The sequence below is a fragment of the Acinetobacter sp. YH12076 genome, from assembly GCF_013419525.1.
GTDB lineage: Bacteria > Pseudomonadota > Gammaproteobacteria > Pseudomonadales > Moraxellaceae > Acinetobacter > Acinetobacter amyesii.
Map to the genome: position 1 here is coordinate 1 of NZ_VOZY01000005.1, position 115343 is coordinate 115343.

General features: G+C 39.8%; 96 protein-coding genes, 5 tRNA genes and 2 pseudogenes (1 of these 103 running past the window's edge). 56 read left to right on the top strand and 47 right to left on the bottom strand.

Features of this window, described 5'->3' with window-relative positions; all coding sequences use genetic code 11:
* Positions 1 to 174: 174 nt before the first annotated feature.
* The 3 genes from trpC to FTU22_RS05755 are packed head-to-tail and all read right to left on the bottom strand — an operon-like array spanning position 175 to position 2647.
* Positions 175 to 981, bottom strand: coding sequence for an indole-3-glycerol phosphate synthase TrpC (gene trpC / locus FTU22_RS05745; RefSeq protein WP_180035551.1), 807 nt, complete (start codon positions 979 to 981; stop codon positions 175 to 177).
* Between the two features lie 16 nt (positions 982 to 997).
* A complete protein-coding gene (trpD, locus tag FTU22_RS05750; RefSeq protein WP_168379163.1) occupies positions 998 to 2044 on the bottom strand; it encodes an anthranilate phosphoribosyltransferase in 1047 nt (348 codons plus the stop codon).
* A gap of 18 nt (positions 2045 to 2062) precedes the next feature.
* The gene (locus FTU22_RS05755; RefSeq protein ID WP_218952689.1) at positions 2063 to 2647 is read right to left on the bottom strand and encodes an aminodeoxychorismate/anthranilate synthase component II; all 585 of its coding nucleotides are present in this window, start codon (positions 2645 to 2647) and stop codon (positions 2063 to 2065) included.
* Positions 2648 to 3534: 887 nt separating this feature from the next.
* Here FTU22_RS05755 and glnA point away from each other — a divergent pair.
* Together glnA and FTU22_RS05765 are read left to right on the top strand one after the other, a co-directional pair.
* Positions 3535 to 4950, top strand: a complete 1416-nt coding sequence (gene glnA, locus FTU22_RS05760; RefSeq protein ID WP_180093451.1) for a type I glutamate--ammonia ligase — start codon at positions 3535 to 3537, stop codon at positions 4948 to 4950.
* A gap of 96 nt (positions 4951 to 5046) precedes the next feature.
* Entirely contained in the window at positions 5047 to 5325 is a 279-nt protein-coding gene (locus FTU22_RS05765; protein WP_180007665.1) for a hypothetical protein, read from the top strand.
* Positions 5326 to 5414: 89 nt separating this feature from the next.
* On the opposite strand, the pseudogene FTU22_RS05770 reads toward FTU22_RS05765, so the two are convergent.
* Positions 5415 to 6301: pseudogene (locus FTU22_RS05770) on the bottom strand (polysaccharide deacetylase family protein).
* Between the two features lie 201 nt (positions 6302 to 6502).
* Here FTU22_RS05770 and FTU22_RS05775 point away from each other — a divergent pair.
* From FTU22_RS05775 to FTU22_RS05790, 4 genes are all read left to right on the top strand, one after another.
* A complete protein-coding gene (locus tag FTU22_RS05775; protein WP_180093453.1) occupies positions 6503 to 6988 on the top strand; it encodes a chorismate lyase in 486 nt (161 codons plus the stop codon).
* Between the two features lie 22 nt (positions 6989 to 7010).
* Positions 7011 to 7892 carry a 4-hydroxybenzoate octaprenyltransferase gene (gene ubiA / locus FTU22_RS05780; protein ID WP_180084131.1) on the top strand — a complete coding sequence of 294 codons (882 nt, stop codon included), beginning with the start codon at positions 7011 to 7013 and terminating at the stop codon, positions 7890 to 7892.
* 122 nt (positions 7893 to 8014) lie between these two features.
* Positions 8015 to 9475, top strand: a complete 1461-nt coding sequence (locus FTU22_RS05785; protein ID WP_180093455.1) for a S9 family peptidase — start codon at positions 8015 to 8017, stop codon at positions 9473 to 9475.
* Between the two features lie 182 nt (positions 9476 to 9657).
* Entirely contained in the window at positions 9658 to 9918 is a 261-nt protein-coding gene (locus FTU22_RS05790; protein WP_168379169.1) for a hypothetical protein, read from the top strand.
* 75 nt (positions 9919 to 9993) lie between these two features.
* Here the strand turns inward: FTU22_RS05790 and FTU22_RS05795 are convergent, their stop codons facing one another.
* The 7 genes from FTU22_RS05795 to FTU22_RS05825 all read right to left on the bottom strand — a co-directional run bounded on the left by FTU22_RS05795 (position 9994) and on the right by FTU22_RS05825 (position 13633).
* Complete coding sequence (locus FTU22_RS05795) at positions 9994 to 10476, bottom strand: DUF2726 domain-containing protein (protein ID WP_218955008.1); 483 nt, start codon at positions 10474 to 10476, stop codon at positions 9994 to 9996.
* A gap of 22 nt (positions 10477 to 10498) precedes the next feature.
* Positions 10499 to 10574 (bottom strand) — tRNA-Asn (locus FTU22_RS05800).
* 256 nt (positions 10575 to 10830) lie between these two features.
* Positions 10831 to 10906: transfer RNA gene (locus tag FTU22_RS05805), tRNA-Asn, on the bottom strand.
* Positions 10907 to 11123: 217 nt separating this feature from the next.
* Positions 11124 to 11199 (bottom strand) — tRNA-Asn (locus FTU22_RS05810).
* 5 nt (positions 11200 to 11204) lie between these two features.
* Positions 11205 to 11280 (bottom strand) — tRNA-Asn (locus tag FTU22_RS05815).
* Positions 11281 to 12091: 811 nt separating this feature from the next.
* Positions 12092 to 12718 (bottom strand): superoxide dismutase, encoded by a 627-nt coding sequence (locus FTU22_RS05820; RefSeq protein ID WP_078192384.1) that lies wholly within the window; start codon positions 12716 to 12718, stop codon positions 12092 to 12094.
* Between the two features lie 156 nt (positions 12719 to 12874).
* On the bottom strand, positions 12875 to 13633 hold the full coding sequence (locus FTU22_RS05825) for a Nif3-like dinuclear metal center hexameric protein (protein ID WP_180093457.1): 759 nt from the start codon (positions 13631 to 13633) through the stop codon (positions 12875 to 12877).
* A 169-nt stretch (positions 13634 to 13802) separates the two neighbouring features.
* Between FTU22_RS05825 and FTU22_RS05830 the strand changes: the two genes are divergently transcribed.
* Both FTU22_RS05830 and FTU22_RS05835 read left to right on the top strand, forming a co-directional pair.
* Positions 13803 to 14981 (top strand): S1C family serine protease, encoded by a 1179-nt coding sequence (locus FTU22_RS05830; protein ID WP_078191894.1) that lies wholly within the window; start codon positions 13803 to 13805, stop codon positions 14979 to 14981.
* A 184-nt stretch (positions 14982 to 15165) separates the two neighbouring features.
* On the top strand, positions 15166 to 15423 hold the full coding sequence (locus FTU22_RS05835) for a hypothetical protein (RefSeq protein ID WP_078191893.1): 258 nt from the start codon (positions 15166 to 15168) through the stop codon (positions 15421 to 15423).
* Positions 15424 to 15527: 104 nt separating this feature from the next.
* Here the strand turns inward: FTU22_RS05835 and FTU22_RS05840 are convergent, their stop codons facing one another.
* The 3 genes from FTU22_RS05840 to lipA all read right to left on the bottom strand — a co-directional run bounded on the left by FTU22_RS05840 (position 15528) and on the right by lipA (position 20012).
* Positions 15528 to 15914 carry a carboxymuconolactone decarboxylase family protein gene (locus tag FTU22_RS05840; RefSeq protein ID WP_180093459.1) on the bottom strand — a complete coding sequence of 129 codons (387 nt, stop codon included), beginning with the start codon at positions 15912 to 15914 and terminating at the stop codon, positions 15528 to 15530.
* 159 nt (positions 15915 to 16073) lie between these two features.
* Positions 16074 to 18587: an acyl-CoA dehydrogenase gene (locus FTU22_RS05845; RefSeq protein ID WP_180093461.1), complete on the bottom strand. Its 2514-nt coding sequence runs from the start codon at positions 18585 to 18587 to the stop codon at positions 16074 to 16076.
* Positions 18588 to 18998: 411 nt separating this feature from the next.
* Positions 18999 to 20012, bottom strand: a complete 1014-nt coding sequence (gene lipA / locus FTU22_RS05850) for a lipoyl synthase (RefSeq protein WP_180004941.1) — start codon at positions 20010 to 20012, stop codon at positions 18999 to 19001.
* A 206-nt stretch (positions 20013 to 20218) separates the two neighbouring features.
* Between lipA and sthA the strand changes: the two genes are divergently transcribed.
* A complete protein-coding gene (sthA, locus tag FTU22_RS05855; protein ID WP_078190237.1) occupies positions 20219 to 21634 on the top strand; it encodes a Si-specific NAD(P)(+) transhydrogenase in 1416 nt (471 codons plus the stop codon).
* A 142-nt stretch (positions 21635 to 21776) separates the two neighbouring features.
* Complete coding sequence (locus tag FTU22_RS05860; protein ID WP_180093463.1) at positions 21777 to 22889, top strand: AAA family ATPase; 1113 nt, start codon at positions 21777 to 21779, stop codon at positions 22887 to 22889.
* A gap of 34 nt (positions 22890 to 22923) precedes the next feature.
* On the opposite strand, the gene chrA is transcribed toward FTU22_RS05860, so the two are convergent.
* Positions 22924 to 24162, bottom strand: a complete 1239-nt coding sequence (gene chrA / locus FTU22_RS05865) for a chromate efflux transporter (protein WP_180093465.1) — start codon at positions 24160 to 24162, stop codon at positions 22924 to 22926.
* Positions 24163 to 24497: 335 nt separating this feature from the next.
* Here chrA and FTU22_RS05870 point away from each other — a divergent pair.
* Positions 24498 to 25481, top strand: a pseudogene (locus tag FTU22_RS05870) (alpha/beta hydrolase).
* A gap of 93 nt (positions 25482 to 25574) precedes the next feature.
* Here FTU22_RS05870 and FTU22_RS05875 read toward each other — a convergent pair.
* On the bottom strand, positions 25575 to 26426 hold the full coding sequence (locus tag FTU22_RS05875; RefSeq protein ID WP_180093467.1) for a pirin family protein: 852 nt from the start codon (positions 26424 to 26426) through the stop codon (positions 25575 to 25577).
* A 102-nt stretch (positions 26427 to 26528) separates the two neighbouring features.
* Here FTU22_RS05875 and FTU22_RS05880 point away from each other — a divergent pair, with 102 nt between their 5' ends.
* On the top strand, positions 26529 to 27440 hold the full coding sequence (locus tag FTU22_RS05880; protein ID WP_180093469.1) for a LysR substrate-binding domain-containing protein: 912 nt from the start codon (positions 26529 to 26531) through the stop codon (positions 27438 to 27440).
* A gap of 107 nt (positions 27441 to 27547) precedes the next feature.
* Here FTU22_RS05880 and FTU22_RS05885 read toward each other — a convergent pair whose 3' ends face one another.
* The 4 genes from FTU22_RS05885 to FTU22_RS05895 form a co-directional block, all read right to left on the bottom strand.
* Entirely contained in the window at positions 27548 to 28504 is a 957-nt protein-coding gene (locus tag FTU22_RS05885; protein ID WP_180093470.1) for a TauD/TfdA family dioxygenase, read from the bottom strand.
* Positions 28505 to 28725: 221 nt separating this feature from the next.
* The gene (locus tag FTU22_RS16280; RefSeq protein ID WP_257223842.1) at positions 28726 to 28860 is read right to left on the bottom strand and encodes a hypothetical protein; all 135 of its coding nucleotides are present in this window, start codon (positions 28858 to 28860) and stop codon (positions 28726 to 28728) included.
* Complete coding sequence (locus FTU22_RS05890) at positions 28853 to 30064, bottom strand: MFS transporter (RefSeq protein ID WP_180023436.1); 1212 nt, start codon at positions 30062 to 30064, stop codon at positions 28853 to 28855. Before FTU22_RS05890 ends, FTU22_RS16280 begins: the two co-directional genes overlap by 8 nt.
* 244 nt (positions 30065 to 30308) lie before the next feature.
* Positions 30309 to 31367 (bottom strand): OmpW family protein, encoded by a 1059-nt coding sequence (locus tag FTU22_RS05895; protein WP_180093471.1) that lies wholly within the window; start codon positions 31365 to 31367, stop codon positions 30309 to 30311.
* A gap of 444 nt (positions 31368 to 31811) precedes the next feature.
* On the opposite strand from FTU22_RS05895, the gene FTU22_RS05900 reads away from it, so the two are divergent.
* Entirely contained in the window at positions 31812 to 31991 is a 180-nt protein-coding gene (locus FTU22_RS05900; RefSeq protein ID WP_078190224.1) for a hypothetical protein, read from the top strand.
* Positions 31992 to 32051: 60 nt separating this feature from the next.
* On the opposite strand, the gene FTU22_RS05905 is transcribed toward FTU22_RS05900, so the two are convergent.
* Both FTU22_RS05905 and FTU22_RS05910 read right to left on the bottom strand, forming a co-directional pair.
* Positions 32052 to 33509 carry a sensor domain-containing diguanylate cyclase gene (locus tag FTU22_RS05905; RefSeq protein ID WP_180093648.1) on the bottom strand — a complete coding sequence of 486 codons (1458 nt, stop codon included), beginning with the start codon at positions 33507 to 33509 and terminating at the stop codon, positions 32052 to 32054.
* Between the two features lie 196 nt (positions 33510 to 33705).
* The gene (locus FTU22_RS05910; protein WP_180093472.1) at positions 33706 to 34494 is read right to left on the bottom strand and encodes a hypothetical protein; all 789 of its coding nucleotides are present in this window, start codon (positions 34492 to 34494) and stop codon (positions 33706 to 33708) included.
* A gap of 294 nt (positions 34495 to 34788) precedes the next feature.
* Between FTU22_RS05910 and uvrB the strand changes: the two genes are divergently transcribed.
* The 7 genes from uvrB to FTU22_RS05945 all read left to right on the top strand — a co-directional run bounded on the left by uvrB (position 34789) and on the right by FTU22_RS05945 (position 44379).
* Positions 34789 to 36810 (top strand): excinuclease ABC subunit UvrB, encoded by a 2022-nt coding sequence (gene uvrB / locus FTU22_RS05915; protein WP_180040495.1) that lies wholly within the window; start codon positions 34789 to 34791, stop codon positions 36808 to 36810.
* A gap of 156 nt (positions 36811 to 36966) precedes the next feature.
* A complete protein-coding gene (locus FTU22_RS05920; protein WP_180093473.1) occupies positions 36967 to 37560 on the top strand; it encodes a lipocalin family protein in 594 nt (197 codons plus the stop codon).
* Positions 37561 to 37687: 127 nt separating this feature from the next.
* Entirely contained in the window at positions 37688 to 38620 is a 933-nt protein-coding gene (gene rarD, locus FTU22_RS05925) for an EamA family transporter RarD (protein ID WP_180093474.1), read from the top strand.
* Positions 38621 to 38838: 218 nt separating this feature from the next.
* Entirely contained in the window at positions 38839 to 40515 is a 1677-nt protein-coding gene (locus FTU22_RS05930) for a hypothetical protein (RefSeq protein ID WP_180093475.1), read from the top strand.
* Positions 40516 to 41227: 712 nt separating this feature from the next.
* Complete coding sequence (locus FTU22_RS05935; RefSeq protein ID WP_111885541.1) at positions 41228 to 42685, top strand: glyceraldehyde-3-phosphate dehydrogenase; 1458 nt, start codon at positions 41228 to 41230, stop codon at positions 42683 to 42685.
* A 308-nt stretch (positions 42686 to 42993) separates the two neighbouring features.
* Positions 42994 to 43695: an MFS transporter gene (locus FTU22_RS05940; RefSeq protein WP_143221649.1), complete on the top strand. Its 702-nt coding sequence runs from the start codon at positions 42994 to 42996 to the stop codon at positions 43693 to 43695.
* 3 nt (positions 43696 to 43698) lie between these two features.
* Positions 43699 to 44379 (top strand): hypothetical protein, encoded by a 681-nt coding sequence (locus FTU22_RS05945; RefSeq protein ID WP_078190209.1) that lies wholly within the window; start codon positions 43699 to 43701, stop codon positions 44377 to 44379.
* Between the two features lie 57 nt (positions 44380 to 44436).
* Here FTU22_RS05945 and FTU22_RS05950 read toward each other — a convergent pair whose 3' ends face one another.
* Positions 44437 to 45291, bottom strand: a complete 855-nt coding sequence (locus tag FTU22_RS05950) for an SDR family oxidoreductase (RefSeq protein WP_078191874.1) — start codon at positions 45289 to 45291, stop codon at positions 44437 to 44439.
* Positions 45292 to 45406: 115 nt separating this feature from the next.
* Between FTU22_RS05950 and FTU22_RS05955 the strand changes: the two genes are divergently transcribed.
* From FTU22_RS05955 to FTU22_RS05970, 4 genes are all read left to right on the top strand, one after another.
* Complete coding sequence (locus tag FTU22_RS05955) at positions 45407 to 45781, top strand: helix-turn-helix domain-containing protein (protein WP_078191873.1); 375 nt, start codon at positions 45407 to 45409, stop codon at positions 45779 to 45781.
* A gap of 213 nt (positions 45782 to 45994) precedes the next feature.
* Positions 45995 to 47209, top strand: a complete 1215-nt coding sequence (gene cgtA, locus FTU22_RS05960) for an Obg family GTPase CgtA (RefSeq protein WP_078190204.1) — start codon at positions 45995 to 45997, stop codon at positions 47207 to 47209.
* Positions 47210 to 47249: 40 nt separating this feature from the next.
* Positions 47250 to 48383 (top strand): glutamate 5-kinase, encoded by a 1134-nt coding sequence (gene proB / locus FTU22_RS05965; protein ID WP_078190202.1) that lies wholly within the window; start codon positions 47250 to 47252, stop codon positions 48381 to 48383.
* A gap of 50 nt (positions 48384 to 48433) precedes the next feature.
* Positions 48434 to 48832, top strand: a complete 399-nt coding sequence (locus FTU22_RS05970) for a GNAT family N-acetyltransferase (RefSeq protein ID WP_180093477.1) — start codon at positions 48434 to 48436, stop codon at positions 48830 to 48832.
* A 216-nt stretch (positions 48833 to 49048) separates the two neighbouring features.
* On the opposite strand, the gene arsH is transcribed toward FTU22_RS05970, so the two are convergent.
* The 6 genes from arsH to FTU22_RS06000 form a co-directional block, all read right to left on the bottom strand.
* Positions 49049 to 49753 (bottom strand): arsenical resistance protein ArsH, encoded by a 705-nt coding sequence (gene arsH / locus FTU22_RS05975; RefSeq protein WP_180093479.1) that lies wholly within the window; start codon positions 49751 to 49753, stop codon positions 49049 to 49051.
* Position 49754: 1 nt separating this feature from the next.
* Positions 49755 to 50795, bottom strand: coding sequence for an ACR3 family arsenite efflux transporter (gene arsB, locus FTU22_RS05980; protein WP_180093481.1), 1041 nt, complete (start codon positions 50793 to 50795; stop codon positions 49755 to 49757).
* On the bottom strand, positions 50795 to 51268 hold the full coding sequence (locus tag FTU22_RS05985) for an arsenate reductase ArsC (RefSeq protein WP_180093483.1): 474 nt from the start codon (positions 51266 to 51268) through the stop codon (positions 50795 to 50797). The genes arsB and FTU22_RS05985 overlap by 1 nt, the downstream gene beginning before the upstream one ends.
* Complete coding sequence (locus FTU22_RS05990; RefSeq protein WP_180093485.1) at positions 51265 to 51594, bottom strand: metalloregulator ArsR/SmtB family transcription factor; 330 nt, start codon at positions 51592 to 51594, stop codon at positions 51265 to 51267. The genes FTU22_RS05985 and FTU22_RS05990 overlap by 4 nt, the downstream gene beginning before the upstream one ends.
* A 113-nt stretch (positions 51595 to 51707) precedes the next feature.
* A complete protein-coding gene (locus tag FTU22_RS05995; RefSeq protein ID WP_180093487.1) occupies positions 51708 to 53903 on the bottom strand; it encodes a TonB-dependent siderophore receptor in 2196 nt (731 codons plus the stop codon).
* A 187-nt stretch (positions 53904 to 54090) separates the two neighbouring features.
* Positions 54091 to 54792: an SIMPL domain-containing protein gene (locus tag FTU22_RS06000; protein ID WP_180093489.1), complete on the bottom strand. Its 702-nt coding sequence runs from the start codon at positions 54790 to 54792 to the stop codon at positions 54091 to 54093.
* 484 nt (positions 54793 to 55276) lie between these two features.
* Between FTU22_RS06000 and FTU22_RS06005 the strand changes: the two genes are divergently transcribed.
* On the top strand, positions 55277 to 56650 hold the full coding sequence (locus FTU22_RS06005; protein WP_180035339.1) for a diaminobutyrate--2-oxoglutarate transaminase: 1374 nt from the start codon (positions 55277 to 55279) through the stop codon (positions 56648 to 56650).
* A 3-nt stretch (positions 56651 to 56653) separates the two neighbouring features.
* Positions 56654 to 58186 (top strand): aspartate aminotransferase family protein, encoded by a 1533-nt coding sequence (locus tag FTU22_RS06010; RefSeq protein WP_180093491.1) that lies wholly within the window; start codon positions 56654 to 56656, stop codon positions 58184 to 58186.
* A gap of 355 nt (positions 58187 to 58541) precedes the next feature.
* Here FTU22_RS06010 and FTU22_RS06015 read toward each other — a convergent pair whose 3' ends face one another.
* A complete protein-coding gene (locus tag FTU22_RS06015; RefSeq protein ID WP_180093493.1) occupies positions 58542 to 59594 on the bottom strand; it encodes a Rieske 2Fe-2S domain-containing protein in 1053 nt (350 codons plus the stop codon).
* Positions 59595 to 60004: 410 nt separating this feature from the next.
* Between FTU22_RS06015 and FTU22_RS06020 the strand changes: the two genes are divergently transcribed.
* From FTU22_RS06020 to FTU22_RS06045, 6 genes are all read left to right on the top strand, one after another.
* Positions 60005 to 61033 (top strand): substrate-binding domain-containing protein, encoded by a 1029-nt coding sequence (locus tag FTU22_RS06020; protein ID WP_180093495.1) that lies wholly within the window; start codon positions 60005 to 60007, stop codon positions 61031 to 61033.
* Positions 61034 to 61133: 100 nt separating this feature from the next.
* Positions 61134 to 62513: a phosphate ABC transporter permease subunit PstC gene (pstC, locus tag FTU22_RS06025; protein ID WP_180023450.1), complete on the top strand. Its 1380-nt coding sequence runs from the start codon at positions 61134 to 61136 to the stop codon at positions 62511 to 62513.
* Positions 62510 to 63901 (top strand): phosphate ABC transporter permease PstA, encoded by a 1392-nt coding sequence (gene pstA / locus FTU22_RS06030; RefSeq protein WP_078191850.1) that lies wholly within the window; start codon positions 62510 to 62512, stop codon positions 63899 to 63901. Before pstC ends, pstA begins: the two co-directional genes overlap by 4 nt.
* Before the next feature lie 13 nt (positions 63902 to 63914).
* Positions 63915 to 64838 (top strand): phosphate ABC transporter ATP-binding protein PstB, encoded by a 924-nt coding sequence (pstB, locus tag FTU22_RS06035; protein ID WP_218950056.1) that lies wholly within the window; start codon positions 63915 to 63917, stop codon positions 64836 to 64838.
* Positions 64839 to 65025: 187 nt separating this feature from the next.
* The gene (sohB, locus tag FTU22_RS06040; protein WP_078190186.1) at positions 65026 to 65988 is read left to right on the top strand and encodes a protease SohB; all 963 of its coding nucleotides are present in this window, start codon (positions 65026 to 65028) and stop codon (positions 65986 to 65988) included.
* Between the two features lie 915 nt (positions 65989 to 66903).
* The gene (locus FTU22_RS06045; RefSeq protein WP_180093497.1) at positions 66904 to 69111 is read left to right on the top strand and encodes an Ig-like domain-containing protein; all 2208 of its coding nucleotides are present in this window, start codon (positions 66904 to 66906) and stop codon (positions 69109 to 69111) included.
* A 55-nt stretch (positions 69112 to 69166) separates the two neighbouring features.
* Here FTU22_RS06045 and FTU22_RS06050 read toward each other — a convergent pair whose 3' ends face one another.
* Positions 69167 to 69796 (bottom strand): DUF2238 domain-containing protein, encoded by a 630-nt coding sequence (locus tag FTU22_RS06050; protein WP_180093499.1) that lies wholly within the window; start codon positions 69794 to 69796, stop codon positions 69167 to 69169.
* Positions 69797 to 70008: 212 nt separating this feature from the next.
* Between FTU22_RS06050 and FTU22_RS06055 the strand changes: the two genes are divergently transcribed.
* Positions 70009 to 70248: a hypothetical protein gene (locus FTU22_RS06055; protein ID WP_180023455.1), complete on the top strand. Its 240-nt coding sequence runs from the start codon at positions 70009 to 70011 to the stop codon at positions 70246 to 70248.
* A gap of 158 nt (positions 70249 to 70406) precedes the next feature.
* Here FTU22_RS06055 and purB read toward each other — a convergent pair whose 3' ends face one another.
* The 9 genes from purB to FTU22_RS06100 form a co-directional block, all read right to left on the bottom strand.
* Complete coding sequence (gene purB, locus FTU22_RS06060; protein ID WP_111884214.1) at positions 70407 to 71795, bottom strand: adenylosuccinate lyase; 1389 nt, start codon at positions 71793 to 71795, stop codon at positions 70407 to 70409.
* 56 nt (positions 71796 to 71851) lie between these two features.
* The gene (gene hflD, locus FTU22_RS06065; RefSeq protein WP_218955010.1) at positions 71852 to 72583 is read right to left on the bottom strand and encodes a high frequency lysogenization protein HflD; all 732 of its coding nucleotides are present in this window, start codon (positions 72581 to 72583) and stop codon (positions 71852 to 71854) included.
* A gap of 12 nt (positions 72584 to 72595) precedes the next feature.
* Positions 72596 to 73732, bottom strand: coding sequence for a tRNA 2-thiouridine(34) synthase MnmA (gene mnmA, locus FTU22_RS06070; protein WP_180093502.1), 1137 nt, complete (start codon positions 73730 to 73732; stop codon positions 72596 to 72598).
* A gap of 4 nt (positions 73733 to 73736) precedes the next feature.
* Entirely contained in the window at positions 73737 to 74222 is a 486-nt protein-coding gene (locus tag FTU22_RS06075) for an NUDIX hydrolase (RefSeq protein WP_078190179.1), read from the bottom strand.
* Positions 74223 to 74452: 230 nt separating this feature from the next.
* Complete coding sequence (locus FTU22_RS06080; protein ID WP_180093504.1) at positions 74453 to 75085, bottom strand: hypothetical protein; 633 nt, start codon at positions 75083 to 75085, stop codon at positions 74453 to 74455.
* 319 nt (positions 75086 to 75404) lie between these two features.
* A complete protein-coding gene (locus tag FTU22_RS06085; RefSeq protein WP_111884219.1) occupies positions 75405 to 75935 on the bottom strand; it encodes a gamma carbonic anhydrase family protein in 531 nt (176 codons plus the stop codon).
* Between the two features lie 103 nt (positions 75936 to 76038).
* A complete protein-coding gene (dacC, locus tag FTU22_RS06090; RefSeq protein ID WP_111884220.1) occupies positions 76039 to 77187 on the bottom strand; it encodes a D-alanyl-D-alanine carboxypeptidase PBP5/6 in 1149 nt (382 codons plus the stop codon).
* 118 nt (positions 77188 to 77305) lie between these two features.
* A complete protein-coding gene (locus tag FTU22_RS06095) occupies positions 77306 to 77692 on the bottom strand; it encodes an MCR_0457 family protein (RefSeq protein ID WP_180093506.1) in 387 nt (128 codons plus the stop codon).
* Between the two features lie 228 nt (positions 77693 to 77920).
* Positions 77921 to 78295, bottom strand: a complete 375-nt coding sequence (locus FTU22_RS06100; protein WP_111884222.1) for an MCR_0457 family protein — start codon at positions 78293 to 78295, stop codon at positions 77921 to 77923.
* 116 nt (positions 78296 to 78411) lie between these two features.
* Here FTU22_RS06100 and surE point away from each other — a divergent pair, with 116 nt between their 5' ends.
* From surE to FTU22_RS06115, 3 genes are all read left to right on the top strand, one after another.
* Positions 78412 to 79185, top strand: coding sequence for a 5'/3'-nucleotidase SurE (gene surE, locus FTU22_RS06105; protein ID WP_111884223.1), 774 nt, complete (start codon positions 78412 to 78414; stop codon positions 79183 to 79185).
* A gap of 114 nt (positions 79186 to 79299) precedes the next feature.
* Positions 79300 to 80130, top strand: a complete 831-nt coding sequence (locus FTU22_RS06110) for a peptidoglycan DD-metalloendopeptidase family protein (RefSeq protein ID WP_180093650.1) — start codon at positions 79300 to 79302, stop codon at positions 80128 to 80130.
* A gap of 92 nt (positions 80131 to 80222) precedes the next feature.
* On the top strand, positions 80223 to 81152 hold the full coding sequence (locus tag FTU22_RS06115) for a LysR family transcriptional regulator (RefSeq protein ID WP_111884224.1): 930 nt from the start codon (positions 80223 to 80225) through the stop codon (positions 81150 to 81152).
* Between the two features lie 69 nt (positions 81153 to 81221).
* Here the strand turns inward: FTU22_RS06115 and FTU22_RS06120 are convergent, their stop codons facing one another.
* Positions 81222 to 82433 carry an aspartate aminotransferase family protein gene (locus tag FTU22_RS06120; RefSeq protein ID WP_180093508.1) on the bottom strand — a complete coding sequence of 404 codons (1212 nt, stop codon included), beginning with the start codon at positions 82431 to 82433 and terminating at the stop codon, positions 81222 to 81224.
* 198 nt (positions 82434 to 82631) lie between these two features.
* On the opposite strand from FTU22_RS06120, the gene grxD reads away from it, so the two are divergent.
* Complete coding sequence (gene grxD, locus FTU22_RS06125) at positions 82632 to 82973, top strand: Grx4 family monothiol glutaredoxin (protein WP_067762767.1); 342 nt, start codon at positions 82632 to 82634, stop codon at positions 82971 to 82973.
* Positions 82974 to 83155: 182 nt separating this feature from the next.
* Here grxD and FTU22_RS06130 read toward each other — a convergent pair whose 3' ends face one another.
* Positions 83156 to 85804: a Lon protease family protein gene (locus FTU22_RS06130; RefSeq protein WP_373886244.1), complete on the bottom strand. Its 2649-nt coding sequence runs from the start codon at positions 85802 to 85804 to the stop codon at positions 83156 to 83158.
* Positions 85805 to 86009: 205 nt separating this feature from the next.
* On the opposite strand from FTU22_RS06130, the gene FTU22_RS06135 reads away from it, so the two are divergent.
* From FTU22_RS06135 to rpmE, 5 genes are all read left to right on the top strand, one after another.
* The gene (locus tag FTU22_RS06135) at positions 86010 to 88154 is read left to right on the top strand and encodes an MFS transporter (protein ID WP_180093512.1); all 2145 of its coding nucleotides are present in this window, start codon (positions 86010 to 86012) and stop codon (positions 88152 to 88154) included.
* A 197-nt stretch (positions 88155 to 88351) separates the two neighbouring features.
* A complete protein-coding gene (gloA, locus tag FTU22_RS06140) occupies positions 88352 to 88753 on the top strand; it encodes a lactoylglutathione lyase (protein WP_078190168.1) in 402 nt (133 codons plus the stop codon).
* A 223-nt stretch (positions 88754 to 88976) separates the two neighbouring features.
* Positions 88977 to 89951: a bile acid:sodium symporter family protein gene (locus FTU22_RS06145; RefSeq protein ID WP_180093514.1), complete on the top strand. Its 975-nt coding sequence runs from the start codon at positions 88977 to 88979 to the stop codon at positions 89949 to 89951.
* 56 nt (positions 89952 to 90007) lie between these two features.
* Positions 90008 to 90478 (top strand): hypothetical protein, encoded by a 471-nt coding sequence (locus FTU22_RS06150; protein WP_180093516.1) that lies wholly within the window; start codon positions 90008 to 90010, stop codon positions 90476 to 90478.
* A 217-nt stretch (positions 90479 to 90695) separates the two neighbouring features.
* On the top strand, positions 90696 to 90920 hold the full coding sequence (gene rpmE / locus FTU22_RS06155; RefSeq protein ID WP_078190165.1) for a 50S ribosomal protein L31: 225 nt from the start codon (positions 90696 to 90698) through the stop codon (positions 90918 to 90920).
* Between the two features lie 84 nt (positions 90921 to 91004).
* On the opposite strand, the gene FTU22_RS06160 is transcribed toward rpmE, so the two are convergent.
* From FTU22_RS06160 to epmB, 3 genes are read right to left on the bottom strand one after another with little or no spacing between them, the layout of a single operon-like run.
* On the bottom strand, positions 91005 to 93134 hold the full coding sequence (locus FTU22_RS06160) for an EAL domain-containing protein (RefSeq protein WP_180093518.1): 2130 nt from the start codon (positions 93132 to 93134) through the stop codon (positions 91005 to 91007).
* Positions 93116 to 94861, bottom strand: a complete 1746-nt coding sequence (locus tag FTU22_RS06165; protein ID WP_180093520.1) for a GTPase — start codon at positions 94859 to 94861, stop codon at positions 93116 to 93118. The genes FTU22_RS06160 and FTU22_RS06165 overlap by 19 nt, the downstream gene beginning before the upstream one ends.
* 14 nt (positions 94862 to 94875) lie before the next feature.
* Positions 94876 to 95892 carry an EF-P beta-lysylation protein EpmB gene (gene epmB, locus FTU22_RS06170; protein ID WP_180076959.1) on the bottom strand — a complete coding sequence of 339 codons (1017 nt, stop codon included), beginning with the start codon at positions 95890 to 95892 and terminating at the stop codon, positions 94876 to 94878.
* Between the two features lie 388 nt (positions 95893 to 96280).
* Here epmB and efp point away from each other — a divergent pair, with 388 nt between their 5' ends.
* From efp to FTU22_RS06205, 7 genes are all read left to right on the top strand, one after another.
* Positions 96281 to 96850, top strand: a complete 570-nt coding sequence (efp, locus tag FTU22_RS06175; RefSeq protein WP_067762759.1) for an elongation factor P — start codon at positions 96281 to 96283, stop codon at positions 96848 to 96850.
* A 194-nt stretch (positions 96851 to 97044) separates the two neighbouring features.
* A complete protein-coding gene (locus FTU22_RS06180; RefSeq protein WP_078191829.1) occupies positions 97045 to 99147 on the top strand; it encodes a carbon starvation CstA family protein in 2103 nt (700 codons plus the stop codon).
* Positions 99148 to 99160: 13 nt separating this feature from the next.
* Complete coding sequence (locus FTU22_RS06185; protein ID WP_078190160.1) at positions 99161 to 99463, top strand: YbdD/YjiX family protein; 303 nt, start codon at positions 99161 to 99163, stop codon at positions 99461 to 99463.
* A 228-nt stretch (positions 99464 to 99691) separates the two neighbouring features.
* Entirely contained in the window at positions 99692 to 100648 is a 957-nt protein-coding gene (locus tag FTU22_RS06190; RefSeq protein WP_180093522.1) for a MoxR family ATPase, read from the top strand.
* A gap of 12 nt (positions 100649 to 100660) precedes the next feature.
* Complete coding sequence (locus FTU22_RS06195; RefSeq protein ID WP_180093524.1) at positions 100661 to 101566, top strand: DUF58 domain-containing protein; 906 nt, start codon at positions 100661 to 100663, stop codon at positions 101564 to 101566.
* 3 nt (positions 101567 to 101569) lie between these two features.
* The gene (locus tag FTU22_RS06200; RefSeq protein WP_180093526.1) at positions 101570 to 103582 is read left to right on the top strand and encodes a DUF3488 and transglutaminase-like domain-containing protein; all 2013 of its coding nucleotides are present in this window, start codon (positions 101570 to 101572) and stop codon (positions 103580 to 103582) included.
* Positions 103583 to 103614: 32 nt separating this feature from the next.
* Positions 103615 to 103691: transfer RNA gene (locus FTU22_RS06205), tRNA-Val, on the top strand.
* 86 nt (positions 103692 to 103777) lie between these two features.
* Here the strand turns inward: FTU22_RS06205 and FTU22_RS06210 are convergent.
* Positions 103778 to 104524: an IS5 family transposase gene (locus FTU22_RS06210; protein WP_180023470.1), complete on the bottom strand. Its 747-nt coding sequence runs from the start codon at positions 104522 to 104524 to the stop codon at positions 103778 to 103780.
* Between the two features lie 405 nt (positions 104525 to 104929).
* A complete protein-coding gene (locus tag FTU22_RS06215; protein WP_078191820.1) occupies positions 104930 to 105358 on the bottom strand; it encodes an OsmC family protein in 429 nt (142 codons plus the stop codon).
* Positions 105359 to 105506: 148 nt separating this feature from the next.
* On the opposite strand from FTU22_RS06215, the gene crp reads away from it, so the two are divergent.
* The 7 genes from crp to FTU22_RS06250 form a co-directional block, all read left to right on the top strand.
* Positions 105507 to 106217, top strand: a complete 711-nt coding sequence (crp, locus tag FTU22_RS06220; protein WP_180004890.1) for a cAMP-activated global transcriptional regulator CRP — start codon at positions 105507 to 105509, stop codon at positions 106215 to 106217.
* A 202-nt stretch (positions 106218 to 106419) separates the two neighbouring features.
* Positions 106420 to 107469, top strand: coding sequence for an NADP(H)-dependent aldo-keto reductase (locus FTU22_RS06225; protein ID WP_180023471.1), 1050 nt, complete (start codon positions 106420 to 106422; stop codon positions 107467 to 107469).
* Positions 107470 to 107816: 347 nt separating this feature from the next.
* Entirely contained in the window at positions 107817 to 110396 is a 2580-nt protein-coding gene (gene clpB, locus FTU22_RS06230) for an ATP-dependent chaperone ClpB (protein ID WP_180023472.1), read from the top strand.
* 225 nt (positions 110397 to 110621) lie between these two features.
* On the top strand, positions 110622 to 111458 hold the full coding sequence (locus tag FTU22_RS06235) for a hypothetical protein (RefSeq protein WP_306441826.1): 837 nt from the start codon (positions 110622 to 110624) through the stop codon (positions 111456 to 111458).
* On the top strand, positions 111458 to 113008 hold the full coding sequence (locus tag FTU22_RS06240) for a GH3 auxin-responsive promoter family protein (protein ID WP_180023473.1): 1551 nt from the start codon (positions 111458 to 111460) through the stop codon (positions 113006 to 113008). Before FTU22_RS06235 ends, FTU22_RS06240 begins: the two co-directional genes overlap by 1 nt.
* A 1-nt stretch (position 113009) precedes the next feature.
* Positions 113010 to 114176 carry a GNAT family N-acetyltransferase gene (locus FTU22_RS06245; RefSeq protein WP_180093529.1) on the top strand — a complete coding sequence of 389 codons (1167 nt, stop codon included), beginning with the start codon at positions 113010 to 113012 and terminating at the stop codon, positions 114174 to 114176.
* 128 nt (positions 114177 to 114304) lie between these two features.
* On the top strand, positions 114305 to 115343 hold the 5' portion of the coding sequence (locus FTU22_RS06250) for a DUF945 family protein (RefSeq protein WP_180093531.1). 263 nt of this gene lie beyond the right edge of the window; the window shows 1039 of its 1302 coding nt (coding positions 1-1039); it begins with the start codon at positions 114305 to 114307; the stop codon falls past the right edge of the window.

Consider the following 115343-nt stretch of genomic DNA (forward strand, 5'->3'; position numbering starts at 1 on the left):
CGCGACTCATGAGTGCTCGGTTATATGCGGGCCAATTGGTTGTGCGGTAGATTTTGTGTGTAGGCTTCTTCATTTGAAAATTATATCGCTGAAAAAGCCTTTACAGATAGGTTTGTGCAACAAAGCCGATGCAAAGTAGAAAAAGGGTGAGCGAACTCACCCTACATATTTCATTTATATTTTATCAGGCACACCAAACAGCTCCTTAAACGCCTGATCAGGGCGTGGCTGCTTCATAAAACTTTCACCGACCAAGAATGCATGAATATCATGTTCTTGCATCATCGCGACATCAGCAGGTGTTGCAATACCGCTTTCTGTCACAAGTAGGCGAGAAGGTTCAAGTAACTTCTTCAAACGTAATGATGTATTGAGGTCAACATCAAAGGTTTTTAAATTACGGTTATTGACGCCTAGTAGACAGTTGTCAGAAAGACGCATTGCACGCTCAAGTTCTTCTTCGTCATGTACTTCAACCAATACGTCGAGATTGTGCTCAAAAGCAGTTTTCGACATTTCTTCGAGTTGTTGATCAGACAAACAAGCCACGATTAATAAAATACAGTCCGCATGTAAAGCACGTGCTTCAATCACACCATAAGGGTCAATTAAAAAATCTTTACGTAGCGCAGGTAAGTCACAGTTCGTACGTGCAATCTGAATGTTTTCATCGGCACCTTGGAAAAAATCTACATCGGTGAGAACAGACAAACATGCCGCACCAGCATCTTGATATTGCTGCGCAATTTCAGCAGGGTTAAAGTTTTCACGAATGATGCCTTTCGATGGTGATGCTTTTTTAATTTCAGCAATCACCCCCGGACGTTTAGAGCCGAGGTTTTGTGCAAAACCTCGAATGGGTGTAGCTGCTTGAGCTAGCTCTTCGACATCTTTATAGCTATGTTGTTTAAGACGGGCTGCAAATTCTTCTTTTTTACGTTCAACAATTTTACCCAAAATTGTATTGGCGATATCTACCATGATCTGTGTCCTAATCTTAAGCTTCGTATTCTTTTAAAGTTTTCGTAAATTCAGACAAAATGCCCATTTTTTCTAAGGCTTGACCGCCATAGATAATGTCATGTGCTAATGCAACACCTTGTTTATAGCTTTTGGTTAAGCCTGAAACATAAATGCCTGCGCCTGCATTTAGGGCAATCATATTCGCGGCTTTATCACCGAGTGCAGATTTATTTTTACCTAAAGCATCTTTGATCAATTTTAGACTTTCAGCAGCACTATCTACAGATAGACCCGTTAAGGTTTGCGACTCGATATCTACAGCTTCCGGCTGAATTTCCCATTCAGTGACTTCGCCATCCTTGAGTTCAGCAACATAAGTACTTGATGCAAGGCTAATTTCATCTAAACCGTCTTTTGAATGCACCACCAAGACATGTTCTGCACCGAGTTGTTTTAAAACTTCAGCCATAGGACGACATAATTCTGTAGAGAAAACACCAATCACAAAACGTTTTACGCCGGCCGGATTCGTAAGCGGGCCAAGTAGGTTGAAAATACTACGGAAGCCCAATTCTTTACGTGGACCAGCAGCATATTTCATGGCTTTATGATGATTAGGTGCAAAGAGGAAACCCACGCCCATTTCACGAATACAGCGTTCAGTTTGCTGCATGTTCAGGTCAAGGTTGATTCCTGCTTGTTCTAAAAGATCAGAAGAGCCTGATTTTGATGAAACACCACGACCACCATGTTTAGCAATAGTTGCACCTGCTGCTGCAATAACAAAACTAGACGCAGTAGAGACGTTAAATAAGTTTTGACCATCACCACCCGTGCCAACGATATCTACCAAATGTGGCAGATCACTGACATCAATTTTGATCGCAAATTCACGCATTACACGTGCTGCGGCAGTGATTTCATCAATACTTTCACCTTTTTGGCGTAAGCCCATCATGAGTGCGCCAATTTGAGCATCGGTCGCTTCACCTTGCATGATGGTACGCATCACTTCTTCCATTTGAGGTTGAGTGAGTTCAATATTTTTCGTGATGTTATTTAAAGCTTGTTGAATATTCATAATATTTTTTGCACTCGATTATGCGTAAATTTCTAAGAAGTTTTTAAAGATTTGATGGCCATGTTCACTAAGAATTGATTCAGGGTGAAACTGCACGCCTTCGACAGGCAATGTCTTATGTTTAACGCCCATGATTTCTTCCATCGTGCCATCTCCTTCATTGGTCCAACAGGTCACTTCTAAACATTCTGGCAAAGTCGCTTGATCAATCACCAAAGAGTGATAGCGAGTAGCGGCAAAAGGAGAAGGGAGGTTGCTGAAAATGCCTTGATCGCTGTGATACATGTCAGATAAACGTCCGTGCATCACTTTTTTAGCGCGAATAATATCGCCGCCAAAAGCTTGTCCTATGGCTTGGTGGCCTAAACACACACCCAGTAAGGGAATTTTTCCCGCAAAGTGTTGAATCGCAGGAATTGAAATACCTGCTTCACTTGGCGAACAAGGGCCAGGACCAATGACTAAATACTTCGGTTGCCATCGCTCGATATCTTCTAAAGTCACGGCATCGTTACGTACAACTTTTACTTCCTGATTTAACTCGCCAAAATATTGGACGATGTTGTAGGTAAAAGAGTCATAATTGTCGATCATCAAAAGCATGAGCGTATTAACCTTTGAAATTTATGCACTTAACTGTGCTTTGAATAGTCCGAAATGATTCTAAATAGTTGTATATTGACCCAAATATCGTGTGGATATTTTTAATAGAAAAATAGTGAAATATTTAGAATGCAGCCAATCATAGCAAATATTATTCAATTTCTGCTGAACAATTTCGCCAAAGTTCATTGCAACTGAAATCATTTCAATAAATTTTCGACTTATAAATTTAGGATTTAATTTGAACAAGACATTAGGCTGAATTTAAGTGGGTAAAATATGTTCAATTGATATTTTAAAAAGATCTGCTTGATGTCGTTAAAAATAGCAATTCAGGCTCTAGATGGAAAAATTTGAACCGTTTTGAAGCAAAATCACCAAAATGGAGCACAATTAATGTAAAGGTAAATTGATTAAAATTAAAACAAAATGATTAAATTAACGTCGAAAAATGGGTACTTTACGGGCTCAAAAAATCTAAATATCGATTATGAATATAGTGATTACGCTGATTTTTTCCATCTATAACTAGCTAAACCATTAGTTTCTCTCGTATTTAAATTCGATCTTAAAGCTTTGATAAAATCTCAATGATTTTATCGTTGAAAGCGATTAATCATTTTGGTTCATACTAGTGCAAAACCAAGTTGCACTATTTTGATACACCTGCGAGAAGTTTTTAAACAAAAGTGATGAAGAGTGGCTGAATATGGTGCATTTACTGTTACACACAGTATAATAGTCGAAAAGCAAGGAGTTAAAATCTTCTATTCTGATAAGGAATTCAATATTTTAGCTTGGCTTTTAAAAGTTGGTACGGTAATTGCTTAATAACTACCAACTACTAACACGCACTTCAGTGTGCACAAAAAAATCATCGGAGCAAAATGAGCATGGCGAACAAGGTCCTTCAACTCATCCAAGAAAGTGGCGCAAAATGGGTCGATTTTCGCTTTACTGATACTAAGGGTAAAGAACAACATGTAACTTACCCAGCAGATTCAATCGACGAAGATACGTTTGAAGATGGCAAAATGTTTGATGGTTCTTCAATTGCTGGTTGGAAAGGCATTGAAGCATCTGACATGATCTTACGTCCAGATGCAGAAACTTGTTTTATCGACCCGTTCTTTGCAGAAGCTACAGTTGTTGTGACTTGTGATGTTATCGAACCTTCAACCGGTCAAGGTTATGAACGTGACCCACGCTCTATTGCTCGCCGTGCGGAAGAATACCTAAAATCAACTGGTATCGGTGATACTGCTTATTTTGGTCCAGAACCAGAATTCTTCGTATTTGACGAAGTAAAATGGGACATCGATATGTCTGGCGCGCGCCACACATTAATCGCTGAAGAAGCTGCTTGGTCTACTGGTAAAGATTACGAAGCGGGTAACTCTGGTCACCGTCCACGTGTGAAAGGTGGTTACTTCCCAGTTCCTCCTGTAGATTCTTCACAAGATATGCGTGCAGATATGTGTGCAAAAATCGAAGATATCATGGGCCCAGGTCGTGTAGAAGTACATCACCATGAAGTTGCATCTTGCCAGCTTGAAATCGGTGTAAGCTTCAACACTATGGTTCGTAAAGCGGACGAAGTTCAACAGTTCAAATATGCTGTTTGGAACGTTGCTCACCAATATGCTAAAACTGCTACGTTTATGCCTAAACCAATGGTTGGCGATAACGGTTCAGGTATGCACGTTCACATGTCAATCTCTAAAGACGGCAAGAATTTGTTTGCTGGTGATGAATACGCTGGTCTTTCAGAAATGGCGTTGTACTTCATCGGTGGTATTATCAAGCATGCTCGTTCATTGAACGCAATTACAAACCCATCAACTAACTCGTACAAACGTTTAGTTCCACATTTCGAAGCGCCGATTATGCTTGCTTACTCAGCACGTAACCGTTCAGCTTCTATCCGTATTCCTTATGTTTCTAGCCCTAAAGGCAAACGTATCGAAGCACGTTTCCCAGATCCAATGATGAACCCGTACTTAGGTTTCGCTGCACTTCTTATGGCTGGTCTTGACGGTATTCAAAACAAGATCCACCCAGGTGAAGCTGCTGACAAGAACTTGTACGACCTTCCTCCTGAAGAAGAAGCTAAAATCCCTACAGTGGCTCATAGCTTAGATATGGCGCTTGAAGCTCTTGCAGCTGACCATGATTACCTTCTTAAAGGTGGCGTGTTCACTAAAGAAATGCTTGATGCCTACATCGAACTTAAAACTGAAGAAGTTCGTCGTCTTAACACGACAACTCACCCAGTTGAATTCGACATGTACTACAGCTTGTAATTCTGTACAGAATTGCACTGTAAAAAGACCCGCCTTGTGCGGGTTTTTTTATGAGATGGGTTAAGATAAAGCAAAGAGTTGAATGAATATCTAAACATGGCAAAACCACGTAAAAAACATACCGGTTTTTTCCCTTGGATTGATCCAGCGGATCAAGCAAAGGGATTTAAACTCAACTTCTCAGAAGTGACTTATTTGGAAGTGGGACGGACCGTTGAAGGCTATAAACAGGCTCAATTTGTCGAACTGAAAAACCCAGAGCTGGCTTTAGAATTTGATTATCCTGAAAGTTTTTATATTACGACCGAAGGGTTGGTTTTAATAAAAACACCGCAAGGCAAGTTTGAAGCCATTGCCAAGACAGATAACTTTTAATTTAAAACGAAAATATTGAATTGAAAAAAATGACCTACAACGTCGCAGGTCATTTTTTTATTGAATATCTAGAAATTTGCCAATCGTCATTACAAACCATGCTGTTTTAAATTGTCGATTTCATAAGGCGCATCTTCGGCGGGGTAGCGTAAGTTTTCTAATCCTTTTGTTTTGGCAATGGACCAAATTACACTTTCACCCGCAGGGATGTTTTGGCTGTGCTGCGTATATAAGGGATCTTGCAGGGCGTCTGCTGCTGAAAAGCAGTAATGACATCCTTTAAAAATGCGGCATTAATAGCATTCACATGTAAAAGTAAAACATGCTGTGGCGAACGATTTATGGTGAGCTGGGCAAGTTGGTCATAATAATCTGCTCGGTGAAGCAGGTGAGCAATATATGCTTGTTTCAGACGTTCTAATTTGTCCTGATCTTGCTGTTTGGAATAGTCGAGATATTTTCGGTTATAAAACCAATCACTGGCATCGATACTCATACCGCCAATGCGGTATTGATGCTGCTCTAACCACTGATAGACAGCATCACGTTTTTCAGCGCTATTACCTTCTTTTAAAAATGGATAGCGGTAAATACGTGTGTAATTCGGCAGCGTTTTTAACACTGTATCCGCATGTTCAATGCTGTGTAGATAATCGTGTACAGTGACACTTTGTTTATTCAGGTTTTGGTGCAATGCACTGTGATTGCCAATCAGATGGCCGGATTGTCCCCACGCTTGAATCAGTTGCTTGCCTTGATAATCACCAATTTTAATCAGGCTCGGAAAAACAATAGTTTTGATTTGCTGATCATGTAGATGCTTTAAAATTTGGGCATTGATTTGTTCCGCTTGTGTGTTAAACGCTGGATTTAATCCATCATCAAAACTGAGCGCAATAGATTTTGCTTGAGCCGTGATATTGGCACAAAGTAAAACGAAAAAAATAAAAACATATAGCGGCTTATATGGAAACATTATGCTTTGTAATTTAGTGGTTATCCACGACATCATACTGTGTATGTGAGGTTTGTGTTGATTGCATATGTAATGAAGTACTTAAACCGTTTTGGTTTTGCTCATTTTACTGAAAACAAGCTATTGGTCATGAAAAACGATATTGAGTTGGTTACACTAATGATTCGCTATACTCAGCAAATGGTTAAAGGGAAATGAAATATGCAGCGTCAAGCATGCGAAATGCGGGATAAAAGAATGTCTCCTGAATTAAGAACATGGTTGTATGCTTCGGGTTCATTAACCCAACAATTAACAGATTTTGCCCAAGGTGTATTTAAAGTTGAGCCGAGTATTGAGCAATTTCAACGTATGACGCTTCAAGATGCACGGTGGCTACAAATGCCAATACAGCACACAGCTTGGGTGCGTGAAAGTTATTTATATGGCTGTGAAGCTGAGCCGTGGGTCAAGGCAAAAAGTATATTTCCAATCCTTAGCATACAAGGACGTGCGCGGATTTTTCAGCATATTGGTAAAAAACCCATCGGACATTTTTTATTTCGGCGTACCAATCCGAAGTGTGAGCGGCGTGTACTGTGGCTAGACGATGGTTGGACACGTCAGAGCTGTTATACTTGGCATGGTTGTAAATTTATAGTTCAGGAAACTTTTTTAGCGAGTTTTGAGCAATATTTGCAGAAATAACATTACCAGATGAAGGACAGTCATGGCCGTGGTGCAACAGATTACTTGGCAGCAGCGTTTAGAAGCTTATTACTATTTATGTCGCTTCGATAAGCCAATTGGCACGGAACTGGTTTTTTGGCCAACCATGTGGGCACTGTGGATTGCCAATCAAGGAACACCGCAATTCAGTATTTTGATTCCCATGATTTTGGGCACGATATTTATGCGTGCAGCAGGTTGTGCGATTAATGACTTTGCTGACCGTAAAGTCGATGGTGCTGTGGAAAGAACCAAACATCGTCCTTTAGCGACAGGCGTAATTAGTGCTAAAGAAGCCATATATGTGTTCTTGATCTTGGTGCTTGCTAGCGCATGTATGTTGTTCTTTTTACCGATAGAAACTTTTTATTGGTCCTTTGGTGCATTGTTTTTAGCGTTCATTTATCCCTTTATGAAACGCTACACGCATTTGCCACAAGTATTTTTAGGCGCGGCATTTTCATGGTCGATTCCTATGGCTTATACCGCTGTGGGGCAAACACCTGATTTGACTTGCTGGTTATTGTACTTTGGTAATTTGGCGTGGACCGTTGCATATGACACACAATATGCCATTACTGACCGTGAATATGATTTGAAAATTGGCGTGAAATCAACTGCGATTTTATTTGGTAAATACGATATTGAAATCATTTCTTTATTACAGGCGCTAAGCATTGTACTGATTGGTTCTGCGTTGTATTTAGAAGATCTCTTGATGCCATTTGGTTTAGTTGCAATGTTGGCTGTGGCTGCCGATTTTATTTACCAATGGACTAAAACTAAAGATCGTGATCCGCAGTTATGTTTTTGGGCGTTTCGCCATAACCGTTGGGTAGGGTTTATGATTTTTATTGGAATTTTTATGGCATTGGCTCTTTAATGTCATTGATCTGAAACTTTTTAAAATGAACTAAAGCATCCTATTCGGGTGCTTTTTTTTATGCATTAATAAAAAGGCATGTAGTTTCATGTTTAAAGAATAATGATTAAAAAGGATATTTTATGAAACGTTCAAAAATAGCATTAGCTTTGACAGTTGCAGTTTCTATGCTGTCTTTAACCGCGTGTAATGACGATGATAATGACTCATCATCTTCGAATCAAAAATCAACATTTGTGTCTGAAGCAAATTATGCTTTCAATACAGTAGACAATACATCGTCCATTAAAGTCATGACCTATAACATGACCAATGTGCAGGGGAAAGCAGCAACAGCAACGGCTTTAGTGTTGTTTCCAAAAGCTACTCAACCTAAAGATGGTTATCGTGTTGTGGTATGGGAGCATGGAACAGTCGGAGCTGGAGATGAATGTGCGCCAAGTAAAAATGTAATTCATCCACGTTTTAAAATTCTAGCTAACACGCTTATGGCGGCAGGTTATGTAATTGTGGCACCAGACTATGAGGGTTTAGGAACCAAGGGAGTTCATCCATACCTTAATTTATCAAGTGCGGCAAATTCGGCGCTTGCTGCAGTTAAAGCGGCAAAAGAACATTATGGTAAGCAACTCAATGGTCAGTGGATGTCGATTGGTCAATCGCAAGGTGGTCATGCATCCTTAGGGACGGCGGAATTTGCGAATACCGATACTAACTATAAAGGTGCAGTAGCAGCCGCACCTGCGTCGAGTTTAGGCACGATTATTAAGATTTATTTAGATCCAAAACTAAATGTAGATGCAAATGGTCAACCTAAAGCCCATGGATTGAATAGATTGGATGAACAGTTGGCACAAGTGAGATATGCACTTGGTATGGGGCAGCTTTCGGAGGTTCAAGCACAAGTGTTAATTGATCAAATTGCAGATGGTTATGCTGAGCTTTTGGCATATGCTGCATTGACCAGTTCGGGTATTAAAGCCTATGAGCCAAATTATGATTTAAAAAATATTTTTACTGCTGATGCTGGTGTTATTGCAGAAAAAGCCTATGGACGTACAGGGGATGACGGTGCATGTTTAAGTTATGCTGATCCAAATGGCGCAAATGGTTTGCAAGAACAGTTTAAAGCAGCTGTGATTGAATTCTTAAAGGATCCAACGCATACGGTTTCACAGTATGGAATTGATTTGAATAAAATCGATACCGATCCTGTTGTTCAGAAATTTTTAAATGATAATCAACCAGCGACAAATGCAAGCGCTGATAAAGTGATTAAAGCACCTGTTTATATTATTCAAGGTGCAAATGATAAGGCCGTTATTCCTGTGGTTACGCAAGCGCTATTTGCAAATATGAAAACGCAAGCGACGAAGTATTTCCCAGATGCAAATTATGCTGAAGGTTATCAATTAGACGTTGTGCCAAATGCAAGTCATACACAGGCAATTATCTGTAGAAATGCGCAAGCGGTCGAATTTATTCAAGCTAAAATGTCTGCAGGTACAGGTATTGTCTTAACCAATGAGCAAAAAGATGCAAGCCAAAGCCCACATTGTAAGGGGGGAGCTGCTTCAAGCTAAGTTTTTTCAATAATAAAAAAAGGAGCATGTCTCCTTTTTTTGCATATTGGATTATTAATCATTCAATCCGTGAAAATGAGGGGGTACAGTTAGTTCGAGCAAAGAATGTTATGAAGACTTGAGCGAATTTTGTTTTTTGCTATATTGGGCGTCGAATTATTTATGTAAATGAAAGAATAGTTATGTCTGAAGTAAAGCCAAAACCCAATACCAAAAAGATGATCATTTTGATGGCACTTGGGCTATTGATTCCTATATTTTTGGTTAGTATGGCTTTTCTTGCAGTCAATAGTGATGCCAAAAACCAAGAAAAATATAAGCAACAACAAGCTGAAATGATTGAGCGTATTAAAGCAAAAGAAGCACAAGATGAGGCTTTGGCTGCTGAGGCTGACCAAGCAGTATCAGAAGTGCTGGCAGCTCAAGAGTCAAATGCTCAATAAAATTCTGCTTACGTTATGGATGTGAATGCAATGCGCATTCACTCAATGTTCGATTGTACTTTACGTATTTAACAACTATTTATTTACATCATGCCTGAGTGTGTGAACTGTTGGAATACTGGTATAGCGGATTACACAGTAGCCAGCTTCTTCAAGCATTGCATCACGTTCAGCATCTTCTTGCTCTTTGCCTATATGACTGGGGTCATCCAGTTCGATAATCACAAGCACCTCATAAGTTTGGTCAAGTATGACAAAATCAGTGACTTTTCGATTAAATCTATTTCTGATTTTATAATTTTGATTGGTGATCAGTGCACTAAAAGCCACTTGGGCTAAAATGTGGTAGTTCGGAAATGCTTCATTTAAACGATGAAACATCTTACTTTCAAAGGCAGTGATTACACGACGTGGGAAATACTTTTGTCTGCTTCTAAACAGTCTGGGAAAGACTAAGCAGACAAGGGCAAAAGTTGCCAAGCAACCAATAATAAAAAATGTAAACTGACTGAGATTTGGCACGAAATAAACTACATATATGAAAAAAGCCCACGTCATGATGCGTGGGCTTTTTAGAATTTGGCTCTCCAACCTGGGCTCGAACCAGGGACCTGCGGATTAACAGTCCGTCGCTCTACCGACTGAGCTATTGGAGAATCTGCACGCATTCTATGGGGCAAATGCAGTGAGGTCAAGTCAGAATTGCAAAAAATAAGGAAATTTAGGCTGAATGTATTAAATATAAACACCTTTAATATAAAGCGTTTTTAAAACTTAAGCTCTGACTATTCTTTCTAATGTGGTCGGAGAGCTAAGTGATTAGCTTAGGTCATAGAGCAAGTTATACTTATCTTAAAACAAAAGTCAGAGCATAAAAAAAGCCCACGACATAATGCGTGGGCTTTTAGAATTTGGCTCTCCAACCTGGGCTCGAACCAGGGACCTGCGGATTAACAGTCCGTCGCTCTACCGACTGAGCTATTGGAGAATCTGAAGTGGATTCTAAAGATGTATGGGAGGGTGGTCAAGCCTGATTTAAATAAAATACTTAAAAATCAAATTAAGTGTTTTAAAAATAGCCGAATCAGACAACTTGGTACATATACGGATACTTTTTAGGAAAGCAAAAACAAAAAAGTAGGTATGCTTTGTTAAATATCAGGCAATAAAAAACCCACTTCGCAATGAGTGGGCTTTTTAGAATCTGGCTCTTCCACCTGGGCTCGAACCAGGGACCTGCGGATTAACAGTCCGTCGCTCTACCGACTGAGCTATGGAAGAATAGATGGCTCTCCAACCTGGGCTCGAACCAGGGACCTGCGGATTAACAGTCCGTCGCTCTACCGACTGAGCTATTGGAGAATCTGATGCGCATTTTAGGGATGAAAGCTAAAGCGGTCAAGCAGATTTGATGAAATGACTATTTGAATGTTTTTTTATTGTTCAAGTCTAGAAATTTTTTCTTAAATAGCGGTTATTTTTGAAGTTTTTTATATCATCTAGGTTGCTGATTTGCTTTATCGTCAAATTTTGTAGATTTAAATTTTTAAGCGTAGTTATGCGTTTCTCTTGATCTAAAGGAATTATAATTTGGAATAATAAATATATTTCTAAAATTTGATGGTTTGCGAAGGTATCTAAATGAAATTTAGAAAAAGACATAACAGGTTTAATGGTGTTTTGGAGTAGATTAAAAAGATTTTGATTGTGTTTGAATACAATCCTTAATAAATATTCATTACCGACAGGTAATAGTTTGTAGTGACTTTTTGTGTTGTTAATGGATATGCTTTCTATTTGATCATAGTTAAACTGAATTTTCATTATATAAAGTTGAATTATACAATGACTTTCGAAAAATCTAATTTGTGGCAGTCCATTTTTGATGATAAGTAAAATTAAGACGAATTCCATAATTGATAATCTAGTCAATATTAGTGCTGAATTAAAGCTATATTTAATAGATTCTTGAACATAAGAGTAACTCACATATTGGATTATAGTGATAAAGATAAACATTACTAATATTTTGGTATATTTTGCTTTTAAGATTAGTAATGGTTCTTGATTCATTCTTTTGTATAGTATTGATTGTTGTGGCAGTATGATATTTAAAGCATAAAAAATCACCCTAAAAGGGTGATTTTTTTGACTTTTGGATAAGTTTTAAAACTTATTTTTCAACGCCAGCAGCTTGACCTGCATATTTAGCGTTTGCATAGTCCCAGTTCACTAGGCTTTCTAAGAAAGTAGAGATGTATTTAGGACGAGCGTTACGGAAGTCGATGTAGTAAGCATGTTCCCAAACGTCGATAGTCAACACTGCAACTTTACCGTGAGCAAGTGGAGTGTCAGCATTTGAAGTTTTAAGGATAGAAAGGTTACCGTTTACTTCGTCAGCAACTAACCAAGCCCAACCTGAACCGAACTGAGTTGCAGCAGCATTTGCAAATTCTTCAGCGAATTTTTCGTAAGAACCGAAAGCTTCGTCGATTTTAGCTGCTAAAGCGCCAGTAGCTTTACCGCCACCGTTTTTAGCCATACAGTTCCAGTAGAATGTGTGGTTCCATACTTGAGCTGCATTGTTGAAGATACCAGCTTTAGAAGCATCGCCTTTAACAGCAGTGATGATTTCTTCTAAAGTTTTGCCAGCAAGGTCAGTACCTTCAATTGCTTTGTTTAGGTTAACCACATAAGTATTGTGGTGTTTGTCGTGATGGTATTCTAAAGTTTCTTTGCTGATATGAGGAGCAAGATCTTCGTAACCGTAAGGTAACGCTGGTAAAGTAATCGTTGTCATGTTTTCAATTCCTTGCATTTTGCTGGGTTTTGACATTAAGTGCCGTTATTGTAATAGATTCTTGCAGTAAAATGCGCATTGCTTATAAATAACAATACAGAATAAAGCCTGAAAATATACGTATAAGGACTGAGCCAAAGACCAGGACGATTTAAATTAAATCGGGTTGTTTAATTCGAAATAACTATACTCAATATTGAACTGTTCTGAAATAGCTTTTGCGAGTCGTTGTACACCATATCTTTCAGTTGCATGATGTCCGCAGGCATAATAATGCACATTTAATTCTTCAGCTTCATAAAAAGTACGTTCACTCACTTCACCTGAAATGTATGCATCACAATCTAATGCAGCGGCTTTGCCAATAAAGTCTTGTGCGCCACCCGTACACAAACCAATTTTTTGAATCGATGATTTATCTGCCGGCAGGTGAATGACATCAAATCCTAATTTTTCAGAAACGAAGTCTTTAAACGCCGCTGGAGTCATTGCTTGTTTTAAATAACCAACATTACCAATAGGATTGCGCTCAGTAGGATCTAAGGCTTCAATATTCTCTAATTCGAGCAAATCTGCTATCGCTGCATTATTACCTAAAGTAGGGTGACTATCTAAAGGTAAGTGATAACCTACGAGTGAAATATCTTTTTTGATCAGGGTTTTGATGCGTTTGCCGCGCATACCAGTAATTGGGTAAGCTTCACCTTTCCAAAAATAACCATGATGTACCAATAGCAAATCAGCATTTGCTGCGATTGCGGCTTCAATCGCTGTTTGAGATGCGGTAACTGCACATAAAATTTTATGCACTTCTGCTGAGCCTTCAATTTGCAAGCCGTTGGGAGCATAGTCCTTAAATTCATGTGCTTTGAGTGTGCTGTCACACCACTGAATAATTTCACTTAACTGAGCCATATACTGTCCAAAATCTCAAAGAGATGCATCAAAATTTACGATTGTTTAAATTGTAACTAAAGAATCACAAATCTCTGTGTTTATTTTTAAGTTTGTTGAAAATATTACATTACAATACGATATAAATTATTTAGCCATCAATGAATTATAAAATTTAGAGGATATAGACGTGCGTCGGACCTTTACATGGTTACCTTGGGTATTATTAATACTTGTGATCATCGGTTTCTTTACATGGCAACAGGTTCAAAAACCTAAAGCACCCATTGCCCCAGATGGGGTTAAAATGCCTGCAGAAAAGGTTGAGCCCCTCATTGATACATCGCGTACAGGCGGTGTAGTTTCGTATAGTGCTGCGGTAAAAGTTGCTGCTCCAGCGGTTGTCAATATTTTCACTACGCAAAAAGTGAAACAATTGGATCATCCTTTATTAAATGATCCGGTTTACCGTGAGTTTTTTGGTAATCAACTTCCAGATCAAACTAATCAAAACGAAAATAGTTTAGGTTCAGGTGTGATTGTTCGTCCAGATGGCTATATTTTGACGAATAACCACGTGATCGCACAGGCCGATCAGATCGTTGTGGCTTTACATGATGGTCGTCGTGCTGAAGCGAAAGTTGTGGGTACAGACCCAGATACAGACCTAGCTGTGATTAAGATTGAAATGAGTCAATTACCGGTTTTGCCATTTAAGCTAAGTGGCAATGAAGTCGGTGATGTCGTCCTAGCGATTGGTAACCCTTTTGGCGTGGGTCAGACGGTTACGCAAGGGATTATCTCAGCTACAGGTCGTTCAGATTTGGGAATCAACACTTACGAAGACTTTATTCAAACAGATGCGGCGATCAACCCCGGCAACTCTGGTGGTGCTTTAATTGATGTTGCAGGGAACTTAATTGGTGTAAATACCGCGATCTTCTCGCAGTCAGGTGGCTCTTTGGGGATTGGTTTTGCCATTCCTGCAAAAGTGTGCCAACAAGTGCTGAACGCTATTTTAAAAGATGGGCGAGTGGTACGTGGTTGGTTAGGTATTAGTTTACTTCCAATTAAACAAGAAAATATTTTAGATCCACGGGTGAATGGCGTGATTGTCGCAGATGTCATTCGCAATGGACCTGCAGCACAAGCAGGTTTAAAACGTGGTGATAAAATCATGAAAGTGAATAATGAGCTAATTACCTCGACCTCACATTTAATCAATTACGTTGCACAGCAAGCGCCATTGAGCACTATGCAAATTGATATTGAGCGAGATGGTAAGGCGATGACATTGCCGGTACAAGTAGGAGAGCGTAAACCGCAAACTCAAAACAGTGACTCGCAATATATTCCATTACCCCGCTAGCATAGAAAATCCCTCTTCATGAGGGATTTTTTTTGAATTCTTTTTTGCATAACGCTTTGACGTGCATCGTTTGCGCCAAACAATGTGCTTTAAAATTGAAATATTAATTACAAAAAAGCATTGCACGCTTTGCTGAATTTTGCTTAATGTACAAGCAATAATAATTAGATAAGCGTATAAGAATATGAGCTTTTTACCCGCTGAACATGCCAAAGTTTTATCCAGTCAAGCCAATTTAGATATCGCCTTATATAAGACACGTTTGGCTTTGCTGATTGAGGAAAATGCCAAACAGGGGAATACCGCCGTATTTACGGTTTTACCCAAGCATTTAGCTTTAGAAGAGATTCGAAGTTTATCTGCTGAGCTTACAGAATTGGGATATCAAGTTCGATTTGAAGTGAATGAATTCTTCTATAATTTTAATGTCTACTGGATTTGATTCGGGATTCACTGCATTTAAGGTCCTAAGTTAAAAACAAGATGAAACCCTTTAGAAAACCACGATAATCGTAGTTTTCTAAAGCCGTTTTATAACGCAGTAACTTATTTAGGTTTTTGATAGTCATTAATGACTTCAAGTGCCGCACGAAAGGCTTCTTGAGTCGCCGGTGCGCCACAATATGGCAAACTATGAAGTAACACTTCCTGAATTTCTTCTACAGTCGCCCCATTATTTAAAGCACCTCGGACATGACCCTTGAGTTCTGTTGGACTTTTTTGTGCAGTTAAAAATGCAATGGTAATCAGTGAGCGATATTTACGGGGTAAAACGCCTTCACGCTGCCAAGTTGAACCCCATGCATGCTCATTAATCCAATCTTGCAAAGGTTGAGTAAATGGCACGGTATTGTCTTGAGCACGTTTAACGAAACTTTCACCCATAACTTCAGTACGAACTTTTAAGCCATTTTCATAATCTTGTTGTGACATGTAGCAAACCCTCTGTGATGTAATTTTGCAGTACAGCCTATACCTTTGACTCTGCGATACCATTGGCTGATGGTCGTATAAAAAAGCAATCCCATTGTTTAAGAGTGGAATGGCTTTTATTTTGAGAAAAATAAAGCTTAAAAGCGATGCAGAAGCTGATTAATAACGCAGGAAGGCTTCTGGTTCATCATCGGTGTGTTGTTGCTTTTTCACTTCTGGTGTAACGGTTAAATGTGGATTGGATAACTCAAGTTCGTGGATGAGCTGCATGTCAAATACATCTGTTAGCATGCTGTCATAACGTTGAATGTTGTAAGTGCTGAGCTGTTCAGCTTCAGAGGCTGTAATGAATTTTTGTGCAATTGCATCGGCTATATGTGCTTCAAAAGTTAAACCTTTAAATTGGCCTTTAGATTCAGCTTTTTTAAATTGGTTCCACAGCGGTTCAATTTTCAACAATTGTAAAAAGGCATTTTCCATACGACCAGAAACTTCATCTGCTGCAGTGCTGTAATACACGTGCTTTTTCAGTTCTTGGCGGAAAGTATTGTCTAGCATCATTTGAGTGGCAACTTCACGTTTTAAACGGTCTGTCGGTTTAGCAACAACTCGTCCCAACGGAAAGCAGATGATTTTTACTACGCTTGCTGCCAGCCGCATTGGGAAGTTGTCAAATAAGCCCTGGAAAGCTTCTTCAACATTGTACAAAGCTTTATCTAATGCAAGTTGCGCATGTAATTGTTCAGCTTCACTTCTTTGACCTTGTTCATAATATTTAAGAATAGCCGTTGCTATAAATAAATAAGAGTGAATGTCTGCAAGTCGGCCCGAAAGCATTTCTTTACGTTTAATATCACCGGCTAATAGGCCAAGACACATATCTGCAGTCAGCGCGAAATCGGCACTGAATCGATTAATTTTTTTATAGTAGGGACGGCTAAATTCATCTGCTGAAGCTGGTGAGTCGGATGGGCCACCTGTGAACGCATAAGCAAAGGCGCGTGCAGTTCGGTTAAAGGTATAGCCTAAGTGCTTAAAGAGCATTTCATTGAATGTATTGAGTGCAGCGTTTTTATCTTCGGCTTGAAGTAATTGTAGCTCTTCAAATAAATATGGATGGCACCGCATTGAGCCTTGTCCAAAAATCATCAGAGAGCGACTTAGAATATTGGCACCTTCGACAGTAATTGACACAGGAATGGCTTGATAATTCAAAGCTAAAAAATTACGAGGTCCCATTTGCACGGCACGTCCACCGACGATGTCCATGCCATGATTCACCACTTTCCGCATGGTTTCAGTGGCATAGTATTTGGCCATTGCAGTCATTACAGCAGGTTTGCCGCCTTGGTTTAAACCACAAGTCACCAAATAGCGAAATGCTTCAAGCATATAAGCGTCTGATGCGATATCACTCGAAGCTTCTTGTACACCTTCAAAATTACCTACAGAAATTTTAAACTGCTGACGAACTTTGGCAAATGCGCCGACGTTTAAATATGCCATTTCTCCGGCTGCCGTTGACAATGCAGGGAGTGAAATACCACGACCAACCGCTAAGCATTCCATCAGCATACGCCAGCCTTTACCGGCATTTTCTATCCCACCAATGATCCAGTCTAAGGGAATAAAGACATTTTTGCCTTCAACTGTCCCATTCATAAATGGTGAGCCTGGATTATGACGAGGCCCTGTAATGACACCGTCATGACTCGCCGGTAGCAGCGCGCAGGTGATGCCGTATTCAGTTTTATTTTTATCTCCCAATAAGCCATCTGGATCGTATAACTTAAATGCCAGACCAATGACGGTGGCAATTGGTGCAAGGGTAATCCAGCGTTTGGAAAAGTTCATGTTTAAGCCGAGCACTTGTTGTCCCTCAAAAGTGCCATAACAGACGACACCTGTATCTGGAATGGCGCCTGCATCTGAGCCTGCTTCAGGGCTGGTGAGTCCAAAACATGGAATTTCTTCACCTTTTGCAAGGCCAGGGAGGTATCTGTCTTTTTGTGCTTCAGTACCATAGTGTAGAAGCAATTCCCCCGGTCCAAGAGAGTTGGGCACCATACAACTGACTGCGGCAGTCAGTGATCGGGATGCAATCTTGCTCATGACACGGCTTTGTGCAAATGAACTAAATTCACGCCCCCCATACGATTTTGGAATCACTAGTCCTAAGAAACCATTATCTTTAATGAATTGCCATGCTTCTGGTGGAAGGTCTTTATGTTTATGGTGAATATCCCACTCGTTGAGCATGGCACAAAGTTGTTCGACTTCATTATCAATGAATGATTGTTCTTCAGCGCTGAGATGAGGGTAGGGATAAGCCTCAAATTTTTTCCAATCAGGAGCGCCCATAAATAGCTCTTTTTCCCACCAACTTGTTCCTGCATCCAACGCTTCACGTTCCGTAGTACTCATACTCGGCATTGCATTTGCTAAGGTTTTATAGGCAGGTTTGGTGAGCAGATTGAGCCGCAGTGGGTCAATCAACACAACTAAACTCAAAGCAATAAGCGGGATGCCAAGTATTAATGACCATGGGGTTAAAAAGGCGAGTGCAATTGAAACAAATATCAGTGTTATTGCGCCTACAGCTCGTGAAAGTTCAAAGAAAAAAACGGCCCAAAGAGCAAAAATAAAGAGTACTGCACTGAGTATAAATAGCATTTGTTATGGCTCCAGTGACAAGGGCCAGAGCGTTATGCGTTTAAAACAGCCTACATGCGTTTAAAAATGATCTCATCTTTTGTCTTTCTGATTTTAAAGTGCATGAGACTGTCAAAATGGCATCACTCGGCTGGTGAGTATGATTGGACAATTGCGCGAATATAATGAAAGCGCAAATAAATTGTTATCAATAGATTGATTAATAAATAATCACAACACAATCCCTATCGGGCAAAAAAATGTCACATTACGTAAACTTGGATGATTCGATATATTGGATACCGTTTAAAGGAACGCACTATTTTCGAAAGATCTTATATTGGTAAATGAATTGTGCTGAGTGTGAAAGCCATAAAAAAGCCCTCAATCAATGAGGGCTTTTAATTTGCGATGTTTTAAATCTAAGAGTGATTAAGCTTCAATCGTTTGCACTGCAATTTTCTTTGCAGGATCAGTTTTACGACGTACCGCAGGCACTGGCTCACCATAGTATTGACGGTCAGCAAAGTAGCTTGAACGGACCATTGGTGCAGCCCAAATGTTTTTGAAACCAAGCTTTTGACCATGTGCTGTGTAACGATCAAACTCTTCAGGTGTAACGAAACGATCGATCGGTGCATGTTCTTTAGAGGGCTGTAAGTACTGACCAATGGTGACATAGTCAACATCGTGTGCTTTTAAGTCGTCTAATAACGCGATCACTTCTTCTTCAGTTTCACCAATACCGACCATCAAACCACATTTGGTTGGAACATCTGGGCAGTATTCTTTAAACATTTTTAATAAGTTTAGAGAGTGTTGGTAGTCAGAGCCCGGACGCATTGCTTTATACAAACGTGGCACGGTTTCAATGTTGTGGTTAAACACATCAGGTGGACACTCCGTCATAATACGAAGGGCAACATCCATACGACCACGGAAGTCAGGAACTAGAATTTCCAAAAGTGTTTTTGGACTCAAGTCACGAGCTTCTTTAATACAGTCAACAAAGTGCTGTGCGCCGCCATCAACTAGGTCATCACGGTCGACCGACGTAATTACGGCATATTTCAAACCAAGATTGGCAATGGTTTCTGCCATGTGACGTGGTTCATCTGGGTCAAGAGCATTGGGACGACCATGCGCAACGTCGCAGAATGGGCAACGACGAGTACAGATATCGCCCATAATCATAAAGGTTGCAGTACCGCCACCGAAACATTCAGGTAAGTTCGGGCAAGCCGCTTCTTCACACACGGTATGTAATTTTTGTGCGCGCAAAGTTGTTTTAATACGTTGAACTTCATCAGGGGCAGCCATTTTGACCCGAATCCAGTCAGGCTTACGAGGCGTTTCAACCGTTGGCACGACCTTCACAGGTATGCGAGCGACTTTTTCTGCGCCACGAAGTTTTACACCCTGTACAGGTTTACGGTTCTCAGACATATTCAACTTTTCCACTGTTTTTGACAAGGAGATATTCAAAAAATTAGCTCGATCATTATAGCGGACTTGAGCTTAAATAGGGGGAAAACGATATTCATATAATAAATGTGGTTATCACATAATATATGTGAGCTAAATATCCAAAAAAGTTAGGATATACGTCATAATACAGCCTAGATTAAAGAATATTTGTAAAGGAGCGTTGAATGCCACGTAAGAAAGAGGTCGTTAGTGGAACTTTCGTGAAATACGATGCGGTAGTTCTGGGTTCTGGCCCTGCGGGTGAAGGCGCTGCAATGAAACTTGCTAAATCAGGTAAGCGAGTTGCTATTGTAGATATGCGTGAACAGCTTGGTGGTAACTGTACCCATGTAGGAACAATTCCAAGTAAAGCATTACGTCAGACCGTTTCAAGCATTTTACGTTACCAACGTGACCCTATGTTCCAAAAAGTCGGTGAATGGAAACAGTTCACGATGAAACAGGTGTTACGTAATGCGCATAAAGTGATTCAACAACAAGTTGAAACGCATTCACGTTTTTATGACCGTAATAAAATTGATATTTTCCACGGCCGTGCGTATATCCAAGATCAAAACACTGTTTTGATTTTTAGCAATGAAGGTATGACGGAAACTTTAGTATTCCAGCAATTAGTGATTGCAACAGGTTCACGTCCTTACCGTCCAGCTGCTTTAGACTTTAATCATCCTCGCGTATTTGATTCAGACAAAATTTTGGATCTGGATTATTCAATCCAAAAAATCATCATTTATGGTGCAGGTGTGATTGGTTGTGAATATGCGTCTATCTTTATTGGTTTAGACCATAAAGTAGACTTGATCAATACACAGCACAAATTACTCAGCTATTTAGACGATGAAATCTCAGATGCATTGTCATATCGTTTACGTGAGCAGGGTGTACTGATTCGCCACAACGAGCAGATTGATCATCTTGAAACACATGATGATCACGTGGTTCTTCACTTGCAAAGTGGTAAGAAAATTAAAGCAGATGCGATTTTGTGGTGTAACGGCCGTTCTGGTAATACAGATGGTTTAGGCCTAGAAAATGTAGGTATTAAACCAAACAGCCGTGGTCAATTAACCGTGAATGATCAATATCAAACTGAAGTAGAGAATATCTTTGCTGCGGGTGATGTAATCGGTTGGCCATCACTTGCATCTGCTGCATATGACCAAGGTCGCTGTGCTGGTTCTAACATGAGCGGTGAAGAAGGAATTGCACCTGTAACGGATATTCCGACAGGTATTTATACAATTCCTGAAATTTCTTCGATTGGTAAAACTGAACAACAGTTAACGGAAGAAAAAATTCCGTATGAAGTGGGTCAGGCATCTTTCCGTCATTTGGCACGTGCGCAAATTACAGGTGACACCGTGGGCGAGCTTAAAATCTTGTTCCATCGTGATACTTTAGAAATTTTAGGTGTTCATTGCTTCGGTAATAATGCTGCGGAAATTATTCACATTGGTCAGGCCGTGATGAACAGCCCGAACAATACGATTAAATATTTCGTAGAAACCACATTTAACTATCCGACTATGGCGGAAGCGTACCGTGTTGCAACATTGAATGGTATGAACCGCTTATTCTAAGGTTAAATTTAACTTAGATTGTGCAATGTAAGACCCGTAAGTTTCGGCTTGCGGGTTTTTTATTGTTAGAATAAAGTGCATGAAAAATATACAAGTAATAAACTTATAATCATCAACATTTCCAACTCATTTTAGGTAACCCATGACGATCCGTTCAGTGACTATTCAAGGTTTTCGATCTATTCATCATATGAATCTGACCTTGTCGCGTCTGAATATCGTCAGTGGTCCGAATGGTTGTGGTAAATCCAATCTATATAAAGCAGTACGTCTCTTGCATGAAGCTGCAAATGGTCAATTATCCCAAGCAATTGCAAATGAAGGCGGGATTCAAAAAATCATGTGGGCAGGTGGTCACCGTGCGGGTGATCGATCGAAAGATCCTAAGCGCATGAAGCTTGCGGTGGACATGGAACATTATGAATATCAACTTGAAATTGGTTTTCCTGAACCGCTCATCACCTTGTTTGCACTCGATCCTTTGGTCAAAGTTGAAGGGATTTGGTTAAGCGGCTATCAACGTCGAAAAATGAGTGAGTTGTTGGAAAGAACCAACCAAGCGGCATTTCTTAAAAATGTTGATGAAGAACGGATTGCTTATCCGATGTCTTTAACACCTGAAGAGTCGGTATTTGGACAATTGTCCGATCCACACTTATATCCCGAAGTTTCACAAGTGCGTGAGACCATGAAAAACTGGCGCTTTTATCATGAGTTTTCTGTCAGTGGAAATTCACCGATCCGTGTCCCACAGGTAGGCATTCGTTCGCCAGTTTTAGCGCATGATGGTACAAATTTAGCTGCGGCTTTTGAAACCTTGCGTGAGCGTGGTAACAGTGAAACCTTGTTTGAAGTACTAGAAAAAGCCTTTCCGCAGACCCAATTTTATGTGCAGGAAATGGGTGGGCGCTTTCAAATGATGATGCAAAAGCAAGGGATCTTAAGACCTTTGGAAAGTGCAGAATTTTCAGATGGGACTTTACGGTTTTTGTGTTTAGCTGTGGCTTTATTGAGTCCAAGACCTCCCAATTTTATGGCACTTAATGAGCCTGAAAATAGCTTACATCCCGATTTATTACCTGCCTTAGCGATGCTGATTGCCGAAGCAAGTCGCTATACGCAGCTTTGGTTGACCACACATTCCAATGAACTGGTTGAAATGATCAAACAGTATAGTGATGTGCAGCATTATCAACTAGATCAAGTCGAGGGGAAGACCGTGGTCAAGGGCGCAAGCTTAATCGATGAGGATTAGATTATTCCTTTAGCTACAGTTTTTTTGCTTAAGTTTAAAAAGGTAGAAAGGTTAAAAAAGCATAATAGCCGATAAAACTGCTTATTAAGCTAAACCAGACTGGCAGCTTGCTGCGAAGTAAAGCAATAACGACGGCAACAAATATAAAGTCCGTCCATTGAATGATGTATTTCTGGCTCATTTGAAATAGTAGACACAGTAATAGACCGACGACAGCAGCATTGATTATTTTTAAGGTGCCAAAAAGCATCGGGTATTTCATCAACTTATTCCAAAACGGTAATAAGCCAAACAATAATAAAAATGATGGTAAAAATATCGCCACAGTCGCGAGTACAGCATTTAAGAGTAGCACATCAGTCATGGGTAAAAGTGTGCCGAGATAGGCGGCGAAACTAAACAAAGGTCCCGGCATGAGTTGCGCAAGGGCATAGCCTAAGTCAAAATTTTCATTACTGATCAGTCCTGTAGAGACAAAGTCCTGATGTAAAAATGGCAAAATAATATGTCCACCACCAAAGACGAGGGATGCTGTGCGGTAGAAGCTTTCTAAGCTGAAAGCCAATATATTGCTATGTTGTATATCGAAGAATGGCAGAACGAAAAAAGGGCTGATAAAGGCGAGAAGCCATAGCCAAGAGGTGCGAGTATTTTCATGTGCATTCTGGCTAAAATTGTCATGTTTGGGTGGAACTGTTTCGGCGATATTTGGCTTTTGGCTGTGTAATTGATTTGACGATAAAACTAAACCGATAATTGCAGCGCATAAAATCACCAAAACTTGATTTAGAGAAAATTGAAAGAAATAAATAAAAAATGCAGCTAAAAGCATGACTAGATACTGAAATTTTGTTTTACAGAAGCTTCGCATCATTTGCCAAAATGCCCATGCAACAACGGCTAGTACAATTAACTGAATAACATGAAAGAATAAAGTTGAGAGTTGATTACTGAGTTTTATACTTAAAGTGGCCGCGGCACACATCAGCAGGGCTGAAGGTAAAGTAAATCCTAACCATGCAAAACAAGCACCTTGATAGCGGTTGAGTTGAAATCCAATCGCCATGCCGAGCTGGCTACTTGTTGGGCCTGGAAGGACTTGAGCCAAGGCAAGCAAATGCGCATATTCATGCTCCGTTATCCATTTTTCTTGTTTCACAAAATATTGAAAAAACAACACCAAATGTGCCGCAGGTCCACCAAATGCAATACACCCTAATCTTAAAAAGGTGAGAAAGATGACGAGGTTTTGTTGTGGTGTGGACTGGCTCATGCGTTACCAATATTTAAAATCAAAAGTAAGGTTATGAATTTCTAAAGGATAAAAGTATGAAAGTTAAAAGATCTTAAAAGCTGATTATTGCAGGAGTATGTAAATCCTGCTTCAAAAATATTTTGAAGTGCTTAGCAGGGGAAAAGATAATTGGACGAAGTGACATAGTGCTGTCCCACATGCACATGGCGTCGGTTTCCGCCGCTGATTAGCATCAGCACATACACATAAAAAATTGTCTAAAAATGACTTCTCCAAAATCAGACACATTATCAGAAATTTTGAGCGCCTTATTTAAGTGGTTGATGAGTGGCATTGCATCGTTACTTTCAATCATGGCATTTGCAGATGATCAGCTACTTGCTTCACAAGCATTAGCAAGTTATACAGATCAAAACAGTTGGCAGGGCATTCAGCACTATCTACCCAAAGAATACCATTTAACATAAACGCAGCGACCCAAAGAAGAGTGGTGGAGTTGGCAGGGTCATACTGTTCACTTAGATACTTATCGGAATCCACAGGCAAAAGTGAAGGTGATTCTGTTTCATGGTGTGGGAACAAATGGTCGACAAATGTCGATGATTTTGGGTCATCCTTTGGCACAACGTGGCTATGAAACTATCGCTATTGATATGCCCGGTTATGGCCTCACCCAAGTCAAAAAGGGCTCAAAAATTCGTTATGATGATTGGGTTCAAGCAGGTAATGACCTCATTGAAGCCGAGCTACAAAAAGATCATCGTCCTATCGTTTTGTATGGGCTTAGTGCAGGTGGTATGTTGACCTATCACGTGGCGGCAAAAAATAAAAAGGTGAAAGGTATCGTCGGTATGACCTTTCTAGACACTTCAAATAAAACTGTGCGTGATCAAGTCTCTTTGAATAAATTTATGAGCCGCGTGGGCAGCCCACTGGCTCATGTGACAGCACATACACCATTTTCAGCATTGCCAATGCCGATGCGGTGGGTAAGTAAAATGCATCGCTTGGTGAATAATGACGCAGCATTGCAGGTCTTTTTAAAAGATAAAACGTCAGCTGGGAATAGTGTATCGGTTAAATTTCTAGATTCGTATTTATATTATAAAAATGACACGCCACCGGAGCAGTTTGATGTCTGCCCAATTTTACTAACGCAGCCTGAACAAGACCGCTGGACGCCTTTGGCTTTAAGTCAGCCATTTTTAGCACGGATTCACCAAGTTCCAGTCGATGTCGTGCTGTTGAAAAATGCAGGACATTATCCTTTGGAACAGCCGGGACTTGAGCAAATGGTCAATGCAATAGATGCGTTTTATCAAAAAGTCACGCAATAATCTGTTGAAAGCGTGATGCGTAATTCATACCAACATAGATATAAAAAAACCGCCAGAAGGCGGTTTTTTATTGGGACTTTATCGTGGAAATATTTAAGCAAAATGACCATGTTGAAAATCATAAAATGCCTGACGTATTTCATCTTCAGTATTCATGACGAATGGTCCATGTGCCGCAATCGGTTCATTTAAAGCTTCGCCACTTAAAATAAGCAGTTTGGTTGCTTCAAAAGATTTAAGTTTCAAGGACGATACTTGGTCACTCACATATAAAGTCTGTTTCGCATCAAAGCGTTGACCTTCAATTTCGATCGCCCCACTTAATACAAAAATCATGTTATTCCACTGTGGGTTGAATGAAAATTCCTGTTCAGCATTTGCATTCAAGCGCACATCCAATACATTCATCGGGCTAAAGGTTTCAGCGGCGCCTAATGTATCTTCAAATTGGCCAGCAATAACGCGTACCACGCCTGCATTTTGTGCAAGCTTTACTTCAGCAATATTGGCTGTTGTCAGTTCTTGATAGCGAGGTTCACTCATTTTGGCATGACGAGGTAAATTGACCCAAAGTTGTACCATGTCTAAATTTCCGCCAGTTTTGGCAAAATTTTTAGAATGGTGTTCTTCGTGCATAATGCCTCGACCCGCAGTCATCCATTGCACTTCGTCTTTGGCAATGCTGCCGTGATTTCCTTTAGAGTCAAAATGCTCCAATTCACCTTCATAAACAATGGTTACTGTTTCAAAGCCACGATGTGGATGTGATCCAACACCACGTTGATGATGACTTGGAGAGAAATGATATTGGCCGGTATAGCCCATAACGAGAAATGGACTGGTTTGATTGCCCATTTCTTGCATAGGGAGCATAGAGTTAGTTGGGAAACCATCGCCCACCCACGTAATACGATCACTATGATAAACACGTTTGATTGGATTCATAATTCAGCCCTCAATTTATTGCTTCTGAGATCTATTATTGAGGTATAGTGAGGGAATGACAGGGCGAAAAACTCAACAGATTATTCTAAAAATGAAATAATGATGCAAAATTTAAATGACTATTACTACTTCGTGCAAGTGGTAAAATACCAAGGTTATACCAAAGCCAGTGAAGCATTGGGTATTACAAAATCTAAGCTATCACGCCGTATTACAGAGTTAGAGACCCGTTTGGGTGTACGTCTGATTCAGCGTAATACGCGAAAATTTACTGTGACTGAAATAGGACAACAGTTCTATTTACACTGCTTAAAAATTTTAGAGGAAGTCAGCGAAACGGAAAACTTTGTGCTCAGTACGTTGAACGATCAACTCTGTGGCCAAATTAAAATCTCTTGTCCTGTGGCTTTGGTGGAAATGCCTGTTGCAAAAATGGTCACCGATTTTATGCAGCAATATCCAGGCATCAGTGTGCATCTGATGGCGACCAATCATCGGGTTGATATCATTGAGGAAGGCGTAGATTTAGCCATTCGTGTGCGTAATATGCCTTTATTGGATAGTGATTTGATCGTTCGAGATTTAGATGCTTGGGATCATGTTTTGGTGGCATCGCCACAACTTTTCTTCGAGCGTGAAATTCCACAGCAATTGGCTGAGATTCAAAATTTTCCGTGTATTGGTTTTGACCGACCTAAACATTTTTGGGATTTCCGACATCGTGAAAAAAGTGAAACCCAACAAATTGAATTTCATCCACGCTTAAGAACTGACAGTTTTAGTGCGATGATTTCTGCTGCTCTTTCTGGCGTAGGAATCGCATCTTTGCCCAAAGTGTTTGTACGTGATGCTTTAAAAAGTGGTGAGTTAATAGAGCTATTTCCTGAATGGCAATTGCCGCAAGGGGTCATCCATGTTGCCTACGCGACACGACAAGGCATGCTGCCGGGTGTGCGTGCGATGTTAGATCATTTAATTTCAGGTTTTAAGGCATTAGATATAGATCATCCGTAATTTGAGCAGTGTTCTTATTGTTTTCATATTTTAATTATTCGAGGTTATTGCTCAAACACGGATTTTACAGGGTTATTTATTTTTTATTGTTGGCATGAAGTTTAACATCAGTATGGGCGTCCTCCTGCTAGGCTAATTCGCTTTAATAAGCGGCGTTGGTCTGAAGGGAAAGGGCGGCGTGAGTGTAAAGTGGCTTGGTTATCCCAAAACACAATGTCACCTTCTTCCCATTGATGTTCATATCGAAACTCAGGTTTCAATAAATGTTCACGTAAAGATGCAATCAATTCACTGCCTGACTGATCATCGTAGTGAACCAATTCTACTTCAGATCGTTCATTTAACCACAGACCTTTACGGCCACTTTCTGGATGGGTACGTACAAGCGGATGTGGATAGGCATGTCCAACAATCGGTTGGTCTTTGAAACGGTAAAGCGGTGTAGTGCCATATCCCGTTGTGCCTTTATTATTTTTGGCACGGATAAATGGGTTGTAGGTAATGAGTTGAAGTTGGTCTAAATGTTTTTGTGTCGCTTCATCTAAAGCTTCATAGGCTTTAATGGTGTTATACCATGAGGTTTGTCCACCGTCTTGTGGCAGTTCAATGGCATAGAGTAATGAACCAAAAGATGGCAGCGGAGTCCACTGATGATCTGCATGCGCAGCCAATTCACCATGTCCAGTATAGTCACCTTTGCCCACTGCATTTGAAACGGGTACGACGTCTGGTGGTGTACCAGTATCATCTTGTGACGCTAACACTGGAATATCTGCACCGGGACGGAAGATTGAACCGAAGTAGCTTGCAAACGCGAGATACTGTAAATCATCTAGACTTTGATGTTTGAAAATTAAAATCAAGTGCTCTGCCAATGCTTGTTTTAAACGGTAGATGGTTTCCCCAGACTGTGCTTTACGCGCATCTAAACCATAAACCACAGCCCCCAAAGCTTGGTCATGTTGCACTTCAATACGAATTTCATTGCCATCTTGAAATTGTTCTGCTTGATGCCAACGTGGAGCATCATGGATGGCTTGCGAAAGTTGAGTTAATGCGGTCATATCATAAGTTCTCAATTTGTTCTTTATTGAGACTTAATCTATGGAAGAAAGCACAGGATGGAAAATTAAAAAATAAGCTAAGTTTATGAAAAAACGTATTATTAATACTAATATGCTGAAAATGCAGCTTTTATTGAATCGTGTAGAAAATAGCTAAAAAACTGCTGTTGTAGTGTTGATAAAACAGCAGTTTGAATTGGAATTAAGGCTTCTATGCGTCTTTAATGTGCACAAAACGCTTGGTTAAAGTATTCGAATAATTCAGGCGTTTGGCTCCATAAGCCGATGGATAAGGCCAACAAGGCCAGAATACTGAGGGCAATACTGAGTCGAAACCATAATGTTGAATTAGTCATGAATGACACTTTCCTCATTAACCATGAAATGTACCAATACCCCAAAAATACTCAGGACAATCGAAAAAATCCAAATGGCATTATAGTTACCGGTCATATCGTGGTTCACACCACCCAACCAACCACCAAAAAATGAACCGACTTGGTGAGTAAAGAACACGATACCACTCAGCATACTGAGATATTTAACGCCAAACATATTGGCCACTATACCGTTGGTGAGCGGTACGGTAGAAAGCCATAGTAGACCCATAATGACGCCAAAAGCATAGATTGTCCATGTGCTTAAAGGCAGCAAAAGAAAGGCAATAATGGCAATGCCACGTAAACCATACAGTCCCATTAACAGCTTTGGTTTGGAATATTTGCCGCCAAGCCAACCTGCTGTGTAAGTGCCGACAATATTAAACAGTCCAACGAGCGCTAGGAAAATAGTGCCCGTAGTGGCATTAAAGCCATGATCAATTAAATAACCCGGCAGATGGATACCAATAAACACCACTTGGAAGCCACAGACAAAGAAACCAAGTGCTAGAAACCAAAAGGGTTTATGCTCCCAAGCCAATTGCAAAATTTGTTTAAATGTCAGAGAGGCTTCATGCGTATTGGTTGCATTTGGTGCAACATACATTGGTGCTTTTAACATCCAAGCTAAAGGAATAATAAGCGCAATTAAAATGGCGCTGACCACCAAAGCCGAAGACCAACCAAATTTTTGCAGTAGCAGTAATGTAGAGGGCAGCATAATGAACTGACCAAAAGAACCTGCCGCACTGGCAATACCCATGGCTAAACTACGTTTGTCCGGATGCGCTGCACGTCCTACTGCCGAGAGTAATACTGGAAATGAAGTGGCCGAGAGAGCCAAACCTAGGATTAAACCTGCGCTTAAATTAAGCAGTAAACCGGTGGAGCTGATGGCCATGAGTAATAGCCCTAGGGCATATAATGCACCCCCGACGGCGACCACGATCTTACTGCCATATTTATCTGCAAAAGCCCCGGTAATTGGCTGTACAGCACCCCAAATTAAGTTTTGCATGGCAATGGCAAGGCTAAATACGTTATGTCCCCAACCGAATTCATCACTCATCGGCACGAGATAGAGGCCAAATGCATGACGCACCCCTAAAGACAATGCCAAAATAATAGCACTGCCAATGAGCATGTAAATCAGGGGCTTTGAGAAACGAGTATCAGACATACAGCAGGCTACATTCTTTAAATTTAATCCAATGGTATTCGAATAAACGCAGAGTTGCGATTAAATTTAATTCACCAAACAATAAATTTTTTTTATAGGTAACTATGGATGAATAAAGGAAAATGACACAGCCGAAATTCAAAAGTGTTTAAAAGAGATTGAAGAGATAATTCAAAATAAAAGACCATATATAGCCTAATAAAAAAGACGGCTGTAGCCGTCTTTTTTATATTCAGGTTATTAATTAGAAACGCATACCGATACCTGCATATGCAAGGATCGGGTTTACTTCAATATCCGCTTTAGATTTGATCAGTTCGCCGTGTGTCGCATCTGTAACGGTAATGGTTGTTTCATTTTGAAGGTGTGCATAGCTAACAGAACCAACAGCAAACCATTTATCATTGAAATCATACGTGAAGCCCACCGTCGCAACCGGAGCAAATACATCAGTTGCCTCTAAATCAACTTTTGGGTTTGCCTTACTTGGTTTTCCTTCCAAAGAGGCGCCTGCATTACCTTCTTTAATGTTGGCAATCATGTGACCTGCGGCAATCAAATCTTTCTCAATTTGTGGATTCATTTCCAATTCATTGAAGTAGGCATACATCACGCCTAGACCCACATAGGGACGGAATTTATTGACGCCAGTTTTACCAAAGTGATATTGGATTTCAGCAGCCGGAGTCCATGCACGTGCAGAAGCTGCTGCACCATGTGCGCCTAAGTCGGTAATGAAAATATCATTTTCAAGTTCAAGATTTCCCAGTGCACCGCCTAGTGGTTTCGCAATGGCTGAAAATGGTGCGTAAATTTTTCCTGAGCCTTGTAAATCAACTTTTGGCGGAATACCCGCTTTCATTTCTAGTGATACATTGTCAGTGAAGAAATAGTTGGTCATGATCCCAAGCGTGGTGACGTCGTCTGCTTCAAGACCTGTCCCTGGATTGTCCCATTGTTCAAGTCCTGAAATAGTGGCTTTACCACTCATTGCAGCAGGAACAGTGTCCAAAGTATTTAGCGCAACTTCTAGTAGGGGCGGAACTTTGTACCCTTCTCGAATATTGTCTTTTACTGTTTGTGATTTAACTTCGCCAACATCTGCCTCATAGCCTTCATTAATGGCAGTATTTACACGAAATGGCTGCGCTTTACCTTGTGGCATAACATGTAAAGCACCAACAGAGACAGAAAAACGTTTGAAGCCATCGCCATCTTTTAAACTAAAATATGGTGAGTCTGCATGACTGAGCATAGGTAGGGCAGCCATAGAAGCAGCAATGCACAATACACTTTTTTTCATTTTAAAGGACTCCATGTCCGTAAATTGATAATAATTTTTCTAAGTGCCCATTATTCAAAATTAGTGCGTAAAAAATGTTATAGAAAACAAGAATAAACGTAATAGTCCTGTAACATTCTTGATGATTTGTATTATTTGAAGGCTTTAATTAGGTATTTGTGTAAAAAAATCTAACTTTTTTGAAATTTAGAAATGGTTCTATCTATTTGTAAATACTCAATATTTATTGACATAAATGACAGTGCTTTGGTTGATTTGGGTCAATAAATTAGTTTAAAACGACCATATTTAAAGCAGTTTTTTGTGCTGTTGTCCTCTATAGATATAAAAATTCATAGCTAATTATGGAGTCTTTATATGTCAATCGAGGCTAATCACTCAAAGCCTTTTACACCAAAACCATTTTTTTTGTACAATAGCGCCAGATTCAATTGAGTTATTCGTATGAGTACGCAAAACCCTCCCAAGAAAAAGGCTTTAGTCAATTTGCCTTTTCCGATTAAAAAAGCTGAAGATAATGCTTCGGATGAAATCTTTGAAGATATGCGTCCAAAACCTCAGCGTTATGCTGATCGTACTTGGATGCCACCACGCGGTACACGTCGTTCGATGGGTAAGCGTTAAGAGATTTAAATAAAAAAGCCATGATTAAAACCATGGCTTTTTTATTGCAAATTATTGATGTTAATTGCGTATTTCAGACTGAATTCTACGGTCATTATTGAGATAATACTTTTTCTTCTGACGATACATGTCAAGATCAGCACGTTTAAGCATATCTTCCATTCGCTCATTCAAGATATTGGTGGCAGAACCAATCGATATACTCATCGGTTGATTAGAATAAAATTGGTTATCGACCAATAACAACTCATTCAAACTTTGTAAACAATTTTGCAATGCTGCATCATCAGCACCCGGTAAAAGTATGACAAATTCATCACCGCCAATGCGCGAAGCAGAATAGGGCGTATGCTGAATAAGTTGGTTTAAAATGTTGCCCAGACGTCTGAGGATACTGTCACCAGCATCGTGCCCAATACTGTCATTGAGTTCTTTTAGTCCATTTAAATCAATAAAAATACAAGAAACAGGACGTAATTGATTGCGTTCAAGACGCTTGAGTTCTGCGATATAAAATGAACGATTATAGAGTTTGGTCAATACGTCGTGCTTACCTAAATACTCAAGATAATTTTCAGCCTTTTTACGTGCGGTAATATCGGTTAATGCAACCTGCACGGTGCTCCAGTCGTCGAGATAATCGGGAAATACAGTAAATTGTAGTAAGACGTGGCGAATACTGCCATCAAGTGCATAATTTATAGCTTCACGTTGATGATGTAAATTACCGTTCCAAAGTTCAATCAGTTGTTCTTTAAAAGTTTGAAGCATTTCTTTGGCAAATACTTTATGTACATTTTTGAGCAATATTTCTTTGTTCGGAGCGCCAAACAAATCAAGGGTGGCTTGATTGACGTCAACGATCAGTATTTCCTTAATACACTCTTGTACAAAATCGGGGTGAACATCCAAAAATGTCACAAAATCTTCTATACCTAAAGCGCGAAGTTGATCTAATTTTATTTTAATCCGGCTGAAATCTTCTACCCAAAGTGAGGTTGGCGAATAATGGAAACGCGCTTCTGCCAAATGACGACTTTGTTCTTGTAAACGACAAGCTTCAGTATAAGAGGTGATATCTTCAGTTGTAATTAAGACTGCTGATAAATCCTGCTCATGATTTGGTAGGACGATGCCTTTGAGTTGAATGTCTAAACGTTGCCCACTGAGTGTATAGTTTACGGCAGAATGGGAAAAATGTGTTTCCCCATTCCATAATGCAACCAATTCTCTAATATGTGTTTGACACATCTCCGCCTGAAAAACGAGATCAAGGTTTTGACATAAATGTTCAAAGTCACGCGCTTGATACAGTTCTAACGTTTTTGTGTTGACCTGTAAGATTTTTATTTTTCTTGCACATTGCAGAATACGTGATTCATCTTGTTGAAGAAAAGTGGAGAGATCCTGCACACCTTGCTGACGCCAGAGATCAAATTGTTTTTTGACTTCACTGTAATCTTCAAGCCACATGGCAATGGGGGATAGCTCAAAAAAAGGAGAATCTAGCATGTCTATTTTATGTGCTCGTCATTCTTCATGATAATTACAGCATGTAGTATAAGACGAAAAAAATGATATTAAAATAATGTGATATGTAAAATAAACTTTATTTTTAATGTGACTTAAGTCGCTAAAAGTCATTAATCCACCTTAGATAAAAAGCCAAAGTAGACTTTGGCTTTTTTGGGGGGAAATGAGGTGAAAATAGTCTTTAGCGGCTGGCTTTACGAGCTTTATTTTCAGGCTTTGGTGCAGCGATTTCACGTTCAGCTTTCCAAACATCAATAAAATCTTTTTCATTAATATTGTACAGTTCAAGTAGGGCTAAAATGACACCGCCAAACATCATTGGGCCTTCTGAGTTGCTTTGAAACTCAAATATTTTCCCATTCAGGGCATGCAAAATATCTTCAATTTCAAAAATACGGTCACGACCATTGCTATCTGTCGGGTACATTTGGGTATTCAGCACAATTTTCGCAAGACTTTTTTCATTATCTGTTAAGGCCAGAACATCAACCAATTCATCTGCCGAAGGTGCAAAAATTACCGAGTCTTGAAAAATTGTATGTAGAAGTTTCGAAGTAAGTTTAGGTAAAGCTTTTTCAACGAAAGGACGGAATGAAATTGGAAAAATAACATTTCTGGAAATCCCCTTAAACATGGGAGCAATTTCTTCAACTTTATAGCCAGCGACACCACAGCCAATCGAAGTAATGAAATATTTAGTCTTCGGATGATTCTCGGTATAGATTTTAAAATCATCAACATAATGTTGAATCTGAGACAATGGCATTTGTTGTAAATGCTCATTCATTGTTGGAATAGCAAAACTTTGACCAGCCCATCCACGACCAATACCATTCATTGCACCAAAATGCTCTAGGGCAGTACGCGCTGCACCGCCAGTATGTTGACCTGCCATATTGCTGCCAAAAACAAAAATAGTATCTTCGGGTAGGTTTTTAACAATACTTTCGTCATGATATTGGTAAGTCATAAGTTTGATCTGTGGCGTCCTTTTGTTCATGTTGCAGGTGAAATTTATATAGGTCAAGTATCAATAAGGGCTAAATGAACGCTTTATTCTTGAGTTTTTTTAGAGCCAAGAGTTTCCTCAAGAAAAACATGCGAAATCAGGCGAATTATTTTTCAAACATGAAAAAAATCTATGGGTTTATGTTGAATTATAATTTTACAGTCCGTACACGCCTCTGGTATTTACATAAATTTAGCGTTGTTTTGTGCAACTTTGCCCTCATAATAAAGCCATATAAAACTGTTGAAGAAGAGTGTGATGCAGGAACAGCCTTTTGAACTCGTAACACAATATCAGCCGGCAGGTGATCAGCCTCAAGCGATTGAGAAATTGGTGAAGGGGATTGAAAAAGGAATGCATGATCAGTTGCTCTTAGGGGTAACAGGTTCAGGTAAAACCTATACCATGGCAAATGTGATAGCACGCACGCAACGTCCAACGATTATTATGGCGCATAATAAAACTTTGGCTGCGCAGCTTTATGGCGAGTTTAAAGCCTTCTTTCCGCATAATGCCGTGGAATACTTCGTCAGTTATTATGACTATTATCAACCCGAAGCCTATGTTCCATCTTCAGATACTTTTATTGAAAAAGATTCATCGATTAATGATCATATCGACCAAATGCGTCTTTCGGCAACACGGGCATTATTAGAGCGACGTGATGCAATTATCGTAGCGTCAGTTTCAGCTATTTATGGTCTGGGTGATCCCAATGCTTATATGAGTATGCTTCTGCATATCGTGGAAGGAGACCGTATTAGCCGTGATGATATCATCCGTCGTTTGGTGGAAATGCAATACACCCGAAATGAACTCGAATTTTTACGGGGCACATACCGTATTCGTGGTGAAATTATTGATATTTTTCCTGCTGAATCTGATCAAAATGCCATTCGAATAGAATTATTTGATGATGAAGTTGATTCAGTTCGATGGTTTGATCCATTGACGGGCAGAATGGTCCGTAAAGTGCCACGTATTACGATTTACCCAAAAAGCCATTATGTAACACCTAAAGATAATTTACAGCGTGCAATTGGAACGATTCGTGAAGAACTCGCAGAACGACTAGGATTCTTTCGTGCAAATGATAAATTACTCGAAGCACAGCGTATCGAACAACGTACACGGTATGATTTAGAGATGATGCAGCAGCTTGGCTATACCAACGGTATTGAAAACTATTCACGCCACTTGTCTGGCCGTCCTTCTGGTGAAGCACCTCCGACTTTGTTTGATTATGTACCTGATGATGCTTTATTAATCATTGATGAATCGCACGTTACCGTTCCGCAAATTGGGGCTATGTATAAAGGTGACCGTTCACGTAAAGAAAATTTGGTCAATTACGGTTTTCGTTTACCAAGTGCGCTTGATAACCGCCCAATGAAATTTGAAGAATGGGAGCGGATTATTCCTTCGACCATTTATGTCAGTGCAACGCCTGCACATTATGAAATGGAAAAGTCTGAACAAGTCGTTGAGCAAGTGGTTCGACCCACAGGTTTGGTCGACCCTGAAATTGAAATTCGTCCAGTGTTAACGCAAGTGGATGATGTATTGTCAGAAATTAATAATCGTAAAAACTTAAATGAGCGTGTATTGGTTACGACATTAACCAAACGTATGGCAGAAGATTTAACTTCATATTTGAAAGAATATGGTATTAAGGTCGCTTATTTACATTCTGATATTGACACTGTTGAGCGCACTAAAATTATCCATGAATTGCGTTCGGGTGTATACGATGCAATTGTTGGGATTAACTTGCTGCGTGAAGGCTTAGATATGCCAGAGGTGTCTTTAGTCGCCATCTTAGATGCTGACAAAGAGGGGTTCTTACGTTCTGAGCGTTCTTTGATTCAAACCATTGGTCGTGCAGCGCGTAACTTAAACGGTAAAGCGATTTTATATGCAGATCGTATGACTGACTCAATGCAAAAAGCCATTGATGAAACGGATCGGCGTCGTAATTTACAAATCGCCTTTAACCTTGAACATGGCATTACGCCACGCAGTGCTGTACGCCAAAACGTTAATGATATTGATACTGGTGAAGTGCTCACAGATGATGAAATCGATGCAAAAATTTCAGATCAGGCCAAGGCATTAACTGCAGATGAACGTCATTTGATGTCTGATCCAAAACTTTTAGCAAAACATATGAACAAGCTGGAAAAAGAAATGCTGAAGGCATCGAAAGATTTACAGTTTGAACAAGCCGCTCGATTACGCGATGAAATCTTGCGTTTAAAAGCACAGATGATTTCATAATTTTGTTAGACAAGATGCGTAATATTGTCTGAATTACATACATAATTCAGACAAGAAAATGATTTTTAGAGCAATTTTTTCGGCTAGAGTAAAAATACGAGAAAAAGAATCTACTTTATTTTTATCGATAATTTTGCAGCGAAATGAGGCATAAAAATGACAACGAATATTCCGAAAGCTGGTTTTAGGCTCGCAAAAATTGCATTAGGTGCTGTAGTCTTAATTGGTTTAGGTGCAGCTACAATGGCCTATGCACAGACGAAACCATTACAGACTGTGGAAAAAGTTGAGCTCGATCGTTATTTAGGTATGTGGTATGAAGTAGCTCGTAAGCCTATGGTTTTTCAAAAAAGCTGTGACCGTGATGTGACTGCGGTTTACACGCTAAATGAAAATGGCAACATTAATGTAAATAATCGCTGTGTATCTAAAGATGGTACCAAGAAGCAATCAATAGGCGAGGCATTTGTACAAAATGCACCGTTTAACACGAAATTAAAAGTTAGTTTCTTACCAGAAGCCATTCGTTGGTTGCCTGTGGGGCGTGGTGATTATTGGGTACTCAAAGCCGATGAAGACTATCAAACAGTTTTGGTGGGTGAGCCACGTCGTAAATATATGTGGGTTCTTTCTCGTTCGGCTCATCCAGATCAGGAAGTGATTCAGGAATATTTAAATTATGCGCAATCTGTTGGTTATGACTTATCAGATATTATTCATACCAAGCAGACAGTGAAACCTAAAACCTAAATATTTGAACAAATGCTAAAAAACCATGCCTGTGCATGGTTTTTTATTTGCTAGAATGTCCAGATGAAAAGCTTGATTCATCAAGCAAAATATCAAGATTATGTAGTCATTTGGACTGGAGTGAAAGATGTATAAAGGCGTTGCATTGTCTGTATTGGCATCGGTCACTTTCGGTATTTTGTATTTCTTTACCATCTTTTTAAAACCTCTAGATAGCGAGCAAACTTTTGCATGGCGCATGTTGGCGACCTTGCCATTTTTAACCTTATTTATGTGGTGGATGAAAGATTTAAACAAAGTCAGTGAAATTTTTTGGCGTGTGGTCAAGCAACCGATCTTTCTCATTTGGTTAATCATTAGTTCATTTTTATGTACTACACAGCTTTGGTTGTTTTTGTGGGGACCAATTAATGGCCGAGGGCTAGAAGTATCTTTAGGGTATTTTCTATTGCCCTTAGTGATGGTTCTGGTTGGATGTGTACTGTATAAAGAAAAGTTGTCTAAATGGCAGATGGCTGCCGTGGCACTGGCAATTTTAGGTGTTGGCCACGAAATTTGGCGTATTGGTAGTATCGCGTGGGAAACTGTTTATGTCGCTGTGGCTTACCCGATTTATTTCTTTTTACGTCGTACCTTTAAAACCGATCATTTGGGTGGTTTTTGGTGGGATCTTTGCTTAATTTTGCCTGTAGCCTTTTATTTAGGATTTATTCATGGCGATAGTTTAGCGCTGATGTCGTTATTCCCGTATCTGATTTTGGCGGTTTTAGGACTGGGTTTTCTGAGTGCGCTTGGCTTAGGTAGCTATATGTTGGCGAGTCGTTATCTGCCATTTGTGATTTTTGGTTTGTTGAGTTATTTAGAACCTGTGTTGTTAGCATTTGCATCGATCGCATTGGGAGAGCGAGTAGAAGCCGAAGAATGGCTGACCTATATTCCAATTTGGGGTGCGGTATTGTTATTGGTGATAGAAGGTGTTTTGCATCTGTTTAAACAAAAGCAAAATGAACGTGCGTTAGCTAAAAATGTAAAAGCGTTAAATGATCGAATCGATTCTTAGACTCAAAATATTGGTACGGTAAATTGATCAGTTTAAAATTAATGCTTGCTGTTTTTTAATAAAATCTTAAACTTAGAAAACTAAAACACGCCATGATTCAATTTATTGTTTAGGAAGAATAGCATTGAATGATGGTGTACAAAAATATTTATTTTAGATAAAAATAAACTGAAATCGATAAAAGATTGATTAAAGAACCAAGATACAGGAAGCAGTCAGTGGTTGTCCCATTTCATCTAAGCGCAAAACTTTTACAGCTACAACCCGTGCTGGATCAGCATTGGCAGAGTATCGTGTCTGAAGTGTGCACTGATCTTGATCAATCCAATTTAGCACAGATACAGCAGGTGTTATTACAAAAGGGAATTCGTTTTGAGTCTTCTTCACAGTCTTATCAACTTGATGTGCCGATAAATTTGGGCATGCTGATGAAAGTACTAAAATATGATGTCATGCGTGAGCATGCACAGTATTTGGCAACACAGCTTGAAGAACTTCGAACATTGACAATGAGTATTCAAATTGCGCAAAAATTAGAAGAAAACCTATCCTATATCAATAAAATAGATGCCGAACAAGATTTTGAATTACAGTATGAAAAAAATGTATTACATCAGCATTTCATTTTAAATGCCGCACAAATCATTCGTGAAATGGATTTGATTGCGCCGAGTGATTCACGTCAACTCACTGCTCTGCAAGTCAAAATTTTCTTGATCGAAATTTTCTTAAAGTCACATCTATTGGGGCAAGTTTTTGATGCCACTATCCCGAAATCATCTGAGGTTTGGCAACATCCGATTTTTAAATATTATTTAAAGCGTGAACAAAAAACGCGATATTTACAAATTGTACAAACATCTGAGTTTATTTATATTTTGTCGCCTGATTTAGATTGGACGACGCAGTATTCAGCAACTCGGTTTTTATCGACAAAGTACAATGAGGCCTTAGCAGACGACGTTTTTGATGGGGTGGCCATAGATTTAACTACTGCTTTAGAGAATCAGCAGATCGAACAATTAAAATTTCGAGTCTCAAAGTTGGCATCCATTGCAGGTTTTATACATTTAGATCTACAAAATTTAATACAGCAACTACATACACGGGTAGATAAGCATCTACTTTTAATGCTGCATGTAGAGGATGCTACTCAATTAGCGACGGTTTTACCTGCTTTTGAGCAGCAGTTCAATGCATTGATCTTGAAGCCATTACATCAGACTGTTCAATATCAACTGAGTGAGCAGATACAGCATGATTTTGTCTTTTTCCATAGCATGCAAATATCTCAGAAGCTCATCACGAGTCTAAACGTCTTGAGTAGTTGCCCTAAGTTTGAGGCAAGTTTGGAGTTGAAGCAACTGCGACTTCAACTACAGGCTTGGCAGGTGCTTTTGTTGAAACGGCGTACGCACATTTTTCATGTTCAAAACGAAGATGATTGGGAGTTACATCATCAGCAGTCACAACAAATTCATACGGCGTTGAAAGCGCTCTTGCAGCCGAACGAGGATCAACAGAAGATCTTTGCTAAAGACGTAATTGTAGAAAATACGGGTGCCCATGGCGCGCATGTTGGATTTTCCAAACGCATGACGAAAACAGGGGAGTATGAAAGCCTTGAAGCAGATACTTTAAAAGCGCAACAGCAAAAAAAGCGCCAGACTTATATGCAGGTTTTAATGTTGCTAAAGGAACATGCGTCACAGCTCGTCAATCTCGATTTTGAGCCATGTGAAAATGCCTTAAAGGTGCAGTCTTTTAGTGATCGGAGATATTTTGCGATTAGTACTGGAGAGAATGGTTTAAATGCACTACCGAAAATATTAGAGCTGAGTGTAAATTTCTTTGATTTTAATTTGGAAAAGTTTGCTGAGAATCTGAAAAATTAACAGAATTTTAAATATTGATCTGACTTTAAAACTAATGTTAGGCAGTAACATTAGAGGCGTAATTTGATCCAAATAAAAGAACGATACGCGGTAATGTTATCCGCAATTGTCTAAGACAAGGTTACTACTAATAAAAAATGTTTTTGCGATACTTTGAATAAATTGACGGTAGTGAACGAGTTTTGCGGTGAGGAGCATTGCTCCGCAAGATGGTTTCCTTGCGAAGCTTCGCTTCTCATTTTGCCAAATGAGATACAACGTTTCATAAGAGTACCTCCAGCTGAAGGCTAAACCCTTTATTCAAACCTCAGGTGTAAGACTCCGTCGAATATTCTTAAAAATCATTTAAAAATGTGAAATTATTATTACGAGCTTAGCATCAGTAAAAATACTATAAATTGAGCAAAATAAAAAAACAGCACAATTTGAAAAATATAAATATTCGTTCATCTTTGAGCTAAATCTGCTGAGATCTGGTTGATAAAACTACATTTGAAATTTTGTGACAAAAATCTGCGAAAAAGCCGGTTTTTCAACTTTCGGCTATAAAATCATAATACTAATCATGATTATTTTGAAAACTTATAGTGAATATATAACAAAATAACCTTGTCGAAATCTGCTTTTAGATTCATTAATTTTCAGTTTTCCATTACAATTGTGGGGTTTTGAAATTTATGCTTAGATTTACAATTAATTAGAGGACGTATCTGTGAGCAAAGACACTATCGTTGCCCTACATGCAGAGCACCAAGGTCGCTGGAAAAACCGTGAAGAAATCGCGGAACGTATGATTGCCCTAGTGGGTCAGTTATATCGTGAAAAAAACATCGTAGCTACAGTATACGGTCGTTCTTTAATTAACCGTTCGGTTATCCAAATTCTTAAAGCGCATCGTCGTACTCGCGTACTTGACGTTGAACTTTCAGTTGTGAACACTTTCCCAATTCTTGAAGCTTTGGCGAAAATCGAAAACATCGGTACTGCTGAAATTGATCTTGGCAAACTTGCTGTTGAGTTCAAAGAAAAAGGCGGTGATGTTGACGCATTCGTTGCTGACGCTGTGAAATCACTTGAAGGCAATGCAACTAACGTTGAAAACCGTGATGTTGTACTTTACGGTTTCGGTCGTATCGGTCGTATCCTTGCACGTTTGATGATCAGCCAATCTGGTCTAGGTCGTGGCCTTAACCTTAAAGCAATCGTTGTTCGTAAATCATCTGACGGTGACTTAGAAAAACGTGCGTCTTTGTTACGTCGTGACTCTATTCATGGTCCATTCGCAGGTACGATTTCTGTTGATGAAGAAAACGAAGCAATCATTGCTAACGGTAACTTCATCAAAGTGATCTATGCGTCTAACCCATCCGAAGTTGATTACACTGCTTACGGTATTAACAATGCACTTGTAATCGATAATACAGGTAAATGGCGTGATTCTGAAGGTCTTGCACAGCACCTTAAATGCGCTGGCGCTGCACGTGTAATTCTAACTGCACCTGGTAAAGGTGACATGAAGAACGTTGTATACGGTGTGAACCAAGCTGACATCCTTGATGAAGATACAATCATCTCTGCTGCAAGCTGTACAACAAACGCGATCACACCAACACTTAAAGTGTTAAATGACAAGTACACAGTGATCAATGGTCACGTTGAAACAGTTCACTCGTTCACGAATGACCAGAACTTAATCGACAACTACCATAAAGCTGACCGTCGTGGCCGTGCTGCAACATTGAACATGGTTATTACTGAAACAGGTGCTGCTAAAGCAGTTGCTAAAGCGCTTCCTGCTCTTCAAGGTAAATTGACTGGTAACTCAGTACGTGTACCTACTCCAAACGTATCGCTTGCAATTTTGAACCTTACTTTGGGTCAAGATGTTGACCGTGAAGAAGTGAATGAATACATTCGCCAAATTTCAATCAACTCTAACCTTCAAGGTCAAATCGGTTATACAAACTCAACTGAAGTTGTATCGTCTGACTTTATCGGTTCACGTACTGCTGGTGTGTTTGACGCTCAAGCGACAATCGCTTCTGGTAACCGTTTAACTGCTTATGTTTGGTACGATAACGAAGTGGGTTATAGCTGCCAAGTATTGCGTATTGCTGAGCAAATGGGCGGCGTAAGCTATCCAAAAGTTCCTGCTGAAACTAATGCTTAATTAGTTCACGCTGTAAAAAAAGGGCCTCATTTGAGGCTCTTTTTTTATCTAAAGAGTATGGGGTAAAAACTTAAGGCATAGATGACGAATGGATTGATCAAAAACATCAAAAGTTCTTGTTTTTTCTGCCACTGTTAGATGAGTGTGAGTCATTTATAATGAAAAGCTGACTAAAATGTTCAAGTTTTAAGTTAATGAAATTATTAAAGAATTAAATACAAAAAATTGCAAACTGGTTTGTATAATGTGTTCAAAATGAGACTGTAAAAAATAAAAAGCAAAAGGAATTTAGTTTGCAAGCAAAGCACATGCTCAGTGGATTGGCATTTATTGTGTTTGCTGCGCTCTGTGGTGTACTTATCGCCATTTGGGTGTTTAAGCACTTTAATATTTATATCCCGCTAGAAAATCAGAACGTCAATATTGACCTGCAAGAGCCGTTACAAGCCGAAGTCAAAATTCATGATGCCTTGGATGTGGACGTGACAGGGCGGGTGAATGCTGAAATTCCGATACATGAAAATTTAAATATTCCCTTAACTCAAACGCTGACGCCACGGGTGTATTTTGATAATCAAGTCCCAATCAAGACCACGATTCCAGTACGTGAAACTTTGAAAGTGAATCAAAACCTTCCTGTGAATACCAAAGTGAAAGTTAAAGTCATGGGGCAGGATGTGACTTTGCCGCTCAAAGGTGATATCCCGATACAATTGGATATTCCAGTAAATATGAATGTGCCTTTGGAGCAAAAAGTACATTTAAAATTTGATGCGCCAGTCAAAACCGTGCTGAAAGAAAACCTACATATTCCACTAAATGCAAATTTAAAAACCAACATTCCTATTGAAGGTAATTTAAATGTTCCAATTAAGACGGCATTAAAAGCGACAGTGGATGTGCAAAATACGTTGCCGGTTCAAATTAAAAAGGGTGAATTGGTAATTCCACTAAAAACAATGCGACTCAACAGAGAGCATGCCAAAACTGAAGCGAAAGCTCAGGAGTAAGCCATGTGGATATTTCAATCGGCGAAGCGCATCATTTTGAGTTTTATCGCAGTTGCGTTATTGGTTGCGGTACTATTTTGGTTGTATTTAAATATTTATGCGTCGATGCAAGTACGTGCAAAAAATGCTGATATTCAATTGTCGCATTCACTACCCACCAAAATTTCCGTTGGTAATTATTTGCAAACGCAGTCTATTGGGACTCTGGATACGCAGATTGCTTTAGATCGGAAGCTGCAACTACCCTTAAAGGGAAAATATCTGGCAGATTTGCAGTTTAGTGTAGAGGTTCCGATCTCAGTGGATATTGATTATTCCACCAATATTCAAATTAACCAGACGATGCCGCTTGAGGCGACCACAGATTTGGTGATTAAAAATAAACTCGTGCCGAAATTTCCCTTAAAAATGGACATTCCTGTCAAGTTAGATGTGCCTTTTCATTTGAAAAGAACCTATAACATTCCTATTCGAATTAATTTTAATGGTCCTGTGTATTTTGAGTTTAATGAAAAAGTCGATTTGCATGTGGTACATCAGTTTGCACCACAGCTAAAACTCAATGACCCGATGACCATGCGAAAAATCGCAACCTTTAATGCCACGATGTACAACGCAGAGCGTAATACCAAGGCAAATTTAGATATGAATATGGATTTGCCGATAAAAAATGTACATCCATAAGCATGATTCAACTCAAAAAAAGCCCGAATCAATTCGGGCTTTTTTGTGGGTTCAATCTTATTTTAAAGCAGCTTCAACAGCACTACGTAGAGAAGTAGTTGGGTGACCGAGTAACTGTTCCAAGTCCTTACGATCACTTTGCATTGCACCGCCAATGCTATTGATATCGGCATCGACGATAACATCTACAAGACCAGCAGGTAAGCCAGCTTGTAATAGACCTTGCGTATAGTCTTCTGCTGTAAGATTTTGATAGTGAACATTTTGACCTGAAACTTGCTGTAGGGTTTCAGCAAGCTGTGCCAAGGTGAAACTGTCTGAGCTTGCAAGTTCATAGGTTTTATTTTCATGACCAGAGCTTGTAAGTACTTTTGCAGCAGCTTCAGCATAGTTAGCACGGGTCGCTGCATTAATTTTCCCATCCTTTGCTGCACCAAATAAGGTACCTGTTTCCACCACATGTCCTGCAGCAGCAAGATAGTTTTCGACATACCAGTTATTTCGTAAGAAGGTATAGGTTAAACCACTAGCTTGAATCAGACTTTCTGTTTCACGATGTTCTTGAGATAAACCCAATGGCGATGTATCAGCACGTAACAGGCTGGTATAAGCAAGATATGGAACTTTCGCTTCTACTGCAGCATCAATTACGGCTTTGTGTTGTGGAGTACGCCGACCAATTTCATTGGCAGAAATGAGTAATAATTTATCGACACCTTGTAGTGCAGGAACCAGTGTATCTGGTTGATCATAGTCAAAATGACGAAGTTCGATGCCTTGAGCTTGTAGAGATGCTGCTTTTTCTGTTGAGCGAACTAAAGCGATGATGTTTTCGGCCGCGGTTTCTTTCAATAAAAATTGAAGGACCAATTGGCCTAGTTGACCTGTTGCACCTGTAATTGCGATTTTCATATTTAAACCCTCTGATTGTTGAATAAATGATCTTGATGGTTGAATCTTAATCTGTTAACTTACTAAATGTAAGTACGTACCAAAAAGTAAGTTAGTGACTTTGAGGAAAGATTTAATGAACACATACGCTACAAGTAAATTATTAGGTCAAGTTTTATCCACAGATTGTCCATCTCGAGAAATATTGGAACATCTCACCAATAAATGGTCAGTATTAGTTTTACGTTGTTTGACTGAAGGGGTACACCGTTTTAGTGAACTTAAGCAGCGTATCGAAGGGGTAAGCGAAAAGATGCTGGCTCAAACGCTGAAAATGCTCGAGCAAGATGGTTTTATCTTAAGGACAGTCTATCCAGTCGTGCCACCCAAAGTTGAATATCAACTGACTTTAATGGGCTCGCAGGCTGCAGAAAAGTTAATGCATCTGATTGGTTGGGTTGAACGAACCTTGCCTGAAATTATTGAAGCCAAGGAAAATGCACGTAAATAGCTTTCAGAAATGGGGAGTGAAATTCGTTTGCCATTTATCAAAGGTATTTTGATGATGAGCTAAAGATTTTCGAGCGAGGTGCGGATTTTCCTAAAAATTTGCATCAGCACCAAGATGAATGAAATTTATAGTATTGCTGAATAATATTGTTCGAGAAATTCTTTAAAATATGGCAGAATAAGCGGTTTTAAAGTTTTTAGAGGATTGGCAAACATGCGCTTTGTTGATGAAGCAGTCATTACCGTAGAGGCTGGCGACGGTGGCAATGGCGTAGCCAGTTTTCGCCGTGAAAAATTCGTACCATTTGGTGGTCCAGATGGTGGTGATGGTGGTCGTGGCGGTAACGTATACGTTCAAGCCGACAACGACACAAGTACCCTAGTAGATTATCGTTATACACGTAAATTCCGTGCAGAACGTGCTAAAAATGGTCGTGGAGCGAACTGCTCAGGCCGTGGCGGTGAAGATACCGTATTGCTCGTTCCAGTGGGCACAACAATTGTAGATACAGAATCTGGCGATATCATCGGCGACTTAGTGGCTGACGGTCAGCGTGTGTTAGTGGCAGCAGGTGGTGAAGGTGGTTTGGGTAATACTCACTTCAAATCTTCAACCAACCGTTCTCCACGTAAATGTACACACGGCTCAAAAGGCGAATATCGTGAAATTCGTCTTGAATTAAAAGTACTCGCAGACGTTGGTTTGTTGGGTATGCCAAATGCGGGTAAATCAACCTTTATCCGTGCAGTTTCAGCAGCGAAACCAAAAGTTGCAGATTATCCATTTACCACTATGGTGCCAAACCTAGGTGTGGTTGATGCCGATAGTCACCGTTCATTTGTAATGGCGGATATTCCGGGTCTAATCGAAGGGGCTGCAGAAGGTGCAGGTCTAGGTATTCGATTCCTGAAACACTTGGCACGTACACGTATTTTATTACACATCGTAGATGTTCAACCGATTGATGGTTCTGACCCTGCGTACAATGCAAAAGCAATTTTGGAAGAGTTGAAAAAATTCTCCCCAACACTTTCAAAATTACCTGTTGTATTGGTACTCAATAAAGTAGACCAATTGGCGGCTGAAACGCGTGATGAATGGTGTGATCACATTCTCGAAGAGTTGCAGTGGAAAGGCCCTGTATTCAAAACTTCAGGTTTAACGTTTGAAGGTACTAAAGACGTTGTGTACTACCTGATGGATCAAATTGAAGAACAGCGCGAACGCGAAACTGAAGATCCTGAATATGCTGCAGAAGTTAAAGCGTTCCGTGATCAGCTTGAAGCTGAAACACGTGAGCAAACGCTTGCTGCGAAAGAAGCATATCGTGAAATGCGTCGTCAACAACGTCTGGCAGGTCAAGGTGAAGACTTTGATGATGAATTTGAAGACGGTGATGATGAGGCAGAATCGTACTACGTACGTTAATTGCTGAATAAGTGTCAAAGCAAACAAGTCTGAGGACAAGATGATAGAAGTGGTAGATGGGCAACGTCAGCTCAAGGGTTGTAAACGTATCGTTGTTAAAATCGGATCATCACTACTCACAGCAAACGGAAAAGGGTTAGATCTGGATGCAATCTCGCATTGGGCGGGACAAATTGCAGAACTACACAATGCAGGGCACGAGATCATTCTTGTGTCTTCCGGTGCTGTGGCTGAAGGGATGGTTCGTATGAATTTGGACAACCGACCCACAGATCTACCCAGTCTACAGGCTTGTGCTGCCATTGGTCAGATGGGCTTAATTCATACTTGGTCTAGCGTATTAGAACAACGTTCGATTCGCACAGCACAAGTTTTGTTAACGCATGATGACTTGGCAGACCGTCGTCGCTATTTGAACTCTTGTGATGCCTTGCAGCATTTGATTGATTGGCGTGTGATTCCTGTGATCAATGAAAATGACACAGTGTCGACTGACGAAATCCGCTTTGGCGATAACGATACTTTGGCTGCGATGGTGGCTGGACAGGTTCATGCAGACCTTTTGGTGATTCTAACTGACCAAGAAGGCATGTTTGACTCAGACCCTCGTTCCAATCCAGATGCCAAACTGTTCCATACAGTACGTGCAATGGATGAATCATTATTCGATATGGCTGGCGGCGGCGGTAAATTCGGTCGTGGTGGTATGTTGACCAAAGTTCGTGCGGCACGTTTGGCAGCCAAGTCCGGTTGTCCAACAGTCATTGCGAGCGGTGATAGTGATAATGTGCTGTCACGTGTAATGGCAGGTGAATTACTCGGTACATTATTTATTACCGATAATGATCGTGTGACAGCCCATCAACAATGGTTAGCTGCACATTTACAAACAGCGGGTCGTTTAGTAATTGATGATGGCGCAGTCAAAGCCATTCGTGATAATCACCGCAGTTTATTACCTGTCGGTGTGAAAGCGGTTGAAGGGCATTTCGAACGTGGTGATGTGGTGGAATGTGTCGATACACAAGGTCATCGTGTTGCCGTCGGTCGTGTAAACTTCAGTTCACGTTCGGCAGAAATCGTCAAAGGTTTGGCCTCAGATAAAGTTCATCAAGTTTTAGGGGAAGCCCGATCACTTGAAATGATCCATCGCAATCATATGTCGATTTACTAAATTGAAAATCAAAATCCTGCTTCCGAGCGGGATTTTTTATGGCATGCCATTTGAATATAACGATAAAAATAGTAATAAGACGAGAAGAATATGAGGAAATTCAATATTTAAACCTTCAAGATCTAAAAGATGAGCAGGCTCAACTGTGTGAATTATTGGCCCAATGTGTGCAAGATGGTGCATCACTGGATTTTTTAGCAGAAGAATCTAAGTCGCACTATGATGAATATTGGTCTGCTGTGGCAAAGGATATTCAAAAGCATAAAACCTTTTTGTGGGCGGCGCTACAAAGCGGTGAAGTTGTGGGCACAGTACAATTGGTTCGTGCCACCAAAGCCAATGCGCTGCGTCGTACTGAGATTGAAAAACTTATGGTGCATCCAAAGGCACGTCAAAAAGGCATTGCTCATCAACTATTCACACTTGCAGAAGATCAAGCAAAACATTAGAACTTGAAATTACTTGTACTTGATACGCGTACAGGCGATGTCTCTGAAAAGCTATATGAAAAATTTAACTTTATAAAAGCTGGGATCATTCCGCAATTTGCATTGAGCCATACAAGTACAATAGATTCAACGACATTATTTTATAAATTATTAGTTTAAGTTGAAACGGATGGATATTTTAGACCAAAACTCCTGCACAGATGCAGGAGTTTTTCATTAAAGGTTCTTTTGATTAACTCGTTTAGAGAGTTCTTCCGCACTTTCAACTCGTTCAGAATAGCGATCTGTGAGGTAGGCAGATTGACCACGTGTGAGTAGGGTAAATTTATATAATTCCTCCATAACATCGACAATGCGAGTGTAATAGGAGGAAGGTTTCATGCGATCATTTTCATCAAACTCTAAAAATGCTTTTGCAACGGAAGATTGATTTGGAATCGTGATCATCCGCATCCAACGCCCAAGGATGCGCATTTGGTTAACAGCATTAAAAGATTGCGAACCACCACTGACTTGCATTAACGCCAGCGTTTTACCTTGAGTAGCACGAATGGCACCTGACGCTAAAGGAATCCAATCAATTTGTGCTTTCAATATAGAGCTCATCGCACCATGTCGTTCTGGCGAACACCAAACCATGCCTTCAGACCATGCAAGTAATTCATGTAATTCCTGAACTTTGGGATGTGAGGTTTCAGCATCTTCAGGCAGAGGAAGACCTTTAGGATGAAAGATTTTGACTTCTGCACCAAAATGTTCAAGGATTCGACCCGCCTCCAATACCGTTAAACGGCTAAATGAGCGTTCACGGTTAGAGCCATATAGCAGCAGAATGCGTGGCGGATGTTCAAGTGCTTTTGCTTGAACATGTTCAAAACTCGGTGTTTCAAGTAGATCTAGTTGAATATTGGGGAGCTTCATTTTAGTTCTCTTTATACCATTTGCGTTTTAACCATAGCGATACACTCACTAATGCAATCAGCACAGGGACTTCAACCAATGGGCCAATAATCGTGGTAAATGCAATCGGAGATGCAATGCCAAAGGTGGCGATGGCAACAGCGAGGGCAAGTTCAAAATTATTACCTGCTGCGGTAAAGGATATCGCAGTGGTTTTGGCGTAGTTATTGCCCATCCATTTGCTCATCAAAAAGCTAATGAAAAACATCACCACAAAGTAGATTGTGAGGGGAATGGCAATACGCAGTACATCCATCGGAAGGCTCACGACATCTGCACCTTTGAGGCTAAACATCACCACAATAGTAAAGAGTAATGCGATTAAACTGATGGGGCTGATTTTGGGTATAAATTGATTTTTATACCAATCCAGACCTTTTTGTTTTACCAATATGGCACGCGTCAGGAAACCGAGCAGGAAGGGAATGCCTAGATACACCAATACTGCATGTGTGATGGTCCAAAAGCTGACTTGGATCACTTGTGCTTCTATACCAAAATAAGGCGGTAAAAAACTCAAAAAGAACCATGCGTAGGTACTGAAAAATGCAATTTGGAAAATACTGTTAAATGCCACTAAAGCTGCAACGTATTGGTTATCCCCACAAGCGAGATCATTCCAAACCAGAACCATTGCAATACAACGTGCTAAACCAATCAGAATCAAACCGGTCATGTATTCAGGGTAGTGTTGTAAAAACACGATCGCCAAAATAAACATCAGGCAAGGCGCAATTAACCAATTTTGAACCAGTGATAGGTATAAGGTACGTTTATCTTTAAACACTTCAGGCAGCGCTTTGTAATCCACTTTGGCCAAAGGCGGATACATCATCAGGATTAAACCAATGGCAATCGCAATATTGACATCACCGATATTGAGTTGATTTAAAGCTCTTGAAGCACTTGGAATATAGACGCCAATCGCAATGCCTAGCCCCATTGCGATAAAAATCCATAGCGTTAGATTGCGGTCTAGAAATGACAGTTTTGCAGCAGCCATTATTGGATCTCTGAAATTTTTTGGATTTCTAGGTTGAGTTCTTCACGACTTAATTGCGTAAAATCGAGTGCAAATAAAGCATCTAAACGGCGGTTAATATGCGCCACGGTATCAAGAAATGCTGCAAGTTTTATTTCATCTACAAGCTCTAAATGGGAAGGATCTTCTAAGCCCCAGTGGGCTTTGATGGCAGAGCCTAAGTAAATTGGGCAAGCTTCTTGAGCGGCAGAACCACAGACGGTAATTACCACATCGGGTTGATATTGTTCACATGCTGCGATGGTTTTACTCGACAAACCCTCAGTCGGTAGATTGAGGTTTTGTAGGGTTTTTAAGGTAAATGGGTGGACTTGTCCTGAAGGCTTACTGCCTGCGCTATAAGCACGGAAACCTTCAGGGGCACGCTGGTTAAAAAGTACTTCGGATAAAATGCTGCGGCAGCTATTGCCAGTACATAGAAATAAAAAATTCATAGCGTTTCACACAATGTGGTAGTGCCTTTCGGGGAGTTTAAATCGAGGTCTTTAAATCGTTCTTGGTGACGCATGACATCGAGTATTTGTGTACACCAAGTAGGCAGTGCAGGGTGAATGGAGTAATAGACCCATTGACCTTTGCGTTGATCACTCAAAACACTAGATGACCGTAGTAGCGCTAGATGGCGCGAAATTTTGGGTTGGCTTAATTCAAGGGACTCGGTGAGTTCGCAGACGCAGAGTTCACCTTTACATGCCAACAGCATGATGATGTTCAGACGAGTCTCATCTGCAAGTAATTTGAAAAATTCAGTCTGTTCCATGTTTATCTGTATATATGGATTTGCATATATCTTTACATATGAATATATGGATGTCCATATGTGTTCTTCAATAAAAATCCCACACTTGGTGGGATTTTTATATTTAGATCAGTTTAAAAGTCGAACGACGTCTGTAAGAAGAAAGTACGTGGTTGACCGATATATTTACCACCTGTTGCATCTGATGAACGGGTGAAATACTGTTTATCAAAGACATTCTTAATACCAGCAGCAACTTTAACCCCTTGTAGCGAACCGCCAAAGTCATAGCCTGTACGTACAGCAAAAGTTGAATAGCCTGGAATATCGCCCAATTTACCATTTGCCGTTTCTTCAGTTTGGTAGATGCCAGAATCTTGGTTACCTGGAGCACGTTGTTTAGATTGTGCATACATGTCGGCATTGATTGACCAAGCATCATATTTATAGCCTAAGCCAAAGTTTGCGACATTTTGTGAGTAGAATGGCAAATCTTTACCTTTAAAGTTACCTGCTTCAGCAACCGCTTTGGTATAGGTGTAATTACCATAGGCTTTTAAGCCTTCGAGATTTTCAGCTAAATGTCCAAAGTCATAGCTAAAACCGGTTTCGATCCCTTTATGACTTGTAGCACCGAGGTCAGTCCAAATGCCATTGTTTGCAGCATCACGTTCTAAAATCAGTTCTTTGTCAAAATCTAGATAAAACGCAGTCAATTCAGCACTCAAACCATTGCCTAAATATTTGGTACCAATTTCATAGTTATAAGATTTTTCAGGATGTAAGCCATCTAAGGTGGTGACCGCTGTAGTGCCTTGCGTTGTTGCTAATTGGTTATATTGCTGTGGACCAAAAGAGACACTGGCATTGGCAAAGAAATTCCAATGGCCTGTTGCTTTATACAGGATAGCTAAACTTGGCAAAAATTCATCTGATTGGATTGATGGATGAACAGTATTTTGTAATACGCCATTTTTATAGGCACTAAAACTGTTTTGCGTATCAATCGATTCAAAACGAACGCCGGGTGTAATATTCCATTTACCCAGTTCTATACGGTTATCGATATAAGCAGCGTGTGCTTTGGTGCCACCCGCACTACGGGTACGTGCTATAAACTGACCAGGTTCTGCATCTGCTGCGTATTCAGTACGGCCTGCGAACTCGGTGCTCTCTTCGTCCATATAACGGTAACCGACAGTCACTTCATTCAGCGTACTTCCTAAGCTATAGCTACGTGAATAACGTGGCTCAATGGCAAAGACTTTATAATCACGTGGTGAGGTATCTAAGCGATGATTGCCATTGGCTAAAGTAGATTCAAGGTTGCTGGTACGGAATGAATCGATGTAATAACTTAAAAGTTCAAAGTTGTTCGTGTCGTCTTTATGTGTATAACGTAGGGATACATCTGAACGACGGCCAGTGAAAAAGTCACGATAATGCGACGTTTGATACGGATTTGCTTCGAATTCAGCAGCACTTAAACCTTCAGGCATTTCACCTGTACCATCGTAGTGATGGAAATTTAATGCGATTTTATCCTGATCAGTGATGTCATAAGCGGTTTTTAACATGACATCATCAATGTCATTTTTATTGTTCGCTTCACGATAACCGTTGCCTTTAGTGCCTGAATAAAGCAAGGCAAGACCTAAACCATTATCTAATGTTCCACCAACAAACAGACTAGGACTTAATTTTACCTGATCTGTACCTGTCGCATATTCAGAGTTTAATGCCATGGTACCTTTAAAGTCTTCAGGAATGCTACGTGTGGCAAAGTTGATAATACCGCCGACATTTTGTGGCCCAAAACGGACAGAACCTGCTCCACGGACTACATCAACAGATTCTATATTTCCTAAAGAGACCGGTGCCATAGAAAGCTGTGGTTGTCCATAAGGTGCAAATGACATCGGTATGCCATCGATCAACACGGTTGAACGTGGAGAGAGGCGAGAAGTTAATCCACGAACGCCAATATTTAATGAAACATCGCTACCGCCAGTACCATTATTTTCTTGAACCTGAACACCAGGAACTTGGCGTAACGCATCTTTTAGAGATGTTGCTGCGCTTTCGTTTAAGCGTTTACGGTCAATAATGGTCCGCGCACCGGCATGCTTTTGCACCTTTTTTTCATTGGCGTTTTCCAGCCAGTTACCTTGAGTTTCAATGGTGATGGTCGGTAAAACATTAGCTTGCGCGGTATCTGTATTTTCAGCAGCAGAAGCCATAGTGGCAACCATGCTTATACCTACGGCAATACTCAGCGGTAATAAAGGGAAGTTTTGAAGCTTTGGAGATTTTTTGCTTGAACTATACATAAAAGTGTGAGCAATGGAGAGAGTGCGCGTATCATAATCTTGAGTGTGATAAATTTAAATAAGGATGATTATCATTTAAAACTATGAATATGATTAAGCTAATAGACTTTTTAATTTAAATAAAGAATAGGTGTAATTTATAGTCAAAAAAACCGCACTAAAGCACGGTTTTTTAAAATGAATTTAATTATTTGAACTGGATAGAGCCATTTGCACTGACCGTGATTTTAGATTCACCACCTGCCATTTCTTGTTCAGGAATAGCATCGGCACTTGCAGCTTTCATCATCGCCATACGCGGAACTGGCTGACCACCATAATTGCTGGTATTTAAATTAATATTAACTAAGTTGTAGCCTGATTTATTCCATGCCTGAGCGAGCGCTTGGGCACGTTGTTGAAAGTTTTTGGATACTTCAACCATCAGTTCATTTTCAACTTTTTTACGCTGTGCATCTGACACACTAAAGCTGATGGATTGAGTTTGGAAATTTTGTTGTAACTCGCTCACCAATTGGCTAGCTGCTTTAAAGTCTGTACTTTCTAAACGCACTTCGGCACGACCACGCCATTCTTTCAATTTACGACTGTCATTGTCATAAATCGGGTAGGTGCTTTGAGATCCCGTTTCGATTTTTACCGCAGGGTATTTACGGGCTGTGTTCACCGCTTGGGTCATCAATTGGTTGATTTGGGTAGCAAGTTCAGCCGGCTGTTTATTTGATTTTTCAATATATAAAACGGCATACATTTGGTCGTTCGACACTTGGCGAGTAGCATCCGCCTGAATATTCACGATGTTGTAATTGAGTGGGTCAGCTGCTTGAGTTGCTGCTGCCAAACCTAGACCGGATGCTAATAAAACAGTGGATAAGATAATTTTACGCATTGTTATGACCTATTCTTCTTTCAGAATGATTAATTTAGCTTATGCTGTTATCTTAAAAGGGGATTGTGATGGATTAAAGGAAAATCTGTGGTGGGATTGTAAATCTTTCAAGAAAAATAAATGTAGTGCTTGATGAATTATTTATTTAAATAATCAGTACTTAGTTGTTTAAATAATTGATGATTACAATAATCATTCATAAGTTGTAAAAAAGCATAAAATAAAAAGGTTTTCTTTGTTTTGTCACACTGTAAGATGATAATTCAAGATATCCATGGAATAGATCTGTTTTTTCTCTAAATTATCTTTTTATTTGATCATAAAAGTGATTTATTTTCTTGAAAAAGTCTGTATCATCCGCCCTCTAGTTAGCCATTATATAGAGAGCTCTTAAAACTAACTGGAACTCATAAAGCACCGAGTCAAAGGACCGCAAGTCACCCGACTTATTTCTTTTAACCCATATCAGAGATGGTAATTCGATATGAGCGTTTCTTCTGTAAACCCTGCCACTAATTCTACTAACGAATACTATTTGACTCGCCAAAGCCAGATGGAATCCAATGTTCGTAGCTATCCGCGTAAACTTCCACTTGCGATAGCAAAAGCTTTAGGTTGTTGGGTTACTGATGTTGAAGGTACAGAGTACCTCGATTGTTTAGCTGGGGCAGGAACATTGGCATTAGGCCATAATCATCCTGCGGTAATTCAAAGTATCCAAGACACACTTGCAAGTGGCCTCCCATTGCATACTTTGGATTTAACAACGCCTTTAAAAGATGCTTTTACTGAAGCACTACTTGAGCAATTACCTGGTGGTAAAGAAGAGTATTGTCTACAGTTCTGTGGCCCGTCTGGTGCAGATGGTACAGAAGCAGCAATTAAATTAGCAAAAACTTACACTGGTCGTAGTTCAGTAATCAGCTTCTCAGGTGGCTACCATGGTATGACTCACGGTTCTTTAGCAATGACAGGTAACTTGTCTGCTAAAAATGCTGTGAACGGCTTAATGCCGGGTGTTCAATTTATGCCGTATCCGCATGAATACCGTTGCCCATTAGGCATAGGTGGTGAAGCGGGTGTAGACGCATTAACGTATTATTTCGAAAACTTCATTGAAGACGTAGAAAGCGGTGTAACGAAACCTGCAGCTGTAATCTTGGAAGCAATCCAAGGCGAAGGCGGTGTAGTGACTGCACCTGTAAAATGGTTAAAGAAAATCCGCGAAGTGACTGAAAAGCACAACATCGTGTTGATTCTTGATGAAGTACAAGCGGGCTTTGCACGTTCAGGTAAAATGTTTGCCTTTGAACATGCAGGTATTGAGCCAGACGTCATTGTAATGTCTAAAGCGGTAGGTGGTAGCTTACCACTTGCAGTATTGGGCATTAAACGTAAGTTTGACGCATGGCAACCAGCGGGTCACACGGGTACATTCCGTGGTAACCAACTTGCTATGGGTACTGGTCTTGCAACTATCAAAACCATCAAAGAACAAAACTTGGCTCAAAACGCACAAGAGCGTGGCGACTTCTTACAAGCTGAAATTAAAAAATTAGCGGTAGAATTCCCATGTATCGGTAACGTACGTGGCCGTGGTTTGATGATTGGTGTTGAAATCGTTGATGAACGTCAAAAAGCAGATCACATGGGTTCTTTACCAGGTGATTCTCAATTGGCAGCAGCAATTCAAGCAGCATGTTTCAACAACAAATTGTTGTTAGAAAAAGGTGGTCGTAACGGTACAGTAATTCGTTTACTTTGCCCATTGATCATCAACCAAGCTGAATGTGAAGAAGTGATTGTTCGCTTCAAGAAAGCTCTTGCTGAAGCACTAGTTGCAACTCGAGGCGCGTAAGACATGGTAGATTTTGCAGAACATCGTAAAGCGTTATTCTGCAATGATGCACAATCTATTGCTGACTACCAGTCAGCAATGGGCGAAGCGGTAAAAGCCGTTTCTGCATGGTTGCAAAATGACAAAATGTACACCGGCGGTAGTATTAAAGAGCTTCGTAGTGCAATTGCATTCAATCCTTCTAAAGAAGGTATGGGTGTACAAAAATCACTAGACCGTATGGTTGAGCTGTTCTTAAACAAAAGCTTAAAAGTACATCACCCACATTCTTTAGCGCATTTGCATTGCCCAACAATGGTAACAAGCCAAATCGCTGAAGTGCTGATCAATGCGACTAACCAATCTATGGACTCATGGGATCAAAGCCCTGCAGGTTCATTGATGGAAGTTCAATTGATTGATTGGCTTCGCCAAAAAGTTGGCTATGGTGCAGGTCAAGCAGGTGTATTCACCTCTGGCGGTACGCAGTCTAACTTAATGGGTGTTTTGCTTGCACGTGATGCATGTATTGCTAAAAACTGGAAAGACGAAAACGGTAACCCGTGGTCTGTTCAGCGTGATGGCGTACCTGCGGAAGCAATGCGTAACGTAAAAGTGATCTGTTCTGAAAATGCACACTTCTCTGTGCAAAAGAACATGGCCATGATGGGTATGGGTTTCCAATCTGTTGTCACTGTTCCTGTAGATGCAAATGCACGCATGGATATAGACGCGCTTGAGAAAACCATGGCGCACCTTCAAGCTGAAGGTAAAATTGTAGCATGTGTGGTTGCAACTGCGGGTACAACCGATGCAGGCGCAATTGACCCATTGAAAGAAGTGCGTGCAATCACCAACAAATATGACGCGTGGATGCATATCGACGCAGCATGGGGCGGTGCACTGATTCTTTCAAATGACTATCGTTCAATGTTAGATGGTATTGAACTGTCTGACTCGGTAACGCTTGATTTCCATAAGCATTACTTCCAAACGATTTCATGTGGCGCATTTTTGCTTAAAGATGAATCGAACTATCGTTTCATGCATTATGAAGCTGAGTATTTAAACTCTGCTTATGATGAAGAGCATGGCGTTCCTAACTTAGTATCTAAGTCACTACAAACAACTCGCCGTTTTGACGCGTTGAAATTGTGGATGACGGTTGAAGCGTTAGGTGAAGAGCTTTACGGTTCGATGATTGATCATGGTGTAGGTCTAACACGTGATGTTGCAGACTATATTACTGCCACTGACGGTCTAGAAATGTTGGTTGCACCACAATTTGCATCAGTATTGTTCCGTGTAGTGCCAGCAGGCTACCCAGCTGAATTGTTAGATACCTTAAACCAAAACGTAGCAGACGAATTGTTTGCACGTGGTGAAGCGAATATTGGTGTAACTAAAGTAGGTCAAGTTCAATCATTAAAAATGACCACTTTAAGCCCAGTGGCAACTTTAGACAACGTGAAGAACTTGCTTGCTCTTGTGCTTGCAGAAGCGGATCGTATCAAAGGTCCAATCGCTGAAGGTACATATACTCCTGCAATTGACTAATCATCATTTTGTAGGTGTAGAAGAAGGAGCTCATTTGAGCTCCTTTTTTTTAAATGAAAAGGCGCTTAATTTATTACATGGCCACAATTTTTCATTGAAAGATAATAGTTTACTGCGTAGGCAGATTGTTACTTTGAGGGATCAAAGTAACTAAAATCCTTCTCAGGTAAAAGGTACATCCATGTGACCATTACCTTATAGTGACATCCCTGTCGCCAGTTGCGATAGTCATTGATGTTTATCATTTGATGAATGAGATACCACAATATTTATAACCAATATAAGACTTGTAAAGGAGTTTCCCTCTCCTTGTAGGAGAGGGTTAGGGTGAGGTGAATGCAATACGATATTGATGTTATGCCGCAAATAATGGACTAAAACCTTTTTTACGCAATAATTTGCGGTACATGCTGGAACTGCGGTCCGCCGGGAAATGCGCTTCGATGCTTAAATCCAAAGGCAAATATTCAGGCTTTTGTGATTCAGAGACTAATCGGTCTTCCTCAAATATTTTCAGGTTAAAGTCGTAAGCATCTTCGACAGGTAAGTCCTTGTCATAATTACGGCAAATGGGAGCAAATAGACGGGTGGAGCGGGCAGTCATCGGTGAAGCCACATTCATAATCACTTGCTTGCTGTCGTTTGGAAAATGTATGGTGAGTGTTGCAGTAAAAGGCAGATGAATTTCAAAATGCCGCAGCCATTGAAAGCCATCTTGTCCACGTTGTTCTAAACCAATCGGGTAGCGCCCAACACTGCTCCAATAATCCGCATTAAACCCTGTTTCAGTCTCAAATGTTTTATAGTCAGGTACTTCTACATTTTCAGGGTCACCAAAGGTATCGGGATGTACCCATGCAAAATGCGCAACATCAATAAAGCCTTCAAGCTGCCGGCCTGCAAAACATTGAAAATCGACCGTTGGGCACACCAATTGCTGAAACTCGGCTTCATCCCAATATGGCATTGCAGGGATATTCGGCGCAGTATCTTTAGCGGCAGTAAGTGAGCACCATATCAGTCCATAACGCTCAACAGCAGCATAAGTACGTAAGTTAAAGCGAGGTGAAATTTTGTGCTCAGGATGTGCAGGGATGCGATTGCAATGACCATGTTCACCAAAGCGTAAACCATGATAGCGGCAGACCACGCCTAGACCATCATTTTTACCTAAACTTAGGGGTACGCCGCGGTGTGGGCAGGCATCTTTAGCGATAATCAGTTCATCTCCCATTTTATAAATGACGAGCGGCATATCTAAAAGCATGGTGCCATAAGGTTGTTCGCTGATTTCACGTGCTAATGCAATCGGATACCAATATTCTGCAAGTAAGTGCCAGTCATGTTCTTCAAAAGTCATATGCACAGGCAAGTCCGGATTAAATGTCGCAATGGCTTTGCTGGTCATTTTAGGCTCTGTTTTTATGTAAACTTGCATATTGAGCGAACTAAAAATGTAATGAAATTTCAATTATTGGAATACGGAGGAATAAAAAATCGAACATGCAAATGTGCAACATTCAGAAAAGGAGGGGAAATTGAAAAAAGAAAATAAGACAAAATATGACAAGGACATGAATTCTTACGAATATCAAAGTAGAAATAAATAAGACCAATACTTTGATAAATTTCATTACATATTGAAAAATAAAGAATTATATTTAAATCAATGAGCAATCATCAATTATCATAAAAGCGTCATAAAGATGTAACCTAACTGTCATACTCTAAAATCAAAATGCGTATATCGAAAAAGTACAAGACTTTAAAAATAAAAGTGGCGTACTCCAATAAATGCATCAATTAAGAGAGATGAGAATGCGCTTAAATCATATCGCACTTGCTATGGTACTCACTACTGGGGCAACAGTCGCTACAACTGCAAATGCAGCTCGTGACACGATCCAAATTGCTGGTTCTTCAACTGTACTGCCTTATGCAAGTATTGTTGCAGAAGAGTTTGGTAATACATTCCCACAATTTAAAGCACCTGTCGTAGGTTCAGGCGGTACTTCAGGTGGTTTGAAACAATTCTGTAATGGCGTTGGTGATAACACTATCGATATTGCTAATGCATCTCGTAAAATTAAAGGTACTGAATTGGCTGCATGTAAAAAAGCAGGTGTAAACCAAGTTCTTGAGATTAAAGTAGGTTATGACGGTATCGTGTTTGCATCAAACGCTAAAAAAGCCGCATTCAAACTTCGCCCACAGCACGTATTTGCTGCACTTGCTGCTGAATTACCTTCAAAAGGTAAATTGGTTCCAAACCCATACACACGTTGGAATCAAATCGACCCAACTTTACCAAACGAAGCAATCACTTTAGTTATTCCTGCATCAAATCACGGTACTCGTGAAGTATTCCAAGAGAAAATGGTCGATGCTGGCTGTGAAACTTACCAAGCATTTGCGAAGCTAGATAAAGATGCAAAGAAAAAGGCATGTTCTACATTCCGTAAAGATGGCCGTGTAATTGAAATTGCTGGTGACTATACAGAGACATTGGCACGCTTAAAAACTTCACCTAACGCTGTAGGTGTATTCGGTCTAGGTTTCTATGACCAAAACCGTGACAAGTTACGTGTAGCAACTGTGAATAATGTAGCGCCATCTGAGAAAACAATTCTGAATGGTTCTTACCCTGTATCACGTCCATTGTTCTTCTACGTGAAAGGTGAACATCTTAAATCCATCAAAGGCTTGAAAGAATTTACAGAATTCTTTGTAAGCAAAAAAGTATCTGGTAAAGGTTCTAAGTTAGAAAAAGCAGGTCTGATTTCAATGTCTGACAAAGAACGTGCTGCGGTACTTGCAAACTTCAAAGCGGGTAAGGCTGTTAAATAAAAGTATGGAATTAGCCAATGGCAGGGTCGACCTGCCATTGGTTTTTTTGCAAAGAAACAGTTTTTTCAAAATGTGTCATTGAAGAAACAGTGGAGATTACATGAATCTGCTCCTCATTGGTGTGTTACTGGCGATTATTGCCATTGCCTATCAAGTTGGCTTAACCAAGAGTCGTAAACTTGCAGGTAAAGGGAATAACTCAGCAATGCTGCATTCTCGACCGGGCTATTATGGTGTTTTGGTCGCTTTATGGTGTGGGATTCCCGCTTTTTTAATCTTGATTGTTTGGAACTTGGTTGAACCGAGTATTTTTCAACATGTTATTTTAAATAATGTTCCTGAAAATATTCGTTTAAGTTTAGATCCTGCAAGCACAAGCGTAATGGTTGACCGCGTTCAAGCGATTGCTTCTGGTTTTGGAGTAAGTGATACGCCAGCTGCATATGAACTTGCAGCAGCAGAACAGTTAAAGAAAATTGAAAGCATCGGCTCATATGCAAAATTGGCCGTTGTGATTTGTGCGGCATTGATTGGTTTAGTCATGGCTAAACGCCGCATCGCAGAAAAATATCGTGCACGTAACCAAGTCGAAAAAGTTATTAATATCGCATTGGCACTGTGTTCGGGGGTCGCCATCCTGACAACAGTTGGCATTGTGATGTCGATGTTCAGTGAAGCCATGCGTTTCTTTAGTTTTGTCAGTCCACTCGATTTCTTCTTAGGCACTGAATGGAACCCAGGTTTTAGTACATCAGGGAATGCCGAAGGTAGTTATGGTTTGCTGCCACTCCTTTGGGGCACACTCATGGTTAGTGGTATTGCACTACTGGTTGCTGTTCCGGTTGGTCTGATGATTGCGATTTATTTGGCTGAATATGCAAAGCCAAGTTTCCGTGCTTGGGCAAAACCTGCCATAGAAGTTCTCGCAGGTATTCCAACCATCGTTTACGGTGTATTTGCCTTAATGATTATTGGACCCTTTGCAAAACAGCTTGGCGCATATATTGGACTCGATATTAATGCAACCAGTGCTCTAACAGCAGGCTTTGTGATGGGGATTATGATTATCCCATTCGTTTCATCATTATCTGATGACATCATTACTCAAGTTCCTCGCGCGCTTCGTGACGGTTCACTCGGTTTGGGTGCAACAAAATCAGAAACTATTCGCCAAGTAGTGATACCTGCAGCTTTGCCGGGCATTATCGGTGCATTTTTATTGGCAGCATCTCGTGCAATTGGTGAAACCATGATTGTGGTACTTGCAGCAGGGAACAGTCCTTTACTACACATTAATCCGCTCGAAGCAGTGTCTACAGTCACCATTACCATCGTAAACCAATTAACAGGTGATACAGACTTTGCGAGTCCTCAAGCATTGGTTGCTTTTGCACTCGGTTTAACACTGTTTGTGATTACCTTAGGGCTGAATATTGTTGCATTGTACATTGTGCGTAAATACCGTGAGCAATACGAATGAGTACGACGAATACATCAAACATGGATCAAAAATTTGATTCACATGCAGCCGCTGAGCTTCGTGAAAAACGTAAGAAAATCATTGAAAACTCTTTGGCGAAAAGACATCGTAAAGAAAAGACCTTCCGTGTCTTGGGCTTTAGTGCAGTAGTGACGGGTTTATTTTTCGTCGTGCTATTGTTTGGTAGTATTTTAGCCAAAGGTTTACCTGCATTTTGGCAAAGCTCAATGACGGTACCTGTGTTTTTTGATCCAAACATTGTCAAAGTTGGTGCGAAACCAATTCAAAAAGAAGGTGAATCACCTGCACAGTTCCAAGAGCGTTACATTGCTTGGCAAACTGAAATGGGCATGGTGGATTGGGATGCGCTCATCGTAAATGGCATCATAGCAAAAGATCCAGCGATTGCCTCACAACGTGATGATCTCAACAGTTTATATACAAGTTCAGAAGCTTATCGCTTACGTGACATGGTAATGGCAGATCCGTCATTGATTGGTCAAAAACAAGATTTTAAAATCCTTGCAGATGCTAATGTCGATGTCTGGTTGGCTGGTAATATTGACCGCAGCTTGCCTGACGAACAGCAACAATTGAGCCCAGAAGTACGCCAACTTGCAGATAAACTTAAAGCTGATGGTGTTATTACTAACTCATTTAATACTGAAATATTTAAGAATCCAGACTCTCGTAGCTCACCTGCAACTTCAGGTTTAGCTGGGGCGTTTATGGGGTCGTTATTTATGATGCTGATCGTGATCATTATTTCGATTCCAATTGGTGTAGCATCTGCAATTTACTTAGAAGAGTTTGCACCTAAAAACTGGATTACCGATGTTGTCGAAGTCAATATTAACAATCTAGCAGCGGTTCCTTCGATTGTCTTTGGTTTGCTTGGTGCAGCGATCTTTATTGGTTGGATGCATATGCCGCTTTCGGCTCCTGTGGTTGGTGGTTTAGTCTTAAGTTTGATGACTTTGCCAACGGTCATTATTACCACACGTGCTTCACTAAAAGCTGTTCCTCCATCGATCCGCCAAGCCGCTTTAGGTTTGGGTGCATCACGTTTACAAACTGTATTTCACCATGTCTTGCCACTGGCATTACCGGGTATCTTAACTGGTGCCATTATTGGTGTTGCGCAAGCCCTAGGTGAAACTGCTCCATTATTATTGATTGGTATGAGTGCCTTTGTGGCAAGTGTACCAGCCACTCCTTTAGATCAATCCACTGCATTACCTGTACAAATTTTCCTTTGGCAAGGTAATGAGCTACGTAACTTCTTTGAAGGACGTACCGCAGCAGCAATCATTGTACTTCTTGCTCTCATGATCGGCTTAAACAGTTTAGCCATCTGGTTACGTAAGAAATTTGAAGTACGCTGGTAATTGAGGGCATTATATGAATAGCGTCGTTACAACTGAAAAGAATTCCTTATATCAGGATAAGTCCGTGAATCCAGAACAAACACAATTTACCTCTGCTCAGGGCAGCCAAAAACAAACCAATACTGCGTTTGTGTCACAATTCGATACGCAATCTAGCGCGAAAAAAGATGCGAAATCGAGCAATGTGAAAATCAGTACCAATGATGTGCATGTGTACTATGGTGAATCTGAAGCGATCAAAGGCATTGATCTGAACATTTATGAAAATGAAGTGATTGCCTTTATTGGACCGTCTGGTTGTGGTAAGTCAACGTTTCTACGTACGCTCAACCGTATGAATGACACGATTGATTCTTGTCGTGTGACAGGGCAAGTGCTCATGGATAATCAAGATATCTATGATCCAAATCTCGATGTGGTGTTACTTCGTGCCCAAGTGGGTATGGTTTTCCAAAAGCCGAACCCATTTCCAAAGTCAATTTTTGACAATGTGGCTTATGGTCCAAAATTGCATGGATTGGCACGTGACAAATACGATATGGAAGAAATTGTTGAAAATAGCCTACGTAAAGCAGGGCTTTGGGATGAAGTGAAAGACCGTTTGAGCCAACCGGGTACGGGGCTTTCAGGTGGTCAGCAGCAACGTCTATGTATTGCGCGAACCATTGCAGTCAGTCCTGAAGTAATTTTGATGGATGAACCTTGTTCAGCACTCGACCCGATTGCAACAGCAAAAGTGGAAGAACTCATCACCGAGCTATCCGCGCAATATACCATTGCGATTGTGACACACTCGATGCAGCAAGCAGCGCGTGTATCTGACCGTACCGCATATTTCCATTTGGGAGATTTGATTGAAGTGAATTCCACTGAAAAAGTCTTTACCCAACCAGATCATCAGCTGACAGAAGCGTATATTACGGGGCGTTTTGGTTAATCTAGACTATTTAAAATTAGAGCCGAAAGGCTCTTTTTTTATGGAGTAAGTAATTTGGTAGAAAAGTCTTGATAAAAAAATGCACAATTTGGCTCAATGAGAATTATTTTCAAAAAATAGATTGAATTTTTGTGATGCAACCCACATGTTATACAACATAAATATGAATTAAATGAGTTTCAATTTTATGCTATTTCATAATCCCAAGTTGCCTGCGGAAATTCGTGTAAGTCACTTAAATGCACGTATTAATGAACAACGAAAAAAAATTGCGCAAACCACTGCATCTAAACTTGAGCTGCTGCAACTAAGCCAACAATTATCAAAAGAAGCGCGCGCACGTAAAAAGAATAACCAAAAAATTTATGTTATCGATTTTAATGGTGATACCGCTGCATCTGCGGTGACAAGCCTGCGTGAAGAAATTACCCTAATCTTAGCGACAGCAAAAGCTGGGCGCGACCGCGTAGTTTTACGTTTAGAAAGTCCAGGCGGGATGGTGCATGGCTATGGTCTGGCTGCAGCACAATTAGTACGTTTACGTGATGCTGGATTTAACTTAACCATTTGTGTGGACAAAGTTGCTGCAAGTGGTGGCTATATGATGGCCTGCATTGCAAATGAAATTGTTTCAGCTCCATTTGCAGTTGTGGGATCGATTGGCGTGGTTGCACAAGTGCCAAACTTTAACCGTTTATTGAAAGAAAAACATATCGATTTTGAACTGTATACAGCAGGTCAGTTCAAACGTACCGTCACTATGTTTGGTGAAAATACGGCTGAAGGTAAAGCCAAATTTGAAGAAGAGTTACAGCAAACCCATAACTTGTTTAAACACTTTGTTGAAAAATACCGTCCTCAGCTTAATGTCGATAAAGTTGCAACAGGTGAGCACTGGTATGGTCAAGATGCCATTGATCTTAATCTAGTCGATAAATTGCAAACGTCAGATGAATATCTGTTAAGTCTCATGCCACAACATGATGTATATATGATTGAAACCCGCAAAAAGCCAACACTTGGTGAGAAGTTGGGCTTACAAGCAGCACAAATTGCGGATTCATTGGTTCCTGCAGTCATGTCTAAAGTGATGGAGTCATTGAGCAAAGCCAATTCGAGTCTCGTGCAGTTGCGTGATCCAAAGCTTTAATTCTTTAAGTTTAAAAGCCAATCCAAAGATTGGCTTTTAATGGTTGGGTTTCTCAAATAAAGGGCTTTAAAACTGAAATCTGTATTTAATTTTCGTTTGATATTATTATTTTTTATCCTTACTTCTGTTTTAGTTTTTTAACTATATTTCTAATAATCAGCAGTCTGAGGAAATTAAAATAACGGATAGCCAACACCCAATAAATTTAGAATTGAAGCAAAAGGCCCAAGAAATTTTTGGCAATATTCTTATATTGGAAGGAAGTTATAGTTCTTACTCCTCGCATGATGTACTTTATAGTATCCATTATAAAGATTTCAGTATCGCTGATTTTTTAATTTATCATGATGAAATTTTGAAGAAAAACGAATGGGTTTTTCTGAAAAAAATGGCCCAGTCATATATTTATTGTCAAAATCGTCGCCAGTTAGAGATTATTCCCCCCGAAGATATTAATTAAAAATGTAGATAATGAAGAGGGGGATATCATTAGACAATTGGATGAAGAATGGAATATTAATTTTTATCATTCAAGAAATAGCCATTTTAGTCAGTGTTCGAAACATGATAATTCTCATGAATGAAATAAATAATACGGTTCTTTTTTGTTTAATTATAATGTGTGAGTAATTATTCTGGGACTGGAAGAGTGCTCCTAGTAAAAATAGCATTTTAGGTAGTTAGAAGCTTAACTTTTAGCATATGTTATCTTTTTAAACTTTATATTTTTATGATTCTAGAAGATCACCCAATACTTAGTAATACGAATCAACTCATATATTACATTGGCTTTTTTATGCCAAAATTACTCAATAAATAATTATATATTAGGGTTTGTCTGTTCAGCACCAATTTGATAAGGTACTTAACTAATTATTTATTAGATGTTTATTACATAATAACACTGAGGGCGAAATGACAAAAATTGTCGTGATATCAAAGAAAGATCAAACGATTTTAAAAGAAACTCAGGCCACAAAAATACAAATATCTCAACCGTCCGTTATTCAGTTAGAACTCAAGCCAGCCGATATTCAGTCGATCCATCGGGTAGGTAATCAATGTGTGATTACCCTGAAAAATGGTCAAAAAATCGTGATTGATCATTTTTATACAGATGACTTTAGCTCTGATAATTCTTTGGTTTTACATAGTGGGCCAGAGCAATTTGAGCTAGTCGAAATGGATGTCGATGGCAAAACGGTGAGTTATCGTTCAGTGAATGAATTTGCGCAGCCTTTATCTGCATCGACACAGTTAAATCAGGCAACAACACCTGCTCAAGCTACGGAAGTTGCAAGTGAGGATGATGGTTCGCCATCACTACTTAAGGCAGGATTGGCGATCTTGGGTGCAGAAGCGGTATATCTGCTGGCTTTTGACAAAGAAGATGAACAATCCTCTAGCAATGACAAAACAGCACCAAGTACGCCAACTGGAAGTTTTGATAGTGATGGAAAAGTCGTGTCCGGCAAGGCGGAAGCTGGTGCAACGGTTTATATCGTAGATGCCAAAGGCAATACGATTGGTCAATCTAAAGTAGATGCCGATGGCAACTATAAAATTACTTTAGATGACGCGATTACAGACGGCAATCGCGTAATTTTGTACGCTAAAGACAAGGCAGGAAATAGTTCACAATCGACGATATTGACGGGTAATAAAGATACAATTTCGCCGGACGCGGCAAATGCACAAGTGGATGAAAGCGGTAAGTTTGTCTCTGGTTTTGCCGAAGCGGGTGCAAAAGTTTATGTTTATGCTGCAGATGGCACAACGCTTTTAGGTGGGCCTGTGACTGCGGCAAGTGATGGCAATTTCTCCATTGCATTAAGTAATACTTTACAAGCAGGTGAGACGGCTAAAGTCATTGTAGAAGATAAAGCCGGCAACAAATCTGAAGTGCAGTCAGTTGAGATGGGCAAAGATACGCTTCGACCTGATCAACCTAAGATTGAAGTGAATAAAGCCGGAACTGAACTGGTTGGTACTGCCGAAGCCAATAGCACCATTCAAATATTAGATGCAAATTTACAAGTCATTGCTACCACTACGGTAGATGCCAATGGTCAATTTAAACTGACATTGTCCCCAGCACTGTCGGATAGTAATAAGACAACTATTATTGTGGTTGATGCAGCAGGGAATCAATCGTTACCTTTAAATGTCACTGCTGGAACGGATAATACGGCACCCGTTGCACCAACAGCAATAATCAATACTGATGGTACAGAGGTGTCGGGAAGCGCTGAAATTGGTGCCAAAATTACCATTAAAAACAGTGCAGGAAATACGCTTGGTACCGCAACTGTAGGTGACGATGGTCGCTATACGGTGAAATTAAGCAGCGCAGTAACAGATAATAATGTTGTCCAAGTGACTGCGACAGATGCCGCTGGCAATAGCTCAAAGAGCACGCAAGTCATTGGAACAAAGGACACGATTGCTCCTTCCGCGCCGACATTGACGACTGTGTATGATGATCGCGAGACTACAAAGCTCACCATTAAACAGGGGGAGAGCACTCAAGATTCAACCCCAAGTTTTGAAGGCAAAGGTGAGGCCAATGCCACGATCACCATTTATAAAAATGGCGTCGCAGTGGCAACGGTCAAAGCAGATACCAGTGGAAAATGGTTGTATACACCAGAATCTGACTTAGCTGCAGGCAAGTACAGTTATAGTTTTACCCAAACGGATCTGGCTGGAAATACCAGTGCCAAAAGCTCAGCATTTGATTTTACAGTTGAAGTGATGACAGTTGCTAAAGCGAGTTTATTCTTGATCTCAGAAGAACAGGCTTCGAATGAATTACATGATCAAGCATCGCAGTTAATAGATGATAATAATGTATTTGATGTACTTGCGCAGCACAGTGTGTCGAGCTTTAGCTTAGACGAAACTAACGCATTCATTCCTAATGATCAAATTAATTTGAACAGCTTATTGAGCAATCACGAACCAAATATTGCTCTTGATGAAATATCAGATGATTCATCTTATTTATATCCGTCTATCAATCCGGTATCGGGTGTCACAGCAGTTTCAAATACAGAGCTTCAAACAGCATGGGGCGCTTTAGATCCGTTAGATCAAACCTTAAATGCGCTACCACTGTATTAATTCATCCATTCATGAATATAGCGATAAAAAAGCACTCTAATGAGTGCTTTTTTATTTAGGATTTTTTCAGATTGAAATATAAAAGGCCGCCAGTGATCATCGCACCAAATGTTGCAAGCAGCATATCTTTATGCGCATCCCAAATATCACCTTGTTGCCCATTGTAATTTTCAGCGTCCTCTGGTGATAAGCCAATGGCAATCAGCCATTCGATCCATTCATAAAATAAACTGGTCGCCATGACGAATTGTACGACCAATAAAAAGAGTGTTCCGGCTTTTAACTGCGGTAGCCAGATTTGAAATATGCGATAAAAGAACGGGTAGAGCAGCAAACCATAGGCAAGATGTACAAGCCGATCATACATATTCCGAGTCCATCCCATGCTTTGGTCAAGGTTGAAACCGAGGAGAGCTTGTGTCCATTCAGAATAAGGCACATAAGAATATAAATAATGTGCACCAATGACATGAATCAGTAAAAAGCCAAGATACAGACAAACTGTTCTGAAAGTTAGCCCTATTTTATAGAGGAAAACGAGCAACACGATCAGCATAAACGCTGTGCCGATTTGATGGAGGATATACGCTTCCATTTCTAAAGGTTGGATACTGGCGATCACAATGGCAAGCGTTAATAACGCAAAAGCTAAGATGTGCTTAAGTTTTAATTTGAAATCAATCATGAAAAGGCAAAGCTCAAAATTTTTATCGGTGTGCAATGGTTATAATTCGCGGCAAGTATAGCCATAATGCGATGAAAGATGTTAGTTCGACGGCGTTAGAATTTGTGCATTATTTTTTCAAATGTCATCAGCTAGCAACTAGGGATAAGTATTTTCAAAAAGATTGTATTAAACTCAGATGAATATCGATGTTTAAGTATTTGGAAGTAACTATGGCCGTTGTTGAGGCATTTATTGCGACTCAAAATTGTTATTTTAACTATGAGTTTGAAGAACTTAATTTAACAGATGATTTTCCAGAAGAGCTCTCTGTGTCTTTGCGCGGCATGATGTTTCGCCATGAGATTCAATATCCCGATGCCACATATTATGTTTATTATTCAGATGTTTTAACAGGCTGTGAATTACAACGGATGAAAGATGATTGGGCGAAATATTGCCCTGCAGAATAAAATTACTTCTAAATTTTCTCTCTCCTTGTATAAGAGGGTTTGGGGGTGGAAATTCTCATCCTCTTGCGGAGCATGCTCCTCATCCCAAAGGGAGTAGGAGTATATAGGTGGAAACAAAAAACGAGGCATGATGCCTCGTTTTTTTGATCTATCTAAAATTAGATTTTAGAAATAAGATCTTTAATGTTTGCTGCTTGAGTTGATGCATTACCTGTATATGTTGCAGGTGTCATTTCAGCAAGACGTGCACGGTCAGCAGCAGGAACAGCTTCAAGCTCATTACCATTTACGAAATCAACCATCATTTCGCGAGTCATTGCTTGACCACGAGTGAGGGCTTTAAGTTTTTCGTATGGTTTTTCAACTGCATAACGACGCATAACAGTTTGAATCGGTTCAGCAAGCACTTCTTGAGCATGGTCAAGATCTTCTAGAATACGTTGAGCATTCAATTCAAGTTTGCCAATACCTTTAGAGCAAGCTTCAAATGCAATCAAACTTTGTGCAAAACCAACACCCATGTTACGAAGCACAGTTGAGTCAGTTAAGTCACGCTGCCAACGAGATACAGGAAGTTTTTCACCAAGGTGAGCCAATACCGCATTCGCAATACCCAAGTTACCTTCAGAGTTTTCGAAGTCAATTGGATTAACTTTATGTGGCATTGTTGAAGAACCAACTTCGCCTTCTTTCAAACGTTGTTTGAAGAAACCAAGTGAGATATAGCCCCAAACGTCACGGTTAAAGTCGATCAAAATCGTATTGAAACGACGTAGCGCATCAAAAAGTTCCGCCATGTAGTCATGCGGTTCGATTTGAGTGGTGTACGGGTTAAATTTTAAGCCTAAAGATTCAACAAATGCTTGTGAATGCGCAGGCCAGTTAATTTCAGGGTAAGCAGAGTAGTGCGCGTTGTAGTTACCTACTGCACCATTGATTTTACCAAGTAATTCAACTTGTTTAAATTGTTTGATTTGACGTGCAAGGCGGTAAGCCACGTTCGCCATTTCTTTACCCAAAGTTGTTGGGCTTGCAGTTTGACCGTGTGTACGAGACAACATTGGTTGTTCAGCGTGTTGTTCAGCCAAAGCAACGATTGAATCGATGATTTGCTGCATTGCTGCAACTAAAACTTCACGGCCATTTTTAAGCATTAAAGCGTGAGACAAGTTGTTGATGTCTTCTGATGTACATGCAAAGTGAATAAATTCGCCTGCATTTTTAAGCTCATCGATATGTGCGATTTGCTCTTTTAAGAAGTACTCAACTGCTTTTACGTCATGGTTTGTTGTACGTTCAATTTCTTTAATACGGTTTGCATTGTCTTCAGAGAAATTTGCAACGATTGCGTCAAGTGCAGCATTCGTTTCAGCACTGAATGCAGGAACTTCGGTGATTTCAGGACGGTTTGCAAGCGCTTGTAACCAACGCACTTCAACAGTCACACGAGCATGGATTAAACCAAACTCAGAGAGGAAGGGACGTAGAGCATCACATTTGCTTGCGTAACGTCCATCTAATGGAGAAAGTGCGGTTAAAGCGTTCATAGCGATTCCTTAAATTTTGGAATTAAACGTAAAACAAAAAGCCCGTACTGCATCAGTTAAACCACCTGATACTGTAAACGGGCAAGATCTTGAATATCTTGTAGTAGCTTGCGCTTACTGAAAATCATACCCCATGAGCTACCACCGAGCTGACGCCATAAATGTGCCATTTGTAAGCCGGTAAATAAGGTGGCGCGAATGCGATTGGTATGAGAGGTGTCTTTAAATGCTTCGGCATTACCACGAACCATAATACGTGGATTAATTTGGCCAGCAGTTTCAATATAGGTTTGCGCTAAATTGGCAATGATACTTGGATGTAAATAATTATTATCGAAAAAGGAAAGCTGTCTTAGGATTTTTTGTTGGGATTGTTCAATGATTTCGACAAATTTGGGATTGCTGTAGACTTTCTTTTCTAACTGCAATAACGCCATCGCATACGTCATGGGTAGCTTGGTATTGGCAAGTTTAGGAAGTCTAGATTTGGGAGATGTATTGAAGGGTTGAGTAATGCTACTTTCTAAGGTCTTTAAACCCAGTGAAATATCCGCCAAACCACTAAAAAAATCGAGCGTTTGATTGGACTGATTGGATTTAGGACGGATATTTAAACTGGCTTTAATGAGATGTTCAAAATAAAAGTTACCGCTTTCACCAATACTTTGCGTACCCGTCAATGCGGTCATATGGGTTAGCTGCGTCGCTTGAAAAACAGCAGCTAACGCCAATGCGCGATTTTGGCGAGTATTCAGAGTTTGAGGCTGTTGAAACGGTAACTCTGTCATCCGAAACAATCCTTATACAATAAAATCCGGTTTAGGCGCATTGGTATGATGAATCACACCGCCACCTAAACAAACTTCACCGGTGTAGAACACCACACTTTGACCCGGTGTAACAGCACGTTGTGGCTCATCGAACTCGACACGCACACCATTTGGCGCTGTAGAGTCTTTAAATAATGTACAGTCTTGGTCAGGCTGACGATAACGAGTTTTCGCTGTGCAGCGGAAACCTGATTCAGGAATCTCTTGTTCGCCAGCCACCCAATCAATCGCTTCAGACCATAAAATGGTGCTTTGCATGAGTGGATGTTCATGACCTTGACCAACGACTAGGCGGTTACCCTCAATGTCTTTGTGAAGTACAAACCAAGCGCCTTCTTCAGCACCTTTTAGACCACCAAGACCGATGCCACCACGTTGGCCGAGCGTATAGTACATTAAGCCGTGATGTTCACCAACCTCTTTACCCGTGTCTAAGACGATTTTTCCGGGTTGAGCAGGTAAATATTGCTTTAAGAAGTCATTAAATCGACGTTCGCCAATAAAGCAGATGCCAGTAGAGTCTTTTTTCTTCGCAGTGGCTAAACCAAGTTCTTCAGCGATTTTACGCACTTGTGGTTTTTCAATTTCACCTACAGGGAACAAAGTTTTGTTAATTTCACGACCATGCACTGCATGTAGGAAATAGGTTTGGTCTTTATTGTTGTCTAGGCCACGCAGTAGAGGTGCATACTCTTCACCACGTGAATTTTTTAGCGTTTCACCACGGCGGCAATAATGGCCTGTCGCAATAAAGTCAGCACCTAAGTTCACAGCATGGTCGAGAAATGCACGGAATTTAATTTCTTTATTGCAGAGAATATCTGGGTTTGGTGTACGACCTGCGGCATATTCTTCTAAGAAATGCTCAAAGACACGGTCCCAATATTCCATCGCAAAGTTTGCGGTATGAAGTTTGATTCCAATTTTGTCACAAACGGCTTGAGCATCGGCAAGATCTTCCATTGCCGTACAGTATTCCGTGCCGTCATCTTCTTCCCAGTTTTTCATGAAAAGACCTTCAACTTGATAACCTTGTTGAAGTAAAAGTGCTGCAGATACAGAAGAATCTACACCACCAGACATACCGACGATGACACGTTGTTGCATAGGATTAAGCATCCAAATTTGAAATTAAGGGAGAATTTTGGTGCTCGTAAATGAGCGATAAAGGAAATTTTTGACCTGAAAGAGCATCTTGCACTGCCTTAATGACTAATGGACTGCGCGCACGGGCAGACTCAATGAGTTCATCAAGCGTCATCCATACTGCACCGACAATACCTGTGTCTAATTGTGCATCGGCATGGTGCTGAATGTCTTTAGCTAAGAAACAGAAACGGAAATAAGTACGATCAGGGAACATCGGAGGAGTATAAGTATACATGCCTAGGAGGTTCGTGATTTCTACATCGTGACCTGTTTCTTCCATGGTTTCTCGAATGGCTGCTTCAATAATGGTTTCGCCAGCTTCGACATGACCTGCAGGTTGATTAAATACAGTATGGGTAACACCTTCTGTATGTTCTTCAACAAATAGGAATTTTCCGTCTTTTTCAACGACTGTCGCAACAGTGACGTGAGCAGTCCAAGCGGTCATAGAAAAGCACCATGGGGTAAAAACGCTATTCTACAAAATTTAGGGAGCGGTGGCTATGATGGGAGGTGAATTCTTTGGAGAGATATTTTTTAGCGTAGAAATTTATGGAACACTGTTTCATAAATAGGGTTGGAAACAATGAATCATAAAAAGCCCTGAACAGTTGATATAGGCTTTTTTTGTAATATGGATATGACTAATATTAAAAAATAATTAATACATGCACTATTTCAATTGTTACTTTCAATTGCCATTTCATAAGAACCCTGAAATTGGAACTTCATTGTTTCATCTGTAGTCGATTTAATGAATTTTTCCATTTGTTCTTTATACTCACCATGTCCTGATTTATACATAGCTAATAAATATCCCCATTTAGCATACGGATAGGCTGGATCATCTTTGGGGATAGTATTTAATTCATTCCTTATACCTTCTGCTACTTTACTCTGACAAGATCGCAGGTCATTTTGCGGATATTTCAAAATTTGCATTAGTTCACAGTGCTTAAATAATTTAGCTTGAGTTGGTCTCTCATTGAGTTGTTTCTTATTTAATTCATAAGCCTCTTGATACATGTCTAAAGAGAGATAAATATTCATTTCTATTTTTTCTCGCTCATTTTGAGCTTGGATTTTTTTTACATCTAATAAAATATTTTTTAATTTTTCTTTAGATTTAGGGTTATGAATGTCTATATCATTCATTAATGTTCTGTATTTTTGGATGATAATATCATCTGATAGGGATATTTTTTGTTCTTCTACAACTTCATTTTTCTTTGGAATCTCTTGTGCATTAGAGCATCCAGTTATAGTGAAAACTGTACTAAAAAGAATAGTTAAAATTAGATATTTTTTCATGAAATACGTCTAGCAGCCGAAGTTAATATGAATGTATGTGTTGTAAATCTTGGATTTGGATAAATTATTCCGCCATCTAATTTGGCTTCATATCCCATTTGCATTTCAACTTTAATTAAAGATGAAATTTTCTTGATTAAACTGATTTTTTACAATTTTTTTTATTACAGACTTCATTTTCTATTTTTAAGTTTTTTTCTAATAAATTTAGAACACTTGCATTTCTCTAAATATTTTCATTAGTTGCTACAATAGCAAGTAATGCTAGACCTACCTGAGTTTTCATTTTTTTACATAAAAATCTTATGCAAAATCTATTTTATTTATAATTCCCCGACACCTTCACATAATTCTGCGCTGAATAAGGCAAGAACGCTTTTTCTTTATCTGTTAAAGGTCGAACTTTCTTAACGGGACTGCCCACATATAAATAACCACTTTCTAGAACCTTATTAGGTGGAACCAGTGAACCAGCACCAATCATCACATCATCTTCAACAATTACATCATCTAAAATAATCGTACCTATACCCACCAAAACACGATTACCAATAGTACAGCCATGCAATTTTACATGATGACCAATTGTGACATCTTCACCAATAATCAGTGGAGAACCCTCAGGCTTATCGGCTTTTTTATGACTCACATGCAACATTGAGTGATCTTGCACATTAGAGTTTTTACCAATACGAATATGGTTTACATCACCACGAATCACAGCAAATGGCCAAACAGAGACATTTTCAGCCAATACAACATCGCCAATCACCACTGACATTTCATCGATATAGCAAGAGTCAGCAATACGTGGAACAGTGTCTAAATAAGGGCGAATGTTTTGGCTCATAGGAAAGTCATCTACAGGTTTTTAGGCAGTATAAAATAAAAAAGCACCTAGACCGAAATCTAGATGCTTTCACTTTAGTCTTAATATCGAGTTTTCATCAAACTTAGAATAAGTTGCTAAAGAATTGTTTGATGTGATCAATCATTTTTGCAAAGAAACCAGCTTCTTCAACATTTTGTAGAGCTACAAGTGGTTTTTCAGCAATGACTTTGCCATTAAGCGTTGCAACGTATTTACCAACCACTTGACCTTGTTTTAAAGGAGCAGTCAATTTAGGTTGAACAACCAATTGAGTTTTAATGGCGTTCGCTTCGCCTTTAGGCATCGTCACGTTAAAGTTTTCAGCTAGACCTACTTGAACTTGATTGTCTTTACCGTACCAAACTTTTGCTTTTGCAAGCACTTGTTTAGCAGGTTGAACTTTTACAGTTTCAAAGTTTGCATAACCCCAAGCTAAAATTTCACGTGTTTGAGATGCACGTTCGTTCATGCTTGGCGCACCAAAGATCACTGAAATTAAACGTAAAGGACCACGTTTAGCTGAAGTCGTTAAGCAATAGCCCGCTTCTTCAGTATGACCAGTTTTTAAACCATCTACACTTGGGTCAGTATAAAGCAGGGCATTACGGTTTCCTTGCTTAATGCCATTGAACGTAAATTCTTTTTCAGAATAGATCGGATAGTATTTTGAACTGTCATGAATGATATGTTGCGCTAGAGTCGCCATATCTTTGGCAGTCGAGAAATGACCTTCAGCTGGCATACCTGTCGCATTGATGAATTGAGTATTCACCATGCCAATACGTTTCGCTTCTTGGTTCATCATGTGGGCAAAGGTGCCTTCATTGCCAGCAATATGTTCTGCCATAGCTTTAGAAGCGTCGTTACCCGACTGAATGATAATGCCACGTAACATTTCTAATGCAGTTGCAGTACCGTTGAGCGGAACGTACATACATGACTCAGTGCTGCTGCCGCGACACCAAGCCGACTCATTCATACGTACTTTTTCATTTTCAGTTAGTTCACCGCTTAATAACTTTTGCTCAATGATGTAACTGGTCATCATTTTTGTCATTGAAGCAGGAGCTAATTTTTCGTTTTCATTTTTAGAAGCAAGGATTTGCCCTGTCTCATAGTCCATCAGCACATAAGATTTATTATTTAATTCAGGTGGTGCAGAAAGGACAGTTGCCGCGAATGAAAAACTAGGTGCAAGTAGTAATGCGGCAAGGGCGGTTTTTCGGGTCATTCTGGGTGGTTCCAATAACTTAGGTATAAGCACAAAGAGCCTAGCATTTTAGGACAAAGCTAGGCGGACTGCTATGGGGTGCAAGCGCTTATTTTAAAAGTATTGTAACCAATTGGTATTATTTGCTGTAAGCAGTCAATTCTTTGCAAATCGCACCATTTTTCTTATCGCCAGCTTTCTTCGCATCAGACTGCGCTTCTTTTAAAGCGTCTTTAAAACTTTTTTGTTTGCTGAGTTGCTGTAAAGCATTTACTGGGTTCTTTTCATTCGGCATATATTCTTTAGCTAATTTTGCATAACCCGCTTCAAACTTTGGTTGATCTTTGTCATTCACCAATTTTGGGCAGACTTCAGATAGTACATAGATAGCTGCAAGTTCTTGACTGGTCACTTGAGGTGTGGGAGTCACTTCAATTTTTTCATCTGCGGCATGTGCAGACATGGTAATGAAAGCAAAAGCAGAAAGGCTAAGGGCACAAAGAGATTTTACAAAAGAGTTTTTCATTTAAATAACCTGTTAAATAAACTAAAAGATATCAAATAGCTAAAATTTATTTGCCTAGCTTAATCGTATTTCTGGTAGAGATCAGTAGAAAATTGTATTGAAGCTGTTTAAAAATCAATACATTGTGAAAGAAAAAAGGATGAGGCTATAAAGCGTCATCCTTTTTTTTGCAGGTTTGATGCAATAAGGACTAACCTATGGAGAGGACGTCCAAAGCTGAATGATCAATTAACCTTCATAACTTAAAACGTCATCACAAACTGATTTTTGCTCAGCTTTATCAGTTTCTTTAGCAGCTTGACGCGCTTCTTCAAGAACTGATTTATATTCGCTGTCAGACTGTAATTTTTCTAATGTCATTGATTTATCAGAATAATCAGCAAGATATGTTTTAGTGAGTGCTTGAATGTTGGCATCAAATTTTGCATTTTGACCAATAATCGCAGGGCATACTTCTAACATGACTTGTGCAGATGCAATATCTTCTTTTACGATGGTATTGGCTTCTTCTTGAGTGAAGTCATTGTCTGCGACCACAGTTTGAGTCATGCAAGCTGCTAGAGCAAAGCTCAATAAACCACGAAGTGCTACGGTTTTATTCATTTTGTACACACACATTTATGCTGGATGTTGAAATGTAAATATATATAATTATTCATATATTTCAATAAAATGTTCTTGCGAGTCATTTTTAATTTTTTAGTAATGGAAATTTAGTTGTGAATATTTTAATTGCCAATGATGATGGCGTTTTTGCTCCCGGTATCCAAGCTTTAGCACATGCATTGCGTCCTCTCGGTCGTGTGGTGATTGTGGCGCCTGAAAGCGAACGCAGCGGTTTTTCAAGTGCACTGACTTTAGATCGACCATTACGACCTGTCGAAATTGCACCGAATATGTGGGCGGTAAATGGTACACCTGCGGACTGTGTGTATTTATCAATGAATGGCTTGTTCGACTTCGAATTTGATCTGGTGGTGAGTGGAATCAATAGCGGCGCAAATCTAGGTGATGATGTGCTGTATTCAGGGACAGTGGGTGCGGCATTTGAAGGCCGTTTAATGAAACAACCTGCGCTAGCCGTGTCTTTGGCTGGGCCAAATGTGCGTAGTTATAATAACCCAGAAGATTATGCAGTCGCCGCGCAATGGGTGCATGATTTTATTGCCAATGGACTACCCGCGCTACCTGCACGACATATTTTTAATATTAATATTCCAGATGTTGCTGAACTTCAAGGCACCAAAGTGACCTATCAAGGAAGACGTTTACAGTCCAAACCGATTACCAGTCATGTAGACCCGCGTGGTCGTCAAGTCTATTGGATTGGATTGGCAGGCGAGGCAGTGGCAGAGCCTAAGAAAGGCTTAACCGATATCGAGTCAGATTTCTTTGCCGTGGCAAATGGTTATGTCAGTGTAACGCCTATACAAATGGATGCTACAAACTATGAGATTTTGAATAACTTACACGCAGAGTTATCTAAAATTTAAGTATTAGTGTTATAACTTTGTGAAAATGGTTATGCCGCAACTTTTTTAGAGTGGATTTTTGCTAATCTTAGCCCATTCATAATGACTATATTTGAATTATTAGTGAGGAAGATGATGTCCCTGGTGTCACAATATCGCGTTATTACCGCTCCTGCAGCATTATTTAAGACCCTTGTTTTATCTGCTGCGGTTGTTACGACTTTGGTCATGACTGGCTGTGCGTCAAAACCACAAATTAATAATGCGACCCGTTATGCGACTGCTCCGGATTATTATACAGTTCGTTCGGGAGATACTTTAAGTGGCATTGCCGCTCGCTATGGTTTGAGCTATGTCAGCATTGCAGAAATGAACGATATTGCGCAGCCTTATCGCATCTATGTTGGACAATCCATTCGCCTTAAAAATGGCGGCTCACGTCGTACAACGTCTACGCAAGCCATGACTCAAGCGGCACCAATTCAACGCCAAACGATTGCAATGCCAACGCAAACAGCGCCCGTGACTCAAGCTTCAACCACTCCATCGACAGTGACGCGAACTACAGTTCCAACGCCAGTGGTCAGTTCTTCAAGTTTACGTTGGGTGAGTCCAGTATCACGTCCTACGGTATTACAAGGCTATAACTTAGCATCGAATGTGAAAGGAACACGTTACGCAGGTAATACAGGTGATCCTATTTTTGCAGCAGCTGATGGTCAAGTGGTCTATGCCGCCGATGGTCTTAAAGAGTACGGCAATTTAATTTTGGTGAAGCACATTAATGGCTATATCACTGCATATGCACATAACAGTAAAATGAATGTCAAAAGTGGCGATACTGTGAAAGCAGGGCAGCAAATTGGTGAGATGGGTTCATCGGGTACAAACCGTACGATGCTTGAGTTTCAGGTGCGTTTAGATGGTAAACCAATCAATCCAACTTCAGTTTTACCAAATAATTAAATATATAATGCAAAAGCAAAATATCCCCGTATAATACAATGAGTTGCTTTTATCGAAAGATGAAGCTTCTCATAAGTTTATGAGGGAAATTTATGTTAGATCAACTTCGAGCAATGGGTGTCTTTGCTTGCGTTGTGGAAAAAAATTCGTTTAGCGGTGCTGCTCGTGAGTTAGGTATTACCACGAGTGCCGTGAGTCAGCAAATCCGCTCACTAGAGCAGGATATGGAAGTCATTCTTTTACATCGTTCAACACGTAAGTTAAGTTTGACAGAAGCTGGACAAGCTTTTTTTCATAGTTGCCAAGAGATGCTATCTGCCGCAGAGCGCGGCAAAATTCGTATCAATGAACTTCGTGACGACTTAGTCGGTGAATTACGTATTGCATCAACACCAGAACTTTGTGCGAATCATGTGATTCCTGCATTGTCACATTGGATGTCGGCACATCGCGGTTTATCCGTTCATCTAGAAGCAGATAATCAATATATCGACTTAATTGATGGCCGCATTGATATTGCGCTACGAATGAGTTCAAAAATTGATGATCAACAGTTTCATGTGGTGCCATTGGCACATGTTGAACAAGTTCTCGTTGCAGCACCAAGCTATATCAACCAAACCAGTTTAATTACACGACCAGAAGATTTACAAAATCATGATATGGTTCAAATAAATTTGGTTAGAAACTTTCAGCATTTTGCATTTGAAAATGCAGTGACTAAAGAGCAGGTTGCATTGGATGTGCACTCCCGATTTACAACAAATAATGTATTTGCTGCAAAAGCAATGTGTCAACAAGGACATGGCATTGCAAGAATATTATATCTAGATACGCAAAAAGACTTATTAAACGGTTCTCTTGTTGAAGTTTTACCAGAATGGCGTTTACCATCATTTACTCTATATGCGGTGATGTCTAAACGTGATCAACAGCCTACTAAAATTCATCGTTGCCTAGATGCATTAAAATTGTATTTCAGTCAATTACCAGGCGGACGTGTATACCAAGAAGCCTCATAAAAATAAAAAAAATTTGAAGAAGATATAAAAAAAGCCGCAATCAGCGGCTTTTTTTACTTTCGGCACATATTACGCTAGAAAGTTTTTCACCATTTTAACAATGCGTTCAATCAAGATATCCGCTTGTTCTTTATTGATGTTCAGCGTAGGTAATAAACGAATCACAGAGCCTGCTGTTACGTTAATAATCAAGTGATGCTCATCACGTGCAATATTCACAAGTTCGCCACATGCTTTTGGTAATTCAATGCCGACCATTAAACCAAAACCACGAACATTCACGTTTTGCTCTGCAAGTTGCTCTGTGAATTGCTCAACAAGATACGCACCCATATTTGCAGCATTTTCAACAAGGTTTTCCTTTTGAATGGTATCAATCACGGTATAAACCACACGTGAACCTAATGCTGTACCGCTATAAGTTGAACCGTGGTTACCCGCTGTTAAAACCCCAACACCACGACCTTGAGTCATGACTGCGCCAATAGGGAAACCATTACCTAGACCTTTAGCTGTAGTTAGCACATCAGGAACAATATTGGTGTGTTGATACGCAAAGTATTTACCTGTACGACCATTACCTGTTTGCACTTCATCAAGCATCATTAACCAGTTATGTTGATTACAGATACGACGAATTTCTTCGAGGTAGCTAAAACCTTGAGGAGCAGTGTTGACGCCACCTTCGCCTTGGATCGGCTCAACCAAAATCGCTACGATGTCTGGGTGGTGAATTGCAGCTTCTTCAATTGCTTCAATATCACCGAAAGGCACACGAATGAAACCTTCAACCAGTGGGCCAAAACCTTCCTGAACTTTTTTGTTACCTGTTGCAGATAATGTCGCCATGGTACGACCATGGAATGAATGATCAGCAACAATAATTTTAGGGCTTGCAACACCTTGCATATGACCAAATTTACGTGCAATTTTGATTGCACCTTCATTTGATTCTGCACCACTATTTGAGAAGAAAACTTCTTCCATACCCGCAACTTCAGCTAATTTTTGCGCAGCAGCCGTTTGCCAAGGCACTTCAAATAAGTTACTGGTATGAATGAGGGTCGCTGCCTGTTCAGCAATTGCAGCTGTAATTGCAGGATGTGAGTGACCTAAACCACAAACAGCGATCCCTGTCAGTGCGTCTAAGTATTCTGTGCCATCTGCGGTATACAGGTGAGCACCTTGACCTCGGACAAAGCTGATCGGTTGGCGGCCAAATACTGGCATCAAGTGCGATGGTTGATCAGTTTGTACTGGGGCAAGGGTAATGTTATTCATGACTAACTCTAATTTGTCAGGTGATTGAAATAATATAGAGGAGACGCCATATATATATGAGCATCAAGAGGTCTATATAAGCAAAATATGACTCACTTGAAAAGCTGAAATGTAAATAAAACGTGAAATATTGCTTTAGTCATATTGTTTTACTCAGTTTTGGGTATAATGCGAAGCAGATTTATTGAGGATATATCAATGACTGAACAAGCACGCGATACAGAAGCGTTAATTCGTGACCAAATTGCTAAACACGCAGTTCTACTTTACATGAAAGGCACTCCACAGTTTCCACAGTGTGGTTTCTCTGCGCGTGCAGTAGAAGCGCTCAGTCAAATTGGTCGTCCATTTGCTTATGTAAATATTCTTGAAAATCAAGATATTCGCGCAACTCTTCCACAAATTGCAAACTGGCCGACTTTCCCACAATTATGGATCAATGGTGAATTGATCGGTGGTAGTGACATTATGCTTGATATGTTCCAAAAAGGTGAATTACAACCTTTAGTTGAACAATATAGCCCAGCTCCGGAAGCTTAATTGGATATGTATTTGATGATTTTAATCATTGGATACAGATAAAAAATAGCGCCTTTAAGGCGCTTTTTTTATGACTTAATTATCTAAAAAGTCTGGGGTTATGCGTTTTTCCACCATTTCAAAGGCATTTAAAGTGCAATGAATGGTGGAAAAATCAACAAATGAATAATCTAATCGAACATTTATGACGGATTGTCTTCAGTCGGACTTTCTTCAACACGTTGCTCGTTTTCAGCAGTCCCATTTTTAGCAGTACTGTCTTGAGCTTCAGACTTCTTTGCCTTTTTATCTTTGTCCTTTTTTGACTTCTTCTTTTTTTTCTTTTTCTTTGGCTCTTCTTCCTCAAACTCAGCACCATCTTCAATCGCTTGCCAGTATTCAAGTTGCTCCATGACAGCAGCGTAGATTGAGCCTTTGCTATAACGACCTTTTTTATCAAGAGTGCCTACTGGACGCGCCATCAAAATTTCTAGAGCTTGGTCAATGGTATCTATGGCGTGAATATGGAATTGACCTTGTTGCACAGCTTCAATCACATCTTTGCGTAACATTAAGTGCTGCATATTTTGGCGTGGAATAATCACACCTTGCCTGCCTGTTAGCCCTTGTAATTTACATGCATCATAGAAGCCTTCAATCTTGGCATTTACACCACCAATCGGTTGAACTTGACCCAATTGGTTCATAGAGCCAGTGATTGCCCATGATTGATCGATCGGTAATTGGCTAATAGCGGAAATAAGAGCTGAAAGCTCTGCAACAGTTGCGCTGTCGCCATCTACTTGGCCATAGCTTTGCTCAAAGGCAAGGGCAGCAGAAAAATGTAAAATTTGTTCACGACCAAAGTGTGCCTTTAAGAAACTCGACATCAGCAGGACGCCTTTGGCATGTAAAGAACCACCGAGTTCTACACTACGCTCGATATCTAAAATATCGCCGCCACCTTGATAAACCGAAGCCGTTAAACGTGACGGTAAACCAAATTCAACATCAGCATATTGAATCACAGAGAGGGCGTTAATCTGCCCGAATCGATGACCTTTGGTTTCGATTAACTGTGTACCGCGAGTAAGATCTTGCCAATATAATTCACGTAAGTAGCCTAGACGGTATTTACGATGATCAAGAGCGGTGTTGATATGTGTTTCTGTCACCATTTTATCGCCAGCAAGTGCTGCATGATGATGTGCTTCACGAATCAAATCACCTAAGGTGAGGGCATGTAATGACAAAGAGCTTTGATCTTCAGCTTGACGACTTGAATCAGTTAACAGTGCAGCAAGTGCTGTACGGTCAAACGGCAGAAGTTTGTCTGTTTGCACATAATCAGCAATTAGCTGCATATATGCCTGCTCATTAATGTCATTACGTTGTAATGTATCGGTAAAATCGGCACGAATTTTAAAGACACTGCCCAGTTCTGGTTCGAGTTCTAAAATATCGTAATAAATATCAGGTTCAGCAAGTAGGATCACTTTGATATTTAAATCAATAGCTTCAGGTTCAATCGAAATACTGCCAGTCAGTGTAAGCATATGTTCAAGTGAAGACAGCTTTAAATGTCCTGACTTTAATGCACGTTTTAGACCTTGCCATGCATAAGGCTGCTCTAAAAGTTGTTCTGCTTCCAAGATAAGGAATCCACCATTGGCCTTATGCAACGCACCGGGACGGATTAACGTAAAGTCTGTGGTGATGGTGCCATTTTGGGTCAGTTGTTCGACATGACCTAGCAAATTGTAATGGGTTGGGAAATCTTCAAAAATAACGGGCGCACCAGCATTTGGTTTGTGTGTGGCGATAATGTTAGCTTGGTAGCGAGATGGCACGCGGTTAAATAGGCCAGGTGTAAAGTCATCTTCTTCTTGCTCAAGCACAAACTCAACATTTTGAATGATGTCATCTGCATATTGCTTCAGATAATCTTCCAAGCCTTCAACCATGCTGAATTTATTTTGAATTAGATCAATACGCGGCATGACGACTTGTTTAGCAATTTCACGGTTTAAAACCTGAACTTTATCGCGTGCGTCATCTTCAAGATCACCAAGATGTAGACCAAGGCGTTCAAGTTTTTTATCCATATAACGGACGTTTGACGCAATTTCAGCTCGTTGTTTACTGCTTAGTGCATTGATGTCTTCTTTGGACATTTCTTGGTATTTGTTATCGACCAAATGCACGGGAACGAAACAATGATCATCATCCTGAGAAATCAGTTTAAGATCGAGCTCTTCACCTTCTCGGGTTAATTCAACTAAAGCAAGATGTTGTTCATCACCAGCATGTTGGCGAATCATTTCAATGCGATTGTGATAGGTTTCTGCGGTGAAGCGACGTTCAAGCTGTTTTAATATGGTTTGCCAACTTTGATGTAATAACGCTTGAAATTTTGTCGCTTGACCAGAAGGAAGTTTCAGCGCAATCGGTTCACGCGGAAACTTGAAATTATTGACATACACCCAGTCTGAAGGCGTTGGCATATTTTTAGCGTGTTGTTGTAATAAGCGCTTAATCATGGTGCGCTTACCTAAGCCTGCGGTACCTACAGCAAAAATGTTATAGCCTGAATAGGGCAATGCAATGCCAGCTTCAACCGAAGCACGGGCACGATCTTGTCCTAAAAAGTCATTGAGTGGTTTGATCCGCTTGGTAGACGTCGGTATTTTTTTAAGCTCAGGCGTATGCGTCAGCTGAAGCGGCTGCAACTGGGTTTTAGTTAAAGTATTCTGTATTTCGGGTTGATCAAAAGCACTCTTTAGTGTCGTTACTGTTTCTGCTAAGTTTTTTGTGTTGGTTTCATTAATGGTGGTTGATAAAGAAGAGTGAATTTGTTCAAGTCGCTGGGTCACTGTTGAATCCAAAAAACTAAAGAATAGAGATATGTAATTAAGGTATACAGGTTTAATTCCAAAGATCAAGCAACAGCATGCGAAATATCGATAAAATAAAACAATGATTTCATAAATGTTGTTGAAACCGTTGTCATTAAGCGCTTGAATAGCAACATTCGATTTTGACAAAAATAACTGAGTCATGACAACACAAGCTTCAGGATGGAAATCTGCTTTTACTGCATTTTTAGACCGACGTGCGCTGATTATGCTTTTTCTTGGCTTTTCGGCCGGTATCCCAATTTTACTGATCTTTTCCAGTTTATCGCTTTGGTTAGGTGAAGCAGGAATTGATAAAAGTGCAGTGACTTTTTTTAGTTGGGCAGCGCTTGGCTACTCATTTAAGTTTGTTTGGGCGCCATTAATTGATGAGTTGCCTGTGCCATTTTTAACTAAACAACTCGGACGGCGCCGTGCATGGTTGTTGATCGCTCAAGTTCTCATTATCTGTGCAATTTGTATCATGGCATTTTCAGACCCAGCTTTAGGACAAAGCTATATTTACCAAATGGCTGCTGGCGCTGTATTGCTAGGTTTTTCTGCCGCAACGCAAGACATTGTGATTGATGCTTATCGTATTGAGTTGGCAGAAACTGAAATGCAGACCGTTTTAGCTTCGACTTACAATGCAGGTTATCGTATCGGCATGATCGTGGCAGGTGCAGGGGCGCTATTTTTGGCTGCATATTTAGGCACGGCCAAAGGTAACTATATTTATGAAGCTTGGAAATATACTTACCTTGCAATGGCTGCTGTGATGGCTATCGGTATTATCACAACTTTATCGATACGTGAGCCGCATGTTGACCGTGTACAAAAGCATTATAAACGGACCGACTATTATCGTTTAGTCGCTGTATTCTTTGCTGCCGTGGTTGCCTTTGTCTTGAGTTATATCTATTCAGGTGTGGCAGTTGAAAGCTTGAAAGAACAGTGGCAAATTTCAGACTCATTTGCATTGTTCTGTTTAGAGGCTGTGCGTTTTATTGGTTCAGCTGTGGTTGCTTTTGGTGTCGGTTCAGTTTTAGTGAAATCGGGTGCTGTAAATAAGCAGATGGCATTTGAAACTTGGGTTAATCCAGTTGCAGATTTCTTTAAGCGTTATGGTCTAAAACTGGCTTTAGTGCTGTTGTTACTCATAGGTTTTTACCGTATTTCCGATATTATCGCCGGCGTCATTTCCAATGTATTTTATCAAGATTTAAACTTCACCAAAGAGCAAATTGCTGAAGCTGTAAAAGTCTATGGTGTGATATTTAGCTTGGTTGGCGGCTTCCTTGGCGGTTTGCTAGCGCAGCGCATGAACATTATGAAATTGATGTTTGTTGGTGCGATTTTAGCAAGTTCAACAAACTTGATTTTTATCGGTCTGGTCAAATCAGGTCAGCCATTAAGCGATGTCACTGTAAATGTAGCAGGGCAGCAATATACAGCGACGCCGGATGACACGGGAGCTTGGGCAGTTCAAATTCCAAAAGCAGTCTTGGCGGCTGATCAAAATATTCAGGTCAGTGCGGATTATCAGTCGAAGAATCAACATCCAGTACAGGTGAGTTTGCCGTATCTGAATAATGCTTTTTCAAACTCAGCAATGATGTTGCTGCCAGTGACTTCAGATAACACGATTTCAGCTCAAGAGACTGCGAATAGTATCGTGGTTCGTGGACAATACTTGGCAGGCGAGTTAAAAGAAAATCAAAAAATTCAAATTATTCTGGATGCTAAACCATTCGACACAAAGCTTGATAAAACTGGTGTATTTAGTGCTGCAATTCCAGGACAAGCGCTCGAAACAGCAAAGCAAAAAACACTAACGGCTCAATTACTAGAAAATGATGTAGTGAAAAAGAGTGTCGATTTAACGTATCAAGTGAATACATCGACGAATATGGCGGGTGTGCTTGGTGTTGATATTCAACCGATTAATTTGGCAAGTGCTGAACAGAATGTGGACATCAAAGGTAAGGTCATTAAGCCTTACAGTTCGCTTTGGTTATATTTCGCGATTATTGTTGATAACTTGGCTTCTGGTCTTGCTGGTGCGGCATTTATTGCATTTTTATCGAGCTTAACCAGTGTTTCTTTCACAGCTGTTCAATATGCCATCTTTAGTTCATTAATGACCTTAACCCCTAAAATTTTAGGCGGTTACTCTGGTACGATTGTGACCAATATCGGTTATCCAAACTTTTTCTTGATGACGACTTTAATTGGTATTCCGATTTTAATTTTAGTGGTTTGGGTCGCCAAACTATTGAGAGAACATGAACAAAAATCCAATTCATAATTCAATTTAACTTGAAAAAGCCTATTCAGTTTGAGTGGGCTTTTTTATTCTAAGCTACTAAATAGCCTAAGTATATCTGTGGTTTTAGACAAGGATATTTGAAATAAGCGGGTATATGCGTTCTAGACTTAAATTGAACTTTGTATGTTAAATCCCTATAGTATTCAAACATAATGATAGATTTAGGAAACTCGATTATGCGCATGCTGCATACCATGTTACGTGTAGGCAATTTAGAGCGTTCATTGGCGTTCTATACTGAAGTACTCGGTATGACTTTGCTTCGTAAGCGTGATTATGAAGAAGGTCGTTTTACTTTGGCATTTGTGGGCTATGGTGATGAAGAAAATCATACCGTACTCGAGTTAACGCATAACTGGGATACAGATAGTTATGAATTGGGTAACGCTTATGGGCATATTGCTATTGCAGTAGATGATGCCTACAAGGCTTGTGAAGAAATTAAAGCACGTGGCGGAAACGTGGTACGTGAAGCAGGACCAATGAAAGGTGGTGTGACCGTCATTGCCTTTGTTGAAGATCCCGATGGCTATAAAATTGAGTTGATCCAACAAGACTCAAATGCACGAAATAATTAATCTGCAATTATTCATTTAAAGTCATATGTAATGCTGAATATTCTTATTTATAAATTTTTTTGCGTTGAGCTCACTATCAACGTTTAAAATAATGAATATATCGGAGAAAAGCTGGCTTTATTTATATGGCCCAGTAAGATGAAATTTACTCAATGGTAAATTTAGCTTATTGGGCATTTTTGTGCCGATCAGCTTTAAAGGGAAATTTGTACAGGATGTTGTTATGCTAAAAATGTTGGCTTTGGATCGTTTTACCATTCTACTTTTTGTAATGGTTATACTTGCGACTTTTTTGCCTGTCAGTGGTCAAGCTGCAGAAATTTTTGGCTATATTACAACGGCTGCAATTGCCATTTTATTTTTTCTACATGGTGCAAAGTTATCTCGTGAGGCTGTGGTTGAAGGCATAATGCATTGGAAGTTACATGCTTTAGTTTTTGCTTTTACCTTTGCATTATTTCCATTATTGGGTTTAATGGCGAAACCAATCCTCGTGCCGATGTTAGGGCAAGAGTTGTATTGGGGCTTTTTGTTTATGTGCTTTTTACCTTCGACAGTACAGTCTTCCATTGCATTTACTTCGGTAGCACAGGGTAATGTTGCTGGTGCAGTCTGTAGTGCATCATTTTCAAATATTATTGGTATGTTTATTACCCCAGTGATGGTGGCCTATTTTATTCTCGGTCAGTCACAACATAACTACGATCCGACAGCATCTATTATTCAAATTACGCTGTTATTACTGATTCCCTTCATTTTAGGGCAGCTCCTCCGTCCTTGGGTGTTTCCTTATATGAAGAAAATGCCAAAAATCGTGAAGGTATTTGATCAGGGCTCAATTTTGATGGTGGTCTATGGTGCATTCAGTAGTGCGGTGGTGGCAGGGCTTTGGCATCAAGTAAGTGGTATAACCTTATTCCTGTTGATTGTGGCGTGCTCTGTCTTGTTAACGATCATTATGTTATTGGCGCTATACGTACCGCGTTGGTTGGGCTTTAGTCGAGCTGATCAAAAGACGATTTTCTTTTGTGGCTCTAAAAAAACCTTGGCGAGTGGTGTGCCCATGGCACAAATTCTCTTTATTGGTCAGCCGATGGGGATGATAGTTTTACCAATTATGATCTTTCACCAAATTCAGTTGATGGTCTGTGGTGTGATTGCCAACCTTTGGGCAAAACAGAGCCGTGGGCAAAAGTAAGGGCGAGATGAATAGGTCCTTTTAAAATACCTTATATAGATGAAAAGAAAAAAATCGTGAAAATTAAAACAGGTTTCTTCATTTTATTCTTCGGTATGAACACAGTCGTTCATGCTCAAGAGGATTTATCTTTAAATAGTAACCGTGATGTCATTGAAAAAATGCCGCTCATCAGCCTACAGCCCATGTTGGATTTTTGTCGTGATCGACAACCACAGATGAATACGGAATTAGATCAGGCTTATCAAGCTGCCAAGCTAAAATTAATTGCTGCGGTTCAGGCTGTCCGTTTTAATGGTGTAGAGCCATTAAAAGCAAAAGATGTTGATCTGTCAGTCGATGCACAATTTAAACAGCAGCTTCAAGGTATGTTAGAGGGCATGAGCAGATCATTACAGTCAGTAAATGCAGCGACGTTTTGTCCTGCATTTATTGAAAAATTAAAGCATTTTGATCAAGCCCAATTTCAGCGTACAGTCGAATTACAATATCAGAAATATTTAGAGCAAGCTCAACCTAAAGAGTAGAGCGATTCAGCCTTGAATATCTATTTATTAACATTAAAAAATCAGCTATAATTTGCCTCAACTTGTTGTGCTTAGCTCTGACGGTATCCGTCTCGGTGGGCCAAAAGAATGGTCTGTTATGGTGTTGGTCTGCTTTTTTAAGCCTTCCTTGTAGTGATGCAAGAGTGATCAATTGCGATGACAGCTAAACCTTCTTAAATCTTAGGAGTAATCGACGATGCGCGCCGATATTCACCCAAAATATGAAACTTTAGTTGCTACATGTTCATGCGGTAACGTAATTGAAACTCGTTCAGCTCTTGGTAAAGAAACTATTTACCTAGACGTATGTTCTGCTTGCCACCCATTCTACACTGGTAAACAGAAAAGCGTTGACACTGGCGGTCGTATCGACAAATTCAAACAACGTTTTGCTGGTATGTCACGTTCTATCAAACGTTAATATCCAAAACGAAAAAACGGGCTTTATGCCCGTTTTTTTTGTGCCGATAAAAAGATAAACCTTAAATCGGCAATGTTCAGAACCTTATTGGTCCTGAACATCGATGAGATGGTCGAGTTTCTTCTGGAAATAATCACCTTGAATAAAACGAGCTTCTACATTCCAAGCATTGGCAAACAGTGTCATGTCATTTAATTCACGTAGCATGATTTCAACAGTTTTGATTTCATGATAAGTGGTAATTTTTTCTTGCAGCTCTTGGCATGACTTGTCGTTTGCAAGCATTTGGGTCAAGCTTGAATCTAGTGTTAAGCAGTGAACATCCATTTGACGTAATAATGATTCACTAAACATCGAATGACCAAAATTACGTAAAGCCAGTTCGGCACCATTTTTACGAAGTTCAATAAATGCTTTTTGAGCGGCATCGATATTGAGCTGAATGTCTTCTTCTGCAAATTGTAAAATTAACGGATTTTTCAATTTACTACGAATAATCGTAATCAGTTTCGAAATAAACTCAGGGAAGGTGCGGTCGTTATATAGCACTTCTTTGTTGAGGTTAACGATTAATTTCGCTTCAGGGAACTGAGTGATGAAGTTGTGTAGTTGTTTACACGATTCAACTAAGATCCAACGATCCAATTTAATGGAAAGCTCAGAGTCTTCAGCCAACTCACGTAGTTGGGCGATATCTTTCCATTTATTTTCAAAAATAAAGCCGCTGGTTACTTCATAAGTATAAAGATGTGAATCTTCTTTATCATACAGTTGCTGATATTTAAGATGAATTTCACCGCGTTCTAAGCAGTTGCGAAGGGCCTTAATAACAGGAGCTTCATCACTAACGACAATCGGCGCAATTTGTGCTTCTGGTGTACCGAAATCCAAACTTGGTATGTCAATTTCTAATGGAATAGTTAAATCGATTTCAGGTGCTTGTTGGTTGGTTGGTAGCGCAGTATTAAAGGCTTTCGCAATAAAGGTATCAAAATGTGCTTCATCACGAATATCGCTGTCTAAAACACTGTATCCTATGCGTAAATTTAATGGATAAGTTTCATTGTTTACACTCAGTAATTGAGGTTTGCTCAGGGTGTTAAGACCAATCAACTTAGACTCAAGTTTGAGCTGATTATCCGCTTGGAATAAGGCAACGATTGCACCATTATCTAAACTAAATAATGGAGCATGAGTCTGATCTTTCAAGAAGTCTTTAATATTGGTGAAATAGCTCTTATAAGTATTCCAATCTTTTTGAAAAATCGCATCAGAACAAGAAGCCAATGTAAATAGAACCAATGCATTTACATTACCAGGTTGCTGGCCAATGGTGCGGTTGAGTTGTTGAAATGCTTTTGGTTTTTGTGGGCTAGCTTCAACTGGAGCGTTGCTTACAGCATTGCTGCTTTGACTGCCAATTTCAATTGCGAGCTGTAAAGCATCTTCTTCAGCCGCGGCAATAAATTCGAGTTTTAGTGGGTTTTGCCCAGCCACTGCGATATTTTGCGAAACAAGATCAAAACGTCCTAAATCGAGCTGTCCTTGGCTGATTTTTTTAAAGCGTTGCTTAAAGTCGTTGAGGTCAGTAGGTTGTAATAGATCGAGTAAAGGCAGACCAATTACATCATCTTCATTTTTTAGACCAAACAAAGTGAGATATTCAGCATTGGCTTGAATGTGAATGCCTTCTTGAATCACGGCAACCGCTTTACGACTATCTTCAACTAAAGACTGGGTTTGGATTTGAGCTGTTTCGAGCTCTTCCATTAAATGTTGCTGCGATTGTTGTAGGCGACTAAAGGATAAAGCACGGATTAAACCAAAATAGAAACTCTCAGGTTCAGCAATATCGACAATGTCATAAATCCCTTTTTTGACTAAACTTGCATATTGTTCTGCTTGATAGTCTTCGGGTTTAAGTAAAATAATCGGTAAATTCGGTTGGCTCGATAGTTGAACTAAACTTAAAGCTTGTTCATATTTTAAATCATAAGCACGTCCAAAAATGATCAAGTCCCAATTGAGATTCAGCTGTTTTTCGAAATTTTGTAAATCATCAAGTAATATGGCATGAACTTGATGTTCGCTGTCTGTCAATAAATCACGTATCTGGTTAAAACGTATTTGATTATCATCAATAATGAGTAATCGAGTTTCCGTACGTTTTAGTTTTTTGGATAGTAATGGATTTCTCACTTTAATGCTTCCCATAAGTCGTTATTTTTGATCTCATTGCTCTGTTTCGCAATATAGTCTTTAACGACATTTTCTTGCTCTTCATTCAATAATTCATATTCAAAGCGAATAAAGCTTTGTGTCACCAACTGCGCTTTGGTGAGATAGACTTTGATGTCTTCTTTGCCTAAGCGAAGGTGGATCGTTTGTTTCTCTCGGAAGAGATTTGCCCCAGGTAAAATTAAGGTCGTAGACACTTGATCAAGTTGTGTGGTCTGTACCAATAAAGCAGGTTGATGATTTGTTGTATTGCGGTCGGTACGAATATGGGCTGAACATGGATACAAATCTTGAGCCAGTACTTCGAGACCCAATTCCAAACTTTTTTCAGTCGATTGTTTGATCCAACGAACAACACCGCCACGCCATTGGCTTTGAGCATTTTCTTGGATCAAAATAAATTCGCCGGTTTTTAAATTGGCTGGGGTAGGGCCAGTCCATTTAATGCGATAACCATTCACACTAATATCTAATACGTCAGCAGTATGAATCTGTTTTGCTTCACGATCTAGCGCTTTCGCATTAGTCATGCCTGTTGGCATATTTGAATCATGCGAATTGACAAAAGAGGCTTCATTGTGGAATTGATAATTGCCTTCCAAATCTAAAGTTTCGTGGAAGTTTTTACCTTTAGAGAGATAGAAATGCGCCACCATTAAGCTAAAGCAAATATTAATTTGCGCAGAATATTCATAACGTTCATGACGGCGTTCAGTGTTGTTGGTCAAAATATTATGAATATGGAAATATAGTGCTGGAGTTAAAAATAACTTTTCATTTTTAGATAAATAATTGGCATTTCTAGTTTGCGTTTCGGTCAAATGATCGAGCAAGTTTTGCGTTGAAATGTATACATTGGCTTGATAAGACCGATCTTGTTTTGAGTTATAAATCGGTGGGTGATCTTTTTTCGTGTCTACAACATAGCGTGAAAGCGTGGTTTCTTTCGGTAGGATTTGAACCAATTTTGCCCAGTCAAAGCTACATAAATACAAACCTTGGATTTCAGCAGGGCGAATCTGATGATTATTGAAAATATCTAATAAGATTAATTGTGCATAAGCTTGAGCAATATTTGCAATTTGATGTTGAGTGCCCAGTAACTGATTGACATTACTTTGATAGAAATTGTGTTCAATGGCACATTCAATCAGTTGATGTGCCGCAATCCATTGACCTGCAGTCGGTGTGGCATACAACATATGTTGTTGATACAACAACAGTGTCAGTTGTTGCAATCCATAGTAAATCGACGCAATTCGAGCGGTTTGTAAGCTTTTTTTATGGCCGAATGAAAAAATCGAAAACTTTTGTTGATTGAGCTGCTGATTACATCGTTTGGCAATATCAATATAGATTTTGGCAAAGTGACTACGTAAAAGCATCGCTAATTCAATGATTTGATCATTACGATCCGTGGTAATGAGGCTTTGATTGGTAAAGTGTTTTTCTAAGCTTGTGAGCACACTTTCCATAGTCGGATGTAAAATTTGAACCAAATCAAAACGTAACATCTCTTGGCATTTCAGCTCGGAGATTTCAAGTAAGGCATTGAATAAAGCTTTAGATGAGGTACCCAATTGTAAAATTGAAATACCGTTTAACCACTCTTGTAGACCTTTAGCATTGGTCGGACAAAAGCTTAATTTATCCAGCTTTAATTCAGTCGGATTGTAAAACGTATCTGAAGTATGCGTGGTCATCTTTATTATTTAACTCAAAAAGTTGAAGCCCCAAAAAGCGGTGTCTTGTTTTTTTCGCCCGCTATTTCCCGTACAAGTTTAGGAACCAAATAACCAGGTAGGTTCTCTAAAACTTTTTTATAAATTAAATCAATATCCTGAGCTGGTGTATCAAAATGATGAGCACCTTTTACTTTATCCAGAACATGCAAATAATATGGCATTACACCTGCGTCGAATAAGCGGTAACTCAAATCGACCAATACTTCTGCAGAATCATTAACCCCTTTTAATAAGACTGCTTGGTTCAGCACGGTGATTCCTTGTTTGACAAGCTGTTGAAGCTGGCTGCACGTGAAGTCATCTAGCTCTGATGGATGATTTGAGTGTACCACTAGAATAATGCGTAGCCTACTGTTTTTTAAAATAGAAACCAGCTCTTCATCGACACGGTTGGGGATTACGATAGGAACTCGTGAATGAATTCTCAAAAATTTAATTTGTGGCAAAGTCGATAAACGTTCAATCCACACTTGAAGTTTACGATTTGATAGTGTGAGCGGGTCTCCACCACTTAAAATCACTTCATTAATATCGGGTTGTTGTTCAATATATCCTTTAATGTTTGGCCAATCGTCATTTTTAGGCAGGTTTTCTTGGTATGGAAAATGGCGGCGGAAACAATAACGGCAATGGACCGCGCAGGCACCGGTTAAAGTCAGTAAAAAACGAGACTTGTACTTATGTAATACGCCTGGCTGTTGGTTAGCCTGCTCTTCACCTAAAGGGTCGGTGACAAAACCGGCGTGTTCTTCAAGTTCCAAATGATGCGGTAGGACTTGCAGTAAAAGCGGATCGAGCGGATTACCTTTTTGCATTTTTTCAACAAAAGCTCGCGGCACACGTAGGCGAAACTCATCTGCTGCGAACTGAGCACCCGATAATAACTGATCATGCGAAAGTTCTAATACATCGAGTAATTCTTGAGGATTTGTTATCAAATCACTCAATTGGGTTTGCCAGTTTTGCTCTTGAAATAAATAGTTTATCATGCCGATTGTTTAAAAAATGCAGAAAGGTGAGTAGGGAATATTGCTGAAATTAATGCGTCGAACTTTGATGTTTAAGCTGAAAAAATTCCGATAAAGCTTAGAACGGATGAAGCCTACGAAACATTTATTAAGTTTCAGTAAACAGCAATTTTACCTGTTTGTGGGCATTGTATAAACAAAGTTCTTTAATGTCTGAGTGTAAGTTAAGCAGCTTGACCCCTTTAATGGGGATTTTTTCGTTGCGACATGGTGCATTGGTCATTTAGAATACGCAATATCACATTAATGTGCATGTGGCAGCCAATGTTACAGTCAGTACTTGCTAAATGACATGTTACAGCCCATAGCATCTATAGATTAAAGTTAGTAAGTTTGGAGTGAGCCAGTCATGGCCTATTATTCTACGAATGATTTCAAGTCAGGCCTTAAGGTCATGCTTGACGGTAACCCATGTTCAATCATGGAAAACGAATACGTAAAACCAGGTAAAGGCCAAGCTTTTAACCGCGTAAAATTACGTAACCTTAAAACTGGTAAAGTTTTAGAAAAAACTTTCAAATCTGGTGATTCACTAGAAGCTGCTGACATCCAAGAAGTTGAAATGAACTACTTGTATAACGACGGTGAAATGTGGAACTTCATGGACCCAGAATCTTTCGAACAAATCGCTGCTGATAAAGTTGCTATGGGCGACGCGGCTAAATGGTTGAAAGATGACTCAAATGAACTTTGCACAATCATGCTTTGGAACGGTGTTCCTTTAACTGTGAGCGCGCCAAACTTCGTTGTATTAAAAATCGTTGAAACTGATCCAGGTGTACGTGGTGATACTTCAGGCGGTGGCGGTAAACCGGCTAAGCTTGAAACTGGTGCAGTTGTACGTGTTCCATTATTCGTACAGCAAGAAGAAAGCGTTCGTGTAGACACTCGTACTGGTGACTATTTAGAACGTGCATAATAGTTTAAAAATAGACTATTATCGAAAGGGATGAAGTGATTCATCCCTTTTTTTATACCTATTGGTTTAAATTTTTATTCCAAAGTATTAGATGAAAAAACCTATAACAGGAGTAGAGTTTCAAGGGAAGAAACAGCAGTACCTCGAACAAGAAAAATCAAGCTGATTTATTTCAACATTTATGAGGGATTGAGATGGAAAACATTCAACCGAAGTCAGGAATGGCTTCGAAGATTATCTGGCTGTTTGTAGCCATTCTAGGTGCCGTTTCATTCGGCATACTAGCACTCAGTCGAGGCGAGCATGTCAATGCAGTTTGGCTGATCCTTGCAGCAATCTGTGTGTATAGCATTGCATATCGTTTTTATAGTTTATTTATTGCCAATAAAGTCTTTGAACTGAATGAGCGACGTTTAACGCCTGCTCATCGCTTAGCTGACGGTTTGGATTATGTGCCGACCAATAAAAGCGTTCTATTTGGTCACCACTTTGCCGCGATTGCAGGCGCAGGTCCTTTAGTCGGTCCGATTCTTGCTGCGCAAATGGGTTATTTGCCGGGAACAATTTGGCTCTTAGTGGGTGTCGTTCTTGCGGGTGCGGTTCAAGACTTTTTAGTCTTATTCATCTCGACGCGTCGTGATGGTCGTTCACTCGGTGAAATGGCAAAACAAGAACTTGGCTCATTTGCCGGAATCATCGTGATGCTTGGCGCACTTGGTGTGATGATCATCATTCTTGCGGTACTTGCTTTGGTGGTTGTAAAAGCGTTGACCAACAGTCCGTGGGGTGTCTTCAGTATCGCTGCCACTGTACCGATTGCGATTTTCATGGGTATCTACATGCGCTTTATCCGTCCGGGTAAAATTGCAGAAGTGTCGATCATTGGTTTTGTACTGATGATGGCTGGGATTATCTATGGTGGCGACATTGCACAGCATCCGTACTGGGGGCCATTCTTTACACTTTCAGGTACTGAATTAACTTGGTGGTTGATTGGTTATGGTTTCGTGGCATCAGTATTACCTGTTTGGTTACTGCTTGCACCACGTGATTACCTATCGACCTTCTTGAAAATTGGTGTTATTGCAGGTTTAGCAATCGGGATCATGTTTGCTTTACCTGAGATGAAAATGCCAGCGGTAACGCATTTTATTGATGGTACAGGTCCTGTATTTGCAGGCTCAATGTTCCCATTCTTGTTTATTACCATTGCCTGTGGTGCAATTTCAGGTTTCCATGCGCTCGTTTCTTCAGGAACGACACCGAAGCTTGTGAATAATGAAAAAGATATTCGCATGATCGGTTATGGCGGCATGTTGATGGAGTCTTTTGTTGCGATTATGGCTTTGGTCTGTGCAACGATTCTTGAGCCTGGTGTGTATTTTGCGATTAATGCACCAGCAGCTGTGATTGGTACAACGGTTGAGTCCGCTGCAGAAGCAGTTCGTACATTAGGCTTCGTGGTAACACCTGAAGCATTGACCTTACTTGCACAAGAAGTGGGTGAAAATTCGATTCTGTCTCGTACAGGTGGTGCGCCAACATTTGCGATTGGTATGGCGCATATCATTACGGAAATTTTTAATAACCGTTCAATGATGGCGTTCTGGTATCACTTTGCGATTTTATTCGAAGCACTCTTCATTTTAACGGCAGTTGATGCGGGTACACGTGCATGTCGTTTCATGGTGCAAGATACTGTGGGTATCGTGATTCCTGCTGTTAAAAACTCACATAACTTCTTCGGAAATCTGTTAGGTACAGCGGTGGCTGTTGCAGGTTGGGGCTTCTTCGTATACCAAGGCGTGGTTGATCCACTCGGCGGTATTAATAGTTTATGGCCGCTATTTGGTATTGGTAACCAAATTCTTGCTGCGATGGCATTGATCTTGGGTACAGTGATTTTATTCAAGATGAAAAAACAAAAGTATGTTTGGGTGACAATTATCCCAACATTATTCTTGTTTATTACTTCAATGACCGCTGGTTGGCAGAAGATTTTCCACGAAAATCCAAAGATTGGTTTTTTGGCTCAGGCAGATCGTTTTAATGCAGCCATTGCGAAAAATGAATTGTTGGCACCTGCGAAAACCATGGCTGAAATGCATACGGTTGCATTGTCGAATCAAATCAATGCCGGTCTTTGTGCATTCTTTATGATCGTGGCATTTGTTATGTTATTTGCAGCGATTGGTGTGGTACGTCGTGCCTTGGCAAATCCAAATCCATCGGTGAATGAAGCAGAAGCAATTTACCGTGACCCAGCTGAAATTAATCCGTCAAATTCAGCACATTAATAGGGGAATATGAATGAACCTGAAGTTTGCAAAAAGTGGAAAAACGGTGATTTATAAAATCATTAAAATGACCATTATGTCGCAGAAGGATTTAATTCTGAACCCGAAAAATTGGTCACGTATTGCGACTTTGTGGCAACGTTTACAGCAAAGCTTCCGCCTGATGGTGGGTGTGCCAGATTACCAAAATTATTTGGAACATATGGCAAAACATCATCCTGATTTGGAAGCGATGGATGCAAAAACATTTTATCGTCACTGCGTAGATGCACGTTATCCATCAGCTGGTGGTGACATGAAGAAGTGTCCTTGCTAATGCTTTGACTTGTGCTAAAAATCCAATAAAAAAGCGTTCTTCGGGACGCTTTTTTATTGCAGAATTGTGATCAGTCGAAGCGAAAACAACGTTTTTGTATACCCAATAAATATCAAGCGTATGTATTTAAAGTATTGAACTGAGTATGGCTTGGAGATAAACACTGTATTTTTAAATAAAACCCTGTATGTTAGTCATTCATTTAACTTTTTTATTGGGGAATAAAAGGTGTTTTGGGGATCAGAGAAAAGCCAAAAAAATAATACATCGACGCTTTTAAGTGAGCAGAGCCTTGCGCCTTTTTACCCGAAAATAAATACATTCCTCGAACAAGTTAACCAAATTATTTTGGATAAAAATCAGCAAACCAAATTGGCTTTAGCTTGCCTATTGGCAGGCGGGCATGTGCTATTTGAAGACTTACCTGGTTTAGGAAAAACGACACTATCTAGCGCCTTGTCACATTTGGCGGGATTAAAGTTTCAACGGATTCAATTTACCAATGACATGCTGGCCAGTGATGTGATTGGGGTAAACATGTTTAATCAAAAAGAACATCATTTTGAGTTTAAATCTGGGCCAATTTTTACCCAAATATTATTGGCAGATGAAATCAACCGTTGTAGTCCAAAGACCCAAAGTGCTTTATTGGAAGCTATGGAAGAGGGGTATGTGACGGTTGATGGTGTGCGCTATGCTTTGCCTCAACCATTTTGGGTGATTGCGACACAAAACCCTTTATTTCAAAGTGGTACTTATGCCTTACCTGAGTCCCAGTTGGACCGGTTTTTAATGCGTTTGTCTTTAGGTTATCCATCGCGTCAGGCAGAGAAATTATTGCTCCAACAAACTTCACGCCATGATCTGATTGCAGCATTAGCACATATCTTTAATGAAGCAGAAATTTTACAACTACAAGGTTTTGTCGAGCAGATACATCTGAGTGATCGTTTGATGGATTACATTTTGGATCTTGCTGCTGAAACACGTAAAGGGAGACATGGTCTTTCTACGCGTGGTGTTTTAGCCTTAAAGAAAGCTGCGCAAGCCTATGCGCTGATTGAGCAGCGAAATTATGTGAATCCTGACGATGTGCAAGCGGTTTTTGCAGCGGTGGTATCTCATCGAATTGGGTTGTCAGATCTTGAAGCCTTTAAGCTTTTAGAACAAGTTTCGATTCAATAAAGGAGTTGAACCTTGGCTTCGATTTGGCAGCAATGGATTGAACGTCGATTTAAAATCGATCAGCACAAGCAGCTGACTCAAAAAGATGTCTTGATCTTTATCTATCAGCAAGGCTACTTGTATTTGGTGTTAATTTTCATCACCTTTATTGCCGGCGTGAATTATGCCAATAACTTGATTTTAGGCTTTTGTTTTTTAATTAGTGCCGTATTGTGTATTAGTTTCTATATAACTTTTAAGCAACTTCATGCGTTGCAGATACAAATAAATATTGTTGATACACCGCAAGTAGGTGAATTACTTTCGGTCGATATTTACTTTAAACAAGATGCTGAACAGGCGCGATATTTGTGGATTAAAACTGAAAATCAGCTACATAAATTATTGTTCAATACGCAACAGCATTGCTTTCAATTAAATTTTACAACCAGCCAACGCGGTGTTTTTCAGATTCCACCCATACAACTTTATAGTGTTTATCCCTTTGGTTTAGTGCGGGCCTGGACGTATTTGTATGCACAGCAGCCTGCGTGGGTTGCCCCACAAGCCAGTTTGCATTCCGTTGAAAATAAGCAGCAACAGCAAAACTTTGAACCTGATCTTGATGAATTTCGTGAATTACGCAGTTTTCAGACGGGGGATTCACTTCATGCGGTGTCGTGGAAACAAGCAGCACGAGGACAAGGCTTATATGTGAAAGTCTTTGAACAATATGAAGATCTAAAGAAATTGGAGATTCATTATCACTATATGCCAGCTCAAAGTCATGAAGAAAAACTTAGCCTTATGATGGGTTTGGTCGAGCAGGCTGAGCAAAATCACGATCAATATGCACTGTATTTACCTAATGCTGAGTTAGCATCAGGCACTGGAGCACTGCATTTTTCCGAAGCTAAACGGTTATTGGCGCAGGCTTGATTTATGATTGAAAATACCATACGCCGCTCCATACTACTCACTTTAGCTTTAGTGCTCATTGCGCAAATGCTTTATATACCAGTGGTGACATCATTGGTATTTTTAGTCATTTGGCTTATTTTATTACTCAATACCCGCGCCAGTAAAAAACCATTTTCTAAAATTTTAACCTATGTGCTGACATTGACTGCTTTATTCAGCATTTACTTAAGCCATAAAACCTTTATTGGTGTTGATGCAGGGGTTGCAGTACTTAGTACATTTTTATTTGCGAAATCTTTAGAAACAAAAACACGTCGTGATGTGATTATTTTATTTAACTTTGCGATGTTTGTGATTGCTAGTAGTTTTTTGTTTAGCCAGTCTTTTGCCATGGCATTGGTTATTTTATTGGCGTTGTTAAGCTGTTTTATTGGATTATACCGTTTACAGACCGTTGGTTTTAGCCAAAACTCAGGCGGTGAAATACAAGCGATTAAACAAGATATTGGGCATGTGGGAAAATTTATTGCCTTAGCTGTTCCATTTTTTATTTTACTGTTTCTCTTTTTTCCACGCCTACCACCGCTATGGCACATTCCTATTCCTGAAAATAAAGCCACATCAGGGATCAGTGACAGCATGTCTCCGGGCGATATTGCTGAGTTATCACAGTCGAGTAGTTTGGCTTTTCGTATAATCGGTGATATTCAAGCGTTGCCACCACGTACAGAGCTGTATTGGCGGGCGATGGCTTTAGATGAATATGATGGTTCTAAATGGACCAGTCATTTTTTTAACCAGAATGTTATACAGCTGAATCCAGCCGAGTTAAAAACCAAGCGGGCGTTGAATTATCAATATTTGGCTGCCGACCCAACTGTGATGTGGATTATGTCGTTGGAGCAATCCGTACCCAACGAAGCACGTTTTGCTTTAGGTCAAGATGGTCGAATTACACCCTACCGATTAACAGCACGCACGGAGCCGATTCAACTGAAATGGTTAGGAAGTGTAGAGCCGCCACAAATAAAAAATGTAGCTTTACTTGAAAAATTAAACACTCGCTATGTTGAAAACTTGGATGTTAAATCACAACGATTGGCCCAAACTTTATGGCAGCAAAGTCATCAAAATCCTGAGCGTTATATTGCAGAGGTTTTGCGATGGTATAAACAAAATAGCTTTGCATATACCTTAAACCCAGGCGTATTGGGGCAAAATCGGATAGATGATTTCTTATTTGGATCAAGACAAGGCTTTTGCGAACATTTCGCTTCGAGCTTTGCAATGTTGATGCGCTATGTAGGTGTTCCATCGCGTATTGTCGTGGGATATCAAGGGGGGCAATTAGCACCAGATGGGAAAAGTTGGGAGGTTCGTCAGCTCGATGCACATGCGTGGACAGAGGTTTATGTCAATCAACATTGGCGTCGAATTGATCCTACAGCCATGATCGCACCGCAGCGTATCGATGGTGGGATGCAGGATTATATGGAACAAGATCGGACAATTTTTGGGAGACAGCAGTCGACTTGGGTCTATCAACAATTTTCGATGTTGAAAAAAGTCCGTGTATGGAGTGATTATGCGAGTTACCAATGGCAGAGCAAAGTGGTGGGTTATAATGCTGAATCACAGCAACAATGGTTTAAAAAGCTCGGTACAAATTCTGCTTATGCAGGTGGTTTAATTCTTATATTGAGTATTGGTGGAGTTGTTGCATTATATTTTATATGGAGTATGTGGCATAAAAGAAAAAGTCTAAGCCCTCTAGAAAGAGAAATTGCCAAGTTTGCTAAGAATATACCCTTGAGCCAGCAAAAAGTGGCTTCAGAAAGTTTTAGGCATTGGTTACAACGTTTGGCTGAAAATGTACCTGAACAGGAAAAGGCGGCATTTGAACAAGTTATTACGTTATTTGAGCAGGAAATTTATGTAGGTACCGCGCTAAGTTCTCATGATATTCAATATTTTAAGGCTTTGCTTAAAACTTGTACGCAAAGTTTAAAAAAGTCAGAAAAGGGCTTGTCATAAAAAATAAAAATGAATATGATTCTACGCATTCTAGGTTTATAGCTCAGTTGGTTAGAGCGCTACGTTGACATCGTAGAGGTCACCAGTTCGAATCTGGTTAAACCTACCAAATTCAAAAAGCAGAATCAAAATGATTCTGCTTTTTTTTATCTGAAATTATTAGGGTCTGTTGACATTTACTGTTCATAATTAACCCTATAAAGGTAGCCATAAAAATATACAGGCTAAAGCAACAGAACTTTGATAATTCCTTTTGAGCTTGTCATATCGAGTAGCTATTCCTCTAAATTGCTTTAATCTACAAAACATATTTTCAACTAAATGCCTGATTTTATATAAATACCAGTCCATATGGTCATTGTTCGATTGGCTATTCGTTTTCCTTGGTATATTCGCTTTAGTCCTTGTTTTCCTGATCTGTTCACGCAGTGATTCTGAATCATAGCCTTTATCTGCGCATACCACTTTTGTCTCTTTTAAATCTAATGTTGATATTAAATCAGGTGCAACTTTAACATCATGTGTGGTTCCATCGGTAATCATGAAATCAATAGGATTGCCATGTGCATCAACAATCAAATGTATTTTTGAGAAGTTTCCTCCTACACTTTTAGAAATAGATTGATTCGCTATGCCGGCAGAATGTTGATGAGCACGTACATGAGAGCCATCAATAAAAATCCACTCCATATCGGGGCATGAGGCTAGTAATTTAAATAATCTAAGTAACTTACCACTGCTTGACCAACGATTAAAACGCTTGAAAATAGAGTTTGAATGACCAAAACAAGAAGGAATATCTCGCCACGGACAGCCTGTTCTAATTCTAAAGAGAATAGCTTCAATAAAATTGCGTAAATTTGAGTTGTGGTGAATGGATAAATTACGCAGAATAACTTTCAACTTTTGCCAGTGTTGATCTGTCAGCATGTTACGAGGCATAGCGAATAGTAAAATTGGGTTTGGCGATTTGATTTTACTATTTCGCTATTTTTTAAGCTAAAAGTGTCAACACACCCTAATTAAAGTGTTATTAAGACTATAGTTGAATCAAATCTACTTATATGAAGAGTGTTCATCGTAGGTCATTACCAATTGTATTTGGCCTAATATAGATTCATAGGAATTGAGTCGTAAAATCATTTTGAGATGGAATTAGGCGTAAATGCATCTATATGCAAATACATAAATTTGGATATCGGTTGTTTAAGTAATTAAGCCAAACTTCTTTGGCTCATATTTCTGCATTTATGACTATATAGTAGTGCTTCATACAATGTATGCTATAGCGGATTATTTGAAACAAAAAAAGCCGCATTCTATGCGGCTCTTAATTGAACAAATAAATTATGCATCTTCAGTTTCTAAAATTTCGAAGTCATGGGTAATTTCTACACCACCATCCATCAGCATTTTACTAGCAGAACAGTATTTTTCAGCAGAAAGTTCAACCGCTTTTGCAACTTGCTTTTCCTTCACGCCATGACCAGTGACTACAAAGTGCAAATGAATTTTAGTGAATACAGCAGGAATAGTGTCGGCACGTTCTGCATTTAATTCACAACGAACATCAGTAATGTCTTGGCGTGCTTTCTTTAAAATCGTCACAATATCGAAAGATGCACAACCACCAAGTCCTGTTAAAATCAGTTCCATTGGGCGCGGACCACGGTTTTCACCGCCATATTCTTGTGATCCATCCATCATAACAGTGTGACCACTTTGAGTTTTTGCTTCAAAAGCAACATTCTCTAGCCAATGAACACTAGTTTGCATTGCAAGTCCCTAAAAAAAGCTATAAATTTACGCAGTACCTGTACACTAACATAAATTGAGTTGATAAGGAATTTCAACTCTTACGTGTGACAAGTTCACTTTAGGTCTTGTGCGATCTATAAATTATCCATATTCGGAAACTGTTAGCATGACTTCAAACTTTTCACAACTTAGCACAGATGCGCTATCTCCGGGGCAGTTACCTGAGTCGGTGAAGGCATTATTAAAACGTGCATATATTAATCGTTACCCAAAACGTACAACAATCATTGATGCGGGCTCAGAATCTAAATCTTTGTATTTAATTCTTAAGGGTTCAGTATCTATCATTTTACGCGAAGATGATGAGCGTGAAATTGTGGTTGCGTACTTAAATGCGGGTGACTTTTTTGGGGAAATGGGTCTATTCGAAGCAAATGCACAGCGTACTGCAGAAGTGCGTACGCGTGATGTATGTGAAATTGCTGAGATTACCTATGAAAACTTTCATGAATTAAGCAAACAATACCCAGACTTAAGTTATGCGGTATTTGCACAGCTTGTACGCCGTCTTAAAAATACGACGCGTAAAGTAACCGACCTTGCGTTTATTGACGTGTCAGGTCGAATTGCACGTTGCTTAATTGATTTATCTTCACAACCTGAAGCAATGATTTTGCCGAATGGTCGTCAGATTCGTATTACTCGTCAAGAGATTGGTCGTATCGTGGGTTGTTCCCGTGAAATGGTTGGTCGTGTTCTAAAAACACTTGAAGAGCAAGGCATGATTGAAACTGATGGTAAAGCGATTCTAATTTTTGATGCATCGCTTGAAGATAAAAGCCAATTGGCTTCTGACGAATTTGACGACGAAGAATAATCATTCTTCTAAATAAAAAAAAGCAAACTCAGGGGTTTGCTTTTTTTATGTCCATTCATTTCTCACTATTATAGCGGAAGCAACCTTTCTCACATTTTTTGACAAATAAACAGAAAATTATGATTTAAACAAAGCCGATATCTTATGTAAGCTACTTCGTGACTTATATATTGATATTTAAAATAAAGAGGGAATTTGCGGCATGCAATTTAAACCATTGGCACATACAGGCATATTAGTTCCAGAAATTTGTTTAGGCACCATGACGTTTGGTGAACAAAACACCCAAGCAGAAGCTTTTGAGCAACTGGATTATGCTTTAGAGCGTGGTCTTAACTTTTGGGATACTGCAGAAATGTATCCTGTCCCACCGAAACCTGAAACCCAAGGTTCAACTGAAACTATTATTGGTAACTGGATTGCAGCTCGCGGTGGCCGCGATAAAATAATCTTAGCTTCAAAAATTGCAGGACCGTCACAAGGCGGTAGTCATATTCGTGACGGGCAAACTAAATTTATTGCTTCGGAAATTGAGTCTGCACTGGATCATTCTCTTCAGCGCTTACAAACAGATTATCTTGACTTATACCAGTTGCATTGGCCGCAACGCCCAACCAACTTTTTTGGTAAATTGGGTTATGGCAATGCCGAAGCGAACAATACGCAAACTATTACCAATTTAGAAGAAACATTAGTTGCTTTAAGTCATGAGGTGAAAAAAGGTCGAATTCGCTCAATTGGGCTATCTAATGAAACGCCATGGGGAACGTTAAAATTCCTACAACTTGCAGAAAAGCATGGTTTAGAAAAAATTGTCAGTGTGCAAAATCCATATAGTTTGTTGAATCGTACTTATGAAATCGGTTTATCTGAAATTGCACACTACGAAGGCGTGGGCTTATTGGCATATTCACCTTTAGCATTTGGTTATCTAACAGGTAAATTCCGTCATGGTGCACGTCCTGCCAATGCTCGAGTGACACTATTTTCACGCTTCAGCCGCTATTCAAATGCGGAGAGTGAATGGGCAACAGAACAATATGCACAATTGGCTGAACAGCATGGTTTAACGTTGACACAGTTAGCACTAGCATTTATTAAGCAGCAATTTTTTGTCACCAGTACAATTATTGGTGCGACAAATCTAGATCAGTTGAAAGAAAATATTGATGCTTTTGAGGTGAATTTATCAGAAGACATTTTAAAAGGGATTGAAGCTATTCATCGCCAACAGCCAAATCCTGCACCTTAAGCTGAACTTTTTAGTGGATTAAGCAAAAGCCTGCATGTAAATGTGGGCTTTTTTGACATTTGTATTATTTAAGCAAATGGAAAATCATTGAATTTTATTCTCAGAAAGTCAGTTGAGTTGACAAGAAAATTGCCTAAAAATACATATGTATTTAAACAATATAATAAAGTACTAAATTCTTCAATAAATGACTTGAAAAGTATTCTATTTATACCAATATTATAATTGAGATTTATCTATATCTTAAAATTAACTCATTGAAAAATATTTAAAAAATGTATTTGAAATTTTAAATATGACTCCCATATATGCTTCAAGTACAGAATTTGTTGTGAGGAATAACAAGAATGCGATTTGAAAAATTCACAAACCGTTTGCAGCAAGCATTATCCGATGCCCAATCTTTAGCAATGGGGAAAGACCATACAGCCATTGAAGGAATCCATATTCTTTCGACATTGCTTGAAGAGCCGTCGAACCAAAACTTGTTACAACAGGCAGGTGCTAATCTTCCTGAGTTAAAAACCAAGCTTCAGCAAGCCCTACAGGATACCGCCACCATTGCTACGCCGACAGGGGACATCAACCTAAATCCTGAAGCAGTCAAGGCGCTGAATTTAGCTGACAGTTTTGCTCAAAAAGCTGGAGATGAGTTTCTTTCTACAGATTGGGTGATTCTCGGTTTAGCTGAAACGGGTAAAACCAAAACCTTATTAAATAGTGTAGGCGTAACGACAGATAAATTACGCAATGCAATTGAACAAATACGAGGCGGTGAACAAGTCATGAGTAATAACCACGAAGATCAACGTGATTCACTCAACAAATATACCTTAGACCTCAATGCACGTGCATTAGAAGGCAAGTTAGATCCAGTTATTGGTCGTGATGAAGAGATTCGCCGTACCATTCAGGTTTTATCACGTCGTAGCAAAAACAACCCGGTATTGATTGGTGAGCCTGGTGTGGGTAAAACAGCAATCGTTGAGGGCTTAGCACAGCGTATCGTCAATGGCGAAGTTCCTGAAAGTCTGAAAGGTAAACGTGTACTTTCACTCGACCTTGGTTCATTGCTTGCAGGTGCAAAATACCGTGGTGAATTTGAAGAACGTCTCAAAGCAGTTCTAAAAGATTTAGCCAAATATGATGGCGAGATTATTCTTTTCATTGACGAACTACATACGCTTGTTGGCGCAGGTAAAGGCGATGGTGCAATGGATGCTGGTAACATGCTTAAACCTGCATTAGCGCGTGGTGAGCTACGCTGTGTAGGTGCGACAACACTTGATGAATATCGTCAATATATCGAAAAAGATGCGGCATTAGAACGTCGTTTCCAAAAAGTGATCGTTGATGAACCGAGTGTGGAAGACACCATTGCGATTTTACGTGGTCTAAAAGACAAATATGCAACCCATCATGGTGTGCAAATTTTAGACTCAGCGATTATTGCTGCGGCAAAAATGTCGCATCGTTACATCACAGACCGTCAGTTGCCAGACAAAGCCATTGATTTGATTGATGAAGCAGCATCACGAATCAAAATGGAAATTGACTCAAAACCTGAGCCACTTGACCGTTTAGACCGCCGTTTAATTCAATTGAAAATGCAACTTGAAGCCGTGAAAAAAGATGCAGATTCAGTCTCAAAAGCTGAAGTTGAGCACCTAGAGAAACAAATTGCTGAAGTTCAAAAAGAATATAGTGATTTGGAAGAAGTGTGGATTGCGGAAAAACGTTTGGTTGACGGCACGAATCAGGCTCAAATTGAGCTAGATAAAGCACGTACTGCCTTTGAAAAAGCACAACGTGAAGGTGATTTAGCAGAAGCTAGCCGTTTGCAATATGGTGTTATTCCTGAGTTGCAAAAACGCTTGAATGAAGAAGAAGTTGCCGAGGTGAATGAAGAACCGAAACTGATTCGTACCAAAGTCACTGAAAATGAAATCGCTGAAGTGGTAAGTGCGGCTACAGGTATTCCTGTTGCGAAAATGCTGCAAGGTGAACGTGAAAAACTCTTACACATGGAGGAGTTCTTACATAACCGTGTAGTTGGTCAAGATGAAGCTGTCGTAGCAGTGTCGAATGCGGTGCGTCGTTCTCGTGCAGGATTATCCGATCCAAACCGCCCAAGTGGTTCATTCTTATTCCTTGGGCCTACAGGTGTAGGTAAAACTGAGTTAACCAAAGCTTTAGGTAATTTCTTATTTGACAGTGATGATGCGATTATTCGTATCGACATGTCAGAGTTTATGGAAAAGCATTCGGTGAGCCGTTTAGTAGGTGCGCCTCCGGGCTATGTGGGTTATGAAGAAGGTGGTGTGTTAACCGAGGCTGTTCGTCGTAAACCTTATAGTGTAGTGTTGTTTGATGAGGTTGAAAAAGCACATCCAGATGTCTTTAACATCTTACTTCAAGTGTTGGATGATGGTCGATTAACAGACTCACAAGGCCGTGTGATTGATTTCAAAAACACCGTGATCGTGATGACCTCGAACTTAGGTTCAACCGATGTTCGTGAATTAGGTGAAAACCCGTCGAAAGACGAAGTTCGCGCTGTGGTTATGGCTGCGGTATCTGAACATTTCCGACCTGAATTTGTGAACCGTATTGATGAGTTGGTGGTTTTCCACTCTTTACAAAAAGCGCAAATTCGTGGCATTGCGGATATTCAGTTGGATCGCTTACGTTCACGTTTGGCAGATAAAGATATGAGTTTGGCGGTTGAAGATAGTGCCTTTGAATTACTTATCGATGCTGGTTTTGACCCTGTGTATGGCGCACGTCCTCTGAAACGTGCTATCCAACAACAAGTTGAAAATACATTGGCACAGAAAATCTTATCAGGTGCTTTCCAACCGGGCGATACGATTGTCGTTCAAGCGGAAGGAGATCACCTAACTTTTGAAAAGTTAAAACTCAACTAAAAAGCACAAATCTGCTACATCCAGTTGTAAAAACAGAAACCCGGTTTAGGCCGGGTTTTTTAATTTTACGCTTGTCGTAATTTTCGTTTAAATACGTAAAGTTCATTGCATTTCATCATTTTCACCCACTAATATGACGTCCGCACACATCCAACGAGATGACTGTGTTCTGTAAAACAAAAACAATATCGCTCGTTCATCATGAATGAATGGCAACAGGAAATTATGATTATGATGGAATTTAAACTGCTTAGGCAGATCAAAAAAGAACCTTATAGTTTATATAAACGTACAGATGACATCACTGTTCAAGAACTCAAACGCATGTATGGTATTTACCAAAAGTATTATGCCAATACCCGTTATGAAATTTTTGAACGCGACTTCTTAGAAAAAACCGGTGTTTTTTTCATTATTGAACCGAAAAATAATCAAATTGTCGGATTCTCGACGGTTATGGAGCGTGACTTTATTGTTGATGGTAAAGCCCGACATGCTTTTTTCAGTGGTGATACCATTATTGAGAAAGAGTACTGGGGGAATCGTGCATTAACCCGAGCAATGTTCCGTTATATTATTAGTTTTAAATTTCGTCATCCAAGAACCCCTGTATATTGGATTTTAATCTCTAAAGGCTTTAAAACTTATCTGCTCTTAGCCAATAACTACTACAGCTACTATCCACATTATGGTGAGAAAAATGCTCATCTCAAAGACTTTGTCGAATCGTACTGTAAAGAATATTTCTCAGAATACTATAACCATGAAACAGGTCTGCTGAATTTTGGCGAAGACTATCAGCCACTCAAAGCAGATGTTGCGCCAATCACCCATGAGATGCGCGAAAACAATACCAAGATTGCTTTCTTTGAAGATAAGAACCCAACGTGGGTCGATGGAACTGAACTACCGTGCATTGGTGAATTACGTTGGAGCGATTTATACCGTTATGTAAATCGATTCTTAACCAAGACCACCAGTGTAAGTAAACATGACAGCAAGTTACGTTATAAGTCACGTACATTGCATATTGCGACAGGTTCAGACTCGAAGGTGGCCTAATGGGATTGCTTCTCACTACAGCACATCAAGTTTTGAATATTGCCTGCCGTAAAGCATTTCAGCGCTATACACAGCAGGCAAATCAGCTGGAAAATGTGCAACGTAAAAAATTAAGCCATTTTTTAAAGCAGCACATTTCGCAAAATCTAAGCTATGAGCAATTTTCCAAAAAATATCCGCTTTCGCGTTATAGCAATTGGAAAAGCCAAATTGAACAATCCAGACAAAGTGGCAAAAATTGTTTGGGGCCTGAAAAAATTATCCGTTTCCAACCGACCAGTGGGTCGAGTGAAGCAATTAAATTCATTCCCTATACTCAGGCTTTTTTAGATGAGCTAGATGAAGCTATTGGGTTATGGCTCACTAATTTATATCGCACTCATCCACAACTGAAAAACTCAACGCATTATTGGTCGGTTTCATGGTTGCCTGAAAGCCAGAGAAAGCTTTTAGAAAATAGTAATTTGAATGATGACAGTGCGCTGCTTAATCTGTCGAAGCGAGTGTTGAGTAAAATTACCCAGTCGGTACCGACTGAAATTGCGATGGCGAATTCAGCCGAAGATGCCATGTTTGCAACCGCGGTGTATCTCGTTGCAGATAAGCATTTAGGCATGATTTCGGTATGGAGTCCTACATTTGCTTTGCAATTGTTGGATATCATTCATGAACATCAAGCTGAAATTGTGCAGGTCTTAAAAACTGGACAATGGCAACGTGAGGGTTTGAGTTTTCTGCAAGTTCCTAAATCTTGTCAACAATGCTATCGCTTACAAGACTTGGATTTGACCCAAGCAACGGCGTGGAAAAAACTGTGGCCTAAACTCAGTCTGGTTTCGAGTTGGGATACTGCGAGCGCAGAGCAGTGGGCAGTACAACTCCAGCAACGAATTGCAGGTGTGGCATTTGAAGGTAAAGGTTTATGGGCAACTGAAGGCGTAGTGACGATTCCATTTGCAAACCGTTTTACCTTAAGTTATCAGTCACATTTTTATGAATTTATTTTGCAAGACAGCCAAAAAGTGGTGCCATCGTGGCAACTGAAAGTAGGTGATATTGTTAGTCCTGTGATCACGACAGGTTCAGGATTAATTCGTTATGTGATTGATGATGAATTAGAAGTCACAGACTTTTATCAGCAAGTGCCATGCTTCAAATTTTTAGGTCGCAAAATGACGGTAGATTTGGTCGGAGAAAAGCTCGACCACAATGCTGCAGTTAAAGTGCTTGCAGAGTTTAAACAAGCGGATTATTTGCCGATTAGTATCTTGGGTATCGAACAATGTTCGGTTAAAAAACCACACTATATTTTGCTTAGTGAAGGTAATGTAGATAAACAACCATCCGCTCATGCACTAGACCGTTTGCTTAAACATAATTTTCATTATGAATTGGCACGCGATCTAGGGCAGTTGGATGAACCTGAAGTGGTACATGTACAAGATGCTTGGGACTACTACAAAACACTAGCCATGAACAATGGCATGATTGAAGGGAATATTAAGCCTGAGCCGCTTAAGAAAATGAAAACAAAAATAATTGAGTATTGAGATGGATATCGATGTGTTAGATGCACCGTTCGATGAAACGGCGCTATATCATTCAAAGAATGAGACTAAGTTTGCGGTTCGAAATGCGACTGTCGAAGATGATGAGCAACTAATGAAAATTAGTGCTGAGAGTGTGCCAAGTAATGGCATTACCTTATCTTATGAGCGTCACCCGAGTTATTTAGCTGCTAGCTATGCACAGTATAATCGACCAGATTTAAAAGTGGTTGTCCCTGTGGACGATCCATCTATCGTGATTGCGATGATGAATTTGGGGTGGCGTTATTGTTATCTCAATGGTCAGCCTGACCTAATACGTTATGTTGCCGATTTAAGAATGAATCCGGCGTATCGTGGTGCCAAAGTCATGCGATTATTAATGGACTATGTCCATGATGAAATCCCCCAAGATACGATTTTTGAAAGTGTAGTTTTAAACGCCAATATTGTCGCAGCTAGTATTTTACATCATGAAAGATCAGGTTTTCCGTTGCCATTTTTTTATGATGAAATTCGAACCTTTACTGTTTCACAGGCAATGAGACCAAAAACTTTCAATCAATATCAATTTAAAATGCTGACTGCTGAACGTGTAGATGAAGCGAATGATTTCATTTTAAAAATGAAAGACCATTATAATTTTTTACCTAGCTATGATTTTAATGCGTTGGTTGATGGTCAAAATCCATTTTGGGCAGGCTTAAATCTGGACGATTTTTATTTGATTTATGATCAGCATAATCTGTTGGTTGGACTCTACGGATTATGGAATCAAAAGAGTTTCAAACAAACTCGTGTGATCGACTATTCACGTCCATTAAAGTTGATGAAGCCTTTTTATAATGCCTATGCGAGTGTGCGTGGTGTATTATCACTGCCAAAAATTCAGGGAACTTTCGATTATTTAATGCTGCATAGTCCACTATGTCATCCTGAACATCTAGAAGTATTTGCAAGTTTGATTTTTCATGCCAAGCAACAGACCAAGCGACGTGGCAAAGAAACCTATTGCATCACTTTGGCAGAGAAGGACCCGCGTATAGGATGGATGAAAAATACCACCTCTCACGTGTTAAAAGCCAAGCACTATTTTCATAGTTTTAAAGGCAATCCATATGCCGCATTTGATCGTAAACGTATAAGTTATTTTGAAGCTGGGCGTATATAGTTGAAGTGATAGCCATCAAAAAATCAATTAAAACTGTCAAATCAATCATTTAATATCATTTTAATTGTGTACTTATGTAACTGAGTTCTTCAGTATACTGCGCAAAGAATAATCAGAATGAGAAAGACATGTCAAAATTGATGTGGGGAATTGGCAGTTTAGCGGTGCTTTCAGCAGCTGTGGTGGGAGGGAATTTATATGCAGATAAATCTCTTGCCCAATTTTATACACAGAATAATTGGTCAGCAGCTGTACAAGATGTTGATGTGAAGTACAGCAATTATCAAATGGGCTTGATGGGCGGAACGGTCGATTGGGTATTAACGCTGAAAACAGACCCGTGTAAACCCAAAGAAGTGATCGTATTGAAGGGTACCGATCAGATTCAACGTGGGTTGAAAGGTTATAACATCAACTCGAACTTTAAGATTGTTCAACAACAAAGTACGTCCGAATATGCCAAGCTTTTTGGTACGGACTTAACGGCAAAAACTTTGGTCAATTGGATTGGTCAAAGTAAAACAGATCTACAGATTCCTGCATTTAAAACGACTGCACAAGGTGCAACGGTACAAGCTGATGCCAGCCAATTGCAAATTCGGATCAGTAGTCTACCGGGGCAAGCCACTAAGGTATCTGAGCTTTCAATCCATTTACCTGTGGTTCTGTTGAGTGAAGGTCCAATGCAAACCATGGTGCAAAATTTTTCGATGAAGACCAATCAAGGTTTAAATCAGAAAAATCTTGAAAATGGTTTTGTTGAAATCCAAGCGGGTTCTATCAAACGTTTAGATCAAAAGTTCTCAGGCGGCATGCGTGGTATGCAATTGCGTTGGGAGACCGAACTAAATAAACAGGATGTGGACTTTGAAGGCTACTTAAAAGCTGATGAGATGGATTTCCCAGGTTCACCAGTCACCAAAGATTTCGCACTAAATTTGGCATTACATAAAGTTAATCTGGATAAAGTTCGTGCATTTAGTGACCTTTTGCATAAGGTGGAAAACTCATGCGATGCAGTGGGTGAATCAAGTGAAGAGATGACTCAAGCTTTCTTAGCAATCGCAAGCCAAGGTTTTGATTTTGAGTCTAAAGATAATTCGATCAGTATTGGTGCAGGTAAAGCCTCTGCAAATGTCGTGGGGAAAGTCATGCCGGGTCACCATG

Excerpts from the sequence above, each read along its gene's own strand:
- FTU22_RS05940 (WP_143221649.1), top strand. The coding sequence starts at position 42,994 with ATGCTCAGTGGATTGGCATTTATTGTGTTTGCTGCGCTCTGTGGTGTA.
- grxD (WP_067762767.1), top strand. The coding sequence starts at position 82,632 with ATGACTGAACAAGCACGCGATACAGAAGCGTTAATTCGTGACCAAATT.
- FTU22_RS06020 (WP_180093495.1), top strand. The coding sequence starts at position 60,005 with ATGCGCTTAAATCATATCGCACTTGCTATGGTACTCACTACTGGGGCA.
- FTU22_RS05890 (WP_180023436.1), bottom strand. The coding sequence starts at position 30,064 with ATGTCTGATACTCGTTTCTCAAAGCCCCTGATTTACATGCTCATTGGC.
- FTU22_RS05920 (WP_180093473.1), top strand. The coding sequence starts at position 36,967 with ATGACAACGAATATTCCGAAAGCTGGTTTTAGGCTCGCAAAAATTGCA.
- chrA (WP_180093465.1), bottom strand. The coding sequence starts at position 24,162 with ATGAGCCAGTCCACACCACAACAAAACCTCGTCATCTTTCTCACCTTT.
- mnmA (WP_180093502.1), bottom strand. The coding sequence starts at position 73,732 with ATGCAACAACGTGTCATCGTCGGTATGTCTGGTGGTGTAGATTCTTCT.
- arsB (WP_180093481.1), bottom strand. The coding sequence starts at position 50,795 with ATGGCTGCTGCAAAACTGTCATTTCTAGACCGCAATCTAACGCTATGG.
- FTU22_RS06235 (WP_306441826.1), top strand. The coding sequence starts at position 110,622 with ATGATTATGATGGAATTTAAACTGCTTAGGCAGATCAAAAAAGAACCT.
- FTU22_RS06115 (WP_111884224.1), top strand. The coding sequence starts at position 80,223 with ATGTTAGATCAACTTCGAGCAATGGGTGTCTTTGCTTGCGTTGTGGAA.
- FTU22_RS05775 (WP_180093453.1), top strand. The coding sequence starts at position 6,503 with ATGCAGCGTCAAGCATGCGAAATGCGGGATAAAAGAATGTCTCCTGAA.
- FTU22_RS05765 (WP_180007665.1), top strand. The coding sequence starts at position 5,047 with ATGGCAAAACCACGTAAAAAACATACCGGTTTTTTCCCTTGGATTGAT.
- trpD (WP_168379163.1), bottom strand. The coding sequence starts at position 2,044 with ATGAATATTCAACAAGCTTTAAATAACATCACGAAAAATATTGAACTC.
- FTU22_RS05785 (WP_180093455.1), top strand. The coding sequence starts at position 8,015 with ATGAAACGTTCAAAAATAGCATTAGCTTTGACAGTTGCAGTTTCTATG.
- FTU22_RS06015 (WP_180093493.1), bottom strand. The coding sequence starts at position 59,594 with ATGACCAGCAAAGCCATTGCGACATTTAATCCGGACTTGCCTGTGCAT.
- FTU22_RS05900 (WP_078190224.1), top strand. The coding sequence starts at position 31,812 with ATGAGTACGCAAAACCCTCCCAAGAAAAAGGCTTTAGTCAATTTGCCT.
- FTU22_RS16280 (WP_257223842.1), bottom strand. The coding sequence starts at position 28,860 with ATGACTAATTCAACATTATGGTTTCGACTCAGTATTGCCCTCAGTATT.
- FTU22_RS06210 (WP_180023470.1), bottom strand. The coding sequence starts at position 104,524 with ATGCCTCGTAACATGCTGACAGATCAACACTGGCAAAAGTTGAAAGTT.
- sohB (WP_078190186.1), top strand. The coding sequence starts at position 65,026 with ATGCTATTTCATAATCCCAAGTTGCCTGCGGAAATTCGTGTAAGTCAC.
- FTU22_RS06050 (WP_180093499.1), bottom strand. The coding sequence starts at position 69,796 with ATGATTGATTTCAAATTAAAACTTAAGCACATCTTAGCTTTTGCGTTA.
- FTU22_RS05845 (WP_180093461.1), bottom strand. The coding sequence starts at position 18,587 with ATGCTATTTATACTCAGTGCAGTACTCTTTATTTTTGCTCTTTGGGCC.
- FTU22_RS06225 (WP_180023471.1), top strand. The coding sequence starts at position 106,420 with ATGCAATTTAAACCATTGGCACATACAGGCATATTAGTTCCAGAAATT.
- FTU22_RS06100 (WP_111884222.1), bottom strand. The coding sequence starts at position 78,295 with ATGAATAAAACCGTAGCACTTCGTGGTTTATTGAGCTTTGCTCTAGCA.
- epmB (WP_180076959.1), bottom strand. The coding sequence starts at position 95,892 with ATGATAAACTATTTATTTCAAGAGCAAAACTGGCAAACCCAATTGAGT.
- FTU22_RS06165 (WP_180093520.1), bottom strand. The coding sequence starts at position 94,861 with ATGACCACGCATACTTCAGATACGTTTTACAATCCGACTGAATTAAAG.
- FTU22_RS05895 (WP_180093471.1), bottom strand. The coding sequence starts at position 31,367 with ATGAAAAAAAGTGTATTGTGCATTGCTGCTTCTATGGCTGCCCTACCT.
- FTU22_RS06045 (WP_180093497.1), top strand. The coding sequence starts at position 66,904 with ATGACAAAAATTGTCGTGATATCAAAGAAAGATCAAACGATTTTAAAA.
- FTU22_RS06120 (WP_180093508.1), bottom strand. The coding sequence starts at position 82,433 with ATGAATAACATTACCCTTGCCCCAGTACAAACTGATCAACCATCGCAC.
- purB (WP_111884214.1), bottom strand. The coding sequence starts at position 71,795 with ATGAACGCTTTAACCGCACTTTCTCCATTAGATGGACGTTACGCAAGC.
- FTU22_RS05875 (WP_180093467.1), bottom strand. The coding sequence starts at position 26,426 with ATGAATCCAATCAAACGTGTTTATCATAGTGATCGTATTACGTGGGTG.
- ubiA (WP_180084131.1), top strand. The coding sequence starts at position 7,011 with ATGGCCGTGGTGCAACAGATTACTTGGCAGCAGCGTTTAGAAGCTTAT.
- FTU22_RS06135 (WP_180093512.1), top strand. The coding sequence starts at position 86,010 with ATGACAACACAAGCTTCAGGATGGAAATCTGCTTTTACTGCATTTTTA.
- clpB (WP_180023472.1), top strand. The coding sequence starts at position 107,817 with ATGCGATTTGAAAAATTCACAAACCGTTTGCAGCAAGCATTATCCGAT.
- FTU22_RS05755 (WP_218952689.1), bottom strand. The coding sequence starts at position 2,647 with ATGCTTTTGATGATCGACAATTATGACTCTTTTACCTACAACATCGTC.
- pstB (WP_218950056.1), top strand. The coding sequence starts at position 63,915 with ATGAATAGCGTCGTTACAACTGAAAAGAATTCCTTATATCAGGATAAG.
- FTU22_RS06055 (WP_180023455.1), top strand. The coding sequence starts at position 70,009 with ATGGCCGTTGTTGAGGCATTTATTGCGACTCAAAATTGTTATTTTAAC.
- trpC (WP_180035551.1), bottom strand. The coding sequence starts at position 981 with ATGGTAGATATCGCCAATACAATTTTGGGTAAAATTGTTGAACGTAAA.
- pstA (WP_078191850.1), top strand. The coding sequence starts at position 62,510 with ATGAGTACGACGAATACATCAAACATGGATCAAAAATTTGATTCACAT.
- FTU22_RS05840 (WP_180093459.1), bottom strand. The coding sequence starts at position 15,914 with ATGTCACAACAAGATTATGAAAATGGCTTAAAAGTTCGTACTGAAGTT.
- FTU22_RS06245 (WP_180093529.1), top strand. The coding sequence starts at position 113,010 with ATGGATATCGATGTGTTAGATGCACCGTTCGATGAAACGGCGCTATAT.
- rarD (WP_180093474.1), top strand. The coding sequence starts at position 37,688 with ATGTATAAAGGCGTTGCATTGTCTGTATTGGCATCGGTCACTTTCGGT.
- FTU22_RS05825 (WP_180093457.1), bottom strand. The coding sequence starts at position 13,633 with ATGGCTCAGTTAAGTGAAATTATTCAGTGGTGTGACAGCACACTCAAA.
- FTU22_RS06160 (WP_180093518.1), bottom strand. The coding sequence starts at position 93,134 with ATGGGAAGCATTAAAGTGAGAAATCCATTACTATCCAAAAAACTAAAA.
- lipA (WP_180004941.1), bottom strand. The coding sequence starts at position 20,012 with ATGTCTGAGAACCGTAAACCTGTACAGGGTGTAAAACTTCGTGGCGCA.
- rpmE (WP_078190165.1), top strand. The coding sequence starts at position 90,696 with ATGCGCGCCGATATTCACCCAAAATATGAAACTTTAGTTGCTACATGT.
- FTU22_RS05995 (WP_180093487.1), bottom strand. The coding sequence starts at position 53,903 with ATGTATAGTTCAAGCAAAAAATCTCCAAAGCTTCAAAACTTCCCTTTA.
- hflD (WP_218955010.1), bottom strand. The coding sequence starts at position 72,583 with ATGACAGAGTTACCGTTTCAACAGCCTCAAACTCTGAATACTCGCCAA.
- FTU22_RS06240 (WP_180023473.1), top strand. The coding sequence starts at position 111,458 with ATGGGATTGCTTCTCACTACAGCACATCAAGTTTTGAATATTGCCTGC.
- pstC (WP_180023450.1), top strand. The coding sequence starts at position 61,134 with ATGAATCTGCTCCTCATTGGTGTGTTACTGGCGATTATTGCCATTGCC.
- FTU22_RS06095 (WP_180093506.1), bottom strand. The coding sequence starts at position 77,692 with ATGAAAAACTCTTTTGTAAAATCTCTTTGTGCCCTTAGCCTTTCTGCT.
- cgtA (WP_078190204.1), top strand. The coding sequence starts at position 45,995 with ATGCGCTTTGTTGATGAAGCAGTCATTACCGTAGAGGCTGGCGACGGT.
- FTU22_RS05950 (WP_078191874.1), bottom strand. The coding sequence starts at position 45,291 with ATGAAAATCGCAATTACAGGTGCAACAGGTCAACTAGGCCAATTGGTC.
- gloA (WP_078190168.1), top strand. The coding sequence starts at position 88,352 with ATGCGCATGCTGCATACCATGTTACGTGTAGGCAATTTAGAGCGTTCA.
- sthA (WP_078190237.1), top strand. The coding sequence starts at position 20,219 with ATGCCACGTAAGAAAGAGGTCGTTAGTGGAACTTTCGTGAAATACGAT.
- FTU22_RS05945 (WP_078190209.1), top strand. The coding sequence starts at position 43,699 with ATGTGGATATTTCAATCGGCGAAGCGCATCATTTTGAGTTTTATCGCA.
- FTU22_RS06180 (WP_078191829.1), top strand. The coding sequence starts at position 97,045 with ATGGAAAACATTCAACCGAAGTCAGGAATGGCTTCGAAGATTATCTGG.
- arsH (WP_180093479.1), bottom strand. The coding sequence starts at position 49,753 with ATGAAGCTCCCCAATATTCAACTAGATCTACTTGAAACACCGAGTTTT.
- proB (WP_078190202.1), top strand. The coding sequence starts at position 47,250 with ATGATAGAAGTGGTAGATGGGCAACGTCAGCTCAAGGGTTGTAAACGT.
- crp (WP_180004890.1), top strand. The coding sequence starts at position 105,507 with ATGACTTCAAACTTTTCACAACTTAGCACAGATGCGCTATCTCCGGGG.
- FTU22_RS06080 (WP_180093504.1), bottom strand. The coding sequence starts at position 75,085 with ATGAAAAAATATCTAATTTTAACTATTCTTTTTAGTACAGTTTTCACT.
- FTU22_RS06075 (WP_078190179.1), bottom strand. The coding sequence starts at position 74,222 with ATGACCGCTTGGACTGCTCACGTCACTGTTGCGACAGTCGTTGAAAAA.
- dacC (WP_111884220.1), bottom strand. The coding sequence starts at position 77,187 with ATGACCCGAAAAACCGCCCTTGCCGCATTACTACTTGCACCTAGTTTT.
- FTU22_RS05985 (WP_180093483.1), bottom strand. The coding sequence starts at position 51,268 with ATGAATTTTTTATTTCTATGTACTGGCAATAGCTGCCGCAGCATTTTA.
- FTU22_RS05910 (WP_180093472.1), bottom strand. The coding sequence starts at position 34,494 with ATGACTTACCAATATCATGACGAAAGTATTGTTAAAAACCTACCCGAA.
- FTU22_RS06005 (WP_180035339.1), top strand. The coding sequence starts at position 55,277 with ATGAGCGTTTCTTCTGTAAACCCTGCCACTAATTCTACTAACGAATAC.
- FTU22_RS05835 (WP_078191893.1), top strand. The coding sequence starts at position 15,166 with ATGAGCTTTTTACCCGCTGAACATGCCAAAGTTTTATCCAGTCAAGCC.
- FTU22_RS06215 (WP_078191820.1), bottom strand. The coding sequence starts at position 105,358 with ATGCAAACTAGTGTTCATTGGCTAGAGAATGTTGCTTTTGAAGCAAAA.
- glnA (WP_180093451.1), top strand. The coding sequence starts at position 3,535 with ATGAGCATGGCGAACAAGGTCCTTCAACTCATCCAAGAAAGTGGCGCA.
- FTU22_RS05795 (WP_218955008.1), bottom strand. The coding sequence starts at position 10,476 with ATGACGTGGGCTTTTTTCATATATGTAGTTTATTTCGTGCCAAATCTC.
- FTU22_RS05885 (WP_180093470.1), bottom strand. The coding sequence starts at position 28,504 with ATGACCGCATTAACTCAACTTTCGCAAGCCATCCATGATGCTCCACGT.
- FTU22_RS05790 (WP_168379169.1), top strand. The coding sequence starts at position 9,658 with ATGTCTGAAGTAAAGCCAAAACCCAATACCAAAAAGATGATCATTTTG.
- FTU22_RS06110 (WP_180093650.1), top strand. The coding sequence starts at position 79,300 with ATGTCCCTGGTGTCACAATATCGCGTTATTACCGCTCCTGCAGCATTA.
- FTU22_RS06185 (WP_078190160.1), top strand. The coding sequence starts at position 99,161 with ATGAACCTGAAGTTTGCAAAAAGTGGAAAAACGGTGATTTATAAAATC.
- FTU22_RS05990 (WP_180093485.1), bottom strand. The coding sequence starts at position 51,594 with ATGGAACAGACTGAATTTTTCAAATTACTTGCAGATGAGACTCGTCTG.
- FTU22_RS05955 (WP_078191873.1), top strand. The coding sequence starts at position 45,407 with ATGAACACATACGCTACAAGTAAATTATTAGGTCAAGTTTTATCCACA.
- FTU22_RS06200 (WP_180093526.1), top strand. The coding sequence starts at position 101,570 with ATGATTGAAAATACCATACGCCGCTCCATACTACTCACTTTAGCTTTA.
- FTU22_RS05860 (WP_180093463.1), top strand. The coding sequence starts at position 21,777 with ATGACGATCCGTTCAGTGACTATTCAAGGTTTTCGATCTATTCATCAT.
- FTU22_RS06000 (WP_180093489.1), bottom strand. The coding sequence starts at position 54,792 with ATGCGTAAAATTATCTTATCCACTGTTTTATTAGCATCCGGTCTAGGT.
- efp (WP_067762759.1), top strand. The coding sequence starts at position 96,281 with ATGGCCTATTATTCTACGAATGATTTCAAGTCAGGCCTTAAGGTCATG.
- FTU22_RS06085 (WP_111884219.1), bottom strand. The coding sequence starts at position 75,935 with ATGAGCCAAAACATTCGCCCTTATTTAGACACTGTTCCACGTATTGCT.
- FTU22_RS05880 (WP_180093469.1), top strand. The coding sequence starts at position 26,529 with ATGCAAAATTTAAATGACTATTACTACTTCGTGCAAGTGGTAAAATAC.
- FTU22_RS05820 (WP_078192384.1), bottom strand. The coding sequence starts at position 12,718 with ATGACAACGATTACTTTACCAGCGTTACCTTACGGTTACGAAGATCTT.
- FTU22_RS06145 (WP_180093514.1), top strand. The coding sequence starts at position 88,977 with ATGCTAAAAATGTTGGCTTTGGATCGTTTTACCATTCTACTTTTTGTA.
- FTU22_RS06010 (WP_180093491.1), top strand. The coding sequence starts at position 56,654 with ATGGTAGATTTTGCAGAACATCGTAAAGCGTTATTCTGCAATGATGCA.